Below are 115,343 nucleotides of genomic sequence, written 5' to 3' on the forward strand. Positions count from 1 at the left end.
TTTACCCTCTATCCATCGCAAAACATTTTTATTGGTAGTTATTCTAGTTTGGTAGTGCAAAAAACCGGTTTTGAATGCATCCTTATATGCTTGTTCTCTTATTGCACGATCACCCGGATGCAAATGATTTGTTAATTGTTCATGCGTTAATTCTTTATATTCGTCATATCCTAGAATATTCAAATATTTTTGTGAATATTTAGGAACCTTTGTAACCCAATCCAGTTCCCAGGTTCCCAAGCCACCGGCGTCAATTATTATATTGAGTTTTTCATCCTCTTCCTTTAATTTGGTTTCATAAATTTTGCGATCGTTAATGTCGACACAAGCACCAATATAACCCTCAAATATTCCTTCCATCGAATATCTTGGCGTGCCTTTATATGATATCCATCGGTACTCTCCGTCATAACGTTTTAACCGATATTCCATGTAAAATTCTTTTCTATTTTCAAAAGCATAATTATAGGTATCCAGGCAAAATTTTTGGTCGTCGATATGTACTCCATTTATCCATCCATCACCAATTTCATCCTCCAAAGTTTTTCCGGTGAATTGTAACCAAGCCGAATTAAAGAAGTTGCATTTTTTATCGCTTCCTGCCATCCAAATAAATACAGGTGCTTCGTTGGCAATTTTTCGGAATCTTTTTTCACTCTCGTCAATTTTATTATAGGCATTAATCAGAAATTCTTCTGCTTTTTTTTGATCCTGCACATCGGTAAATGACCCGATCCATTTTATTATATTTCCATCTTCATCTTTAATCGGTTCGCCCTTTCCTTGAAACCAATGGTATTGTCCGGATTTATTTTTTAAGCGCAGTTCAATGAAATATTTTTTTCCACTTTTTAAACAATTGGTCCATTCTTCAATTACCCTTGGCAGGTCATCGGGATGTGTGATCTTTTCAAATGTTTCGGCTCCGTAAGGATCCAAACCTGTAAACTCTGACCATCGTTCGGATGCGAATGTCTGTTTTCCTTCGCTATCGGTTGCCCAAACCAATTCCTGCAGTGAGTTTGATAATTGGCGGAATTGTTTTTCACTTTCCTCTATTTCCTTTCTCATTTTAACGTGATAAGTTACATCCAATGCTATTGCGTTTATACCTTTTATTGTACCATCAGGTTCACGCAAGGGAACCAATACTACGCTGATGTATATGGTTTGCATTTTACCCTTACGCATTATATTAACGCTTAATTCCTCCGCTTTAAATTTTTGACCAGTATTATAAACGTTATCCATTATGGATTCAAATCCCTGTTGTGCCAGTTCGGGGATAGCTTCAAAAATATTTTTATTTAATAATTGTTCTGAAGTTCTTGAAAGTAGATTCAACATCAGCTCGTTTATTATCGTAACAACATGATTTTTACCGATAAAAATACATTTTGCAACCGGCGATTGAAGTATGCTGTTTAAATATTGTTCGTTACTTAGTTCTAATAATTTAATTGTTTTAACCTTTTCAGTAGTTTCAACACAAGTTACCAGCACTCCGTTTATCATATGAAACTCGTCAAACACGGGACTGTAACTGAAGGTCCAATGAACATCTTCAATTTTTCCGTTTCTAAAAATTGGTAACAGCTGATCTTCACTCCAGGTTGGTTTTCCTTCATAAAAAACCTGGTGTATCAACGGTTCAATTATATCCCATATTTCTGGCCATGCTTGTTCTGCATTCATGCCTAAAATGTCAGGATGTTTTCCATTAATTCCGAGCGATGGCCTATACGCATCATTATAAAAACATGTAAATTCATTACCCCAAAAAAGAAACATAGGGAATTTAGAATGTAAAATAAGAGATAGGGTAGTTCTCAGAGTATTTGGCCAATTTTCATAGGGTCCCAGAGGTGTTTCAGACCAATCCTTATTTAAAATAAGTTCACCCATTTCACCTGTAGAATGAAATATTTTTTCCAACGCTGATGATTTATGCGTGTCGATTTTTTGCATTAATGATTTTATAGGTATAAGTTTTATAAATTTATAATAAAAAATGCAAGCGTTGTACCGGCAATTCCTTGCCGCTGTTATCAATGCAATCCTTAAATCGTTAAATTTTGTTGAAAGGGTAAAATTATTTTTTCAAAAAATATACCAGAATCTCTACAATATCATAATCTCAGGGGAAAAGAGTGTAATAAATTCCACAATATAATATTTTAAAATTAAAGTGGAAAAAATTCCACATATTTTGGAATAAAATACACATGTTTCACACGTTGATCTGGATTAGATTCCCCAATTTGAGTGATTTTAATCAGGCATTTGATTTGAATCCAGCAACATTCCTGTCGAATATGGAAAAACTGGAGACTATTGATCTACCTGACCACAAACTTGCGGTAATTAATACCGACTTGATCAAAAATGCAAGATCAGTTGACCTGATTTATGTAAGTGATTCGCAGGAGGGCATTTTGCGCAAGCGAAGGGGCGCAGGATTTTATTATGTTTTTAGGGACAAAACACTTAAAGATAAATTGGTTTTGGAGCGAATAAAATCTTTGGTGATTCCACCGGCATGGGAAAAAGTTTGGATATGTTCAAAGGAGAATGGACATCTTCAGGTTACGGGTTTAGACAATAAAAAAAGAAAACAATATAAATATCATCCATTATGGAATTCTGTCCGCAACCAAACTAAATTCTACCGTTTAAAGGAGTTTGGAAAAGTTCTGCCGATAATTCGTTTACAGTTGGAAAAAGATCTCTCTTTACCGGGTATGCCGGTTGAAAAAGTTTTGGCAACCATAGTTAGTTTAATGGAAAGAACGCATATCAGAATAGGAAATAATATGTATGAAAAATTGTATGGTTCCTTCGGACTTACCACATTAAAAGATAATCATGTTAAAATATCAGGTCAGGAATTGCGTTTTATTTTTAAAGGGAAAAAGGGAGTGGAGCATGATATTCATATAAAAAATAAAAAGTTATCGCGCATTGTTCAAAAATGTAAGGATATTCCGGGGAAAGAACTTTTTCAATATGTTGATGAATCCGGCACCAGAAAAACTGTTGACTCAGGAATGGTAAATCATTATATTAAAACAATTTGCGGACAGGATTTTACTGCTAAAGATTTTAGAACCTGGGCCGGAACTTTGGAAGCATTACTTGCGTTTAAAGAAATTGGATTTTTTAATACAGTTACCGAATCAAAAAAGAATATTACGCAGGCTTTGGAAATGGTTTCCAAACAGTTGGGAAATACTAAAAATGTATGCAAAACTTATTATGTGCATCCGGTTGTATTGACGTTGTATGAGAATGGAACATTGAAGAAGTATATTAAAGAACTGGATGCTATTGAGGTGGATGATGATAAAGCTGGGTTGACAAGTGCGGAGCTGGTGTTGATGAAGATATTAACTGGTGGGAAGCGGACGCTTCGATGAATGTTGCACAAGCCTAAGGCTTGCGCTATTTTTGTTGAGCTGCACGCCGAAGGCGTGCAGCTATAGGCGTAAGGATTACATTTTTGCGTAATAATTAAAAAAAAAGTAGTGCCTGCCCATTAATTTTACTTTCCTTTAATTAACAATTAAAAATTAACATGTTTTATTAAAGACACTCACCATTTTTTATTTTTTCTTTAAAATAATTGTATACATTTTTTTAACCGCTTAATAATTTAATTCTCGCTTCATATTTAATTTGAGGAGAAAAAATGGAACATTTTTTCTCCGTTCAAATTAAATAGCGCAAGCCTTAGGCTTGTGCAAAATTCAGTAAAGCATCCGCTTTTAATATTTTAATATTTCTTTTTATTTTTGAATTGTTTAATCCTTAATTATGAGCAATAAATATAAATTTCGTAGTTACGAAGATCTTTATTTTACTACACAAACTGTTGTTAATTGGGCAGATGTTTTTACAAGAAATTTGTATAAAAATATTGTCATCGACAGCTTGAAATTTTGTCAGGAAAAAAAGGGATTGGAAATTTATGCATGGGTGATGATGACAAATCATCTTCATTTTATTTTGGGCACACATCAAAACCCTTTGAATGAAATTTTACGCGATTTTAAAAGTTATACTTCAAGAAGAATTAAAGATGCGCTTTATAATAATAATTATGAAAGCAGAAGATATTGGTTAACACATATGTTTGAATATGAAGGGCATAAAAACAGTAATAATGAAGAATGGCAATTTTGGCAACAGGATAATCATCCAATTCGTTTATTTAATGCAGATATAACGAGACAAAAATTAAATTATATTCATAATAATCCGGTGAAGGCCGGGTTTGTGGAGGAACCGGCGCATTGGGTTTATAGTAGTGCAGGGGATTATTTGGCGGATAGGAAGGGGTTGCTCGACATTTTATTATTAGAAGGTTTATATTATGTTTGAGGGAAGCGGACGCTTCAAAGAACGTTGCACAAGCCTAAGGCTTGCGCTATTTTTATTAGATGCTAGCCTGCGGCTTGCAGTGTGTTGTGGGTGTAAGTCCATTGGATGAACTTTTGGGTGTGGGAGTGGTTTCGAATAGCCGGGTATAGCAGCCGAAAGCCGCTTTCTAGCCCCGATTGTAGCGGAAACCCCTGCCGTGAATGAATTTTATTTTTTAGTTAATACATTTTGCATAGGTTGGATTTTTGGGTTTGAATTGATTAAAATAGGCAGGGTTGCAGCGAAAAGCGGGGGCGCGGCCCTGAAAAAACGCCGCGGATGGTGCTTTAAATGGTGTTTGTTGACAGATAGTTAATCTATTTCGCACAGATACTTGGCTATTTGAGGAAAACTACCGATATTTGCACTCTCATTTTAAGAAGCATGGCAAGAGTATGTGATTTATCAGGAAAAAGGACGGTTAGCGGGAACAATGTTTCTCACTCGAATCGTAGGACCCGCCGCAAGTTTTACCCGAATTTGCAGGATAAGAAGTTCTTCATAGCTGAGGAAAATCGTTGGGTTACCCTTAAAGTGGCTACCACCACGTTGAAAACCATCAACAAAAAAGGTATCAGCGCCTATTTGAAGGAATTGCGCGCATCAGGCAAAATAATTAAACTTTAAATCTTTTATAAGAGATGGCAAAGAAGAGTAAAGGAAACAGAGTTCAGGTAATATTAGAATGCACTGAGCAAAAAAATACCGATGTTCCCGGTATCAGTCGCTATATTACTACCAAAAGCAGACGTAATACGCCTGACAGGGTTGAGTTTAAAAAATACAATCCGTATTTGAAGAAAAAAACCGTTCACAAAGAAATTAAATAACCTAAAGGAGGTATATTATGGGAAAAATAAGTAAAAATGCCCGTGTTTCCGGCGGTGGAAAAGGAAAAATTTCCGGCGGTGGAAAAGAAATGGTAAAAGTAATTGTTACCGAAAAATCGGCGAAAACCGGTGCCTACATCTTCAAAGAACGTATTGTTCATAAAGACAAGGTTCAGGATGTATTAAAAGGTAATGCTTAATTTCACCGGCTTACAATATTTAAAGCTTCTATGAAAGTAGAGGCTTTTTTTGTACCCCTAACTTAAAATTTCATGGGTTTATTCAGCATTTTCAAAAAAGAACAAAAAGAGGATCTCAATAAAGGTTTAGAGAAAACCAAACAAAGTATTTTTTCGAGAATTACTAAGGCAATTGCCGGAAAAAATACTGTTGATGATGATTTTTTGGATGAATTGGAAAATATTCTCATTTCCAGTGATGTGGGCGTGGAAACAACTCTTAAAATTATAGACAGATTAACAAAAAGAGTTGCAGGGGAAAAATATTTTGGCAGCAACGAATTAAATGAAATATTAAAAGAGGAAGTAGTAAAATTGCTTTCTGAAAATAATACTCCTGATTTTACAACATACGAAGTTCCGGCTAATACAAAACCTTATATAGTTTTGGTAGTTGGTGTAAATGGTGTAGGCAAAACAACCACGATAGGAAAACTCGCCTATCAATTTAAACAAAGCGGAAAAAACGTTTTATTGGGTGCAGCGGATACCTTTCGCGCTGCAGCCGTTGATCAATTAACCATTTGGGCCGATAGAGTTGGGGTGCCCATTATTAAACAACAAATGGGTGCCGATCCTGCTGCGGTTGCTTTCGATACGGTTAATGCGGCAAAAACACAGAACGCTGATGTTGTATTAATAGATACCGCCGGTAGATTACACAATAAAGTAAATCTGATGAACGAATTATCGAAAATAAAAAGGGTAATTCAAAAAGTATATCCCGACGCACCTCATGATGTTTTATTGGTATTAGATGCATCAACCGGGCAAAACGCTTTTGAACAGGCAAAACAATTTACTGCGGCTACAGAAGTTACTTGTTTGGCGCTCACAAAATTGGATGGAACCGCAAAGGGCGGAGTTGTGTTAGGTATTGCAGATCAATTTAAAATTCCGGTTAAATATATTGGAGTGGGGGAGAAGATGCATCAGTTGCAGGTGTTTAATAAATCGGAATTTGTTGATTCACTGTTGGGCTGAAGCCCAAAAATGTACCAATGTACCAATTAACAGCCAAATTAATGTACCAATTAACAGCCGCATTAACGTAATAAAAATAAATTAACACTAATATCATCAATAACTTTTTAATTTAGTAAAATAATTCCACCATACCGATCACATAAGCAGCCGCAGGCAGCGGTTATATTGGGTTCATTGGTACATTGGTACATTTAATTCATTGGTACATTTGATAAATGTTCACAGCGAAGTAGAATTTAATAATAATGAAAGTACGTACACTACGTAAAGATAAAGTAAACATCATCACCTTAGGTTGCAGTAAAAATACTGTGGACAGTGAGGTGTTATTGTCGCAGTTGAATGCAAACGATATAGATGCACATCATCAAAGGGAAAAAGATGATTGTAATATTATTATAGTGAATACCTGTGGATTTATTGACAATGCAAAACAGGAATCCATAGATACCATATTAAATTATGCGGAGGCGAAAGCAAATGGTGAGATAGATAAATTGTATGTTACGGGTTGTTTGAGTCACCGATATAAAGACGAATTACAGTTGGAAATTCCGGAGGTGGATGCATGGTTTGGCACCATGGAGCTGCCACAAATGCTAAAGCGATTTAATGCGGATTATAAACATGAACTGATTGGTGAACGACGTATTTCCACGCCAAGCCATTATGCATATTTAAAAATTTCGGAAGGATGTAACAGAACTTGTTCTTTTTGCGCAATTCCTTTAATGCGAGGAAATCATGTTTCGAAAACCATTGAAGAAATAGTAAAAGAAGCAAAATATCTTGCAAGTATTGGTGTTAAAGAAATAATGTTGATCGCGCAGGAATTAACTTACTATGGATTAGATATTTATAAAAAAAGAACATTACCTGAATTATTATATGCCTTAAATGAAGTGGACGGCATTGAATGGATTCGTTTACATTATGCTTATCCATCTAAATTCCCTTTGGAAATTATTGATGCAATTAAAAATTGCGATCATGTTTGTAATTATTTGGATATGCCACTGCAACATGCAAGTAATAATATATTACGTGCAATGAACAGGCAGATATCTAAAGAAGAAACTATTGAACTTATTAATAATATCAGAACTCAGATACCGGATATTGGCTTGCGTACAACAATGCTCGTTGGATTTCCTGGGGAAACTGAAGAGGATGTAGATGAACTTGCAGAGTTTGTTGATCAGATGAAATTTGACCGATTAGGCGTATTCACCTATTCGCATGAGGAGGGCACGAGTGGATATTTATTAAAGGATGAAATTTCTGCGGAAGAAAAAAGTGAACGGGCTGCACGCATAATGGAAGTGCAACAACAAATATCTTTAGATAAGAATCAGGAAAAGGTGGGAAAAGTATTTAAGGTATTGATCGACAGAGTAGAGAGTAATAATTTTGTTGGAAGAACAGAATTTGATTCACCTGAAGTTGATAATGAGGTTTTAATTGATGCTTCGAAGTTTTATTTACGTGTTGGCGATTTCACCAATATCAAAATTATAAGAGCAGAAGAATTTGACCTTTTTGGAGAACCGTTATAAATTCTAAAACATTTAAATATTTTTATCTTGAAATTAGAAAAGATATCATATCGTGAAACGGGTCGCTTCGCAAAAATTGTAACAGATTATTTAGAAGGCTCCTCTCCATTACGACCGTTTTATAAATATGAACCGAATATCGATTCGATTCAGGAGGCGATGAATGATAAATTGAAGGAAAATATTGATGGAAATAAATTAGCAGATAATTTGTTGGAGCAATATTCTCAAATTGATATGCCTGCTAAAGTATTTTCAAATATTAATTTATTCAGAAATAAAAATACCTTTTGTGTAGTTACCGCACATCAACTCAATATTTTTACCGGGCCGCTCTATTATATATATAAAACGATATCTACTATTCAGCTATGTAATACACTTAATAATAAATATCCGGAAAATAATTTTGTTCCTGTGTTTTGGTTGGGCAGTGAGGATCATGATTTTGCAGAAATTAATCATTTTCAATTGTATGGCAAAACCTACACATGGGATGATGTTCAGGGCGGGGTTTGCGGAAAATATAATACAGACTCCCTTCAGAATATATTGCACGAATTGATCCCTGTATTAGGAGATACAGAAAATGCCCATTTTTTAATTTCATTGTTTAAAAATGCATACTCTACTTCCAAAACTCTTGCTGAGGCTACACGAACAGTTTTGTCGGGGTTGTTTGGAGAATATGGTTTGGTTGTGGTTGATGGTGACGATAGCTATTTTAAAAAATCGTGTAATTCAATAATTGAAAGTGAATTATTGAACAGAAATTCTGAAAAATTAGTCAACGAAACATTATCAAAGTTCCCTTATGAGGCACAGGCAACACCCAGGGAAATTAATTTATTTTATAAATTAAAAAATATCAGGGAAAGAATTTTATATGATAATGAAAATAATAAATTTAAGATAAATAATACCGAAATTGTTTTTACTGCGGAAGAGATGCAAAATGAGTTGAAATTATTTCCGGAACGTTTTAGTCCGAATGTAATTTTACGCCCATTATTTCAACAAAAGGTTTTACCCTCTGTGGCATTTATCGGTGGGGGTGGTGAGATAGCTTATTGGATGCAATTAAAGAAATTATTTGAATTTCATGAAATTCAATTCCCGATCTTATTGCTGCGCAATTCGTATTTACTAATAGATGCAAGTGCCGAAAAAAAGATAACAAAATTACAATTGTCTCCAACCGATCTTTTTAAAGACGAACATATACTAATTAATGATTTTGTAAATAAACATAGCTCTGATGACCTCAAATTATCTGAAGAAAGCCAACAATTAGAACAAATATTTAACGCGATACAAAAAAAAGCGCAAAAAATTGACATCACTCTCGATAAAGCGGTTTTAGGTGAAAAACATAATATGTTAACTGTTATTCAAAAACTGGAAGGGAAATTGTTGAAGGCTGAAAAAATAAAAATGGATGCTGAATTGGGGCAAATCAGATCGATTTTGACCAAATTATTTCCAAATAATTCGCTGCAGGAAAGAGAAGAGAACTTTATTTCTTATTTTCTAAAATATGGAAAAAACTTTTTTGAAATGCTTTTGGAGCAATCGGAACAGCCAAGCAGAGAATTTAAGATATTGTATCCTGACAATATTTGATGTCACAAAACTATTAAAATTTAATAGGGAATTGGGGATTTGTTAAGCATATTTGAATTGTTAATGGCTGATCATTTGAATACCCGCAAGATTCCTGTAAAGTATCAGGCTCTGGAATATCTCCAAATGCCCGTAGCATTAACCGACAAGGCCTTTAACCTGCTGCATTTCAACGCTGCGTTTGCTACGCTAATTCAAACAAAAACTTCTGTTTTTCCATCGCGTGATCTGTTCGAAATTTTCTCCGGACTCGATATCAGAACAAATACACAACAGCTTCTTGAAAACAACAACATTTCCTTCATAATACATGGGGTGAAACACATAGAAAGTGCTGTATCATATGATTTACATTTGTCACTAATTGACCCAAAATTGGATCATTTGGAAGGTTACACAGTCACCTTTATAGTTTCACATTCTTCTGACAAAAACCAACAAAAGATCAATGAATTGGGATTGCAGCATTTGCAATTGATGGAATTTACCAATAATGGTATTCTGATACATCGAAACGGAATTATTGTTTTTGCAAACAAAAGAGCTAACACGATAGCTGCATTTCCCGATGGGGAGACCTTTGTGGGTAAAAACATATGGAATTATATTTCAGATGAATTTAAAAAATTGGTAGGTGACCGCATTCAGGAAATTATTCAAAATAAAAACGCGGTAAAACCCATAGAATTAAAAATGATAAGAGAGGATGGGGTGATACTCGATGCTGAAGTAATTTCATTTCCACTTTTGTATGAGGGTGAATTTGCAATTAAAACAATTATAACTGACATCTCTCACAGGAAGAAGGCAGAACAATTATTGGTGGATACCCGACAACAATATTTTACACTTGTTGAAAATTTATCGGATGTTGTTTTTCAGACAGATACTGACGCACAATTAATTTATCTGAATGCTTCCTGGGAAAAATTAACAGGATTTACCATTGAAGAAACTAAAGGAAGGTCATGTTTTGAATATTTACATCACCCTCAAAATACAGAGATCTTTTATTCTAAAGTGCGCAGACTTCTAATACATGGAATTAAGGATTTCCAATATGATCTTTTACTGAATACAAAAAATGGTAGTGCAAAATTTGTAGAAGTCAGTTTGCGACCGATTTATGATGAAAATAATCAGATTTCCGGAATCAATGGAATAATAAGGGATATACATTCGAAAAAAATTGCAGAAATAGAGTTAAAAAAGATCCAAAAGACCTTAAAGCTCCATCAAAGTGTTTTAGTAGGTCTCACCAAAGAAGAATCAATAATAAAAGGTGATTTAGATATTGCATTAAAGCACATTGCAAAAATTACTGCGGAAACACTAAATGTATCCAAAATTCAAATTAAAGAATTTATTAACGAACAGCAGGAGTTAAAGAGCTGTATCGATTATGAAGCCGTTTCTGGTGAATATTCGAATGGAGCAAATTTAAGTTTTAGTCAATTTCCTTCTTACTTCAATACTTTGCTAAAGGAGCATGTAATTATTTCGGATGAGGTTTTATATGATCCGAGATTAGAGGAATTAAAGGATGTTTACCTGATACCGGAAAAGGTAATCTCTAAAATGTGTATCACATTTGGAAGCAGAGAAAAGATATGGGGATTAGTTTGTGTGGAAAGCAGAAATGCATTTCACAAGTGGACTTTGGAAGATCAATCTTTTGCACGTTCAATAGCAGACTTTATAACACTTGCATTTGAAAGTAATTTGCTTAAAAAAACACAATTGGAACTTATCGAAAGTGATAATTTATATCGCAGTTTGGTTGAACAGGCAACGGATGCGATAATTATGATAGATAAAAATAACAAGTTTATTGATGTAAATTCTAAAATGTGCGAATTGACAGGTTTTACCAAAGAAGAATTATTGGAAATGACCTTTGAACAATTAATATCCGGTAAATTTTTTGATAAAAGTTTAGATTACTACTTAAAACCGGGAAGAATAAACAGATTTTTTGGTGAACGAAATTATCTTACTAAAAGTGGAGAATTACGTATTGCGGAGATCAGCGCAAATGTATTTCCCGATGGTAGAATTCACGGTATAGCACGTGATATTACGGAAAGAAAAGTTCAGGAACAGGCTTTAATTGACAGTGAAGCGAGATTGGAACTTGCATTAAAAGGAGCTGATCTTGGAACCTGGGATTTTTATATTGCAGAAAATAAAATGGTGCATAATAAGCGATGGGCAGAAATGCTTGGATATTATTTTGAAAACACTGTGGTGACGCAACAATTCTGGGAGAAATTTTTGCATCCTGATGACAGCAATAGTGCCTATGCAGCTTTTCAGGATCATCTGAACGGTAAAACACCATTTTATGAAGCAACAATTCGTATGTTGGCGAGTAATGGTGAATGGAAGTGGATCCTGGATAAGGGAAAAGTTGTAGAATGGGATAAAGAGGGGAAACCAATTCGTGCTTCCGGAATTCATCAGGATATTACTGCATTAAGGGTTTATCAGCAACAATTATTTAACCAGAAAAAGTTTTTGCAGGAAATTATAAATGCAATACCTAATTTGGTTTATGTAAAAAATAACAATGAAGAATTTGTAACAGTTAACAATGCTTTGGCCGAATTTTTAGGGACTTCACCGGAAGAACTTTTGAGTTATAAACGTAATAAGGATCAGGGATATTCGGAAGTATTGCAAAAATTATTTGAAAGGGATTTTGATGTGTTCATCACTAAAAAACAAGTTATTACGGATGAACAAAAAATTACAAATGTAGCTACAGGAAAAACATATTGGTTACAGTCAATTAAATTGCCATTGATGGATGATGATGGTAATTTTTCTGAAATATTATCCGTTTCGATGAATGTTACCGAAATTAAAAATAAGGAATTTGAACTGGGTATTTTAAATGATAAGTTGGAACAAAAAGTAATGGAACGAACCTCCATGCTTGAATCGGCAAACAAGGAACTGGAAACGTTTAATTATTCTGTTTCGCACGATTTGAGAACACCATTGCGGTCCATCGATATTTTTGCCTATTTTCTCGAAAAAAATCACAAACAAATACTGGATAGAGATGGTTTGGAAAATATTCGGCAAATACGCAGCAGCATCATTAAAATGAGTGCACTGATTGATAATTTACTCATTTTTTCAAAAATTGGTCGATGGGATAAAAAATCTGATATAATTAATACAAAAGAGTTAGTTGATGATGTATTAAAAGATATTGAAGAACGTGAAGATATCAGTGCTTATAGAATTATTGTCGGAGAGTTGCCAGAACTTTCCGGAGATTATAAAATGTTTCGCCAGGCATTTATGAATCTACTTTCCAATGCAATTAAATTCAGTAAGGTGCGTAAAAAACCACAAATAGAATTTTTCGGCTCAGAAGATGAACGATCTGTTACCATTGCAATTAAAGATAATGGTGTTGGATTTAGCATGGAATTTAAAGATAAGTTATTCAAGGCTTTAAAACGTTTGCACAGCGACGAACAATTTGAAGGAAGTGGAATAGGATTAGCAATTGTAGAACGCATTATTAAACGACATAATGGATCTATTTGGGCCGAGAGCAATGAACAAAAGGGGACGACGTTTTATTTTAGTATTCCTAAATAATAAAATCAAGTCTGGAATCAGGAGGTAATGGTCAGGAGTCATTAGTCAGGAGTCATTGGTCAATAGTCAATAGTCAATGGTCAATAGTCAGGAGTAAATGCATCCGGATAGGAGGATCAATCTCATTACTCCCGTCCGACCGGGTCGTCCGGGCGGGCATTACTCATTACTCATACATGATTCGTAATAAAAGCTCCAAACGAATCAATCTCACTACTCCCCACTCCCTATTCACTTTAATACCATCAATTTTTTTATTTTTGCATATATACCGGAATGGTGGAACTGGTAGACACGCACGTTTCAGAGGCGTGTGCCGCGAGGTATGCGGGTTCGAGTCCCGCTTCCGGTACGAAATAAATGGTCTGTCTTTTTTTGACAGACTTTTTTATTTTAAATTTTTGATTTTCTTTGAAAGGAGTCGCGTTTCCGTGAATCGTCAATCGTGAATCGTGAGTCCGGGTGATGTGGTGTTTTCGGAGGATATACTATCAACTTTATAGGATCTATCTCACCACTCAGCAATTTGTCAATAGTCATTAGTAAGGAGTAAAACTATTCGGCTGTCTGTAGGCAAACTCATTACTCCCGTCCGACCGGGTCGTCCGGGCGGGCATAACTCATTACTCATTTACGTTAATCGTCAATCGTGAGTCGTGAGTCCGATATAGGTTCCATCCAGAATTGGGATTTACATTTGAAACTAACAGCTCCATGCGGTCTGTCTCACCACCTGCCTGACGCTGACGCAGTCGGCAGGCAGGCTCCCCACTCACCACTCACCAACTAAGAAGCTCCTCCATCACCACTCCAACTTTTTCCGCACTCGGAAGCATGGCTTTTTCTAAGCCGGAGTTTAGTGGGACTGCGGGGAGATTTTTTGCTCCTAACATTTTTACTGGAGCATCGAGATATTTAAATAATTCGGAAGAAATTCTTCCCGCAATTGCCTGTGCAAAAGAATTCATGATAGGTTCTTCCGTAAGAACAAAACATTTATTGTGTCGTTTTACGGAAGTTTCAATTGCTTCCCAATCGTATGGTGATAATGTTCTAAGATCTAAAATTTCCACCTGACCAGGATATTTTTTACTCGCATTTAATGCCCAATGAACACCCATTCCATAGGTGACAACAACAATACTTTCTCCGTTATTTATTTTTTCTTCTGAGGCATGTTGAAATATGCGTGCCTTTCCTAAAGGAATAATATAATCATCGGAAGGTTGAATTGATTTTGCAGCAGCCGTTCCGGGAACCTTGCTCCAATACAAACCTTTATGTTCAAACATCACAACAGGATTCGGATCATAAAAAGCACCCTTTAATAATCCTTTCATGTCGGCGGCATTGCTGGGGTAAACAACTTTTATTCCTTTTATAGCAGTAATGGAAGATTCGATGGAACCGGAATGATAAGGTCCTCCCGATCCATATGCACCAATTGGAATGCGAATAACTGTTTGCACATTCCATTTTCCATTGGTGAGATAAAATGATTTTGATAATTCGGACACCAATTGATTTACGCCTGTCCATATATAATCGGCAAACTGAATTTCCACCACCGGTTTTGCTCCGGCGGCGCTCATACCTAATGTAGAACCCACTAAATATGCTTCCTGAATTGCAGTATTAAAAACTCTGTGATCTCCATGTTTAACAGCTAAAGTGGCAGCTTCCCTGAAAACTCCGCCCAATCTCTTTCCAACATCCTGCCCATATAACAATGCTTCCGGGTGTTTGGTCAAAATTTCATCCATGGCAAACAAGGCAGCATCCACCATTATAACTTGCTCAGCACCAACGGGTTCGCGGGTTCCTTGTTCTTCCTGGATGGTTGACTCTGCAAACTCAAAAAGCTCCACGGTGGAGGGATCGGGGTCGGGGGAGGCAACTACTGCCGCAAAGGCATCTCTGGTCATCTTGTCGACCGTGGATTCTAATTGGAGCAATTCGTTACTGCTAAAACCCGCTGCCTGGAGTAAATTTCTCAATTTTGGCAATGGATCCCGGCTTTGATGCTCGTTCAGGTCTTCTTCCGAACGATACATTTCCATCCTCACTCCACTCGTATGATGCCCGAGTAAAGGAACTTTGGCATGAATCAAAATAGGTTTTCTGTTCACCCGAACATAACCTATAGCTTCTTTTACACAGTTCCAGCATTCGGTAAAATCACTTCCATCCACCCTTACTCTTCTCAAACCTTTAAATCCGGCGGCATATTCGTAAGCATCCATGGTTCGGGCTTCTTCTTTGGATACAGAAATTCCCCAGTCATTATCCTGAACCAAATAAATAATAGGTAAACCTTTTAAAACAGCAAATTGCAATGCCTCTGCAACTTCACCTTCCGTCATGGCGCCATCGCCTATAGAGCAAACAACCAATGGATTTTCTTTGGAGGTATCCAACAAATTTTGTTGTTCAAGATATTGTATCCCTTGTGCCACGCCGGTTGTAGGAATTGCCTGCATGCCGGTTGCCGAGGAAGAATGTATCATTTGCGGATAATCTTTTCCTTTATAACTCGGATGACAATAATAATTGCGACCACCACTGAAAGGATCATCTCTCTTTGCCATTAACTGTAACAGAATTTCTTCCGGTTTCCAGCCCATACCCATTAACATGGAGTCGTCACGATAGTATAAACTCGCCCAATCGCATTTTTTTAACTGAAGTCCCATTGCGATCTGAATGGCCTCATGTCCCCTGGAATTGGCATGCACAAAGATGCAGGTTTGCCTGTTCTCATTGAATATCTCACTCATCACCTTACTCGTAAACATGATGCGGTAAGCTTCCAGGAGTATTTTTTTATCAACCAATTCGAGAGTTTCCTTTTGATTCATTGAGCGCTTTAAAATGGATCTTTAATTTTGCTGCAAAGCTATAAAGACTTTGAGTGCCCTTTTAGCGGATAATGCCCTTATTTGATATTTATTTCAAATTTTTTCTCCTTTTCGAGAAATCCCACGAGTTTATCACCTGCATTTACCTTTCCAACTCCGGCCGGTGTGCCTGTAAAAAGAAGATCACCCTGTTGAAGGGTAAAATATTTGGAAATATATGAGATCATGTTGGGGATATTGTTGATCATCTGCATTGAGGAACCGGTTTGCACAATTTCTTCATTTTTCAACATGTGAAAATTGATATCATCAGCGTGTTCCAGATTTTGGATGAGCGAAAATTCTCCAATAACAGCGGAGTTATCAAAGCCCTTGGCAATTTCCCATGGTAAACCTTTTTTCTTTTGTTCTGACTGCACATCGCGGGCGGTGAAGTCTATCCCAACAGTAACTGCATCTACATATTTTGATGCGAAATCTTCGGCAATATGTTTTCCGTTTTTACAAATGCGAAATACCAATTCACATTCATAATGTATATCATTGGAAAAATCAGGAATATAAAAATCTTTTCCTTTGAGTAATGCTGTGGGAGGTTTCATAAATACAACGGGAGCATCAGGAATTTCATTGTTTAATTCCTTTGCGTGTTCGGAATAATTACGGCCTATGCAGAATATTTTCATAACAGGTGGCAAAGTTACGAAACGGGATATAGATTCATCTGTAACAGGAATGATTGATTTTTTAATTTCCCGTATCTTTGAACCGGGATAATCTTATTGGTATGAAGAAAATATTTGGTTTATGTGTTTTGAGTTTCCTGATCATTGGAAATTGTTTTGCGCAACGTCAGGTTTCAGCGGGTAAAAATCTTGGCAATAATAAAGTGGGTGCATTTGAACATGTGGAAGGTGCATTTATTGCTGTTAACGGAATAAATATGTATTACGAAGAATATGGTGAAGGTCCTGCATTATTAATGTTGCATGACAACGGAGGTTCAGTGGAATCGTTTAATAGTCAGATCAATTATTTTTCGAAAAAACACCGCGTAATCGTAGCTGATGGGAGAGGGCAGGGGAAAACAAATAATACTGCTGATAGCCTTACCTACGAATTACTTTTAGAGGATTATAATGCACTGCTCGAAAAATTGGAAGTAGACAGCGCTTACGTAATTGGTTTTGATGATGGGGCAATTGTTGGATTAATGCTTGCAATGCACTTTCCTGAAAAAGTTAAAATGCTTGCAATTTATGGGGCGCGATTAAATGCAGAACCTAACACTATAGTTGATGCCTCTACTGACCTTGAAAAGGTATATAAACAAATGTATAGCGATTCGGTAAAGGCTGGTAAAAAGGAATACAAAGACGAATTACAATTAACAAATTTAGTATTACATCATCCTGAGATTGATGCGGATCTTTTAATAAATATTACAGCACCTGTTTTAGTAATGGGTGGCGACAGAGATATAATTCAATTGGAACACACCGTGTTTTTATATAAACAATTGCCACATGCGCAATTATCGATATTTCCGGGTGCAACACATTATTTTATGAGTGAAACACCAATGTTATTTAATAATGCGGTATCGAAGTTTTTTTCAAAACCTTTTAATGATGTTGAGGTGGAGGATACCATTAAATTTAAGTAGATTGGATATTAAGTGAGTCAAATTTATATTTTTGGAGTAACATATAATTCCAAAATAAATTTTATTCATTTTCATCTTTAAAATAAAAATTCGGCTCCGATTGATTTAACCCGATCCAAGCTCCATTAACCATTATGGAGGAAAATAAAACTTTGACCTGTAGTTGAAATAAATTAATTCGGATTAAATTAACAGATTTATTTGGAAAGTGAATAATAGTGTTTAAAAATATTTAAATAAACCAAATAATTAAAATCAAGTCAATTAATTGTTAGGGTTTTTCAGTTGAATTTATTCATTGCCCTGTCCACACCTTCCATAACTATGGATAAAACTGCTTCGGCACATTTTTTTGTAGTTTCTGATACTAATTGTTTTTCTTCAGCACTCCATTTTCCTAAAACAAAATCCACTTGTTTGCCTTTTCCGAAATCATTCCCCACGCCAAAACGCAAACGCGTATATTGATTTGTTTGCAATAATTCGTTGATATTTTTTAATCCGTTATGTCCACCATCGTTACCATTTTTACGAATGCGTAATTTGCCAAGTGGAAGATTAATATCATCTGTAACAATGAGCAGATTTTCGAGTGGGATATTTTCTTTTTCCATCCAGTATTTTACAGCCTTGCCACTTAAATTCATATAGGTGGTGGGTTTTATAAGGAGGAAGGTTTTTCCTTTAAATTTAAATTCTGCAGCGTCAGCATATCTTTTAGAAGTGAATACAACTTTTTTTTCTTCTGCGAGATATTCCAATACATCAAAACCAATGTTATGTCTTGTATTTTGATAATCAATACCGAAATTGCCTAAACCTGCAATTAAATATTTCATCTCAAGTGCTTGTTGCTCTTTATTTGTTGATTTTCGTGGAAATAAAAAACGAAGCAATTTCATATCTTTTAAAATTAGAAATTGCTTCGTTAAAAAAGTGATCAAATTAATCTTTCTTCTCTTCTTTTGCAGCCTCAGGTGCAGCAGCAACGGCAGCAACAGGTGCAGCAGTTTTAGCGGCAGCATCAGCAGCAGCTGCAGCATCTGCAATTGCTTTAAGTGCGCGAGGAGAGATCACAGTTACAATCGGAATGCTTTTTGCACCGAGTACCTCAATATTTTTTATTTTGATATCGCCCATTCTGATGGTATTACTAACATCAAGATCGGTAACATCAATAGATACACTGTCAACAAGATCTTTAGGAAAACCTTTGATGGTAACTTTTCTAATTCGTTGAATAAGTTTACCACCACTTTTTACACCTACCGACTGACCTGATAATTTAACAGGTACAACAGATGTGATCTTTTTCTTTGCATTTAATTTCAAAAAATCGATATGGAGAATTTCATCCGTCACTTTGTGAAATTGAATTTCACGCATTAAAGTTTCGTACGTTGTTCCATCGATGTTAAGAATCACTTTATAAACATTTGGAGTATATACCAAAGTTTTAAGTGCTGTTTTGGCTACTTCGAAATTTATATTTTCGCCATCACCATAGAGAATACATGGAACCATTTCGCCCGTGCGTGCATCTTTTGATGCTCTGCGGCCTACGTGATCTCTCAGTTTCCCTTTTAATTCAAATGTTTGCATTTTAATTGAATTTAATTTTAATTGTTTACTGAATTTATGAAATTAAAAAATCTTAATTTAATTATTGATAAATAATGAACTGATACTTCTGTGTTCATGTGTGTTTCTGATTGCTCTTGCAAATAATTTTGCAGAGGAAACAACACGTATTTTTTCACTTTCGCGTTTCAATGGAATAGTATCTGTAACTACAATTTCTTCTAAGGATGAATTTTCAATTGTTTCATATGCTTTTCCGCTTAAAACAGGATGTGTGCAAAAAGCTCTAACTGTTTTAGCGCCTTTTTGTTTCATCAGATTTGCGGCATTTGCCAAAGTATTTCCGGTATCCACAATATCATCGATCATGATCACATCTTTTCCTTCCACATCTCCTATCACGGTCATTTCTGCTATTTCGTTCGCTTTTTTTCGGTATTTATCACAGATCACAAGTTCTGTATTAAAATGAACAGCATAACGGCGATTTCTTTTTGTGCTTCCAACATCCGGTGAAGCAAAAATCACATTACTTGTATCCAAATTTTCTTCAATATATGGAACATAAATAGCTGTTGAACTTAAGTGATCAACCGGAATGTCAAAAAATCCCTGGATCTGATCAGCGTGAAGGTCCATAGTAACTATTCGGTTTGCACCTGCAGCCGATAATAATTCCGCAACCAATTTTGCTCCGATGGAAACCCTCGGTTTATCTTTTCTGTCCTGACGTGCAAGTCCAAAATATGGTATAACCGCTGTGATATAAGATGCGGAGGCCCTTTTAGCGGCATCTATCATCAACAAAAGCTCCATAAGGTTATCAGAAGGGAAAAAGGTGCTTTGAATAAAGAACACATAACTTCCTCTCACACTTTCAAGAATATTTGGCTGAAACTCGCCGTCGCTAAAGCGGTCGATGGCAATTTTACCTAATGGTTGCCCATAATAATCTGCAACTTTTTCAGCCAGATAGCGGCTGGTAGTTCCTGAAAATAATTTTACATCATTGGTAACCATTGTGATTCAAAGATTTGAGGCGGCAAAGATAGCAAAACAGACCCTACTTTGGAAGTATTATCTCAAATCTGTGGAGAAATCAATGTCTGGAGGGTTTTAAAGTATTGAAATGCTTGCTGCATACGACTTCCATACCAACTGAACATTTCCCCATCCACGCAGTAAACCCTCGTTTTTGTTAATATCTTTTGAAACTCCTGCTCATGATTTTCGTTAAAGGGATAAGGTTCTGAGGATAAAAACAGGAAATCGGGCGATTTTGCCAAAATTTGATCAAAATCGGTTTCAGGGTAACGTAAATCGGAGGAATAACAATTTTCGAATCCGGCTTCCTTTAACATGGCATTGATAAAAGTATCTCCTCCAATGGTTAAATACGGATCTTTCCAGATCAGATAAATGCAGGAACGAAGGGGAGTGAAAGACAATTCTGCTCGGCTTGAATTAATGGTATGGATCAAATTTTCCGCCTTATTACTTGTGTCAGTCATCAAACCAATTAGTCGTATCATTTCGAACGCAGAATCCAATGTATTTACATCACTCACAAAAACCGGAAATTCTTTTTTTAATTCTTCTATCTGGGCAAATTCGTTTTCTTCTTTATTAGCGATGATGAGATCTGGTTTTAATTGTTTTATCTTTTCCAGATTAAGATTTTTTGTTCCGCCAATAATTTGTTTTGTTTTTTTGAGATGTTTGGGATGTATACAAAATTTGGTAATTCCGATTATATTATTTTCAAGTCCCAGATCATATAATAATTCCGTTTGTGATGGGACCAAAGAAATTATTTTTTTTGGGGGAAATGGAATTTCGATAGAATTTAAAATTTGATCAGAGAATTGCATGGTATTATTTTGATTTGTTTTTTCTCCCTGAATTCACTTTGAAACCAATTAGTTCTCGTTTTACCGGTTTGGGTTGTAATAAGTTCTTTAAAGTATTAAAAATCAATATCACATCCTCGCTATTTGCAGTAACTTGTTTTTCCATCTGCTCAAGTTTTAGCATAATATCCTTATGCGTAAGCAGCAGTTTTCTCATCCTTGTAAAAACTCGTATTATTTGAATATTTACATTAACTGCTGTATCACTATTTAAAATACCGGAAAGCATGGCAATTCCATGTTCGGTGAAAACCAATGGCATTGTCCTTCTTCCGCCATGTTTTTGTTTATCAGGTATTTTACTTGAGGTCACAATTTGTGACTTCAAGATTGCAAATTCGATTTCGGTTAATCGAAACATGAAATCAGACGGGAACCTGTTGAGATGTCGTTTAACAGTTTGGTTCAAAACTTTAGTTTCAACATGATATAATAAAGCAAGATCTTCATCAAGCATTATTTTTTCACCTCTGATCAAATAGATTTTTCCTTGAATAATTTCATCCGGCGGAATTAGAGCAAGATTTTTCTTTCTCATTATTTTGTTTTTAAGGATTAAAAAAATATAATTTCTAAATTCAAATTGGAGGGGATAACTCCAATTTGAAAAGTTAATTATTTCATCTCGTCAACGCGCTCATCACATCATGTTTAGTAATAATATACGTTTTATCAACCTTGAAATCACGCACCAGTAAAGCGTGTACGTCATTGTTAAGCATTTTTCCCAACGCGTCAACAGAAGTGGAAATATCGATAAAAGGAAATGCCTGTTTCATGATAGTGCCTACTTTATTATTTTTAATTTCCGGATTTTTTAATACTTCATTATATAATAATGCTTCATTAATAGAACCTACAATTCTTCCTCCATCAACAACAGGTAATTGGGAGAAATCATTTTGCATCATGATCTGAAGGGCTTGTGCAACTGTTGTATTAATTTCCACAGATTTAAGTTCGCCTTTTTGGTTCGAGGAAATAAGATCTTTCGCGGTTAATCCTGATTTATCTATATAACCCATTTTCATCATCCAATCAGGGTTAAACATTTTACCTAAATAACGTGTTCCGTGATCAACAAAAACCACCACAACCACATCATCCTTTTTAAATTTATCTTTCAGTTGAATTAATCCCTGCAATGCGGAGCCGGATGAATTTCCCACCCAAATTCCTTCTTCCCTTACGATACGTGCAGTCATTATTGCGGCATCTTTATCTGTAACTTTTTCGAACATATCTATCAGATCCATGTCCACATTTTGCGGTAAAAAATCTTCTCCAATTCCCTCTGTTACATAAGGATAGATTTCATTTTTATCTAATATACCTGTCTCCTTTAATTTTTTAAATATGGATCCGTAAGTATCAATTCCATAAATTTTAATATCCGGATTTTTTTCCTTCAAATACTTACCTGTTCCACTTATTGTTCCGCCGGTACCAACACCTGCAACAAAATGTGTGATCCTGCCATCCGTTTGCTCCCAAATTTCGGGTCCGGTTGTTTCATAATGAGCTACTGAATTGCTCGGATTATCGTATTGATTCGGTTTCCAGGAATTTGGCACTTCCTTTATTAATCTCGATGAAACGGAATAATAACTTCGCGGGTCTTCCGGATCAACATCCGTAGGACAAACAATAACTTCTGCTCCAAATGCTTTTAATGCGTTCACCTTTTCGATACTTTGTTTATCGGTAGTTGTGAAAATGCATTTGTAACCTTTAATTATTGCGCCTATTGCGAGTCCCATACCTGTATTTCCGGAGGTTCCTTCAATAATAGTCCCGCCGGGCAACAATCTGCCGTCTTTTTCAGCATCTTCTATCATTTTAATTGCCATACGGTCTTTTATGGAGTTGCCGGGATTAAAAGTTTCCACCTTGGCAAGCACGGTTGCAGGTATATCTTTAACGATATTATTAAGTTTTATAAGTGGCGTATTGCCTATTGCTTCTAAAATGTTGTTTTTCCACATGGGGGCAAAGGTAAGGGGATTTTTTGAGGAGTGATTGAATGCATTTTAGGACTTGTAATGTGAGTATTGTGTTAAAAAAATAGGAACAGATTTTTGGTGTTTCAAAAAAATCAGTAACTTTTCCCTGAAAATCAATCATTCACTCAAAACCCACAAGCTTTATTCATGCGTAAATTTCTAAAATGGACAGGAATAGTTATACTATGTCTGGCTCTTATCATTGTTATTGCCTCCTTCATCATGGTTAATAAATATAAGAAAATGGCCAAAGTTGAATATGAGGCGAATCCAACCCCAATAACTGCACTTACTGATTCGGCCTCTTTGATTAGAGGAGCCTCACTTGCAGCATCCATCTGTTCAGGTTGTCATGGCGGCGATCTGGCAGGAAAGGAATTTTTTAATGTTCCGGAATTAGGAGTAGTTCCTGCCCCAAATATTACCAGAGGCGGCAGAACTAAGGATTATTCGGATGTTGATTATGTTAGGGCGATCAAATATGGTGTTAAACCTGATGGTCATGGACTTTTTATAATGCCGGTGGAAGACTTTAATTACATGAGCGATGCGGATCTTGGCGCTTTGATAGGATATTTGAAATCTGTTCCCGCGAGTGATAAAACCTGGCCGGATTCAAAATTTACTACCATGGCTCAAATAATGGCCGGTGCCGGGCTATTCGGAACTCTTTATAATGCCGAATTGGTAGATCTGAACAATAATAAATCGATAGTTGCTCCGGATCCCGGCACAGATGCCAAATATGGGGAATACACCCTTAGAATTCATGGTTGCTGGACTTGTCACGGTGAAAAACTCAATGGAAATAAGTCTCCTGATCCTGCATCTCCTCCGGGTGCAAATATTACACCGGGGGGCAATCTGGGAAAATGGAGCTTAGAACAATTTAAAGAAGTGATGCATACAGGCATGACTCCGGAAAATAAAAAGCTCGATCCGGAATATATGCCCTGGCCATCGTTAGGCTTAATGACTGATGTTGAAATGGAGGCAGTTTATAATTATTTGAAAAGTTTACCCTCCACGGAGGATGCCGAAATTTTGGCGAAGTGGAAGGAAAAAAATAAATAAAAAAGAAACGCCCGAACAGATCGGGCGTTTTTTTTTGTCTTATCTAAATTAATTATCTTGTTAAGGATTTATTTTTGCATATATAATGCCTGCAATACAGCCTTGCATTACTCCATATAATATCCAGGTTGCAACTACAGAAATAGATATTGATACACCACTGAAAGTGATCCACATTGCAGGTAAAATGGCTATCAGGCCATACACCAAACCTACCTCTATACCACGTATTACAGCATTTCCCTTGAACATATGGCGGAATCTCTGCCAGAAATATTTGAGTGCAAGTGCAACTATAAATGGATGTATAAAATATAACCAGGTTCGTTTTTCGCTTGACGAAAAAACCGGATCAAAATACTGTTCCGCAATTTTCGGGAAGAAAGAGATAGAAATATACAATGCTGCATAACTGAATGCAAGCAGAACGGCAACTGCGGTAAAGTAAGCTAATAATACTCGTTTCATATTTTTTGATTTAGTAAGATGCTTTTATATTTTTTTCTCCTGTTAAGTAAAAAAGTATTCTTATATATAAGGATACATTTTCTGATTTTTTTTTGAATACCTCTCTTGCTTTACAGAATTAATGACACAAAGTTAGGTAGTGTCCTTTTTTAAAAGGTGACTTAAATCACTTTCAGGGAGTATTAAAATCATTTATGGTCTGCGGTGATAGAAATTACTTTGCATAAGTTAAGAACAAAATTAAAAACAGTAATTATGAAAATCTTCAGGCTATTAATATTGACATCACTTTTGACCCCGGCTACCATAATGTTGGGTCAAAATCAATACACCTTGGCTAGTGACCATAAAATTACCATAGAAGGTACTTCCAATGTACATAATTGGGAGGAAGTTGCACAAACTGCCACCGGCGACGGATTAGTGCAGTGGAACCAGGATGCGACCTTTAATATTCAAAAACTCAATTTAAAAGTATCTGTAAAATCCTTAAAAAGTGATAAAGGTTCCATCATGGATAATAAAACATATGATGCATTAAAAGGGGATGCTCATCCATATATAACCTTTAAAATGAGTTCTATTAAATCCATTGTAAAATCGGGAACAGGATATACTGTAAAAGTAAACGGAGATCTTACAATTGCCGGTGTTACAAAAAATGTTGACATTAATGGTACTGTATATGTAAAAGAAAATGGAAAACTCTATGTTGAGACTTCCAAAGCAATAAAAATGACTGATTTTGGAATTGATCCTCCAACAGCAATGATGGGTGCAATGACTGTGGGAAATGACATCACTATTAAATTTAAATTGAATTACCTGATGAAATAATAATAACAATTAAAAATTATTAAATAAACCTATATTAAATCAAAACAATATGAAAAAGTCAATCAATCTAAAAACAATGATCTTGGTAGCATTCTTATGTTCAACGATCATGATGAATGCTCAAAACAATCAAAATAACAAGATCAATTACGACAGGCCTTATGATAAAGCCGGTCTAAATATGTTTGAAACCACAAAAGAGGATCTCGTTCCTTTTACAGGATTTCAGATAAAGTTAAGTGGTGGATTCACCCAGCAGTATCAGGCATTAAGCCACTCAAATACAGCTGATGTAGTGTTAAAAGATAATAATCTTACAACTACTGCAGGTGACTCAATAAATATTAACAAATTATATCCTATTACAAACGGATTTAATTTAGCAACAGCGAATTTGATCATTACTGCTCAACTAGCTGATGGTATTAGTGTTAAGTTGGAAAATTATATGTCTGCACGTCACCACAACGAATTTTGGGTAAAAGGCGGATATATCCAAGTGGACAAACTACCATTTTTTGGAAATCCTGATTGGTATGCAAAAAACTTTACCGTTAAAATTGGCCAGATGGAAAATAATTACGGTGATGCTCACTATTACAGAACCGATAATGCAAACGGTATTTACAATCCTTTTGTTGGTGAAAATATTATGGATGCATTTGCAACTGAAATTGCCGGCGAATTTTATTTCAAACCTGAAAATGGTATCATTGCCATGTTAGGATTATCATCCGGATTATTAAATTCTAATATTAAAGTATTTACCGACCCAAATGATATTACTGATACTTTAACCAGAAAACCATCTATTTATGCTAAGTTGGGATATGACAAAGAACTAAATGATGATCTTAGAGTTAGATTAACCGGTTCTCTTTATACCAATGCAGGAACTTCAAGTAACACTTTATATAGTGGTGACCGCGCAGGTTCACGTTATTACTTAGCAGGTGAACAGGAATATGTTGCATCAGGAACAGGTATTGCTGCTTCCACTGCAACTGCACAAGCATTTTCCGGAAGAATTAACCCGGGATTTTCAAGTGAAGTGATGGCAATTATGATAAATCCATTTGTTAAATTTCATGGTTTGGAAGTATTCGGAACTTATGAAATGGCAAGCGGAAACGGACGTTTAGGTTCAGCAACAAAAACTGATACAGTAGATCGCGCTTTCAATCAATTAGCGGCACAGGTTCTTTATCGTTTCTTAGCTGATGAGCAAGTTTATGTTGGATTCCGTTACAACACTGTAACAGGTCGTTTATTCGGTTATTCAGATGATGATGGTGATATCAGTGTTAATCGCATTCAAATTGCAGCAGGTTGGTTCCCTACAGAAAATCTGCTTGTTAAAATAGAATATGTGGATCAGAAATATGATAATTTCAAAACAACTGATTCCAGAAATGGACTTGAATTTAAAGGTGTGATGTTTGAAGCATCTGTTGGATTCTAAGTTTGACTTTCATAGGTTGAAAAAAACGCAACGCATTGTTTATGCGTTGCGTTTATTTTTTTATTTTAATGTTCAGTTCACAATAAATGATGCACTATACTGGATATTGTTTCCCATTATTCTTAAAAGGTACATTCCACTATTAAACTCACTTAAATTGATATTTATAGTTTCCGAATTTTCTGTAATAGTACTGTAAAGTTGTTTTCCACTTATGTCCGTTATTATACAGGTTGCACCATTAATATTTTCCGGCAATACCACATAAATTATCTCTTGTGCAGGATTAGGATAAACATATAAAGACCCGTTTATTTGCTCCGAAATTATTTCGGTAGTGCAAGGAGTTTCATATGCTGCGCCAGGCGATCCTTCGGGGCAAGCCGACATCCAGTTTAGCGGATCATTTATATTGTTGGATACATTTACAATTTGCAATGTATAACCTCCGCCGTCCGGTGCCAATGGGTAAGGAGCATCATCATCAAATCCTACACTTTGAAATAGGTTCCCTGTCGCATCGTATAATAAAATAACATCTCCGGTTCCGTTAAAACCAAAATCCACAGGTCCAACTTTATTAGTAACTGATGGAAATTGTGTTGAGAATTTAACTTCATCCGTATAAAATGCAATATAATTTTCTCCTTCTAATATTGTTCCTGCAGGAATAATAAATTCATTTTGATTTTTATCTTTTACTTTCCATCCACTCACATCAATATCCACTGCGGAATAATTATACAATTCAAACCAATCACCTGCATCTTCGGTAATTAAGGAATTATAATTGATCTCATCAACTAAAGGATTTTCGAAACATGGAGAATATGCAATTCCTGGTGAACCGCCCACACAACCTTCAAACCATGAATTTGGTAAGCCCGGATTTGCGATATCACTTGTTTTTTCCATTGTTCTTCCATAACCATCGGCGGTAAAGGGCCAGGGGCGAATATCTTTATAAGTAAACGAGCTGATAATATTATTTGTAAAATCTTTAAGCATTACGGAATCACCTTCATTTTCCAAATTAAAATGAAAATCACCAATCACATTTGTAACAAATGGATGCTGCACCATAAAAGAATCTACATCTTCAGCAATTACAAGATATCCATTTGCAGGAATTATAGTATTTACAGGGATTTTAAAATCGTTGTAAAAATATTTATTGGAAAAGGTATAATTACTGATGTGAACAGGGGTTGCTGAGGTGTTGTGAAGTTCGAGCCAGTCACCGGAGTTTATAGTGCTTTCACTGTTGTAATTTATTTCAGATATTACTATTGGATTTGCAATTTCAGCACCGGTAAAGTTTGCAGTGAAGGTTGTATTAAGGGTAATATTATTTGTAAAACTTACTTGGGAGGGATCTACGATATAAGCATTAGGGGTCCAGGAGCTAAATGTATAACCCGGATTTGGCAATGCTGTTACCTGAACCGGAACACCATTAAAATATATTCCTGTCCAGGGCAATTCTGTTGGAACGATAGTAGATATTTTTACATAACCTGCACCGGGAGGATTAACCGCCAAAGTAATATCAACCTGATCTTCCAAATCAAAATAGGTTTCTATCTGATTGCGTTGATTTGAATTTCTATTATCATAAAATTCATATAAATAGTCAATATTAGTTGACCAGGCAGCGAAGTTGCCGGTATACCATCGTGCATTCTGCGCAGGAATTTCTGTGCCCATTTCTATTTCTAACTCTGAAACAATAGCATCATTATTTACTTCTGTGAAGTAATAATTTATTAGATCTGCAAAACGATTTATGAAATAATCATGAAATATTTGGTTTTCCAATAAAGCATTGAACATATCGGCATATTTACTATTGTTAGGATTGCTCAGGCTGCCTTGCAAAGTATTTGCATTAGAGAAAAACTGACTGTTTGTACAATCCCAAAGCATATATTTCCATTTAATATCCGGTTCGTAAGATCTGAATAAACGAATATTATTTTCCAACATTTGTAACCATTCCTCATTATCGGTGAAAAAACCGGTTGAAAAATAATCCACCCAATTTTCTACATCAATTTCCTCAATAGCCAAAGCGTAATTTGCAGGAATTGACATATCGTTATTTGTAATAAAGTCAACTAATCTGTAAAAAGCAGTATCACTTCCTGCCTCAGCAATAGTTTTTTCCTCACCACCCCAACCGGTTTTTATGAGATCAACTTTTTCTGGATCAACGCCGAAATTATCGCGTAAAAAATACTCGTCCATTTCCTCTCGCGCACCGTACATTCCCCAATATTCTCCATTGATAAAAACGGCAACATTTTGATAAGCGGTAGAAATAGAAGTTGTAGAAATTCCTATCCTATTAATAGTAATATCTTTCATTCGAGTACCGGTATAATCCTGATCCATATTGCGAACTCTAAATCCATGGATAGAGGTTATTTCCGGTTTATCATGTTCGAAAATATTGTAGAGTATTTCTCCTTTACTGCCGTAGTCTTCATCAACCAAAAATCGCATGCTTTTTTGATCAAGGCTAATAGAAAAATTTCCTACACATTCCATTTTATAATTATCAGCAAATTGTTTTATTCCATCCGCATCAAAATATTCAACGGTTACCGGAACAATGGGATTATGATTAAACCATCCTTCAGCATTATCATAAGCAGCAATACAATCCGGACCTTCATCAAAAAGATCACAAGGATTTGCGCTTACACTAATAACGGGTAATAAAGTTGGTTCATCAATTAAATAACTCGCAACTGCAACATCACTTTGTAATTTACCGGCTTCGGTGCAAATTGCTTTTATTACACCTGTAGAAGAAACAGAAATTGCACCTGTATATAAAGCAGAACTTTCATCAGGAGTACTTCCATCGGTAGTATAATGAATTTCAGAACCAGTTATTACAACATTCACAGAGCCTGCATAAAAACCCGGAGCAGTTACAATTACAGGAGTGTTTGCATAACCGGTGAAACAGGTGCCTCCATTTATAGCAGCAGGCGTTGCAGTTTCTGCATAACACCAACTTCCGGCATCAGGAATTCTTGCGCGAACATGATCAACTATTATATTGGTAAGATTAACACTATCTAATAATATTCCCGAACTATTATAAAGTGAAACAGTTTCTGCATTTGTTAACTTAAAATTAGTATGTAAGTCGGGTGCAGTTCCGGGATTGCTGAACCAATCCGGATTATCACTATAAAAAATATCGGGAGTGGAAATTCCAAAATGCAGCCAGGTTCTTCCGGTTGCATCGTCGGCGCCATATTGATGAATTTCAACGGCTAAAACATTTTCACCATTTACCAAATTATCTGCGATCAAAGCCGAATCAACTTCTATTGTTTTTGGTCTTAGTCCAAGATACATCAATGCTTCGTGCCAATAATTTGCATAAGTATTATAAGTAGGTGATCCGATAATATTCATTCTTGCTAATTCAACACCATTTAAATAGATTACATATCCATCGTCATAATCCATACTAATAATAGTTTTTATTATCTTGCTCTTATCTTCAACATCAAATGTTTTTCTATAATAAAGTGATGCAGCCCATCCTACAATTAGGGTATTGTCATCACCATCACTGTTTCCAAATCCTCCGGGGCCTGTGTTCCAGGCACCGGCGAAACCGATATCATTCCAACCCGCACCGGGTGAAGAAGTTCCGTTTTTATATTGCCAGATATCATCTTCAAATATTGCAGTTTCCCAGTGGTCAACTTCAGATTCAGGACAACTCAAACAATTTCTGTTCTTGCCGGAAGCATAAACAATTAGTCGTTCTGATGCACCCAAAACAGTATCAGGAAAGATCCATTGATCCCAAGTGCCGGCATTATCTGTAAGGGAATAGCCTGCAAGATTTACGTCAGTTGCTCCAGCATTATAAAGCTCGATCCAGTCGGGAAAATCACCTTCCTCATCTTCAAAAAACTTTTGATTTGTATTCGCAACTTCATTAATAAGGACCTGAGCATTTAAATTATTGATTAGTAATATTGTCAAAAAGTATACAATTTTTTTCATTTTTTCAATTTGAAGAGTTATTTGAAAATTTAAAACGAATGACTTAAATTATTATAAATATTTTTTTTGAAAGGAAGTTTACTTATTCCTTAATAAAACTGCTTGCATCAAAATCGTTATTATTTTGAATATGTACAAAATAGATGCCGGGTGCAAAACGGTCGATATTAAATTCCATATAAGTTGTCTCATAATTCTGTTTGCTCAACAGAATTTTTCCTGTAATATCTGTAATAAACACTGTAGTTTCTTTTGGTAATGTGGTGGGAAATACAACCGTAATATAATTATCTGCCGGATTAGGATAAATTGTAAGGGCCACATTATTTATTTCCTCAATATTGGTTGCGCAAGGCATTAAATATTCAGTTCCGGGTGTTCCATCCGGACAACTTTCAATCCAATTTATTGCAGTATTGAGATTTAAAGCAGTATTTAACAATTGTAATGCAGTTCCTCCTCCATTTGGTGACAATGGATAGGGAGCAACATCATCATAACCTACACTTTGATAAACTGTATTTGTTGCATCAAATAATTGTATTACATCGCCCTCAGCACTAAATCCAAAATTAAGCGGACCAATTTTATTTGTGATCGATGGAAATTGAGCATTAAATTTTGTAGCATCCTGATAAAAAACAAGATAACCTTCTGCCGGTACAAATGTTCCTGAAGGAATTGTGAAACTATTATTATTCATATCCTGAATTTGCCAGCCACTGATATCAAAATCAATTGCCGCATAATTATAGACTTCAAACCAATCGCCGGCATCAGTACCGGGATTAGAATTGTAATTAATTTCATTTACCAGTGGATTTTCATAACATATAGCATAAGCTTCTCCCGGTGAGCCACCCATACAACCGGCAAACCATGAATCGGGAAATGCTGGATTTGCTATGTCGGCCATTAATTCCATTGTTCTTCCAAAACCATCGGCAGTTATTGGCCAGGGTTGATCGTCGTGAAATATAAATGTTTTAATTGTATTGTTTTGATGGTCTTTTATTGTAATGGAATCTCCGTCATTCTCCAGAGAAAAAATAAAATTGCCTATTACATTTGTTACGGTTGGATGCAATAAAGTAAACTCCTCTAAGTTTTCTGCAAGCACGAGATATCCGTTTCCTTCAATAATGGTGTTTGTAGGAATTTTAAAATTATCATAAAAATTATTATTGGAAAAAATATAATCGCTTATATCAATTGGAGAAGGGGAACTGTTATGAAGCTCCACCCAATCGCCACTGTTGAGAGTGGTAGCACTATTGTAATTAATTTCACTTATTACTAGAGGATTTACTATAGCACTCCCGTTAAAATTTGCAGTAAATGTTGTATTATCAGAAATATTATTGGTGAATGATAAGGCAGTTTCATCATCAATAAAAATATTATCACTCCAATTGGAAAATGTATAACCCGGATTTGCGATCGCAGAAATCGTAACCGGGCAACCATCAAAATACACACCGGTCCAGGGAAGATCCTGCGGAATAATGGTCGAAATTTTAATATAACCTGCACCGGGAGGATTCACTTCAATGGTAATATCCACCTGATCATTCATGTCGAAATAGGATTCAATTTCGTTGCGCTGATAATAATTTCTGTTATCATAAAATCCCTTCAACACATCAACACCATTGGTCCAGGTAGCCGTATTTCCGGTTCCCCATCTATCGTGTTGTGCTTCAATTTCCGACTCAATTTCAGCTGCATTTTCATCTATCATTCCTAAAATGATCTCCGGTGTATAATAATAATTCATGATATCGGCATAACGATTAATAAAATGATTTCTGAAATCGGTATTATCCATCATGTAGTCAAATAAATTTATTTCTTCACTTAAATAAGGAAAATTGAGAAGAGCCTGTAAACTATTTGCTGTTTCCCCTTCAGAACCTGCACCTGCATCCCATAAAATAAAACGCCATTTAATTTCCGGTTCATAGGATTTAAAGAAACGGATATTATACGCCATCTCATCATTATTTACATAAACCTGGGTAGCCATATAATCGATCCAGTTTTCCATATCAATTTTTTCCAAAGCCTGAGCATAAGTTGTAGGGTCGGTCATGTCGTTACTCTCCATCCAATCCACTAAATTCCAATACGAAGTATCAGAGCCGGCTTCTGCAATATCCCACACATCTTCCCCAGCGCCACTTCTTATAAGATCAACCTTATCAGGATCGCATCCAAAATTATTTCTTAAAAAATATTTATCTAATTCTTCTCTTCCTGAATAATGTCCCCAATAATCTCCATTAATAAATGCAGCTACATTTTGGTAAGCAGCAGCACCTGCATCTGTTTGTAGTGCAATTCTGTTCACTATCAGATCTTTCATTCTCGCAGCAGAACTTCCCCAGTCTAAATTGGATCGCAATCTGAATCCCTGCAATGAATCCAATCCCGGTTTATCATGCTGAAAAATATTATATTGAATTTCTCCATCAGAATTAAAATCCTCATCACAGGTAAATTGCAAACTGCGTTGTGAATAAACTGCTATGGACGAATTTCCCGCCACTTCAAATTTAATATCCTCATTTACCTGCCGTGTTTTATCTGCAGAAAAATATTCCACAGTTCCTTTTACCTGAATATTATCCGGTTCCCATCCATTTGCATTGTCGTATGCGCCGATATAACAAGGAGCTATAGCAAAAAAATCACAAGGTCTTCCTGTTAAACTTACTACAGGCAATAAAGTTTCTTCATCAATAAAATAACTTCCAGTTGCAGTGCGGCTCGGGAGTTTGCCGGCTTCTTTTTGAACTGCCTTAATTATACTCGTTGAAGTAATATGAACAGGTGCTGAATAAAGTGCATCTGCAAAATCCGGCCAATCGCCATTGGTGGTATAATAAACCTCCGATCCCGATATTTCCACATCTACAGATCCTGCATAAAATCCTGCATCTGTAGTAATTACTGGAGTTGTTGCATATCCTGTATAACAAGTTCCACTATTAGCAATATCCGCTGATCTTGTATCCGCATAACACCAAACACCACCATCAGGAATTCTCGCCATTGCATCTCCTTCCATTATGAAGGGTATCGTGATAGAATCGAGTAATACACCACTGGCATCGAATAAATAAAGTGTTTCATCGGCACTTAATTTAAAGTTGGTATGCATGTAATTAACCACACCTCCGCAACCTAAACAATCGCGATTTTTTTCGGAAGCATAAATAATTTCCCTCCCCCCGGAATTAATATCAATGGATGGAAGCAGCCATTTATTCCAGATAGAAATATTATCAGTTACGGCATATCCGGCAACATTAATAGTGGTTGCACCATTATTGTAAATCTCAAACCAGTCGGAGAATTCGTTATCTTCATCATCAAAAGGCCCAAGGTTATTTGGAGCAACTTCATTTATTACAAGTTGTGCGTTTAAAAATAAAGGGGTAATAAGAATAAAAAGGAGGAGGAGTTTTTTCATATATATAGTTTAAATACAGTGTTATTATTGTTTTATTAGTGTGGTAATCATTTTATTTTCACCTGAACTTATCTGTAATAAATACAATCCTGCAGGAATAATGGATACATCCAATTGTTGGTTTTGATATGCAGCGTTATTTACAGAGATCATCTCTTTTCCAGTAAGATCAAATAATGCGATATTAATATTTTTTGAAATGTACGCTTCCGGTAAAATAATGGTGATGGTATTACTGGCAGGATTTGGAAATACTCTTATTTGTTGCGCGATATTTTCCTCAGCAATTGTTACTGCACAAGGGCTAACAAATAAGGTTCCGGGAGTGCCTTCAGGGCAAGACTCCATCCAGTTTGTGGCATCGTTAATATTCTTTGTTATATCAACTATTTGCAATGCGTTTCCACCGCCATCAGCTGATAATGGGAAAGGGAACTGGTTGTAATAATGCACTGACTGATATAATATTCCATTTTCATCATAAATTCTTATTATATCATCCTCATTATTTAATCCAAAAAAAGTTGGGCCCGTTTTATTATTTACAGTTGGGAATTGTTCAAAAAATAATGTTTCATCCTGGTAAATTACCAAGTATCCATTTATATCAATAAATGTTTCATCAGGAATAATAAAAGTATTATCATTTTTATCTTTTATTGTCCAACCGCTCATGTCAAATTCAAATGGATGGAAATTGTGAATTTCAAACCAATCGCCTGCATTTTGAGTTTCTAAAGAATGATAATTAATTTCGGTTACCAATGGGTTTTCATTGCACGGAGTATATGCTTCACCTGCCGAACCTCCCATACATCCATCGAACCAGGAATTCGCTAAATTTGGATCATCGGCAGGCGTGGTGCGTTCCATAGTTCGCCCGAAATTATCGGCAGTTACCGGCCATGGTTTTACATCATCAAATTTGATATTAGTTATGGTAATTCCTGAATGATCTTTTAACACTATAGAATCACCACTATTCTCAAGATCAAAAATAAAATTGCCGATATAATTATCAACTCCCGGATTTTGTTCTATAAATAATTCACTGTTCTCCACTACAACCAGATATCCATGAGCAGGAATTATGGTATTATCCGGAAAACGGAATGAATTGTAAAACAGTCGAGTAGACAACACATAATCAGTTAACGTTACCGGAACATCCGAATTATTGTGTAATTCGATCCAATCGCCACTATTTGTTGTGATATCACTATTGTAATTAATTTCTGATACAATTATCGGATTTGCAATTGCAGCACCTGTAAAGTTTGCAGTGAAGGAAGTATTGTCTGTAAAATTATTTGTAAATGTTATCATTGATTCATCTGTAATAAAGATATTATCATCCCAATCCACAAAGGCAAATCCGGGATTTGCTATTGCTGTTAATGTAACCGGAACACCATCAAAATAAACACCTGTCCATGGTAATTCCTGCGGAATAAGAGTTGAAATTTTTATATAACCTGCTCCCGGAGGGTTAACATTTATGGTAACATCAATTTGATCATTTAATCCGAAATAAGTTTCAATGTGATTGCGCTGGTTAGGAATTCTATTGGCATAAAAGTTTTTAAGATTAGTAACATTAGTGTTCCATGTGGCAAGAGAACCGGTGTACCATCTTGAGTTTTGTGCAGGAATTTCTGATTCGATTTCGGCTTTATTCGCATCGATAAGTTCACTGGATATTTCGGCGGTAAAATAATAATTGATAAGATCGGCGAACCGATTTATGAAATAATTTTCAAATTCATCATTTTCTAACATTGCATTGAACATGTCGCAATAAAGGGAATTATGTGGATTTTCTAAACTGCCCTGAAGTGTATTACAGTTCGCACAGCTTTGTCCATAGGTAAGATCCCATAAAATATATTTCCACTTCATATCAGGTGCATACGATTTAAAAATGCGTATATTATTTTCCAACAGATCGAGCCATTCTCCATTTTCAATAAATATTTGAAGTGCAAAATAATCTACCCAATTGAGCATGTCTATTTTATTTAATGCAGCCTCATAATAAGTTGGATCAGTCATATCATTCAGGGTAATAAAATCAACAAGATTAAAAAAAGCAGTATCTGTTCCTGATTCCACTTCAAACCAAACATCAGCTCCATAACCTGTGCGGACAAGATCTATTTGATCGGCATCGCATCCGAAATTATCACTTATAAAATACTGATCAAGTTCCTCACGGGCACAATAGTGACCCCAATATTCTCCATTAATAAATGCAGCTACATTCTGATAACCGGCAGCAACGTTATAGGTAGGTAATCCAATTCTGTTTCCAATTACATCTTTCATTCTTGCTCCGGTGGCATCCTGATCCTGCTGGCGAATTCTAAATCCTTTTAAAGTTTCCAACACAGGTTTATCATCATAAAATAAATTGTATTCAATGTTACCTTTATTATAAAATTCCTCATCACAGGTAAATTCAATACTACGTTGTTCGTTATAATAAATGGAAGAATTTCCACATACTTCAAAGCGCACATCAGAAGTGAATTTATGTGTTTTATCTGCTTCAAAAAATTCAATGGTGACCGGCACCTGAGGATTATCCGGTTCCCAGCCGATTGCATTGTCGTATGCTGCAATACAATCTGCTCCTTCATCAAAAAGATCACAAGGATCACCACTTATGCTGATCACGGGTAAGGTTGTTGCTTCATCAATTAAAAAACTTCCGGTTACAACTGCACTAGGTAATTTCCCCGCTTCAAATCTTCTTGCCTTTATTGTGGTTGTCTGATCTACATTTATAGGTGAAATATAATTATCTGATAATTCGGTTGGTGAACTGCCATCCGTTGTGTAATAAACACCGGTTCCGGAAATTGTGACATCAACTTCATCATCATAAAATCCAACCGGTGTGATAATAATTGGATTTGTTGCATATTCTGAATAACATATTCCTGTATTTATATTTTCCGGTGTTGGTGTTTCCACTATACACCAATCACCACCATCCGAAATTCTTGCAAGGGAATGTGCAACTTGTAAATCTGGAACAGTTACACTATCAAGAAATACTCCTCCATTATCATATAATGAAATGGTTTCACCGCTGGATACTTTAAAATTTGTATGCAAATTCTCGCTTGTTCCACCCATTCCAAACCAACCGGGAGTATCATAATAAAATTCATCAATAGTGGAAATCCCAAAATGTAAAAAAGATCTCCCGGTCATATCAGAACTTCCTGTAGATTGATTATGCACTTGAATGGCTAAAACATTTTCCCCATTCATTAAAATGGTTTCAATTAATATTGGATCTAATTCAAAAGTTGTAGGATTTCCACCGACATACATTAAAGCTTCATGACTAGCAGTTGCAAAAGTGGAATAAGTTGGTATGCCTGTCATATTTTGACGGGCAATTTCCACGCCGTTCAAATATGCAACAAATCCGTCGTCAAAATCCATACTTAAAACAGTTGCAATTAATTTCGTTTTATCAATAACATTAAAGGTCTTTCTATAATACACACTTCTTGCAGATACAGGTATGGTTGTATTATCATCAAAATCACCGAAACCAAATCCTCCCGGACCAGTGGACCATACACCTGCAAAGTCCAAATTATTCCAGTTTGCAACGGGTTCGCTGGCACCAATAAAATATTCCCAGGTATCATCATCAAAAATTGCGGTCTCCCAATGATTAATTAAGGCAAGTTCACATGTATTGCAATTTCGGTTTTTTCCGGAGGCATAAATTATCAAATGTTCATTTGGTGCGAGGTCTTTGGAGCCGATCTCCCATTTATTCCAGACATCCGAATTATCTGTAATGCCATATCCACTAAGGTTAACTCCTGTGGGGCCGGCATTGTAAATTTCGATCCAGTCGGGGTATTCCAGGTCTTCATCCATTATAAGTTCCTTATTTGTTGGGGATATCTCATTGAGCACAATCTGGGCATTTAATAAACCCAAATGGCATATAAGAAAACAGAGGAGAAGTTTTTTCATGGGGCTAATTTAATAAATTTTAAAGAGATTGTAAACCCAGGGTTAATTCAGCATGGTGAACATATTGTGAAAAAAAAGTTATGTATTGCGCGATTTCAATTTTAGTTACCTAATTATTTAAGACTAACATTGCTTAAAAAAGTTATATTTGTTTAAAATCAGTAGTATGGAACCACTTCAAAAAAGAGTTCGAATTTCATTATTTTTTACAATTTTATCCACGCTTTTAATGCAGATTGGTTTTGCTCAAAATTTTGTAAGTACATATGCCGGATCGGTATCCGGTTTTGTTGATGGAGATACTTCAGTTGCGAAATTTGCAGGGCCCTTTGGTATCTGCATTGATGCATCAGATAATTTATATATTGCTGATGCAGATAATAATTGTATCAGAAAAATCACCTCTTCAGGCATCGTTAGCACTTTCGCAGGAACGGGAATTGCAGGTTATGCTGATGGGGCTGCAAATTCAGCACAATTTAGAGCTCCCTCCGATCTATGTATAGATGCTGCAGGAAATATTTATGTTTCCGATTTTGAAAATCAAAGGATAAGGAAAATAGATATTTCGGGAAATGTAAGCACCATTGCCGGAAATGGAAATATTGGATATGTGGATGGATTTTGTCAAGATGCTGAATTCGATTATCCAAGGGGAATTGTAATAGACAGTGAAGGTAATTTATTTATTAGCGACAGCTGGAATCATCGAATACGCAAAATTAATTTAACGGATAGTACTGTAAGTACTTTTGCAGGAGGCGGAACTAATATGGGTGTTTCCAGTATTGGAGATCTTATTGACGACAGCGACACCTCCGCAAGATTTTATACACCAAGCGGATTGGCAATTGATGCTGATGATAATATTTATGTGGCAGATGCATATAATCACCGAATAAGAAAGATAACTCCAGATGCAGAGGTTTCAACTATTGCAGGCAGTGGTCCAATAGGTCCGGGTGTTGGTGGATATTCCAATGGAAATGCGTTAACCTCCTTTTTAAATACACCAACAGAAATTTTTGTTGCTAATGACGGGCGTTTATTTATTGGTGATACTTATAATTACCGGGTTAGGTTATTGGAGGACGAAATTCTTTTTAATGTTGCTGGTAATGGTGAGTCTGGATATGAGGATGGGGTTGATTCACTCGCTGAGTTTAAATTCACAAGAGGCGTGGTATTAGACGCTGCCGGTGAACATTTATATGTTTGTGATTATACAAACAGAAAAATCAGGAAGATCACTTTTAATTATTTTACAGGTTTGGAAAATGTAATTTCTGATAATTATATTCAAATTTTCCCGAACCCGAATAATGGAGGTTTTCAAATTAATAATTCTGAAAAATCGCGTAATTCCATGGTTAATATTTTTGATGTGAAGGGAGAAATGATATATGAAAAAGTCTTTATCAATTCAGAGATCATTTATATTGACATTTCCGGTTCTCAACCGGGAATATATTTTGGAAAGATTTGTTATGAGGATGTTGTTCAAAGATTTAGTGTAGTAATATCAGATGATCAAAACTAATTGTTTTGTATGAAATTTTTATTTGTATACAATGCTAATTCCGATAAAATAAGTGTTGCTCTCGATTTTATGCATAAGATCATAAGTCCTTCCACCTATGAATGTGATCTTTGTGCTATAACTTATGGCAATTTTGGAATCAAAAAGGAATGGGAGGATTTTATAAAACAACTTCCCGTGAAATCTGAATTTATTCACAAGGATGAATTCCGTAAAATGTTCCCTGAAATTCGCGATGATTTGCCTGCCGTTTATAAAAGCAATAACGATGAAATGAAATTGCTAATTTCAGCTTCTGAAATGCAATCTATGGATCTCAAAGCTTTGATGAACAGGGTTTCTGCGTTTGTTGAATAGAGAAATTAAACAAAAAAAACGACAGGTTTTCCTGTCGTTTTTTTCTAATAATTAGTTGATTACTGCTTGATCATTTTTTTAACTGATCTGTGTTCAAAACTATCCGTAACTGTAATAATATAATTTCCGCTAGGCAGTGTATTTGCATTAATAAGTTGAGTTTCATTTGTCAATTCAAATGCATCAACCAATCTTCCATTCAGATCGAAAATTTCTGCATATGCCGGTAATACATCAGCATTGGAAACATGGATACTGAATTGTTCAAAAACGGGATTTGGAAAGATGGTAATTTCAAAATCAGTATTCAATAATTGTTCATTCTCCATTCTTGGGGGAGCAGTATAAATATCAACACGGTTTGTAGTAACCGGGTAAGGATATCCGTAAACAATTGTTCCTCCTGCGAAAAATCCTTTTAATCCTACTGTAGCAGCTGCTACTCCTGTTCGTGCTAAGGAAAGATATTCATTTGCCCAAGTACCACTTGCAGGATCATAAATTTGAACCAGATTTGAATAGATGGATGTACCTGGAATTGTTCCACCTGCAAAATAAATTTTATTATTGATAACACTCATAGAAAATCCTGTCAGTAATGTAGGCATACTGATTGTGCTCCAGGTGTTGGTTAATGTATTATAAATATAAACCGCATTAACTGCCCCACTTGGTCCACCTGCAAAATATGCTTTGGTTCCAACTACTGCAGAACGCATTGCAGATCTTGCAACAGGCAACATGGAAGTTTGCCAAGTGTTGGTACTTACATCATACACATCCACATTTTTCATATCGCCCATTGTACCTGTTCCCCCTGCAAAAATTATTTTATTTCCAACTGTGGCAACACCAATATTTTCACGTTTTTTTGACAGTGTTGTTTTTGTCCATATTCCGGTTGATGCATCGTAAATATCAACATTATTGGAAGGTAAAACGCTATACATCATATCCCAATACCAGCCTCCTGCAAAAACAACTTTATTTCCGCTGGAGCCAACTGCAATATTTGAACGTGCTTTGGATAGCTTTCCGTTACTTTTTGCACCTGTAACTGCGTCAAAAATGTCAACCTTGTTATACATATAAACTGGTCCTGCGATATCAACTCTTCCGGTTCCACCTGCAAATAAAATTTTACCCCCTGCAGCCCCGGCTCCACCAACTTCCCTATTGGTAGATAAATTTAATGTAGACCAGGTGTTGGTGGCATTATTATAAACGTTTACGGTCTTTGTATACTGTGGATCAGCAAATGAACCATATTTTCCTCCACCGAAATATACCTTATCACCATAACTGACCACATCTATCAGGGTTCTTGCTATGGTAAGCGTTCCAAATGTATGAGTGCCGGTAACAGCATCAAAAATATTCCATTCCGTTCCATTGGAGAATACCGCTCTGGTTGAAGTTGACGCTGCATACATATTTACTCCCGCAGTAGTTGTAGAGTCAATTGTCCATTGTGCATTTACCGTCAAGAGAGAAACAAAAACCAAACTTAAAATTAAAAGTCCCTTTTTCATAAGTATATATTTAAACTGTTCATTTAATAATTAAAATATCCCTATGTAAAGGTCTTCTGAAATGGAAGAATTTTGTGTGATATTTGTTACAGAGTAAAATGATATTGGTCAGTTTAAATCATAATCTGTCTTTAGGAAACAGATTATTTTCCGTTTCGAAGATATTGATCATCCAGAGATTCTTCTTTCTCCAATGCATTTATCAATTCAGCAGGAGGAATTAATTTAATATCCGGTATTGGTAATATCCATTGTTCGGGATAATATTTGGCAGAACTCTCGCGAATGGATCTGTAATCTATAAATTTCTGCATTGTTTCTTTAGAAACGAAGGTTGTAGGTTTCCCTCCGAACCATTCAAAATAATCGGTTATTCTGTATGCCCTTTCGTAGGATATAGAAGCAAAAAATTCGTTGGTGTAGGAATGAAATATTTGTTTGGGATAATATTTGTCGTTTGTTTGGTCAAAATTAATTAACAAATACCCATCAATAAATTCACCGGTATAATTATTATTAGGATATAAAAAATTATTATATTTTGGGTAATCATATTTTTGATTCCTCATTGCTTTTCGTTCTATACTTATAAATGCCAAAGTTTTTTTATTGATGATATAAGTTCCTGTTTCATCGGCTTCCCCATAAAAATCGTTGGGATAAAAACCGGATATTCCGTGATTCTCAGAGGAATAATTTTTAGCAATATAATAAATCACCCAGTTGGTATCATTGCTTAATGGAGAGATATAATATTTGCAATCCTCCACTTTCTCCGGGTTCAAAGAACTTGTGAAAAGATGGTAAATTGGATTTTGATACAACATGTCTTTATAATCGTCGCCATGAAATTCCTCAGGTAAAAAATAACGATCGGATCTGCGTATTGCCTGAACAGCAACTGCCTCGTCAGCAGCAAGCGCAGCCCGTTTCCGGGATATACGAAAGAGTGTTGTACTTTGAGCTTCAGTTAAATTAGCATAATTGCCATTTATGTTTTGATAATGTCTGTAAAAAGCATTGAGCGCAAATGTGGAATCCATATAATTTTGTGGAATTCTTTCAATAGCATTTAAAACGATCTGTTTAGGGTCGTTATATGTTATTACTACCTCGTCAAGTTTAAACGGCGCGCATAATATCCGAATGGTATCTGATATATTTTTGTGCGCATCTACAGTAATATTATGGCGACAGGTTAATGTGCTTATTTGCAGGTTCAGTTGTTTTGTATTTTCAGAAGTTGTAAATTGAAAAGCACCCGTGGAGTCGCTTGTGGTGAAATCAAAATTATTATCCAAAATTATAAGAGCATCTATAATTGGTTGATTTGATTCTGATTCAAGAAGAATAGCCCTATAAGCAGATTGCGTGTAGGAAGAGTTGATGTTGCATATCAACAATAATAAAACATAAATTAAACGGTAAGTAATATTTGACATCAGATTTCGGTTGGATGTGGGTACCGGAACAGCTTTAATTACAAATCTAATTCAATAATTGCAGTGCACAAAAAGGAAATTGTCATTTTTGAGCCATCAGTAGGTAGATTTTATTCTGCCGACTATCAGTACAACTCCCAGAAAAGTTAACAACAATAAAGAAATAGGCAACCATATAAGTTTGTTATCAAAAATAAAGTATGGAAATTCCGATTTTTCTTTCTTATAATACGAACCGCTCACACATTGCCACCTATGAATATCCAAATAAATTTTGTCAGGATTTTCAGGTATGTGATAAAACCAAAACATTTGATCGTAATATATATAATATCTGGCAATCTCCTGATCCATGATATTTAATATACGTACCAGCGAATTGTATTTTGCAGAATCATCAAATACTATTTTTATCCCATGAACCGAATCATTTTCTTTCAGTATCCTTCTGGTCTCCAATGCTGCAAAATCTAATTTTATTTCATCCTCCATGGTATTCCCTGTCATCCTTATTTCCAAGAAGTCAATTTTTGTTTCCAACAACGACTGATTAAAAAAAGTAAAATTAGACTGAGAAACATTATTCAAAGGCATATTTAATTGCATTACCCTTTCTACAGGTATTTCTAAATATCTTATCGCCAAAAACGAAATGAGGTAGGGAAGTATGATCAAACTGATCATTCCGGGTTGATATAGGAAATTTAGACGTGGGCTTTTCACTCTTTTAAGATGCAGCAACTATGCAAATTCAATAAATGAGCAGAATCATCATCGTCTAACGGGATCCCATGTTTCTAATTGATCATAATTCACTTCAACAATTTGCCCACTCTTTTTCAAGAATGTTAATTGTAGGTTAGTTTCTCCCAATTTATATTTTAAGGCAACGTACTTCCGGTTTTTTACTTCGTTCACCTTATATTGATTGAGCGTTTGTAAACTGTTTATCTGGTCAAAGGTAGTTGTGTCAGAAATTTGTTGGTCAATCAAATAAAATGTTCCAGAATAATAGTTATAAAATTTTCTAAATGAACCTTTATTAAAAGTAAATGATAAATTATATAATCCTTCTACTGATGAATTATATAATCCTGCTACTCTAAGGTAATTGTAATCTGAAAAATCCATGGAAATGCCTAATGAATAATATTTCATATGCCCCGACATCCAATATCCCGGAATTAATTTTCTCTTTGGTTCTATTCGTTCAGATGTATATTGGAATATAGAATCAAAATAGGTTTTATTTTTTGGTAATATTTCCGTGTAATTGCCATTTATGTATAATCTTCCGGAATCATCGATCTTAATTTCCAATTGTTGTCTCTGGCCAAAAAGAATATTGATGGTACCAATAAAAATCAACAATAAAATTGCTCTAAGGCTTAAAGAAATATTCATAAATGTTAAGTACGTGTGAAGGTGATTAACTTTTATGTTTTTCAATTCGAATTTTCACCGTCCATTCAAGTTTCGGTTTACCGAAACTTAAACTCCTTTCTCCTTTCTCCTTTCTCCTTTCTCCTTTCTCCTTTCTCCTTTCTCCTTTCTCCTTTCTCCTTTACTTATTCATTAATCAAATTCAACGCACTTCCCGCCTTAAACCATTCTATCTGTTGTGCATTATAAGTATGGAAAACACTTATAGTATCAGAGGTTCCGTCTTTGTGATTTAATCTAATATTAAGCGGAATTCCCGGAGAGAATGTAGTCAATCCTAATATATCGATCGTATCATCTTCCAGAACTTTATCATAATCATTTTTATCTGAAAAAGTTAAACCCAGCATTCCCTGTTTTTTTAAATTTGTTTCGTGAATACGTGCAAACGATTTTACAAGTATTGCTCTTACACCTAAAAATCTTGGTTCCATTGCTGCGTGTTCGCGACTTGATCCCTCACCATAATTTTCGTCACCCACAACTATACTTCCAATTCCTGCAGCTTTATAATCCCGTTGAACTTTAGGAACTGATTCATATTCACCCGTCAACTGATTTTTTACATTATCCGTTTTTTCATTAAAAAAGTTTAATGCACCAATTAACATATTATTGGAAATATTATCGAGATGTCCTCTGAATTTTAACCAAGGACCCGCCATACTAATATGATCGGTTGTACATTTTCCTTTTGCTTTTATTAATAATTTTAATCCCGTAATATCTGTTCCTTCCCATTTTTTAAATGGTTCTAATAATTGTAATCTTTTTGATTGAGGATCAACCACAACGGTTACACCCGAACCATCTGCAGCCGGCTCCTGATATCCTGCATCACCAACATCAAATCCGGTTGGAGGTAATTCAATTCCTGTTGGTTCGTCAAATTTAACGGAAACTCCATCTTCATTAATTAAAGAATCAGTTAACGGATTAAATGTTATAGAACCCGCAATTGCCATTGCTGTAACAATTTCCGGCGATGCAACAAAAGCATGTGTATTTGGATTACCATCATTTCTTTTTGCAAAATTTCTATTGAAAGAAGTAATGATAGTATTTTTTCTATTTGGATCTGTAGTATGTCGCGCCCACTGACCAATACATGGTCCGCAAGCATTTGCTAAAACCACGCCACCAATTTTTTCAAAATCATCTAATAAACCATCGCGTTCCACAGTAAAACGAACTAATTCACTTCCGGGAGTGATAGTAAATTCTGATCTAGCTTTTAATTTTTTTGCAGATGCTTGTCGCGAAATAGACGCAGCTCGTGTAAGATCTTCATAACTGGAATTTGTGCAACTTCCAATCAATCCAACTTCTAAAGTTTCAGGCCATTCGTTTGTTATTACAGCATCTTTTAATTTTGAAATTGGCCATGCAAGATCCGGAGTAAAAGGACCATTTACATGGGGTTCTAATTCACTTAAATTAATTTCAATTACCTGATCAAAATAGTCAGCTGGATTTGCATACACTTCGGCATCTCCTGTTAAATGTTCTGCAACTTTATCAGCTAATAATACCACTTCATTTCTTTCTGTTGCATTTAAATATCTGCGCATACTATCATCGTATCCAAAAAGTGAAGTGGTTGCACCAATTTCGGCACCCATATTACAAATGGTTCCTTTACCTGTACAGGAAATATTTTCCGCACCTTCTCCAAAATATTCCAATATCGCTCCCGTTCCACCTTTAACAGTTAAAATACCGGAAACTTTTAATATTACATCTTTCGCACTTGTCCAGCCGCTCATTTTTCCCGTTAATTTAACACCTATCAATTTAGGCATTTTTAATTCCCAGGGAAATCCCGCCATAACATCCACAGCATCTGCACCACCAACACCAATTGCCACCATTCCAAGTCCACCCGCATTTACGGTATGACTATCTGTTCCTATCATCATTGCACCAGGAAAGGCATAATTTTCCAATACTACCTGATGTATGATACCTGCACCCGGTTTCCAAAATCCGATTCCATATTTATTACTTACCGAAGCAAGAAAATCATAAACCTCTTTATTTGTATCCATAGCAGTGATCAAATCTGCATCGGCACCAATTTTTGCCTGGATCAAGTGATCGCAATGCACAGTGGAAGGCACGGCAACTTTCTTTTTCCCCGCACTCATGAATTGTAAAAGTGCCATTTGAGCTGTTGCATCCTGCATCGCAACACGATCAGGACCAAAGTCAACATAATCAGCTCCTCTCACATAATTTTTTGTTGCTAAACCCTCGCTCAGGTGGGTGTATAGAATTTTTTCGGTAAGGGTAAGGGGGCGATTTAATATTTTACGTGCAGCTGCAATTTTTTCAGGATAATTTGCATAAACCTGTTTGATCATTTCAATATCGAAAGCCATAATTCAATTGTATTTTATTTCTCAAAATGTGTTAAGATGTTGCGGATGCTCACCGTTATTCGTGTATTTTTGTAAAACTTCTGCAAAGGTAACACAGGAAATACAGAAGTAGTTTATTTAAACTAGTAAAAATTATAATTTAGACAAACTTAAAATAATTTGACCTTAAAAGAAAATATCAGTCTTGCCTTACGGGCCATTCAGGCAAACAGGTTGAGAAGTATTATCACGATCACGATAATTGCTATCGGTCTAACTGCCTTGATCGGAATACTCACTGCCATTGATGCATTGGAATCTTCCATTAATTCCAATTTTACCACCTTAGGTGCAAATTCCTTTTCTATCCGCAATTTCAATGAGATGTCGGATGGCGATGAAAAACCCAAACCACCCATCAGTTATAAGGAGGCTAGTAATTTCAAAGATAAATATGAATATCCTGGTTCTTATGTTTCGATTTCCAGCATATTTATTCAAGGTTCGGGAACGGTGAAACAGGCTGCTAAAAAAACGAATCCCAATGTTGATGTATATGGGGTGGATGAAAATTTTATTTCGGTTGTGGGATATAAAATTGAGCAGGGCAGGGGCTTTTCCGTGCAGGAATTAGAAAGTGCCTCCCGCGTTGTGGTTTTGGGAAGTGATGTTGCAAAAAAAGTATTTACCGAAAAGGACAATCCCATCGATAAACCCATCTCCATAAATAACCAATATTACAGGGTAATCGGAATTTTGGAACCCAAGGGGAGCAGTTTTATGCAATCGGATACCCGTGTTTTAATACCGCTAACCTCTGCGAGAAGTGTTTTTCCTAAATCCGGTGCTGATAATTATATCATTACTGTTGGAGTTAGCAATGCACAAGATATGGAACCCGCAATTGGCGATGCCACCGGTTTGCTTCGTCAGGTGCGCAAATTAAAAATAGGGGAGGAGGATGATTTTAATGTATCTAAAAGTGATTCGGTTGTAAGTGTAATGCTCGACAGTTTATCATATGTTGCCATTGGTGCCATGTTCATCGGATTTATAACATTAATTGGAGCTGCAATTGGTTTGATGAATATCATGCTCGTGCAGGTAAATGAACGCACCCGAGAAATTGGTGTCAGCATGGCCATTGGTGCAAACAGAACAACGATCCGTCGTCAATTTTTGATTGAAAGTATCGTTATCTGTATTCTTGGTGGTATTTGCGGTATTATTTTAGGAATTTTCATCGGAAATATGGTTGCCCTTGCATTAAATGCCAACTTTATACTTCCCTGGCTTTGGATTTTTATTGGACTGATAGTCTGTGTGATCACAGGTATAGCAGCAGGTTATATCCCCGCCCGCCGTGCTTCTATGATGGATCCGATTGAGGCGCTACGTTACGAGTAATTGATAATTGACAATTGATAATTGACAATGTTACTTTGCATGTTAATTCTCGTTTCACATGATGAATTTATTAAGCCATTGAAGGTTACTGTGGGCAGTTAACAGTCAACAGTGGGCAGTAGGCAGTTTGTAACATTGGAAATTGTAGCTTCGAATTATAAATGGTTACTAAATTTATTACAAGAACTATAGCTCCCCTTTGGGGCTGGGGGCCCGTGGGCAGTAGGTAACATTGGGGCCTGTGTCTTCGAATTGTTATTTCACAAAAATTATAAACTTAGTATGTTTTAATCCGTCCTCAATTCTCAATGAATTTCAATTATTTTCTCTAGCAATATTCTTTATGTAAGGTGTCAAAACTCAATTTTTTCGTTAACCCGGCTGTTTAATTCTCAACTCTCAATTCTCAACTCTCAATTAATTTGTGTATATTTGAAAATGTCTAATTCAGAAAACCGAACCGCACCGAAAAAAAGTTACTCTATTTCCAATGATCTGATGTTGAAATTTATTGATGGTTTACCATCGTTGAAGGACAATAACAAGAACACAGAATTTATTTTATCAGCCCAAACTGTGGATGATATCATTATATCAGATAAAAATAATTCCGATGCTAAATCCGCAGTTGGTACTAAAGGAACCATTAATATCAAATTCAGTTACGACTTTGTAAATGATCGTTGGTTTTTAAATGATAATAAGATCAGTGTTGTTGATAGAGAGCGGGGGTAGTAGGACCTAGGACCTATGACATATGACCTATGACATAAGACCTAGGAAAACAAACAGTGGGATAAAGTAAAATTTCGCAAGAAATTTAAACTCCTCTTTTATGACATAGGAAGTAGGAAATAAGACCTAGGAAAAACAATGGGATTTAGTAAAATTTCGCAAGAAATTTAAACTCCTTTCTCCTTTCTCCTTTCTCCTCACTCCTTTCTCCTCTCTCCTTTCTCCTCACAAATACAGCGCCCAATAAACAAACAACATCATTAATCCTCCAACAGCCATTAATGCATGTAGTAAGGCATAAACCTGTGGTCTCCGGTCTTCGGGTTTGTATTGTTTAAATGCATAGAATCCTAGAAAGCCCGCAATAATAAAAAGCCCTAAACTATATCGCAGATAATAGGATATATATTCCAGCTGAAATAAATAAATGGTGAGTACTATCAACCCTGCAAATGCAATTACAGAATGAATATTTTTTAGTGATTTTGAAATAGGCCTGCCACCTACTACTTTGGTAATTAAAATTGTTCCGAGTACACCTGCCAAACAGAACAATGCAATACTTATGTATATCATATAGGTAGTTTTCTATAATAGGGCAAATTTTATTCCATGCAAGTGATTGATTTTCATATCATTTTAACATATTTCTCCACATAAGTTCCTTTTAATCAGTTCAGGTTAAGGCTTTCATAATGATTTCGGTTCTTCGTTTAATAAATGAATAGGCCATTTCGCATTTAAAATGCATAGTTTCGTGTAATTTCTGAAACGTTTTCAATTAAAAAAGTGTAGCTTTATTTCCACAACCTGTGGTACTTTATGAAAGATTATCAAAAAAAACTCCTCAATTATTCCTCATTGGCTACTGGAATAATTACTCTTGGTCTTGGGGATGCGCAGGTAATTTATACTGACATATATCCTGATATAATGTTATTTGACGAAATGGATGAAATTGGGATGCAATACCTTGATTTTAATATAGATGGAGTTAATGATATTGGATTGAGCTTTACTACACATTATGGTTGCGGATATTGCCCTACACAGGTATTTTTTAACCTCGATTTAACAGGTTCAAATAATATTGCAGCTGATTTGGCGGGACCATGTTACCTTTCGTCTACATACACATCCAGCACGGTGTGTATTATACCTGCGCAAAATGTTGCGAAAGTTTTTGCAGAAGGTGAAATAGTTTCCGAATTTAATTCATGGGATCAGATCGATGAGATTTTTGATTCCAATAAATGTGGAATGTTTGGCGGAGGATGTATTCAAGGTGAGTTCGACTTTAATTCCCCGAAACAATTTTTAGCATTTCAAATTATTAATATCGATACAAATTATTGTTGGTTGCGATTGGCATGGGAAGGTGAATCTTTATTTATGAAAGATTTTGCCTGTTCATCTACACCCGACGATTCCATTTTTATCCAAGATAAAATAGCTGATGAGGTGCGCGATCTGGTTTTAATAAAAGATTCATGCACAGGTGGAACAGATGAATTAAAAGTGAAATTTAAACCTCCATTGGATGAGGAAACAGTAAGTGAATATCGTATTATGGTTGCTCCCAGTTATGGATTTAATCCCAACTCCGCTTTAATAGTTGCGCCTGAAAATTATGTAAGCGTTTTGCCAACAGGTAATGATATTGAAATCAGACTCCCTAAAAATTTTCCAAATTATTTGGGTGAGGAATTACCACCTTTTACGGATATCAAAATAACTGTTGTTTCAATTTCTAAATTTCCAATAACTAATGAGTGTTCCCTGGTCAGATCACTTCCTGCACAATTCGGTCTTGACAGTTATCCGGAAACGCCAGATGATTTAAGTTTGACTGCAACTACCTTGGCTTATGATCCTTCCGATCTGTTTTTGTCACATGAAGAAGTTTTTGATACTTCGCAATCCAGTGCCTTTAGAATTTTTATAGTTAATGGTGTCGAGTGGTACGATTTCTCATTAGCTGAGGCGGAAGCAATTGCTCCTGCAAATTATATTGAGATACCACCATTATTTAACTTCAATTTTCAGTTGCCTGAAAATATGAAAAGGTGGAATGGAGATGCAATGGAACCAGATACGTATTATCGGGCATTTATTCTTGTTATGTATAAGGATGGGATTAAATGTGCAAATAAATTAAGTGATGTCTCTAACTATGCTTCCTTTAAAGCAAATCCAAATTCCATTGAAAATGTATTGCAAGATTTTAATATTTTTTATAGGGAAGATTTAATAGTTATTTCTTCAGTCCGAAGCATACAAGGCACTGTATGCGTGTTTGATCTTAAAGGAGCTCTGGTTTTTGAAAATGAAATTTTTGCTAATGATATTAAAATTCCATTTGCTCAACCACCCGGTATTTATATTGTGAAACTTGAAACTGAAACCGGAATTTACCGACAAAAAATTTTCGTCCAATGAGAAATGATCGCTCTGGAAAAATGTTAAATTATTCAGCACTTGCTCTCGGATTTTTAGCTGCGAATAATTCAGAAGCACAAATTGTTTATACCGACGTAGAACCCGACATATTACTTTACAGTTTGGAAGGTGGATGGCTTGAAGACGAAGGTATGCAATATATTGATTTTAATTTTGATGGTAATATTGATATTGGATTAAGTTTTCATACAGCTTATGATTGTGGATATTGCCCAACCTGGACATTTTTTAATCTCGAATTATATGGCTCTAATAAAATCGCAGTAGAATTTGCAGAAGCATGCTATTTGTCTTCTACATTTGGGAGTGGATATTCATCAACCGAATGTATTATTCCCGGCCAAAATGTTGCAAGGGTTTTCGTTGAAGGGGATACTATTTCAGAATTTATTGATTGGGATCAAATAACTGATATTTTTGAAACGCATATTTGTGGATATTATGGTGAGGATTGCACACAAGGTGAATATGATTTTCATGCATCTAAACAATTTCTAGGATTTCAAATTATTGATACTGATACAAATTATTGTTGGTTGCGTTTAGGGTGGAATGATGATTCATTGTATATAAATGATTTCGCTTGTTCCTCTGCACCTGCAGATATTATTACGGTAAAAGATAAAATAGCAGATGCAGTGCATGATCTTGTTTTATATACTGATTCATGTACCGGGGGTACGGATGAATTGAAGGTGCAATTCAAGAAAGCATTGGATGAGGAAACAGTTAGCGAATATCGCATTATGGTTACTCCGGGATATGGATTTTCTGCAAATGAAGCATTATTAATTTCTCCCGAAAATTACCTTAGTGTTTTACCCACAGGTAATGATATAGATATTCGGCTGCCAAAAAATTTCACTAATTATATCGGTGATGAGTTACCCATATTATCGGATATCAAAATCACTGTATTTTCTATTTCTAAATTTCCTTTCAGTAATGAATGTTCCATGGTTATATCAAATCCTGCACAAATTGGAGTAAATAGCTTCCCCGAAACTCCCACTGAAGTAAATTTGATTAGCACTGAAGTTGCGTATAATTCTTCTGATATATCTGTGTCTATCGACGAATTAATTGATACAACGGTATCAAGTAAATTTCGAATAATGATGATTCTGGGGTCGGTTTGGGATGAATTTACTTTGGAAAATGCAGAATCAGCTCTTCCTGAAAATTACATTGAAATTTTGCCCACGCAGGAATTTAATATTCAATTACCGGAAAATATGAAAACCTGGAATGGAGATTTTCTGGAACCATTTATTTTTTATCGCGCTGTAATTCTTGTATTACCTAAGGATGGAATTACATGTTTAAATAAATTAAGTGATGTGTCCAACTATGCCTCCTTTAAAGCAAATCCAAATTCCATTGAAAATGTATTGCAAGATTTTAATATTTATTACAAGGAAGATATAATTTTTATTTCTTCAGGCCGAAATATACAGGGTAACTTACGCGTGTTTGATCTTAAAGGTACCGAAATTTTCGAAGATGACATTTATGGTGATGATATTAAAGTTCCATTTCATAAACTGCCGGGTATCTATATTGTGAAACTTGAAACAGAAACAGGAATCTATCCTCAAAAAATAATTGTGCAATAAATTATTTCAATTATCAAAATCATAAAAAAAACCTCAGAACTTTCGCCCTGAGGTCTATTTATATTCTCCAACCATTTTCTTTTATGATGAAGTGAAACATAATTCACATTCACCTCGGCTGTTAAATTGTCAATTGTCAATTGTCAATTTGATTTATCCTTCTACCACTTCAAAATTCACCGGAATATTATGATCCTTATCCAGTGCTATTGTTGCAGCATAAGTGCCTAAGGTTTTTACTTCTTCAGGAAGAACAATTTTCTTTCTGTCGATAACCAAACCTAATTGTTTTTTAATTCCTTCCGCAAGTTGAACGTTAGTGATAGATCCGAAGATCTTGTCATTTTGTCCCACTTTTGCTCCAACCTTAATTGTTGTTGCCTGCAATTTCGCGATCACTTCCTGAATTTTATCCAGTAATAATTTTTCGCGTTTGTCGGAAGCTTTGGTTCTTTCCGCCATTATTTTACGATTGCCCTCGTTGGCAAGTACTGCAAATCCCCTAGGGATCAGGTAATTGCGACCATAACCATCACGAACTTTTACAAGTGTATTAGAATCGCCAAGATTATCTACGTCTTTGATTAAAATTACTTCCATCGTTCGTTATTTTAAAAGGTCTGTAACATACGGCAATAACGCCAATTGACGGCTGCGTTTTACAGCCTGAGCTACTTTGCGCTGATATTTCAAACTGTTACCTGATAAACGGCGAGGTAAAAGTTTACCTTGTTCGTTCACAAATTTCAATAAGAATTCAGGGTTCTTGTAGTCGATATACTTAATTCCGCTTTTTTTGAAACGGCAGTATTTCTTGCGCATCATCCCTAATTTGGGTGCTGTGAGGTATCTGATGTTTTTTCCTGCTGCCATGATTACGCTTCTGCTTTTTCTTTTTCTTTGTTTAACTTATTAGCTGCATGTGCGCCGGTTTTAGCATTTCTGCCAATTTCACCGCGACGTTTGCGTTCGTTGTAGTCGATGGAATACTTATCGAGGCGAATAGTTGCAAAACGCAACACATTCTCATCACGGTTAAACTGGATATCCAATTTTCCGGTGATGTCACTTGGGCCTTTGTACTCAAGCACGTAATAAATTCCCGTGCTCTTTTTCTTGATGTTGTAAGCTAACTGCTTAAGGCCCCAGTGCTCTTCGGCAACTATTTCACCTCCGTTCGAACGAAGGAAATCCTTATAGGCTTCCTCGGTCCTCTTCACGTCGTCATCTGAGAGGACAGGAGTGAAAATGATGACTGTTTCGTACTGGTTCATTTTTTTTGTTTGATTTTTTATAAATGGACTGCAAAGATAGGTGTTTTGCCGCTAAAATTCCAAATATCATTTAAATGGCTTTTTAAACCCTTTTCGATTCCTGCGGTCATAACTTAAATTTGTGTTTAATATGAAACTAATCGCAGTAAAAACCACCTGCATCACAGCTTTTGCCATTGCATTGCTGTTTGGATGTAAAAAAGAAAGAGCTGACACCGACATCTATGCTTCCCTTGATAATTCTATTGCCGACGCTTCATTTAATGATCTGCAGGCCGTTGTAAACCAGCAGGCAGCAGAAAATGGTTTCGCAGGGCTTTTGACCGAAACATACGGTAAAGTGGCAGATGATTGCCCTACAACCACCTTTAGTGCCCCGCTTGGAGAATTTCCGAACACCATGACCATCGATTTTGGCGAAAGTTGTGTGAGTTACCTCGGTTTGGAGAGATCAGGTATTGTAATGGCAACTTTTAGCGGACCTTACTCCACAGCAGGAACAGTTATAACTGTTACTACAGAAAACTACTTTGTTAACGGAAATAAAGTGGAAGGAACTAAAACGGTTACAAATGATGGTTTGAATGATGATGGAAATATTATTTTTTCCGTAACCGTAGTTGATGGTCTAATAACTCTAGAAACCGGAGAAACAATTTCCTGGGACGCAACCCGCACACGTGAATGGCGGGAAGGAGAAGAAACCTTGGCTTTGGAGGATGATATTTATGCAATTTCCGATGGTATAGGTGCCGATTTTGCAGCTTCCGGTATTAACAGAAACGGAGTGGCATTCACCACACATATTGCAGAACCTCTGGTAAAAGAAATGGATTGTATCTGGATAGTAAGTGGAATTTTAGAAGTTACTCCCGAAGGCCTCACAACCCGCGAATTGGATTTCGGAGATGGTGCCTGTGATAATGATGCAACTTTAACCATTGGAGAATTTACCACGGATATTACGTTACCATATTAACCGGGTATAAAATTTACTAAAAAGCCGCAAGGAGGTTTTCTTTGCGGCTTTTTTGGTTAATAGTCATTAGTCAATAGTCATTAGTCATTAGTCATTAGCCAGGAGTAAAAGCATCCGGCTTACAAGGATCAAACTCACCACTCATCACTCACTACTCACCCCTGTGTCAATATTCATTATTCAGGAGTAAAATCATTCGGCTATCGTGGATCTACTCATTACTCCCGTCCGACCGGGTCGTCCGGGCGGGCATCACTCATTTCTCATATAATAAATATGGCTCAACTCAGAATAAACTTACCACTCACCACTCCCTAATTTCTACATTCCAATTCGAGGGTTAATATATAGGCATTAGTCGGATCTAATTCGATTACCTTATTGTAATAAATACAAGCCTCAGTTTTTTGATTAGCTACCAATGCATAATATGTACAGCAATAGGAATATGCTTCAATCAAGGTCTTTCTGTTTCTCTCGATATCTTTTTCTGCCAACTCAATAAATTTGAGATAATAGGGAAGTGCTTCTCCAGTTACTTCTTCTTCTATTTTCAACTTCGTTTTTGCACGCTGTAAATAACCATCCGGTGAATTCGGCTGCATAATTATAAACTGCGCAAAGGTGGTATCAGCATTCACATAATCATTGATTAAGAAATATGCGCGACCAAGGAAATAGAAATCCAAAGGTCCACCACCAAATTTTGTGATTGCATTATTGTAGGCAACAATTGCTTCCGGATATTTTTTTGTGGAATATAAATATTTAGCATATTCTGTAAATACTTCCACAGTGGTGTTTGTATCGTTTTCTATTGCCATGGTGTAATAAAAAACTGCTTTTGTAGTGTCTTTCATTTCCACTGCTAATTTTGCGGAATATTGATAATCTAAAGGTTGTACTTTCTTTTCAGCAATATTCCAAAAAGTTTGTGATGCCTCATATCCTTCAGTAAATTTTAACAATGCAGCTTCAGCATCAGTTTTTCTCAATGTATCACCCAATTCATAATTTGCGTAATAAATAATTCTCCATGCAATGAAATTGGATGGATCATCAGCAATGATCTTTCTAGCCTCTTCAATAGCACAGATATAATCACCAATCTGGTAACAGGTTACTGCAGGAACAATACGAGCTTCCTTATCTTCTGCATTTAATTCCACATATTTATTAAAACAAGCTCTTACCTTGTCAAACTGGCCATCCAGATAATATTCTTCACCCAATTCTTTCCATACCACTGCAATATTCGGATCGTGTTGTATTGTTTTTAAAAATTCTTCAATTGCTTCTTTATGTTTACCGGTTTTTGCATGAACACGGCCAATACGTAAATGTGTAACAGCGATATTCGGATTTGCAGCCTCAGCCTGTTCGTATTTCGTCATTGCTTTTCCGGGGTCATCCATATCTAAATATGCATCACCATAGGCCAATAAATTAATTATCAAAGTTGGATCAGTGGAATACGCGATCTCATAATTTTTGATCGCTTCCGCATTATTTATTTTATAATATGCATCGCCGATCTGATAAAAGATCTCTGCATTTTTTGATTTGCTCACTTTAATGGCGTCATCAAAATTTAACTTTGCTTCGGCAGGTTTGTTGTTTAATAAATTAACCTTTCCTTTTGCAACAAAAATTAATGCATTTTTATTTTCTACAAAATCGCCGGCTTTTGAAAAGTAATACTTTGCAGAATCCACTTTATTCGTCAATAAATAAACATTACCTAAATAATAATTTGACTCTACAGTAGGTGTAGTACTATTTAGAGATAATAATATTTTTTTCGCTTTGAAATAATATTCAGATTCAATCGCTTTTTTTGCTTCAGGTAAGGTTTGAGCCTGAACAACGGTCTGAATTAATAATACTGCAATTAATGTTCTAATGATCTTCATTTTCAGTTTTGGTTTTTTATTCTACTACTTTTATTTCCCGTTCAGGCATCTTTGCCGGAATGAGTCCTGCTTTTAAAATTATTCTTGAAGCCTTGCTTCTGTAAACAAAGTTGACAAAACCCGTGCCTAACAGCTGAGATATGTTCCCTTTTACTACTGTAACGCTCCTTTGAAGCGGATAACTATTGGTTGCAATGGTGGATTGCGACAATTCGTAAACTTGTTTGATACCCTCTGCATTTGTTTTTGAAACAGATAATACTTTAACACCTTCCAGTATTGCCTGTGCTGTTGGGTCATCCATATCACTTATTTCGGCGAATGATATAAAGCCGATTGTGTTCAGGTTGGCGGCAATGTAAGAGGCCAAAGTATCTTTATCATCAAGGGAGAACATATTAAGTAAAGAAGCACCTTCATTTTCGATCAATTGATTGATCATACTACCGTTTGCCTTATTAAAAACAAAATTTGTGTTTTGATATTTACCGGTATAACCGGGTTTTCTGCTTTTGATAAATTCGTTCATATCGAAAACAGAATCTGGATTATTTTGAGATGTGATAACTGCAATGGCTTCCGTAGCTATTTTAAATTGTTCGGGTTCGAATTTATGGGTTTTTTCAAGGGCAGCTAATTCTGTTGCATTTAGTTCTCTTCCTGTAATGATCATTTGCGTTTTGTTTTGCAAAAAGGCATCCAGTATTTCGCGGTCGCTGGCATAAGTAGCCTTTATTTTTGCTTCCGGATAAACGTTTTCATAAGATTTTATCAATTCTCCAACCAGCGAAGTATAACTTGCATCTGCATAAATAACGATCTCTCCTTTATTCATATTCTCCACATCCTTATCAAATGAATTGGAACTGCATCGCCAAAAGCAAATACCTATTACTAAAAGAAAAAATATTTTATATATGTTTTTAATATTCATTATTCGTTTTCACGCATTATCTCTTTAGCTTCTGAAACTATACGGATCATTCTGAAAATTCCGTAAACTAATAAAACAATACCTAGTGCATAACTATAATTTTTTCCAAGTGCAATTATAAGGTCCGGTATCAATATAAGTATAAACCCAATGGTAATATACATTACTGATGCAAAGGACTTTAACAAAAGGACGGGATGTTTTAAAATATTAAATCGCATAGCTATATAAAAATAAAACCATCTTAGGATTTCGCCTCAGATGGTTTTAAATATTGATTGAATCATTATTAATCGGAAAGGTCGAATTTAACAGGTAGTGTAAAATAAACATTTACAGCTGCTCCGTTTTGTCTTCCCGGTGTCCAGTTCGGCATTGTGCTAACTACTCTCACGGCTTCTTCATCACAACCTGCACCAATTCCTCTTTGAACTTTCACATCTGAAACCTTACCGTTTTTGTCAACAACAAATTTAAGGTAAACAGTTCCTTCAATACCATTATCTCTTGCCATACGAGGGTATTCAATATGACTTGCGAGATATTCGTATAATTTTTTAACACCACCCGGATATTCCGGATTTTGTTCAACAAAACTATAAATGGTTTTATCCTCTACAACTTCTTTTTCTGTTACAACTGTTTCGATGATGATCTCTGCATCTTCATCACCTTCCTGAGTTTCAGTGGAGATGTCTGCTTTAATTTCATCTACACGAACTACTTCTTCCTCTTCAGCAACTTCCTCATCTTTTTTAACTACCATTTCCACAAACTTAACGGTAGGTCTTACCGGTGGAGGTGGCGGGGGAGGTGGAGGTGGGGGTGGTGCAGCTTCATCCAATGGTGGTGGTGCTGTTAAAGTTACAATACGGTTAATGGATTCATCTTCCTTACTTTTCTTTAAAAAACCAAAATCGATATAACTTGCACTGGTTAGTACTATAGTTGCACCAAAAATGATAGCAGATGCAATTAATGTGTTTTTTACCGATAATTGGCGCAGAAAAAATGCACCATAGGCTTTATTTCGATTGTCGAACACAATTTCGTCCATCGATTGCCTTAAATATTTTTTGTTATCTTCCATCATAACGATTCGTTTGTTTGTCTGATGCTTATAGAATTAAATTTCCATAAATTATTCACTCAATTATTATTCCGGAACAACATCTAATCTACCGCCATTGGCAATTGCTTCTTTTTCAAGTTCAGCAATATCCTGAATAGCATAAATTTTTGTACTGGTAATATCCATCTCGTCCAGAATATCCACCATGTTCTTATAAGTGGCGCCATCTGTCATTTTTATGATCACGATCATTTTTTCGGGATCACCGTGTTCTTTACCTACAGATTTTTGTTTTTTATAAATAATATCGCGAACTCCTTCTGCTGAATAATTGGTGGTTTTCATATCAAAAACCACTTGTCCTTCGTAATACCAGATCTTATCATCCTTATCCAATATTACATTTAAAACCATAGATTCCTTAACGTCTGTTTTTACCTGATCATCTTTCTTTGGCATGTTTAACTCCATTGCCACCGGTTTATTTAGGGTAGTGGTTAACATGAAGAAAGATATAAGGAGGAAGGCAAGATCCACCATTGGGGTAAAATCCACACGGGTCGACATTTTCTTCGACCTGACCTTACCCTTACCGTGTTTACTATGACTCCCTTTCTCCGGGGTTTGAATATCTGACATAACCTTTTAGTTTTTATTTGGTTACCGGAGCAACAGTTGCACCTGTTACCGGTCCTTCCAAAGTGGTTATTAAATTAAATGTATGAATGTTCACAGGCTCATTGGTCAATGTTTTAATGATCTCCTGAATTGCCTGAATATTGGCATCCTTATCACCTTTTATTGCAATACGCACTTCCGGTCGGTCGGCACCTGATTCTTCACGATCCAGTCTGTCGGCCCATCGTCCGGATTGAATCCAGTCGCGGAGTTCATTGTTCGCAGAATCGATAGGTACGCCGGGATAATCGCGCAATGCAGCCAATTGATCCGGAGGCATGCTCAATACCTGAGGTAATTGTGCTATCTCGTAACCCATCATTTCCACATTGGCAAAATTTGCAATTTGTTGATCAGTAAGGTCATTAAGAGCAGGATATGTTGCCCCATAACGCTCAATAAGGTTTTGAAGTGTTACGATCTTAACCTTTGGATTGTCCATGGAATAATAAACCTTTCCTTCCTTATCAACTGATATAACCATAAGGTTATCCGGAACCACGGTTTCCGATTCAGAACTCGGCATGTCAATAACAACCGGTTGTGAAGGACGGAATTTAGCCGTTAATATGAAGAAAGTCAACAGAAGGAACGACACGTCAGTCATGGCGGTCATATCCACTATCGTACTACTTCTTTTTACTTTAATTTTTGGCATCGTTACGTTTTTTTAAACGTGCACTTAATAGGATTATTTTTCTGAAGCAGCAAATGTTTGAGTGATCGTAAATCCGATCTCATCAATACCGTAAGTCAGTTTGTCGATCATTCCTGTAAAAATGTTATAGAAAATGATGGCAAAAGCGGAAGTTCCGATACCGATTGCTGTATTTACAAGGGCTTCAGAGATACCGGCTGACAAAGCGGATGGATCGGGAGTTCCTTCTGCCGCAAGTGCTGCGAAGGCTCTGATCATACCTAATACTGTTCCCAATAAGGCAATTAACGTTCCTATTGATGCAATAGTTGCAAGAATTGGAAGGTGTTTTTCTAAAGCAGGCATTTCTAATGCGGTTGCTTCTTCAATTTCCTTACTGATGTTCAATACTTTTTGCTCAGTGGTAGCTTCTTTATCTGCTTTCATTTCAGCATATTTATGTAAACCTGCGTTCACAACATTTGCTACAGAACCTTTTTGACGATCACATTCTTTTAATGCTGCTGTCATATCCTGATTGCTTAAATGAAATTTGATCTTTTGTAAAAATGATTCAATTGATCCATTGCCTTTTGCTTTGGAGATGGTCATTAATCTTTCGAAAAAGAATACCATTACTGTTAAAAATAAAGCCAATAAAATAGGTACGATAAATCCGCCCTCATGAACTAGGGCTAAATAATTACCCGGAATTGGTTTACCATCTGCAGTGAAGTTGGAATCACTTCCGGCTACAAAAATGTAGAATAATATCCCGATAACGAGATTCACACCCATAACGATGATTCCAAGACCCGTGATCGTGGTCTTCTTAGTTGGTTTTGCTGCTGTTTGAGCCATAAGGTTTAATTTAATTTCCTTTTTAAATGTTTAGAGTTGGCAAATATAGATTAATTTTTAAAAAAGTGTTTTTTTAATTAAGAAATCCACAATTTGCTGTTGTTATTTTTATGTTAACCGTATTCAAATATAATTGTTTATAACGGTTGTGCGATGTTAAACCGAAATGTTGAATATATTGGTATAAGGGTAGGGTGGTTTTACACAAAAGTGACATAAAACAAGATTCGAAGGGAGAAGATTCGAAGGGAGAAGGGGAAGGCTCTAAGGAAGAAAAAAGGAAGGAAGGGGTGGGTAAAGGGTAAAAAAGGGCTTTTTGCCTAGGAGTGAGGCTCTCGCTCCCAGCGAGGGTCTCACTAGCGGTAATAATCCCAAATTGAAGATTCGAAAGGTGATGAAGTGAAGATTCGAAGGGAGAAGATTCGAAGGTAGAAGGGGAAGGTTCTAAGGAGGGAAAAAGGAAGGAAGAGTGGGGAAAGGGTGAAAAAGGGCTTCTCGGGTGGCAGTGAGGCTCTCGCTTCCGGCGAGGGGCTCACTAATGGTAAAGTTCCCTCCAGTGGGACTTTCGTTCATAGGAGGATCTAACTAGCGGAATTAAATGAAATAATCAATGAAATATCATTAAGGTAAGATTTAGATGAATGAAATAATCAATGAAATATCATTAAGGTAAGATTTAGATGATTTATTTCTTTGAAAAGTGGGTTTGGAAGGGCAAAATTTGATTATTAATCCAAATTTCCGTCTATTTGTGTAAAATCACACATATGAAAAAATTACTACTCATTTTATTTGCAATCGGCAGTTTCTCAGTGGCTTCGGCACAAATTTATGGTAATGCATTGGGCGTAAGGTTTGGTTATGGGGGAGGAATTTCCTACCAGCATCAATTGAATAAAACCAATCGCGTGGAGGCCGACCTCGGCATGGGGTTAGGTAATTCGTATTCCTATTTCAGATTAACAGCGGCCTATCACTGGGTTTTTGATATTGGGACAGGATGGAACTTTTATGTGGGTCCTGCTATAACGGTAGGAAGTCAATTTTTAAAGAACGATTATTTAGGCAATGGAAAGGAGGGATTGTTTATTATGGGTGGGGGACAATTAGGTGTTGAATATAATTGGCAAAGTTTACCTTTTCAGATCTCACTTGATGTATTACCCCAATTTGCAATCGTAAATGGATTTGATGACGTAGCCTTTGATCCGGCACTTGGGTTTAGGTGGATTTTTTAGAAATTGACAATTGATAATTGATAATTGACAATTGGAACAGCCACAAAAAATTGATAATTGACAATTGATAATTGACAATTGGAACAGCCGGGTAAACTAAGCAATTCGGCTTACGACCGTTTTATTGTCAACCTATTTCAGGACAAGACATTGTTGTCCTAGGTCCTATTTCCTAGGTCTTATGTCATATTTCTAAGTTCAATTAATTTTAGTTTTGTCTTCGAATTTTATAGATCTTGATCGCTATGAATAGAACGATCATTAAAACAATTATCCCGCAAAGTGCCCAAACCATATCCAACAGGTTTTTTAATTCTACGAGAAAAACTATAGCAACTAAAAATATTGTTGCGAGCTCATTTATCATCCGAAGTTTTTGGGAAGATGGGGTAGATGATGTTGTTTTTAATTTGTGTAACATTTTCAAACAATAGGTATGATAAAATATTAAACACACAACAAAAAATAATTTGAATTGCATCCAGCCTTGCGCTAAAAATTGATTGTTTATACTTAGTAAAATACTTCCTGTAATTAAAACAAGTATCATAGATGGAGTGCCAATGATGTTCATCAGACGCCTTTCCATAATGCTGAATTGATTGGTTAAAATACTTTTTTCAGGTTCTGGTTTTTGTGTGGCTTCCACATGATAGATAAATAATCTGACTATATAAAACAACGCGGCAAACCATGTTACAATAAATATAATATGTGTGGCGAGAATATAGGGATAAGCAGATACTGCGTCAATTAAAATCATTTTACCAAGGTGAAATTACCGGTGAGATCAACTTTTTTATTATTTAGTCTAGCGTTTAATACATAAGTATAGGTGCCTAATGGTTGAATTTCCCCTTCAAAAGTGCCATCCCATGATTTATCAATTTTATGGCTATCAAAAATTAATTGTCCCCACCGATTAAATATCTGTAATTGATATTCATTTATTTCGCCCGAATAATTCGGGCCGAAAATATCATTCACTCCATCTGCATTTGGAGAGAAAGCATTGGGCATGGAAATATGATCCTCACATCCATTAATTAATTCTATTTCATCACTTGCAGTGCATCCATTTTCATCGGTAACCGTTAGTGTATAAATTCCGGGAATACTTGTTGTAAAGTCCTCGGTATTTGCACCATTACTCCACGAATAAATATCAAAACCGGAAACGCCATTCACATTTGTAATTCCGCAAATGGTAATATCATTTCCAAGATCAATTATTGGATTTTCATATTCGGTAATGGTTATGGTGTCAGAAAAGGAACATCCCCCCGATAATATTTCCACCGAATAGATTCCGGGTTCATCAAAAGTATAAGTACTGTTAGTTGAACCATCGAACCACAAATAAGTTGCATCAACAGTGGATACATCAACGGTAACACTTTCACCGGTGCAAAATCCCGTTTCAATATATTCGGTTGATCCCGGTTCAACCACATTAACAGTAAATGTTGCGGTATCGAAATAACAATTATATGAAATGTAACCGGTTAATTCGTAGGTTCCCGGTCCGGGCCAATCAGTTACCGTAATGGTTTCTGTTTCATCGCCAGTATAAGTAACTCCTGTAGGGATATCCCATTCAATATTTGCACTTGGCAATGTTATTAAAGTGTATTCACTTACACTACCTAAACAAACAGTTGTTGGGCCTTCAATATCTATTGCAACAACATCCACATTGCGAATACAAATATTATCAATACTTGCGGTAAGTTTTCGCTGATAGGATCCTCCGGGGAAATTTCCATGTTGAAGAGTATTAAGACCGGTAATAGTTATAGGAACATCAAAACAAGAAATATTTCCAACTAATTCGGTAAATGCAGGATCACTAAAAACATCCAATTTTGTGAATTCTGTAGCAATTCGTGAAAACTGCAGGTAATAGGTTTCTCCATAGGGTACTTCAAACCTCGGTGATTGGGTAACAACCCCATTGTCGTTGAGCCATATCTCAAATCCAACACTGTCGGGGTCAACATCAAAATCAGACATCCACATCACCATCATTGCATCAGTATTTTGAAACTCACAGATGGAATAGGTGTCAGAAATTGGATTATCATCGCCTTCGCTCAAGGCAAAAATAACGGTGCCTGTTCTTCCCATTGCACCACCCTGAGTTGGAGTAAAATCGAATGAAGTGGTCCAAAAATCATCATACATGTCAAATCCCAGGTCGTGAAAATATCGGGTATCGTTTGCGTCGTTGGTGGCATTAAAATTTAATTTACCGGCAGATATCGTTAATGAACCACTTTGTTCATCGGAAAGGCAGGCTCCTGTTACGGGGTAGTAGTAATAAAAATATTCGTAGGCAGCATCGTCCGAAAAATCCTCTACAAACAAACAGGGTTGTGCAACTAAAGTGGTTACCGCTTGCATACAAAGTGTGGTGATCAGGGTAAGTGCGGGCAGTAGTTTCATGCCTGTAAAATTATAGATTTTAATTAAAAGAGATATTGTGTTTAGTTTTGTAGTATGAATGCTATTTCTTCGGGAGAATTAGAGTTGGGGATATTGGGGGGTGGACAATTAGGGAAAATGCTTATTGAGGCTGCAAGCGACTGGAACATACAGTGTCACGTATTGGATCCCGATCCGAAATGCCCTTGTGCATTACTCGCCCCTAATTTTGTTTGCGGAAGTTTTAAAGATTATGAAACGGTTTATCAGTTTGGGAAGAATCTTCAAAAAATCACCATTGAAATTGAACATGTAAATGTTGAGGCTTTGTTTCAGCTGGAAAAAGAAGGCAAAGAAATATTTCCCAAACCAGAGGTGTTGAAATTAATTCAGGACAAGGGTAAACAAAAAATGTTTTATGAGGATAATGTTTTGCCGACTGCAAATTTTCAGATCATAGAAAATAAAACCGAACTCATAAATTTAATTCGCGAGGAGAAGATCATTTTCCCATTTGTTCAAAAATCTTGTACTGCCGGATATGATGGAAAAGGTGTAATAGTAATTAAAGGACAAAGTGATATTGATGATCTTTTGGAAGGAGAATGTGTAATTGAAGATGTAATTGATTTTGAAAAGGAACTTGCCGTTATTGTTGCAAGAAATACCAACGGTGAAACAAAATGTTTTCCGGTTGTTGAAATGGAATTTCACAAGGAGGCAAATCTTGTAGAATTTTTGTTTGCACCGGCTCATATTGATAATACTACTGCTGAAAAAGCCTATAAAATTGCGATCGATTGTATTGAAGCATTTAATATGTATGGAATTCTTGCGGTGGAAATGTTTCTGACTAAAGAAGGGGAGATATTAATTAATGAGGTGGCGCCACGTGCGCATAACAGCGGACATCACACTATTGAAGCAAATTACACATCGCAATATGAACAATTATTGCGATGCATTTTTAATATTCCACTTGGTAGTACAGGAACCCGAAGCAGCTCTGTGATGATAAATATTTTGGGGGATGAAAATTTTAGTGGCGAGGCCAAATATTTGGGTTTAAAAAATTGTTTGGAAATGGAAGGTGTTTATGTTCATCTTTATGGAAAAAAAATTACTAAACCATTCAGAAAAATGGGACATGTAACAATTATTGGAAGCGATGAAAAAGTGTTGCGTGAAAAAGCGAATTTTGTAAAAGAAACATTGAAAGTGCAAAGTTGAATTAATAATTTCTAGGCTTAATAATTATATTATGAAAAAATCAAAATCAGCAGTTCCCGTATTAAAAAAACAGCCATTGGTTAGTGTAATTATGGGAAGTGATTCTGATCTGCATATTATGCAGGACGCTGTTGATATTCTGAAAGAATTTGGTATCCCGGTGGAAGTTACCATTGTAAGTGCACATAGAACTCCAAAACGAATGGTAGATTTTGCTTCCAAAGCGCATGGTCGTGGTATATTAGTTATTATTGCAGGAGCCGGCGGCGCTGCGCATTTACCGGGTATGGTTGCTTCTATTTCTCCCTTACCAGTTATAGGGGTTCCGATAAAATCGAGTAATTCTATTGATGGATGGGATTCCATATTATCCATTCTTCAAATGCCCAATGGAGTTCCTGTTGCAACTGTAGCTTTAAATGCAGCAAAAAATGCAGGAATACTTGCTGCAGAAATATTAGGTTGCAGCGACCTTGACATCCGTAATAAAATATTGGATTATAAAAAGAAATTGCAATTAACTGTAGAAGCGAAAGCTAAAAAAATGGAGAGATCGAATTAATATAGTTTGCTTCATTCCTTCATTCTTTCATTCTTTCATTCTTTCATTCTTTCATTCCTTTCCTCCTTCCCTCAGACCTGCACAGGTCTCCGAGACCTGTGAGGTCGTCGGACTTAATTCCTTCATTCTTTCATTCTTTCATTTCTTCACTCCTTTCCTTATCAATAGAAGCATTCAATTTTTTCTCATCAAAAAAGGCAAATATCATTGCAGCAATAAAACATAAAATAAAACCGAATACTCCTGATAATCTGATCCCTAATTCCTCAAAAGGTATTTTTTCAAAAACACCTGCTAAATATTTACCCAAACCTTTTGATTGATCCATACCGATTAAAATGGTGAAAATTACTATTCCCAATGTTTGGCCTAATTGTATAAATAAACTTCTGATTGCAAAAAAAGTGGCTTCGCGATTTTCTTTTGTTTCCCGTGCATCTGCATGGGTAAGTTCTGCCAATATCACCGGCGGTAAAATACCCAAAACTGAAAAAGGAACAGAGAGAATTGCAGCGAATAAATATGCTTCTGTTATATTATCCATTCCAAAATGTCCGAGATATCTCACTGTTGAAAAAACCGCCGACAACATAATAAGTGAAACGAGGATCATCATTTTTTTAGAATATCGTTTCGCAAGGTAATAAACCAGTGGCGACCACAGCATGGCAAGCCCCACGGCTGTTGCAACCATACCTGTGCCATGTTTTTCCTCCAGATGTAAAAGCGCTTTTATATAATATAAGGCACCTGTTCCAATAATTGTTAAGGAAATGAAATAGGTAAAATCTGCAATAAGGTATAACAATACATTTTTATTGCGCAATACAGTTTTGAAATTATCTTTTATTGATTGTGTTACACGATTGGGAATAATATATTTTTTTTCATTGATAAAAACCGGAAGTAAAAGAAATAACCATCCAATTAAAAAAATGGTCCAAATAGCTAATTGAAATGCGCGAAATTTATCCTCAATATGAAAAGCATCCTGATAAAAATTAAGCAAGGCATTGGAAGCACTGGCAACCACAAGTCCAAGTGTATATGCAATTGATTGAAAGGTGGATATACGTAATTTTATTTCGCTGTTATACCCCAACTCAGGTAACAATGCATTATACGGTATCACATAAAAGGAGATAGCAATATTAAATGCGATCTGGATACCGGCAAGCCACCATATATTATTAAAACTTTCTGTTCTGTTTAACGGCATATATAATAATATACCTGTTATAAGAATTGGTAAAAGTGCAAATGCCATAAATGGAATTCTTCTCCCTTTTTTATGTTCACTTTTATCGCTTTGATGAGCAATAAATGGATCGATCACAGCATCTATCAAACGTGCACTTAAAACCACCAGGGTGAGAGCATTAATAAAACCAAGAATGGTGATCTTGGGAATGAGATTATTGAGCTCGGCATCTCCAACCGGTTGATAAAAATAGATAATGATGCCTGCAAGCAAATTCACTACTATGCTCCATCCCATGGTTCCGGCCGCGTATAACAACTGTCCCCTTAATGGGATCTTTTCTACCTGCATTTTACTATTCTGAAAATTCGAGTGCAAAAATAGGGTAAACAAAGCTTACCACTTTTTATTTTTTTGGGAATGGGAGCAAACCCAAGTTAGTTTGATGTAAAATGTGCTTTAGAACCATATTAAGCTGCGAATTTCCCAAAAAATGCTTTTGAATTTGTAAAATGTTCGTTAATCCCATGTCTCCGCGGTTTTAAACCTTTAAAATTGCCTAAATCGGTTAATTTTGTGCCACGAAAATTAATAAAATGAAAAAAGTTACCCTGTGTTTATTAGCCTTTGCTCTCCTGTTAGGCGCTTGCAAATCGAAATTGGAAAAAAAAGATCAAAGTCTTGACGAAATGCAAGAGGAAGAACCAGGAAATTATGATCCTGTTTTATCCTCCGCATCGGCCACTCCTGTATATAAAAAGATTGGAGATTCCGTGGAGATGCATTTAAATATATATTATCCGGAAAATCACCTTACAAATCTTCCTTCACCGGTAATTATTTATTTTTTTGGCGGCGCATTTATTCATGGAAGCCCAATACAGTTTGAAGAACACTGTAAATATTTTGCAGGTAGAGGAATTGTTGCCATTGCAGCAGATTATCGGGTTATTTCTAGAAATAAAGGAAATGCATTGAATTGTATCTATGATGCAAAAAGTGCAATTCGTTACTTGCGTGAACATGCCCGGGAACTAAACATTGATCCTGATAAGATCGTGATGGCCGGTGGTTCAGCAGGTGCTTTTTTGGCAATAGAATGTGCTATCAATGATACCAAGTGGCAGGATGCAAGCGATAATGCTGCTGTTTCGCCGGTTCCCAACGCGTTAGTTTTGTTAAATCCTGTAGTTAATGCCATGGAACATAAATTCCGTATTGCAAAATTTCTGGATGATGAAAAGGCTCCTGAAAGTGAATCACACGCAAGTGAGATAGATCCTATGACCCACATCAAACCTGGAATGCCTACTGCTATTGCATTTCATGGCACAGCGGATAAAATTTCAGCCTATAAATTTGTTAAACAATTTAGTGATGATTATATCGCCGCCGGTAATAAAATGGATCTGCATACTTATGAAGGTGAAAAACATGGTTTTACATCCATGCAGAACAAAGGCGGTAAATATTTTCTGGAATCGCTAAAATTAACCGATGAATTTATGATCAGCCTTGGATATCTTTCAGGCAGTCCTTCTGTGGAAACTATTAAAATTCCGGAGATGAAACCGCAAACAAATAAAAAGACCCCGAATCTTAAAAATAAGAAAATTAAAAAAGCAGAGGAAGCAGCGCCGAAACCTCAATAAATAGCATGAATAATACTTTAAGTGTGTTAACATCAATTAACACCTTAAACAATGATTTTTATTAAAAAAAGAAATACTATTGCAATTAATAGTATTTTTTTTATGCGCAGAATTTTTACAATTATCCTATCCATTTTTTCCTTAGTTGAATTGGATGCTCAGTCGGCTGAAAAAAGAGAATTGTTAGCCAAAAGAATATCCGGAGATATTCAGATAGACGGAATTCTAAATGATACACAGTGGGAGGATGTTCAGGCTGCTGATAATTTTACGCAATTTCAATTTAACTGGAGTATTCCTTCCGCATTTCGAACGGAAATGAAGGTGGTTTATGATAATACTGCCATTTATGTAGGGGCAATTATGTACGACGCCGCACCTGATAGTATAGAAAAATCTCTTACTGCAAGAGATGAATTTGGCATAGCCGATTTTATAGGAATTATAATTGATCCTTACCAGGAAGGATTAAATGGATTGGAATTTTTTGTAACGGCAAGTGGTGTGCAGGGAGAGGCAAAAAGTTATCCGCAGGGTGGTGGATCAAGTGAAGATTTTGCATGGGACGCAGTTTGGGTGAGTGAGGTTACTATTACTGAAAATGGTTGGGTAGCGGAATTAAAAATTCCTTATTCTGCAATTCGTTTTCCAAATGAAAAAGAACAAACATGGGGAATTAATTTTGTACGCGAGGTAAAAAGAAATCGCGACAAAAGTGCATGGAACCCAATTGATCCGGAAATTCAGGGATTTATTAATCAAAGTGGAATTTTAAAAGGAATAAATGATATTGAAGCTCCATTAAGATTGTCGGTTTCTCCATACGTATCGGCTTATTATGATGTTTATTCAGATTTTGAAAATGACATCACCTCGCATTCTACAAGTTTTAATGGAGGCGCGGATCTCAAGGTTGGATTAAATGATGCATTTACTTTAGACATGACTTTGATACCTGATTTTGGGCAAGTGCAAAGTGATAATCAGATTTTAAATCTTACTCCCTTTGAAACATATTTTGTTGAACAACGTCAGTTTTTTACAGAGGGTACAGAATTATTTAATAAAGGAGATCTGTTTTATTCCCGAAGGGTGGGAAGTACACCTTATAATTATTATGGTGTTGAATCTATGATAGATACTGCCAGTGAAATAATAAGTAATCCTTCTCAGTCGCATTTACTTAATGCAATTAAGGTAACAGGCAGAACTGCAAAGGGTTTGGGCATAGGAATCTTTAATGCAATTGAGGGAGAAACTTATGCCATTGTACGGGATTCTGCAGATCATGAATTCTCCCTTTTAACAGGACCGAGAACGAATTATAATGTTATGGCATTTGATCAAAGTTTAAAAAATAATTCTTTTATAAGTTTTGTAAATACAAATGTTTTAAGGGATGATGAATATTATGATGCTAATGTTTCTGGTTTATCGTTTCAATTCAATGATGAGAAAAATATCTGGGGAATTAAAGGAGGAGGAGCGGCAAGTCAGAAATTTTTTCCGGAGGCAGAAAGTTCTGAACTAGGATTTAAACATTATTTATTCGCAGGAAAAATGGGTGGGAAAAAACAATTTCAAGCCGGGTATGAATATACCGATGGCACCTACGATCCTAACGATCTGGGCTTTCTTCAAATAAATAATCTGGTGAATTTCAATCTCAACACCAGTTACCATGAATACGAACCCTTTTGGCATTTTAATGAATATAATTTTTATCTGGAAACTAATTATACCCGACTTGTAGATCCTAGTGTATTTCACAATTACAACATTTATGGAGAAACATATGCTGGATTTAAAAATTATTTATTTGCCGGATTATGGTTTGATATGGAACCTATCACCACCTACGATTATTTTGAACCACGTGTATTTGGAAGGTTCTACACCTATCCTGTTAATTATAATTTTGGAGGATGGCTTTCCACTAATTACAGCAAAAAATTCGCCATTGATGTGAACAGTAATTTCAGAATATTTGATGAAGAAGGCAGATACCGATTAAATATAGATTTATCACCAAGATACAGGGTTAACGACAAAATATTGATCATAGCCAGTGCCGGAAGATTTTTTTGGCCTAATGATATAGGTTGGGTTAATTTCAGCGCAGACTCCATCATTTTTGGCAGAAGAGATAACTTAACCATGGAAACATTTTTACAGGTAAATTATACACCTAATGTAAAGATGAGTTTCTCCTTGAGAGGCCGCCATTATTGGAGTTATGCCGAATATAAAGAATTCTACAATTTGGGTGATGACGGATATCTTGAGCCAACAAGTTATAATACTTTTAATGCAAAAGGAAATTCAACGGATGATGTTAATTTTAATGCATTTAATGTTGACTTGGTTTACACCTGGTTTTTCGCTCCGGGAAGTGAATTGAACATTGTCTGGAAAAATTCTATCTATCAATATGGATCGTTGTTGCCGGAGAATTATTTTAGTGATCTTGGAACCGTTTTTGATTCACCGCAATCCAATAATTTTTCCATAAAGGTGTTGTATTATCTCGACTATCTGTATCTCAAGAAAAAGGGATAGAATACTTTTGTATTTTTGATTCAGGGAAATCAAGAATGCGTTTTTATTTTATAATATTATTGCTGACCTCTTTTTCTGCTTCTTTAAAAGCGCAGATTACTTATTCCACACTGAATTTTGGGGATACTACATCTAATAATCGTGGTTCTGCTTCACTCGTAGATGCCGATCTAAATGTTTATTTTGCAGGAACCATTTCTAATGGATTAATGGAAAGTGACGATGTTGCTCTATATAAGTTCGGAATGGATGGAAACATTATTTGGAATTACAATTATGGAAATGAGGAAAGTGAGTTTGTAAATAATATGGTGTTTACGATCGATAGTTTTTTAATCATTTGTGGAGATGTTCGTGATGTGGAAACAAGTGATCTCGATGGATTTATTATGAAATTTGACAGATCAGGAACTTTGATCTTTTATCAAACTTATGGTTCTGATTCTACCATTGAGGATTTTTATGGTATAACAATTCTTCAAGATGGGAATATTGCGATAACCGGATTTATTACCTCAACAGTAGGAACCGGAAACGATGTCTTGTTTGTTGAATATTCTACAGATGGTAATGTATTAAATGAGTTTGTTTTTGGTTCAAACATGAATGATGTTGGAATGGGAATTGCTGAAACGGAAGAGGGTGACATTATAATCAGCGGCGACCGTGCAACTACTGGATTATATTATAATGCATTTATTGCAAAAATTAATAACTCCAATGAAATCGTGTGGGATCACTTTGTAAGTTTGCCGGTAAACAGCGGATGTAAAACATTACAAAAAACATTAGCGGGAGATTTTATTTTATGTGGAGAAACAGCATCAGAGATCTCGCCATTGTTTGATATTTTGCTCGTTACTTTTGATAGTGATGGAACTATTATCCTCCTCAATACCATTCCCGGAATAGGGGTGGAGGCTGCATACGATATTACTGAGGCTCAATCCGGAGAATATTTCCTTACAGGCTTTGGATATAATCCGTCAACGGAGAACAATGATATTATTGTGGTTTATGTAGATAATACTTTAACCGAAATTGAACGAAAATATTTTGGCGGAACAGGTGCTGACCTCGGTTATGATATTAAAACGGATGGTTTTGGTAATTTCTGGGTGAGTGGATTTACTGCAGTTGGTGATAATGTAATGTTTACACTTATTTATGATGGATTTGATTTAATAACGGAAATAAAAACGGATGAATTCCTCAAAATGAATATTGATGTCTACCCAAATCCGGCACAAGGTTATATTATTATCCAATCAAAAGTAATTCTGGATAAATTTGAAATAGTTGATATATATGGAAGGATCTTATATGCGGAAACGTATCCGCAATTGAAAAACAAAATAGCGTTATCCCCAAATTTTAAAAATGGATTGCTATTAATAAAAATGTATCAAGGGAATGAGGTCTATACTAAAAAAATAATAGCCGGATAATTATACATTACCCGGCTACAAATCTGGTCTTAATTAATTTATTGAATATTAAGTTTTTTCTTCACCAAAGGTAAAATATCATCACCATCCGGAGCCATTATTAAAATAGAAAGTGAATTATCAATTACATAGGTATATCCGTTTTCTTTTGCAACTGTTTTAATGATCTCTGTTGTACTTGTGATCAAAGGTTGAAATAATTCCGCTTTTTTAGCATCCAATTTTTGTTGGGAAGTTTGTTCGTATTGTTGAATGCGTTGTTCCAATAACATTGCATCCTGAATTTTTGCTTCTCTTGCAACTTCACTTAAAGCGGCATTACCTTGAATTTCATTCACTAAACGCTGATATTCGGTTGCATAAGATTGATATAGAGAGTCGAATTCATTTGCGTAAGCTATTAATTTGGCATTTGCTTCCTTTGCTTCAGGCATTGCTTCCAATAATGCCTGTGAATTAATATAGGCTATTTTGGCTTGCTGAGCTTGAGCTAAAGTTGCGGCTGTAACAATAATTAATACTAAAATAATTTTGATCTGCTTCATATTTTATTTTTAAAATGAAGGGCAAAGATAGTCAAATGGCGCATATCCTCAAATTAGCGGTCAGCCTTGCCCAGAATAATAAGTGTGATTATAGCGAGTGGTACATCACCTTCCACCTGCCATTGTAATTCCTGATCAAACTTCCACATAGGCCTTACAATGTCCCCTTCAATGGTCCACATCAGGTCGGGATTGGAGTCCCAGAAGGGTTTTAGCACATTGTCGGTCCAACTCCATTGGTTTTGAACTCCACTATCCCAAAATGGTTTTAACATATTTCCATCCCAGATCCATTCCGATTGAGGATCGGTACTCCAAACCGGTTTTAAATATTTACCATCAAATGACCATTCATCTTCAGATCGGTAGCCCCAGGCTGGTTTTAATATCTTCCCATCCCAAACCCATTCGTAATATGGTCCATGATCAAGATATGGACGAATATAACTTTGTACAGGCATTCCAACCTCTGGTTCTAAACTTTGCATCTTTGCGCGTACTTTTTCATCCAGTGAAAAGTGTTTTATATATAAATGTGCAGCCATCACCAATTGCACCTGCGATGTGAATTTACCTTGAGCTACTCCTATGTAGGTATTTGTTATTCCTTCATACACATTAAGCACTGAGTCGTTTATTTTTTCGAAGGTACAGAGTTTTTCATTCTCTTTATCTATTGGATGATCACCTAAAAAAAACTCTGAATTTTGAGTGATGTATTGAATTGTTTTTGCATCGTTCTGGTAGATCAGTCCCACTTTTTTGCTGAGGATGTCCTTTGCATTCACCGTAAATAACATATTCTGCCTTGAATTGGTATCACGCGCATAAATGATGTTTCCCTGTATGGTATAAGCAATTTCCGTTTCAGAAACATAAACCTTATTGTCAGAAATATTCCCGATTATTGTGGTGGAGTCGATGAACAAATAAATATTGCCATTTTGAGCATTCGTCAAATTGGTTAATAGCAGACTTGCCACAAAAAACAACAATTGATATCTAACAATTTTATTCATCTATGAAAATTAAAGGTAAACATTACAAAACTATCTGGCTGCATCCGGAAAACGAAAATATAGTGCAAATTATTGACCAAAGATGGTTGCCTCATAAATTTGTTGTTGCTGATATCAGATCTGTAGATGAAATGTGTATTGCAATCAAGGATATGTGGGTTCGTGGTGCACCACTGATCGGGGCTGCAGCAGCATGGGGAATGTATTTATCGGCTGTGGAAGTGCCTGCGAGTTGTGCACGCGATTTTTTTTTCGAGGAAAGTTATGGCAAATTACTAAAAACCCGTCCAACAGCAATTAATTTGAAATGGGCTTTGGATGAAATGTTGAAATCAATTACCGGAAACGATTCTATTATTGAATCCAAATGGTATGCAAAAAAAAGAGCGGAATGGATTTGCGACGATGATGTGAAATTCAATACCCTTATCGGCGAGCATGGATTAAAAATTATAGAGGAGATAGCAGCAAAAAAAAATAATGCAAGGGTAAATATTTTAACTCATTGTAATGCTGGATGGTTGGCAACTGTTGACAGAGGAACTGCTACTGCTCCAATTTATCTGGCAAAGGAAAAAGGAATTGATATTCATGTGTATGTTAGCGAAACAAGACCCAGAAATCAAGGTGCACAATTAACAGCCTGGGAATTATTAGAAAATGATATTCCACATACCTTAATTGCAGATAACGCTGCCGGACACCTTATGCAAAATAAAATGGTTGATCTGGTTTTGGTAGGTACCGACAGAACCTCGGCAACATGTGATGTTGTAAATAAAATAGGAACCTATTTAAAAGCGTTGGCTGCATTTGACAATAATATTCCATTTTACGTTGCAGCGCCATCTTCGAGTATTGATTTTAATATTAAAGATGCATTTAAAGAAATTCCTATTGAAGAAAGAAATGGAGATGAGGTGAAATATGTTCAGGGATTATTGGATAATAAAATTCAATCTGTATTAATTTCTCCAAAGGAAACGCCTGCAAGTAATTATGCATTTGATATTACTCCGGCGAAATATGTTACTGGGTTGATTACGGAAAGAGGAGTTTGCAAAGCTGAGGAAACAGAAATAATGAAATTGTTTCCTGAAAAATTCTCAAATACAAAAATTAATATAGCTTAAAGAAAAGGATGATTTTTGATGAAGGTTATATTAAATATGTAATTAATTGGGAAAATTCTCCCGAAATAAAAGACTGCGATTTTGCAAAATTGATAATTTGCAGAAACAACCTCAAATCGTTGAATCTCATTGGAGTGTACCCAAATGGAATCGGTTTTGGGAATGTGAGTTGTAGAGTAGGTATATCTAATGAATTTATCATTTCAGGAACCCAAACTGCAGATGTCAATATTGCTGATGCAGGTCAATTTAGTTTAGTATATAGTGTTGATATAGATCAGAATAAGCTTTATTGTAAAGGTCCTGTTAAAGCATCTTCCGAAGCCCTTACACATGCTGCTATCTATTTGGCGGATCCAAAAATTAATTGTGTTATTCATGTTCATCATCCAGAAAAATGGGAATCATTATTAAATAAAGTAACTACAATTGATAAAAATATCGCCTATGGTACTCCACAATTGGCAAAAAATATCGATGAATTATTAAAAAATGACCAGACCCTAAAACGCGAAAAGATATTTGTAACTGCCGGTCATGAAGATGGAATTTTTGTTTTTGGGGAGACGGTAGAAGAGGCGTTCGGGGTTTTGAATTTGCATTTGAATTTGTAGAGTCACAAAATTTTGTGACTCTACAAATTCAAATGCAAATTCAACCAATACGTTCTGGTCTACTCTAAACAAACAACGGATAAACCATCCCGCCAATTATCCTCTTTTCCATAGCAACCTCATATAATTTCTCTACGGCATTTTTTCCTTCTGCGCCGAGATCTACGGTGAAATCATTTACATATAGTTGTATATGTTTTTTCATCACCTCTTCTTCCATTTCCTGCGAATGTTGTCGAACGAAGTCCATAGTTTGATCTGGGTTTTTCATTGCAAATTCCACACTGCGTTTTAATACACGGTTGATCTTTTGTTTGAGATCGGTATCGAAATTTCTTCTGACACAAATTCCTCCGAGTGGAATAGGTAATTGATATTTTTTTTCCCACCATTCTCCCAGGTCAATAATTTTTTTTAATCCCTTTGCCTGATACGTAAAACGATTTTCGTGAATTATAACGCCTATATCTATTGCTTCGCTTAACAAAGCATTTTCGATCTCCGAAAAAACATATTCTTTTTTGGTTGCAGCTTCCGGAAAGGCCATGGATAATAAAAAATTTGCTGTTGTTAATTTTCCGGGAATTCCAACTAAACAGAATTCAATTTTTGACCTTGGAATTTCACCTTTAGAAATGAGTAGTGGTCCGCAACCCCTGCCCAATGCCGATCCTGAAGTAAGTAGCTGATAATTTCTACTCATGTATGCATAAGCATGATAACTCAATTTTGTGATATCCAGGTCTTCGTGATGTGCATTATTATTAAGTGTTTCCACATCTGCAAAAACGATATCAAATTCCAACCCCTCGGTATCAATTTTTTGATGAGCTAGTGCATCAAATATATAGGTATCATTCGGGCAAGGAGAAAATCCTAAACTTAATTTCATGTAGTTATTTCATTAATTAATTGTACTAAAATGGTGTTGAGATTTTGAACAGCCAAAGGAATATTCCAGTTCGTTTTATTTCTTTTTTCTACATAATTGGAAACCGCACGTATCTGAATAAATGGAATTTTTTTCATGGAACAACAGTAAAAAAACGGGGATCCTTCCATGCTTTCAACATCAGGATGGTATTTGTTTTCCGTCCGAATAATACTTTCCTCATTTCCATGAACCGTTTCTACAGTGATCGCTCTTACTTTTTTTATTTTTTGCAGACTATTTAAAGGTTTTGGATCATTTTCTATCCATCCATTTGTATAAGGAAATTCATTTTTGTTTTGCAGTCCAAGTTCGAATACATCAATAAATATTTCACCATCTTCTGCACCACTTTGTGCATTTTTTTCTGCAGTTATTTCTACAACTTCTCCAATCAATAAATTGCGATCAAATGCACCACAAATTCCCGCCTGAAGACATAGGTCAAATTGGTTTTTATTCAGAGCATCAGTTATTTGATAGGTTGCATGTGTTATTCCAACACCTGTGATGAGAATGGAAATATTAATTCCTTTCTTATAATTAAAATTATAGATGCCGGGATTTAATTGTGACTGAGTATCAGTTATTTGCGCAACAAAATGCGGGATTTCCGACGGGGTGGCTACAACTAAACAGATATTCATACTGCGAAGGTAACATCAAAAAAGTAAAACAAAATTGTTATAATTGAAGGAAATTGCTCGAAAAATAGTTGCAATTTTGCACAAAAATCAACATACACTGATGAAATTGTTTTTAAATATTCTGTTTTTATTCATGGGGATTACGGTTTTGCAAGCCCAGCAAAATTATAATGAAATTACCGCAGATAGTGCATTTACTTTCAAGGATAGCCGTGATGGAAAGGAATATGAAGCGTTAAGTTATGCCGGTATGATATGGATGGGCGAGAATTTGCGATATAATACTAAACACAGTTGGTGTTATGAGGACAAGGCTGGTAACTGCAAAGAATTCGGTCGACTGTATACCTGGGAGGAAGCAAAAAGTGCTTGTCCTAAAGGATGGCACCTTCCATCTAAACATGAATGGGATACTCTGATCACCGCTTTGGGTGGATATGAAACTGCAGGGCATGCGCTTGCTTTTGGGGCAAACCTCCAATTCAATATTGTATTTGGATATCCACCAAATGTGAGCGGACGATACAGCAGCGATGATCTGCAGGCGAGTTTCTGGAGTGCGGATGAAAATAATGCAAGCACTGCATGGGTATATTATTTTATCAGAGATAAATTGCCTTTGGTATATGCGAATTATTTTTCTAAAAATTATGGCATGATGTGCAGGTGCGTGATGGATGAGGGAACAAAATGATATTCTTATTACGGATCATTTAATAAATTAATATTTCCATATATTAATTTATTATATTAAAATATTAATTCTCCATGACAGAAGATATTTTAGATGTTGAAGAAAAAGTAGACGTCAAAAAAGAAAGATTAAAATTACTTCCCAAGTGGATCAAATTTTTTAGTTGGATCTTTTTGGTGTTAGGAGCAACCACACCTATAATATTATTTCTTCCTTTAGTTTATAATGGACCACTTGAATTATCTGTTTTGGGATTTTCCGCCGATAATCCCTATCATCCACAGGGAATAGCTGTTGTATTATTTTTTCTTTTAAGTGGCATAACTGCATTTGGTTTATTGTGGGCAAAAAAATGGGCTCCTTTATTAGGGTTTTTAATAAGTATTATTGGTTTGATTTGTGTTATCATAAATGCAATTTATAGTCAGGATAATAATTTGCCGTTAGAACCTTTGTTGCAAATTCCTTTTATGATCAAAATGATTTCTATTAAGGGGAGTTGGGAATGGTTGGGGGAGGAGTGAGGAATATTTCAAAGTTATATATAATAAGTTACCTTACCTGAAGATCATATTAGAAATGAGTTAACTCAACCCTTTTCATCTTTCGTATCTGGTGTCAGAGCTATATTTATTATGAATTTTTGTGGATTATGAAACATCATCTGCTGGTGGGGGAGCCATTACATCCTTTTATCCCCTCTTCGACATCGCTCAGCGTCCATTTTTAAAACCAAAAATCCAAACTTGAATGAGGCATTCAGTTTTTGCGGGTTATGAAACATGATCCGGTGGTGGGGGAGCTGCTCAATCCATAATCCCCCTCTTCGCTATCGCTCAGCGTCCAAATTTCAAGCAAAAAATCCAAACTCGAATGAGACATTCGGTTGGCGGGTTATGAGACATGATCCGGTGGTGGGGGAGCTGCTCAATCCATAATCCCCCTCTTCGCTATCGCTCAACGTCCAAATTTCAAACAAAAAATCCAAACTCGAATGAGACATTCGGTTAGCGGGTTATGAGACATGATCCGGAGGTGGGGGAGCTGCTCAATCCATAATCCCCCTCTTCGCTATCGCTCAGCGTCCAAATTTCAAACAAAAAATCCAAACTCGAATGAGACATTCGGTGTTAGCGGGTTATGAGACATGATCCGGTGGTGGGGGAGCAGCTCAATCCATAATCCCCCTCTTCGCTATCGCTCAGCGTCCAAATTTCAAACAAAAAATCCAAACTCGAATGAGACATTCGGTTTGGATTTTTTGTTTGAAATTTGTCCTAATCGGGGGGATTATGGATTGAGGTCGGAAGCGGATTCGAACCGCTGTACGAGCTTTTGCAGAGCTCTGCCTAGCCACTCGGCCATCCGACCATTAATTGAGCGCAAAAATATAAACTTCTGGCACAACCTTATAAATTATTTTTTAGTTCAACCTTCCATTTCAATCCAAACCTTGCGCACCTCACCTCCCAGTGGAGGATGAATCTTTGCGATACGCACCTGAATACGGGTTGCAGGAATATTGAATTTTCGGATGGTTTCAATAATTTGTTTACAGGCACTTTCTATTAGTTTGTACCTTCCCTGCATCACCTGCTGCACAATTTTATACAAATGATCATAGTCTACAGTATTGGATAATTCATCCGTTTCACTGCTTATCTCACTGCTTTCCAGTATAAGATCCACTTCAAAATTATTTCCATACATCTGCTCATAATCATAAACACCAATATGACTCTTGAACAACATTCCCTCTAATATTATACGCGCCATGATAACACAAAGATAGGGGGAATTGAGAATTGAGAGTTGAGAATGGAGAATTTGAGCAGCCGGGCAACGAATATCTTAAGTTTTGCATCGGAAAACTGCCACTGCCAACTGTTTACCTTACTCAATAGAATTGATATTCAAACCGAATGATGCTTTGGTTTAATTTTCTATTTTCCCGAATCAATCCGTTCGGATAGTAGGTTTTAATCTCAACAAGATCGGAGCTTATGTTAACAGGAACATTGGGAGCTTCATAGATATAGAGCATTTTGGAGCCATCATCTAAGAGGTATTCTATAGTGTCGGATTTTACCAGTGAATTATAGTCAGAAATTGTGTTATTAAAAGGTAATCCATAATCTTCCTCCTTGTAAATAATAATAGAATCCTTATCATTATTTGTAAAATTTATTGTTGCTGATCTTATTCCTACGGCATCTAAAAGATATTTTTCATGTCTGATCATCGTTCCGTTCTGATCATAATTTTTATAATCCAGCAAATGTCCCTTTTCATTATACAAAGAAATATGTCTGGAGAAATTGTTTAAAATGCCTTCTGTATATTGATATCCAACTATTTCCATCTTTAACGGCATGGTATCATCATTAAAAATGTAAATATTTTTTGAAATAGGAGTAGCAGGATAATAATATCTGCTGTCCTCTGTCATTCTATTCTTTTTATCGAAGGTTCTTATTTGAATCGTGCTTCTGCAAGGGAGTTCACAAATGGTTTTCTGATTAATTAAATTGCCTGCAGTATCATAAATATTGTTGATCTTTTCATTTTCTAAAATTGTATCTGTCCAGAAAAATATCGAAACAGTTTCTGAACTGATATGCATTTTAACAATGCTGTCGGATGCAATATATCCTCTGTTGAAGGGGACAAATTCCTGTGCTTGTAAAACCTGACAACTTAATAAAAATAAAACAAGATAAAATTTCATGTCAGGTTAATTAATATTTATTGGTAATTACATAAAATATTATTTTACGGGTGCATATTCTTTATTAACAGCACTTATATTATAATAGGTATTCGTAAATGATTTACCACTATCCGTTTTAAAATTGGCAACTATTTTATTTGCCGATGGAAACGAATTATTTGATTGTTGTAAGATATAAGTTTCATATCCGGTCTCTCTTCCATCGAATATACCTTGTGTACCGCCATAGTAAGTATCTATCAATTTATTATTAGCATCATAAACCAAATATTCTATTTGGCTAAACCTTGGCATTTGCGAATTGCCGTGATATACTACACTTAATGAAATAGATTTTGTATGCATATTAAGTGATTCCGAATCATATTGGTGGGGCAGACTTTTAAGCCAAAACTGATCACTTGTCCAACCACCAAGATCATTAACAGATGGGTCAACATAAACCTTTCCTAATATAGGAATCATTAATTCATGGGCATATAATTTGTGGTAATTAAAACTAATCCAGAAATATCCATCATCTCCCCAATCATCGTCCCACGAATTTTTTACTAAAAAACCATCGGCATCATATCCAACAATACTCACAGCATGTCCTCCATCAATTCTGTAAATAGTATCCGTGTAATATATTTCTGAATTTGGTTCAAATACCTTATCTCCAAATATGGAAACTGCGGCATTAAAACTATATTCCTCGTCTTCATCATAATAGACTAAAAAATCGTTCGGATCTATTTTTTCTGATTCTTCACCCGAATTAGAACTCCAATAATGTCCATTTAAAGAATAAGAAATTACGATCGCTTTTTTTCCATCGTCCAACATTTTTTTAATATAATTTATATCCCTTGCACCATCACCTTCTTTATAAATGTACATTTCAGGTTGAAGTTTATAACTAAAATCCTGAAACGATAATAATTTAAGTAAACTGGTTCCCGCAATATCACTTTTCATATTTTCGAAATTGGATAAGCTCGTATCTATTTTCACCTTATCAGGATTATAAGGTTCCTGATCTTCACGTAAGGTTCCTTGATATTGCATCAGGTCGATATAATTTTTGAGAAAAGTTCCTTCATCATAATCCGTTTCATCACTATAACTATACGACTTTGCCATTGCATATAAATATTGTTCACTTAGGTCGGAAGGAAATCCCGGAAAAGTTTCCATCGCAGCGCACAAACCAAAAGCCGTGCATGTTCCACGATTCGCCTGGCTTTTTACAGCCGACTGATAAATGCGATGATCAACTATGGGTTGGGCTTTGCAGAAGTTAATAATTACGGCAAAACAAATCAGCAAGAGTGTGGGTTTCATTTTTTTTTATTGCGAAAATAGGGAAAAATGGTGAGTGGCGAATAGTGAGTGGTGAGCATGCTCCACACTACCCTAAAGTTAGTAGCCCAAATAAATGTTCCAACGTTTTGCAGGAACGGACTCACGATTCACGAAATGAGAAATGAGTAATGCCCGCCCGGACGACCCGGTCGGACGGGAGTAATGAGTTGGATTCTCGTGAGCCGAATGGTTTCAGTCCGGATGTTGAAATTTTTTTTAATTATAGAGCCGCAATGCATTGCGGCTCTACAATTAAAAAAAATTTCAACTCAGAACTCAGAACTCAGAACCCAGAACCCAGAACTCAGAACCCAGAACCCAGAACTCAGAACCCAGAACCCAGAACTCAGAACCCAGAACTCAGAACCCAGAACCCAGAACTCAGAACCCAGAACTCAGAACCCAGAACTCAGAACCCAGAACTCAGAACTCAGAACAACATGTCAAAACATTTTTCTAAATTAAATCCAAACACATAACATTAAGCGTATATGCTGCAAAACAAATTTTTCTAACCTTTAAATGTTTAGCATGAAACAATTTTTAACCCAGCCTAAAAAGCTGATGAAAAATGCAGCACTATCCTGCTTATTCATGGCGTCAGGGTTGATGGCGACACAGGCATTAGCATCGAGTCACAGAGAGGCTCCGCTTATCGCTAATGATCCGCTTGCCGACAACACTGATCTCTATGTATTCCGGAGCCCGGATGATCCGAACACTGTAACAATTATTGCCAACTTTATTCCTGCCGAGATCCCTTTTGGCGGGCCTAATTACAATCACTTCGGCGAAAACATCCGTTATGAGATACACATTGATAATGATATCGCTACTCCCGGTGACGATATTATTTATCGCGCAACCTTTACGCGCACTAATGAAGATCCAACAACTTTCTTTAGTGTGAGACTTGGTGCAGAAAATCTGAAAACCACCTATACTTTAGAAAAAAGTACTGATGGTGGTGTAACATTTATGACAATTGTTACTGATGGTGTGGTTCCTGCTATCAACATTGGCGCACGCTCTATTGAAGATGCTGTTGTAGGATTAGGTGCAGCTTCTTATGAAGATCTGATGACTGCAGCTATTACAACTGCTGTTACAGGCGAAAGAGTATTTTGCGGACCGGTTGACGATCCGTTTTTTGTTGACCTTGGTGGTATTTTCGATTTAGGAAATTCACCTCGTGCAGGCGAAAATCCAAAAGATGGTTTGGGTCATTTTAATACCCATACTATTGCCATTCAAGTTCCAATCAGCATGTTGCAAAAAGATGGTTTGAGCCCGGATATGGCTGAAAACATCTTAGATGGCAATTTTGTTATCGGAGTTTGGGCAAGTGCAAGTCGCAGAGCAATTCGCACCCTGAATGGTGACGGAACTGAATCTGCAAGCGGCGATTGGATCCAGGTTTCCCGATTAGGAATGCCTTTATCAAACGAAGCTGTAATACCACTGGGAGAAAAAGATTATTGGAATTCATTATCTCCTTACGCTGAAGATGCAGCTCATTTTGAATATTTCTACAATCCTGAATTGGGTTTGTATATGGATGATGCATTATTCGGAACTGCTGTTCCCGGTTTCCAAAAATTACGTATCCAAAAAGCTTCTTTAGGTGCTTATAACTTTAGCAATGGTGCTGATGGTTTATATCCTCTAAAAGGAACTGCAGCTGTTGCAGGAACTGCTTTAGATGATGCTATTTATGGAACATTATTATTACCGGCTGCCGGCAAACCGCGTTCAGTGGATCTTTGGCCATTATTTTTTACAGGAGCACCTAATTTTCCGCCATATCAATTGGCAACAGGAAAAGCAGGCAACCCTTTAGCTGTAGGAAAACCTTTCATCAACAACTTTTTACCAAACGGTGGTGATATGTTGCGTTTGAATATGGCAACTCCGGTTACTGACCGCACAAGTCCATTCTTCAGCACTGAAGGTTTATTAGCCGCTGCTGTAATAGGTTTAACGGTTGCACCTTTTAATACTACGGCTGATTTAGAAGCTATTCCTAATATGGATGGTTTCCCTAATGGTCGTCGTTTGGAAGATGATGTTACACGTATCGAATTGCAAGCTGTGAGCGGAATCGTTTTAGCTGCTATCGGTTTGTGGTATGATGATTATGATCCATTGGTTGATGCATCTCCTTTAACAAGAGATATGCGCGATGTGATCAATTATACAACACGTGTTGAACATAATGATGCACCATTTCAAACTAGTTTCCCATACCTGGCAGCGCCTTGGAGAGGAACTTCAGTAGATTTCGAATATTAATTCCAAACTTCAGCAAAAATCTAAAAAATGAAAAAGATATTTATAAATAATACGGGAAAGTTAAGCGCAATACTCATCGCACTGATGATGTTCGCAGGTTCTTTCCGCGCCTCGGCTTCTAGCCACAGAGAGGCTCCGCTTATTGCCGACGATCCCTTGGCAGATAATACGGATCTATACGCTTTCCGCAGCCCTGATAATCCGGATATGATCACAATTATTGCAAATTATATCCCATTGCAACTGCCACAAGGTGGACCAAATTACTCCACATTCGGAGAGAATATTCGTTATGAAATTCACATCGATAATAATATTGCAACCTTAGGTGATGATATTATATTTCGATTCACCTTCACCAGAACAGATGAAGATCCGACCACTTTCTTCAATATCCGTTTAGGTGCAGAAAATATCAAAATGACCTATTTAATGGAAAGAAGTACTGATGGTGGAGTAACATTCACAACATTAGTTACAGATGGAATGGTGCCTCCACCGAATATCGGAGCACGTTCTATCAACGATCCGGTTGTTGGTCTCGGAACATCTTACTATAGCCTTGTGGCTGATGCAGTTACTGCATTACCTGGTGGTGGAAAAGTATATGCCGGTCCTGCTGATGATCCATTTTTTGTTGACTTAGGTGGTATTTTCGATCTTGGAGATGCTCCAAGAGCAGGTGGAACACCTCACGATGGTGTTGCTTGTATGAACGTGCATGTAATTGCAATTCAGATCCCTATTTCTTCTTTGCAAAAAGATGGTTTAACAGCTGCTATGGCAGATGATATTCTTGACAGCGATTTCGTTATCGGTGTTTGGGCAAGTGCAAGTCGCCAAACAATGAGAACTTTAAATGGTGACGGAACTGAAACAACTTCAGGTGACTGGATCCAGGTTTCTCGTTTAGGTATGCCTTTAACCAATGAGGCAGTTATTCCAATCGGACAAAAAGATTATTGGAATTCTTTATCTCCTTACGGTGAAGATCCAGCTCACTTTGAATATTTCTTCAATCCTGAATTAGGTTTATATATGGATGATGATCTATTTGGTGGTGCAGTGCCGGCTTTTTCTGCATTGAGAATTCAAAAAGCATCTTTAGGTGCATATGACTTTACAAACGGTGCCGATGGTTTATGGCCATTAAAAGGAACTGCAGCTGTTGCAGGAACTGCTTTGGATGATGCTATTTACGGTACTTTATTATTACCTGCAGCAGGTAAACCGCGTTCGGTTGACCTTTGGCCAATATTTTTTACAGGTGCACCTAATTTTCCGCCTTATCAATTGGCAACAGGAAAAGCCGGTAACCCATTGGCAGTTGGTAAACCTTTCATCAACAATTTTTTACCGAATGGTGGTGACATGCTACGTTTAAACATGGCAGTTCCTCCAACTCCAAGAACAGATCCTGCTTTCAGCTCTTTAGGTCTTGTTCAGGCTGCGGTATTAGGTTTAACTGATCCTACTTATACAGCAACTGCATCTTTAGAATTCATTCCTAACATGGATGGTTTCCCTAACGGTCGCCGTTTGGAAGATGATGTTACTCGTATCGAATTACAAGCTGTAAGCGGTATCGTTTTAGCAGCTATCGGATTATGGTATGATGATTATGATCCTTTAGTAGATCCTTCACCTGTTACCACTGATCTATTGGATGTATATTTATATACAACCGGTGTAGAAGCAAATGATGCTCCATTAAGAACTAAATTCCCATATGTTCAAAACCCTTGGGCTGGCGACGGTAAATGCGGTGGTTTACCTGTGGATTATATTGGTGAAACTGAATGTGATGCAGCAACTTCATTAACTGCTACTACTGTAGATCCTTCAACAGTATTCCTTAGCTGGAGTGCAGAAGATGGAACATCTTATCGTATTGATTATAGATTAGCAGGTGGTGGTGAAATTACAAAAGTGCCTGTTGTTGCTAATTTTCATACTTTAGGTGGATTAACTCCATGCACAGCATATGAATACCGTATTTTGGTTCATTGCCCTGTTGACGGAAAATTATTTTCAGCGTGGTTCCCATTCTCTACTCCTTGTAAAGAAGGTGAAATGATGGAAAACATGATGGAAATTTTCCCTAATCCTGCAACCGAATCTATAACTGTTGGATATCTTACAGATGATGCAGGTTCAGTTACGATCAGTGTATTAGATATTACAGGAAAAAAATATATCAGCGAAGTAAAAGAAGCAGTTTCAGGAATAAATTCTTATTCATTGAATTTAGGAAATCTTGAAAGCGGAGTTTATTTTGTTCAAATTAAAAATGGTGAAAACCAGGTTATCGATAAAGTTATCGTTAACAAATAAAAGTAGCTTGTGTGTTCTAAAAGGAGGGGCCTTGTGTCCCTCTTTTTTTTTGATTATACCGGAACCTTATCCTGATTTATATTTGTTTTGGAAAATTTGTCTTGTACTTATTGGAAATGTAGCCGCATAATCTTTCCCGGTTAAAAGCAGATTTAATTTTTAGTTAACAATCATATTTATGCAAAGGTTTATTCATGGGGCACTCAGGTTATTTAGATTATATCTAATTTAATTAAATATGTATATACCGATAAAATTCACTGTTCTAAAAAATCGGAAAAAGGTAATATTTGTCATCTTTTTCCGCAATGGATGATTTTACCTTTGTAGAAATTAAGAAGGATGTTTTTCAACCCAAACAAAACTATCCTCTGTTACACACAAAAATTTATTAGTTTAATTTTAATTCTCCAATGTTCCATTTTCTCTGTATCCGGGCAAAATAATGCTGTATACAATACCGAAAATACGAATTTGAGTATACCTGTGCTTTTTGTTGAAAATGTTGGTCAATTGGAGGATATGAATGGTCAACCGGTTCCAAATGTTCTTTTCACTGCGCAGTTACCTGATCTGCAGGTTTTTATTACAACGAGTGGTATCACCTTTCTCACACTTGAAAAAAAATCACCAATAGAACATTATTTGATTGATCGAAAGGTGCAATGGGAGCGTATAGAAATGCTGTTGGATGGTGCACATATCAAGGCTGAAAATATTGTTAAAACTGTTTCAGGTATTACCCAATACCACATTTACAATTCGCAAAAACCGGATGGTGTGCATTCATCACCAATTACCAAAATATTAATTAAGGAAATTTACCCGGGTATCGATTGGGAAATATATAATTCTGATGAAAAGGGTTTTAAATATAATTTTATTGTTCATCCATTTGCCGACCCTGATATTATTAAAATAAAATATAACTCCGGAGATAAAATAGTTTTAAACCAAAGTGGCCAGATCGAATTATTTTCAAAACATGGTAATTTATCTGAAAACAAACCAATAAGTTTCACACAAACCGGCGATGTGATTGAAACATCTTTTTTAAGAATTAATGCTGGAAATAATTTTAACGAACTTAAAGTAAAATTTTTGATCGGTGATTATGATAAAAGGAAACAATTAATTATTGATCCTGAATTACATTGGTGCACTTATTATGGAGGTGCGATGGAGGAATGTTTTAACAGTGTAACTACAGATTTAGATGGTAATTTATTTCTTACCGGATGGACCGATTCTCCGAATTTTCCTGTTTCGGATGCAGGAACATTTTATCAGGGTGTAAAATCCGCCGATGAAGAAGCGGTAATTTTAAAATTTTCACCTGCGCATGTTTTAATTTGGGCAACATTTTATGGTGGGAATCATGAGGATTGGGGCCATTCCATTACAACAGATAATGCAGGAAATGTTTTTGTGGCAGGAGAAACGGTTTCCAATACATTTCCTACCTACAATGCCGGAACATATTATGATGGAACACTCGGAAGTGATGAAGATGTATTTATTTTAAAATTTGATAATGACGGAAACAGATTGTGGGCAACATTTTACGGCGGCTCCAAAAAGGAAGGAGGTTATTCTATTTGTACCGATCCATCCGGAAATATTTTTGTTACGGGATATACCGATTCGAACGATTTTCCTAAATTAAATGCAGGCACTTATTATCAAGCTGCTATGGCGGGAATTGAAGATCTGTTTATTCTAAAATTTGATAATGCAGGAAACAGATTATGGGCAACGTATTGCGGAGGAAGTTTATTCGATAACGGATATGCAATAACCTCCGATATTATTGGAAATATATTTATAACCGGAATTACCAGATCAATTAATTTTCCAACGTATGATGCAGGAACTTACTACCAACCTGCTATGGCCGGAGATACAGATATTGTTATCTTAAAATTTGCGAATAATGGCACCAGATTATGGTCCACTTATTATGGTGGCACCTTAGCCGATTATGGCAATAGTATTATTACCGACATTTTTGATAATATTTTTATTTCGGGATACACAGAATCAACAAATTTTCCGGTGCAGGATAATGGCACTTTTTTTCAGTCGGTAAACGGAGGTCAAACAGACGCATGCCTTTTAAAATTTGACAACAGTGGAAATAGAATTTGGTCAACTTATATAGGTGGTACCGGAAAAGAAAATATGTTTAAATGGGATGGATTGGCAATGGATATTTGTAACAATATATATACAACATTCACAACTTTTTCATCTGCTATGCCATTATTAGATGCAGGATGCAGCAGTTATTACGATGGAACTTATGCGGGTTTTGGTGACCTGTTTATTTCACGGTTTACCAATGATGGAATTCAAACCTGGGCTACCTATTTTGGTTTTGAAGATGAAGACCTTAATAGTTGCATAGGAATTGATAATCTTGACGGAAAATCATTATATATGACCGGACAATACAATGAATACGACCCGGGTGAAGCTGTACCTTTGGTAAATCCCGGTGGTGGTGCCTATTATGATGGTTCGCATAATGGGGATGATGAAGCATTTATTGCGCAATTTATTCCGGTGCCATTAGATATTACTACAAATAATTCAAATATTTGCGCTTGTTTGGATACTGCAATTGCACTACCTGATTGTGGAATAGCTCCCTATACTTTTTTGTGGAGCGATGGACAAACCACCCAAACGGCAATTAATTTATGCGCCGGAATTTATACGGTAACGGTAACGGATGCCGATTGCAGTGTTGATAGTGCTACTATTGAAATAATATGTTTACTACCTGTTACACTCGAAACATTTTATGGTGAAAATAGGGACTTAACTAATACTTTGTTTTGGACCACCGCAAGTGAAAATAATTCTGCCCTTTTTATTGTGGAGAAAATGGGGGAGGAGGGTAAATTCGTCCCAATTGGTGAAATTACAGCAGCAGGAAATTCAACGGAATTAAAGCAATACACTTTTGTTGATGATATGCCTTATTCGGGCAATAATTATTATCGCCTAAATCAAATGGATCTAAATGGGAATACTAAATACAGTGATATTATAAATGTTACAGTTGAAACACCTGATCAGGTTGTGATATACCCGAATCCTTTTCAGGAAAACATTAATATTGATATAATTAACAGTAATTTATCAAATTTATATTCTGTCCAAATTTTTGATCTCTCCGCAAATTTATTGGTTAATGCAGAGTTATCTTCCACCAACACAAACAAACTCAACTTAAGTAACTTGAATTCAGGAACATACTTAATGCGTGTTTTTTCGGATAAAAATTTAATTTATTCTTCCGTAATAATCAAGGATCTGTAATGGTTTTTTCAGAAGAAAAAAAAGAGGGAACTAAAAGCTCCCTCCTTCGGTGATCTGTAAAAATGAAAATTTTAATGTGCCACAATAAATTTAGCATTCGTTTTAAATATTCCGCCAACATCGGAACAATTGATAAAATATATCCCATTCGGAAAATTCGCTGAATTAATTTGTATCATTTGTTGGCCGGCATCCAGAACTTCATCTAAAATAACTTCGCCGTTAATATTATATATTTTGATATTATAACCTGAGGTATTTTCTTCCTCTAATTGCATAATAATATGGTCTCCGGCAGGATTTGGATATACATTTAAATACTTATTAAATTCCTGAATGGAATTTGGAAGTTCCAGAGTTGTTTTGGTTGTATTTGTAATAACTGCATCATTGTAATCAAAATAAATAAATGCAGTGTTTGTAATTACAGTGCCAACGGTTGCCTCATCGTTTATTTTAATTTTATAGGTGATAAATCCACAACTACCAAGCGGATCACTTGCACTATCAGGTAAATTAATATTTTCAAAATGCCAGATAATATTGCTGGTGCCGGTTATTTCCATCCAGTAATTGTGTTTAGCACCTAATATTTGAATACTTGTAAGGTCAAGATCGTTATCAATAACGTCAACTATATTTACAAAATTTGCCGGTGCATTTCCGATATTTTGGAATTCAATAGTGTATTCGAGCCATTCGGTGGTAGGGTCGATATACCCTTCTTCACTAAAGCCTGCAGGATCAACCGTTTTGTGATTGGGATCATATGGGCCGGTTATAACTTCCACCACACTATCAATATTATTTTCAGCTGCGAAGTCCCCAATTACAGGTTCTATTGAGCCAACTATCAATTTGTGATCACCAAATATTAAATCAGGACTGGCATTGTATTCAACAGATAGGGCAATAGGTTCATTAGGTACAAGCTCTGGAATTGACCAGGTGATGGTAGTATCAGTATAATCAGTATAAGGTGTACCACCTGTATAATTTAAACCTGATGGGTGATTTAAATATGCTGTTGCGTCTTCAACAATTTGATTGCCGATACTTTCTACAGTCAATGTAGTTGAAGTCGGAAAGCCTGGTCTTATATTTTGTTGATTTACAGTAATTCTAAGATCCGTTATTGGAATTGTATAATCCAGACGAAAATCTGTATTAAAAAGAGTATCTCCACCCATTATTTCTTCAAAATTTATTGTGTATACTGCAGGGTCAATTATATCCCAATATTCAGGGTTATCAGTAGTGATGGTATAACTCCCTTCTTCATAAAAATGCAAATAATATTCCCCCTCAGAATTTGTAGCACTTAAAAAAACCGGTGGATCTGTGTAAATAATGCGATCGTGAAAACGATATTCAAAATCATCAACAACTCCATTTGTATTTTCATCGTAATAAACATGACCATTAATTACCAATTGAAAGAAATTCCCCAAAGTATCAGTAATTAGGACAAACCCCCAGTTAACATCATCTAATCCATTAAATTGCCCTGAGAAAATAAGATTTTCACCTGATAACTGCATGTCCTTAATTTTAAAAGGCTCATGTTCTAAAAAATTGTTTACTCTGAATAATGAATCTCCTTCACTATTATAATAACTAATAATATATTCTTCTTCGCCATCTGGATTTAAAACACTACCATATTGAATGATATTTCCACTCTCTAATAAAACGGGATCTCGATAATCTCCAATACCCATTCCAGTATATTCGTATTTTTTGATCCATGAGGTATCGCCTTCATAATCATATTTGATAAATAGATCATTGATATTTAAAGAATCTTGAAAGGTTGCAAATTCAAGAATTCCGGTTCCGGTATTCAATAGACTACAGTAGTAAATTGTACCTTCAATTTCCGTTTCAGAAACAATTGATCCTGTTAATGTATCAATCTTGTAAAGATAATTCGTGTTTTCAATGTATGATGATTCTAACCTTAAATATAAATATCCATCATGTAAGGTTGCACTTTGGCAAAAGGCAATATCCAAAATATAAGCATATGACCAAATAGAGTTTCCATTTTCATCTAATTTAGTTACAGCAATTATTCTTTCAAAACCAGTAGATCCCTGTGAAATATAAATAAATCCATCTTCAATTTGAAGGACATCTCCATAATCGATTGTTCCTATATCTTCTGGAATTGGGTCATAACCAAGTTCATCCGGCGTAAGGACTTTGAAGCTGGTTAGTTCACCGACTGAATTAAATTTGAGAAAATGATTCCCATTAAATACGACAAAACTGCCATCCTCTAAGCTAAAAATGTCGTTATAGTTACCATAATCAGGAAAAACAGTGTCATTTGACCAAATTACATCTCCATCCAAATCAAGTTTGGTCAGTTTATATTGATTAATTCCGTCATCGAAAGATCCGCTTAAAGCAATTAAGTTCCCATCTGTTGTGGGCTTTGTTTCTGCAGTCCATGTCCATTCAGACCCGGTTATAAATGTTACTCCGCCGGCTTGAGTAAAAACAGTTTTATGCATTACCAGCAAAAGGAGGAGTGTAAAAATTCTAATTATAGTTTTCATAGAATTAAATTTTACATTTTTAATCAGGATTTAAAGGGAGATGGGGGCTCCCACTAAATTACCTGATCTGAAAAAAAGAAATATTTTAATGTGCCACAATAAATTTAGCATTCGTTTTAAATATTCCGTCAACATCGGAACAATTAATAAAATATATCCCATTCGGATAATTTGACGAATTAATTTGTATCATTTGATTTCCAGCCTCAAGAACTCCATTTAAAACAACTTCGCCGTTAATATTATAAATTTTAATATTACAACTGGAAGTATTTTCTTCTTCTAATTGCAAAATAATATGATCTCCGGCAGGATTGGGATATACATTTAAATACTTATTAAATTCCTGAATGGAATTTGGTAGTTCAAGAGTTGTTTTGGTTGTGTTTGTAATAACAGCATCATTATAATCAAAATAAATAAATGCAGTGTTTGTAATTACAGTGCCAACGGTTGCCTCTTCATTTATTTTAATTTTATAAGTAATAAATCCACAACTACCAAGCGGATCACTTGCACTATCAGGTAAATTGATATTTTCAAAATGCCAAATAATATTATTAGTTCCTGTAATTTCCATCCAGTAATTGTGTTTAGCACCTAATATTTGAATACTTGTAAGGTCAAGATCACTGTCGATTACATCCATAATATTTACAAAAATTGCTGGTGCATTTCCGAGGTTTTGGAATTCAATGGTATATTCAAGCCATTCGGTATTGGGGTCGATATATCCTTCTTCACTAAAACCTGCAGGGAACACTGTTTTATGATTTGGATCCCAGGAATTAATTACAGGATAAATTACTGTGTCAATATTATTCGTTGGATTAATATCTTCTAAAATAGGGTCTGTTTTACCGATGAATATTTTTTCATCTCCTAATTCCAGATCAATACTTCCAATATATTCAGCAATAAATGAGACAGGTGCATAAGGTTCAAGTATAGGCATTGATAAAGTGAATATCGTGTCAGTATAATCAGTATAAGGAGTCCCGCCGGTGTATGTTAATCCGGAGGGATGTTGTAAATATGCCGTCACGTCAGTAACAATTTGATTCCCAATATTTTCTATTGTTAATTCACTATAAGTTTCAGATCCGGGTCTGATTTTTGCCTGATATAAGGTAGTGCGAATATCTTTAACAGGTGTTGAATAATCCAACAGAAAATCCTGATTAAATATGGTATCTCCATCTAATAATGGATCAAAATTTATTAAATGTGAACTAGGGGAGATTATATCCCAATATTCAGGATTCTCCGTAGATAAATTATAGATTCCGTAGGCATATAATTTTAAAATATATTCACCCTCCGAGTTTGTAACACCGTAATATTCGCCAACATCAGAAGTTATAATTCTATCATGAAAACTAAATTCTTCAGGATCAAGTGAGCCATTTCCATTTAAATCTTGGAATACAGTTCCATTTATTGTTAATTGAAGAAAATCACCCAAGGTATCTGTCACCAAAACAAACCCGCTGTTTTCGCCTAATAAATCATAGTATACACCCGTGAAAATTAATTTGTCACCCCAGCTTTCAAAATTTACGATTTCGAAAGAAGGAGTCGAAAGAAAGTTATTTATTTGTAGAGTTGTATCACCATTTTCATCATAATATTGCAATACATATTCATTTTCTCCAAGTGCTGTATTATATCTCAGATTACAACTAAGTAATCCACCGCTGCCTAATTGAAGTAATTTGAGCATAGCATTTGAGCTATCTTCAATAGGATATTCATATTCTTTAGACCATAATGTATCACAATCATAGTTATACTTTATTAAAATATCGGAAACGGTATCAAGTGAATAATTCATGCGCGTTTCTAGAAAACCGGTACTGATATCTATCCTATCTTTTATGGAAGAATTAATAGTAAACTCATTTTCTGCAACAATCAACCCAGTAACTGTATTTATTTTTGAGATTCTGGTGTTAAAATATGATTCACGAGTAGTTACATAAATAAACTCACCTTCAGCAGTAAGGTTTACTGGATAAAAATATGGATCCAATAAAAATGCATACGACCAAATTGAATTACCTGTCTGGTCTATTCTTGTAACGGCATAGAAAACTGAACTTGTAGGGAAAGCTGAGTGACCTCGTGTTAAAAAAATAAATTCATCACCAATTTGTTGTATATCTACATATGAATTGTTGTTCATATCATCAGGAATTGGAGAAAATCCCAGATTTTCACTGTTAAATTCTTTATAGTAAATTAACTCTCCAATTGGATTAAATTGCAATAGTGTAACCCCCATAATTACAACTATGTTACCATCAGAAATATTGAAAACATTATAGAGACTTTCATAAAGCGGTGTGGTATCTATTGAATATGACCAAATAATGTTTCCAATCGGATCCATTTTAGTAAGGGTCATATCCAGGTCGCAGCAACCTTGTGGATTGCTTAAGGCAATAATGTTACCATCTACTGCTGGTTTTGCCTCTAATGTATAATCTGTTTCAGGTATAATAACCAGATTTGAAAGTTGTCCGTTTACATTTAAATAAGACAAAAGGCTGAATAATAATAATGTAATTATTAGGTTACTATTTTTCATAGGATTATTATTTTATCATGAGTAATCAGTTGTAAGTGGGAGATGGGGGCTCCCACATATTTACCTGTTCTGAAAAAAAGAAAACATTTAATGTGCCACAATAAATTTAGCATTCGTTTTTATTATTCCCTCAACATCCGAACAATTAATAAAATATATCCCATTCGGATAATTTGATGAATTAATTTGTATCATATGTTGGCCGGCATCCAGAACTTCCTCTAAAATAACTTCGCCGTTACAATTAAAAATTTTGATATTGTAACCTGAAGTATTTTCTTCCTCTAATTGCAAAATAATATAGTTTCCTGCAGGATTTGGATATACATTTAAATACTTATTAAAATCCTGAATGGAATTCGGAAGTTCAAGAGTTGTTTTGGTAGTGTTGGTAATAACAGCATCATTGTAATCAAAATAAATAAATGCAGTGTTCGTAATCAAGGTACCAACTGTTGCCTCTTCATTTATTTTAATTTTATAAGTAATAAATCCACAACTACCAAGCGGATCACTTGCACTATCGGGTAAATTAATATTTTCAAAATGCCAGATAATATTATTAGTTCCTGTAATTTCCATCCAGTAATTGTGTTTAGCACCTAATATTTGAATACTTGAAAGGTCAAGATCACTGTCGATTACATCCATAATATTTACAAAAGTTGCCGGTGCATTTCCGATATTTTGGAATTCAATAGTGTATTCGAGCCATTCGGTGGTAGGGTCGATATATCCTTCTTCACTAAAGCCTGCAGGATCAACCGTTTTGTGATTAGGATCATATGGGCCGGTTATAACTTCCACCACACTATCAATATTATTTTCAGCTGCATAGTCCCCAATTACAGGTTCTATAGAGCCAACTATCAATTTGTGATCACCAAATATTAAATCAGGACTGGCATTGTATTCAACAGATAGGGCAATAGGTTCATTAGGTACAAGCTCTGGAATTGACCAGGTGATGGTTGTATCAGTATAATCAGTATAAGGTGTACCACCTGTATAATTTAAACCTGATGGGTGATTTAAATATGCTGTTGCGTCTTCAACAATTTGATTGCCGATATTTTCTACAGTCAATGTAGTTGAAGTCGGAAAACCTGGTCTTATATTTTGTTGATTTACAGTAACACTAAGATCCGTTATTGGAATTGTATAATCCAGACGAAAATCTTTATTAAAAAGAGTATCTCCACCCATTATTGCTTCAAAATTTATTGTATATGCTGCTGGGTCAATTATATCCCAATATTCAGGATTATCAGTAGAGATGGTATAACTTCCTTCTTCATAAAAATGCAAATAATATTCCCCTTCAGAATTTGTAGCGCTTATAAAAACCGGCGGATCTGTTGTAATAATGCGATCATGAAAACGATATTCCATTTCATCTACAACTCCATTTGTATTTTCATCGTAATATACATGCCCATTAATTACTAATTGAAAGAATTTACCTAAAGTATCTGTAATTAACACAAAGCCCCAGTTAACATCATCTAGTCCATTAAATTCACCCGAAAAAATGAGATTATCACCAGATAACTGCATATCTAAAATTCTAAATGGCTCATGTTCTAAAAAATTACTTATTCTGAATAATGAATCTCCTTCACTATTGTAATAACTAATTATATATTCTTCTTCACCATCTGGATTTAAAACACTACCATATTGAATGATATTTCCACTCTCTAATAAAACTGGGTCTCGATAGATTCCGATACCTATTCCTGTATTTTCATATTTTTTGGTCCACAAGGTATCGCCTTCATAATTATATTTAATAAATTGATCTTTGATATTTAAAGAATCCATATATGTTGCAAATTCAAGAATACCTGTGCCTGTATTCACCAAACTGCAGTAGATCAAATTAGCTTCAATTTCTGTGTCAGAAACTATTAAGCCTGTAAATGTGTCGATAATTAATAAATAGTTAATATCAATACCAAATAATTTTTCAAAGTTTATATATACTAAACCATCTTGTATCGCAGCTCCTTGGCAAAAACTGTTATTTACTATATATGCATATGACCAAATGGAATTGCAATTTTCATCTAATTTAGTCACCGATGTAAATTCTTCTAAGTCTGTGTGCCCTTGCGAAATATAAATAAACCCATCTTCAATTTGCAGTACATCACCATAATCAACTTCACCCATATCACCTGGTATTGGATCATATCCAAGATCCTCCGTAGTAATGACCTTGAAGTTGGTAAGTTCACCAACTGAATTAAATTTGAGAAAATGATTCCAATTAAATACGACAAAACTGCCATCCTCTAAGCTAAAAATGTCGTTATAGTTAACAGCATCAGGAATAACAGTGTCATTTGACCAAATAATATCTCCATCCAAATCAAGTTTGGTCAGTTTATATTGATTAATTCCGTCAACGGCTGATCTGCTTAAAGCAATTAAATTCCCATCTGCAGTGGGCTTTGTTTCTGCAGTCCATGTCCATTCATATCCGGGTATAAATGTTACTCCGCCGGCTTGAGTAAAAACAGTTTTATGCATTACCAGCAAAAGGAGGAGTGTAAAAATTCTAATTATAGTTTTCATAAAATTAAATTTTACATTTTTAATCAGGATTTAAAGGGAGATGGGGGCTCCCACTAAATTACCTGATCTGAAAAAAAGAAATATTTTAATGTGCCACAATAAATTTAGCATTCGTTTTTAATATTCCATCAACATCCGAACAATTAATAAAATATATCCCATTTGGAAAATTCGCTGAATTAATTTGTATCATCTGCTTACTGGCATCAAGAATTTCATTTAAAACAACTTCACCGTTAATATTATAAATTTTAATATTGTAACCTGAAGTATTTTCTTCCTCTAACTGCAAAATAATATGGTCTCCTGCAGGATTAGGATATACGTTTAAATACTTATTAAATTCCTGAATGGAATTCGGTAGTTCAAGAGTTGTTTTGGTTGTATTTGTAATAACTGCATCATTGTAATCAAAATAAATAAATGCAGTGTTTGTAATTACAGTGCCAACGGTTGCTTCTTCGTTTATTTTAATTTTATAGATAATAAATCCACAACTGCCCAGAGGATCACTTGCACTATCCGGTAAATTAATATTTTCAAAATGCCAGATAATATTATTAGCGCCGGTAATTTCCATCCAGTAATTATGTTTAGCACCCAAAATTTGAATACTGCTGATATCAAGATCGCTGTCGATTATATCAACAATATTTACAAAGGTGGCCGGTGCATTTCCGATATTTTGGAATTCAATAGTGTATTCAAGCCATTGGGTATTCGGGTCGATATACCCTTCTTCACTAAAACCTGATGGTGTTACGGTTTTATGATTTGGATCCCAGGCGTTAATTACTGTTTCTATAACAGTGTCAATATTATTCGTTGGATCAATGTCTTCCAAAATTGGTTCAGTTTTACCAATGAATACTTTTTGATCTCCGATTTCAAGATCAATGCTCCCGGTATATTCAGCTATAAATGAGACAGGTGCAAGAGGTTCAAGTATAGGTATTGATAAAGTGAATATAGTGTCAGTATAATCAGTATAAGGGGTACCACCAATATAAATTAACCCGGAGGGATGCTGTAAATATGCCGTTGCATCATAAATAATTTGGTTCCCTATATTTTCTATTGTTAATTCACTATATGTTTCAAATCCGGGTCTAATATTTGCCTGATATAAAGTAGTTCGGATATCTTTAACAGGTGTCGAATAATCCAACAGAAAATCTTTATTAAAAATGGTATCTCCATCTAATAAGGGATCAAAATTAATTGAATGTGAGCTGGGGGAAATTATATCCCAATTTTCAGGATTCTCAGTAGATAAATTGTTGATTCCTGTTGTATATAAATTTAAGAAATATTCACCTTCCGAGTTTGTAACACCGTAATATTCACCAACGTCAGATGTGATAATTCTATCATGAAAACTAAATTCTTCCGGATCAAGTGATCCATTTCCATTTATATCCTGGAATACAGTCCCATTTATGGTTAATTGAAGAAAATCGCCTAAAGTATCAGTAAGTAGAACAAACCCGCTGCTTTCGCCAAATAAATCATAGTGGACTCCTGTGAAAATTAATTTTTCATCCCATCTATCAAAATTTACAATTGCAAAGGCAGAAGTTGAAAGAAAGTTAGTTATTTGAAGAGTTGTATCACCATCTTCATCATAATATTGCAACACATATTCAGTTTCTCCAAGTGCCATATTGTACTTCAAATTACAACTTAGCAAAGCGCCGCTACCCAATTGCAGTAATTTGATCATCCCACCTGAGCTATCTGGAGCTAGATATTCGTATTCTTTAGACCATATTGTATCGCAATCATAGTTATATTTTATTAAAATATCAGAAACGGTATCAAGCGAATAATATATGCGTGTTTCTAGTAAACCGGTGCCAATATCTATTTTATCCTTTATGTTAGAATTAAGATTAAACTCATTTTCTTCAACAATCAACCCTGTAACTGTATTTATTTTTGCGATTCTGGAAATTTCTGATTTTCTAGTACTTACAAAGATGAAATCGCCACTAACGGTAAGATCCACCGGATAAAAAAATGGATCCAATAAAAATGCATACGACCAAATTGTATTACCAGCCTGATCTATTCTTGTAACAGCATAAAAAGCGGAGCTTGTGGGGGAAGATGTATATCCTCTTGTTAATAAAATAAATTCATCACCAATTTGCGTTATATCTACATAGCCATTGTTGTTCAGATCACCCGGAATTGGAGAAAATCCCAGATTTTCACTGTCAAATTCTTTGTAATATATTAGTTCACCAATTGGATTAAATTGCAAAAGCGTAACATACTTAATAACAACTATGTTGCCATCAGAAATATTGAAAACGTGATCGAGATTGTCATAGTATGGTGGTGCATCAATTGAAGATGACCAAATAATGTTTCCAATCGCATCCATTTTAGTAAGGTTCATATTGAGGCCCCAACCTATTGGTCTACTTAAAGCGATTATGTTGCCGTCTATAGCTGGTTTAGCCTCTAATGTATAATCTGTTTCAGGTATAATAACCAGATTTGAAAGTTGTCCGTTTACCTTAAAATTAGAAAAAAGGGTAAATAATAATATAGTAATTAGTAGATTAGTATTTTTCATAATATTTTTACTTTTTATTTAGTAATCAGGATTTAGAAGGAGATGGGGGCTCCCACTAAATTACCTGATCTGAAAAAAAGAAATATTTTAATGTGCCACAATAAATTTAGCATTCGTTTTTAATATTCCCTCAACATCCGAACAATTAATAAAATATATCCCATTCGGATAATTTGACGAATTAATTTGTATCATTTGATTTCCAGCTTCAAGAACTCCATTTAAAACAACTTCGCCGTTAATATTATAAATTTTAATATTACAACCGGAAGTATTTTCTTCCTCTAATTGCAAAATAATATGGTCTCCCGCAGGATTAGGGTAAACATTTAAATACTTATTAAATTCCTGAATGGAATTTGGAAGTTCGAGTGTTGTTTTAGTTGTATTGGTAATGACTGCCGGGTTGTAATCAAAATAAATGTATGCAGTGTTTGTAATTACAGTGCCAACAACCGCATCTTCCTTCACCCTTATTTTATAAGTTACAAAACCACTGCTTCCTGCAGGGTCGCTTGCGCTATCCGGTAAATTGATATTGTCAAAATGCCAGGTAATTCTATTTTCATCTGATACTTCCATCCAATAAGCATGATCAGCGCCCAATATTTCTATACTGCTCAAATCTAGATGAGAATCAATCGCATCATCAATATATACAAATGTTGCAGGGGCTGTACCCACATTTTGAAATTCAACAGTGTATTCCAGCCATTCCGTATTCGGATCAATATAACCTTCGTCACCTATACCTGCAGGATTTACTGTTTTATGATTAGGATCCCATGCTGCTACAACTGTGGTGAATATACTATCAACATTATTCTCGATTATATAGTCACCGATAACCGGTTCGATGGAGCCAACGGTAAGTTTGATATCATCAATTAAAAAATCGGCGCTAGCTGTAAAATACGAGTGAAATGTGATCGGCTTGTAAGGATTAAAATCAGGTAATTCCCACGTAATTGTAGTATCTGTATAATCTGAATAAAGAGTTCCTGAATTATAAGTTAATCCTGATGGATGATGTAAGTATGCTGTTGCATCCACTGCAACCTGATTACCTACATTTTCTACCGTTATACAACTATTTGTTGAAAATCCGGGTGCGATAATTGACTGGTATAAATTAACACGAAGATCAAGTACGGGAGTAGTATAATCCAAACGGAAATCCTTATTAAATAAAGTGTCTTCCAATCCTAAAATATCATATTCAACGGAATATTCTGACGGATCTATAATATCCCAATATTCAGGGTTTTCTGTACTTATGGAATAAATTCCGGGTTCATAAATATGCATGGTATAATCACCTTCAGCATTTGAGAAGGCAAAATTTCCCGGTGGATCAGTGGTAATTAATCTGTCATGAAAAGTAAATTCCTCGGGATCAACAAGTCCGTTATCGTTTGCATCATAATAAACAGTCCCTTGAATCACCAATTGATTAAATTGACCCAAGGTATCTGTAATTAAAACAAAACCCACACCATCTACCAAACCGTAATATTTACCTGAAAAAATAAGTTCGTCGCCATTCCTTTCCATATCATTTATGTCAAAATATTCTTTATCCAGAAAATTGTGAACATTTAAAATCGTATCACCAAACTCGTCATAATACCTCAATAGATATTCATACTCTGCAACTCCTGAAGCGACATTGAGACTTATCAAATTACCACTCTCCAATGTTATTATTTCTATCACATAACCGCTATCGAAACCAGTATAAGTGAAGAAATTTGTCCAGAGTTCTTCGCCATCAAAATTATACTTGGTTAGCACATCCGTAATGTCACCTAGGTAATCACCTCTTCCGCTTTCGATTATGCCATCTTCAACCTTAATAAGATCAATATTATATAAATATTCATCAGGGGTTGTCTCTGAAACTATTGAACCATCAAGTGAATTTATTATTGTTAAAGGATGTGTATAATCAGGATACCCATGCGAATTTGAAAAGTACACATATTCATCCTTTACAACAACGGCGTAATTGTTGAAATTGTCATAACTATAGGCGTAGGACCATATGGAATTTCCGTCTTCATCCAATTTTGTGATTGCAACAAAATCCTCTCCTGCTGCAGTGCCCCTGGAATAAAAAATAAACCCACCATCCACTTGGGCAACATCAACATAATCAGCGAAACCTGCATCCCCTGGAATATCATCATAACCCAATATTTCTGAGGTAAAGAAAATATCAGAAATAACAGCTCCTTCGGAATTAAATTTTACAAAATAATTGTCACTAAACATTACATAATTTCCATCTGATAAACTAAAAATATCTTGTAAACTTGGATAACCAACTGGGCCATCAATTCCAATTGACCAAATGATGTCGCCGTCTGTGGAAAGTTTTGTTAAATAATAATCATACAGACCTCCGGTACCACGACTTATAGAAATAATGTTGCCATCTGTGGTTGGTTTTGATTCTGCAGTCCAGTCTGTTTCGCTAATAAAGGTAACACCTGCTGCCTGTCCGTAACTTTTCCCGGCCATTAGTGTTACACATGCGATTAAAAATGTTGTAAGGAGATTTTTCATAATTTAAGTTTTAATGGTGAATTATTTTATGTATATCAGATGAAAAAGCCGATTATATTCCTTACCTGTAAGTTCGAGAATATAACTGCCCTGTTCCTGTAATTTATTTTTTTGGATTGGAATTGTATTTGAATTGATGTTTCCTTTTAAAATCATCCTTCCTGTGATGTCCCGTATTGTATATGTCTCAAAATTTTGCAGAATATAATTTTCCGGAAATACTTTCAACTCCTCACCATGCCATGGATTAGGATATAAAATAATATCCTCTTTCTGATCTATATCATGTATTCCTGTTACCGCCCAAACTTCATAGGCCGAACCATCCAACATTACCGGAGTAAGATCATTTAATACTCCTGTGGCACCGGTAATATTAAATATGATGGAACTATCACCACTTTCTATCATGATGCCAGCAATATTATCCTCTACAATAAATCCTAATTTTCCAATTTGGCCATATCCACCCTTATTAATATAATTTGTATTAACAGCACCAGCGTCAACTCTCGGTTCAATTGGTTTGTAATTTAATGTGATCAGCTCATCCTCTACAATTCCAAACCAGGAATCAATAAAATACACAGATAAACCAAGAGAATCAACTATAAATGGAGCTCCTTCATAACTGATCGTAAATTCCACTCCATAAATTTCATCAATAGGAATTGCTTCCGTTCCCAACATGATAGGTATTTCATTATATCCGGAATGTAAAATAATTCCTGCTGTATTTAACCAGATAGGAAAATCACCACCATCTGATAATCGTAGATCAAATACAGCATGACCTGATCCGTAATTCGAAATTATAGCAGTTGTATCATCTTCATTAATTTCACCATCACCCAAACAATCGGCGTATTTTGCATTTAAAAATAATCCTGTAGAATCTGGCCAAAGATCTGCATTGTATCCCATCCAATCATCGGTAATGATGTCGCGCGGCGGACCTGTAAATAAATATCCGGTTCCTAACGGGAAAAGATCGCTCATATCCACCAACCCCGAATTATCAGCATCTCCTGGCCATACACAATTAAAAACACATTCGGGGAAATTGCCTAATTCATCAGACCCTACAATTAAATATTCTTTTTCCCTTTCCGGCGTTTCGGTATCTATAAATCCGGATAAAACAAATGGATAATCGGAGTCGTAAAAATTGTTTGTTATAATATTGGTAAGTTCAACGTCACCCGCATCCTCCAGAATTATTTGTTCCGAAATATAATTTCCGTCCTCATCTAATTTAATTAATACAGTTTTTGTTCCGGATACCAAATACTGAACAGTTAAAATATAATACGAACCATCAATATGTTGCACTACATCATGTGCCACAATTTTATAACCGGGATCTGGAAAGAGTATATCTATTAATATTGGAAATCCGTCAATGGTATCAAAAACTGCAAAATAGATTTGCGAGGAATCCAAATTATTCCCTACCACTGCAGTTCTAAGTGCCTTTACCTTTTTTACTCCATTTATTAATATACTGTCTCGGCCCCATTCATGAAATTCAATAGAATCCAGTTCATATACCAACCAAACATATGGTATGTAAGTTGGGCCATATGATCCTGTCAGTATATTGCCATAACCAGTTAGTTCTGCATCATTAATAATTAATTTCTCGTCAGATATTGTAACCGGATAATAATAAGACACCGAGTCCAATAAGATTTCTGTATCCAAAGTATTGTATACATGTAATTTTCCGTTTGCATAACCATACAACGTGTAATTGTCAAAACCATTTTTAAATCCTCTTACGCTAACTCCACTGCCTAAACCACTGTCGTCCGACCAGTCTTCGGTTGTTGCAATTAGATCTCCGGTATTGTAATCCAACTCTATTCCCCAAATGGAGGTATCCGCATTGGCAAATCCAGTTATGTAGATCAATGCAGAATCCTCAGAAAAATCCAGGTTATTAGGATATTCAACATAATCATTCTTCCCAAATTGTCTGAACCAGATCAAATTTCCCTCATGATCTAACCTGATCACGGAAAAGGTAATTGTATCCGACTCGCCTCCATTGATAATGGAAATATATTCTCCGGAGGGGCCGTTCAATATTTGAGAGGCTTCATCCTGCATACCTGAGCCGCCAACATATACCCAAGGTGCAAGCTGAGCCTTCATTTGCTGGGAATAGCAGAGCAGAATAAAAAATATAAAAAGGACTTTTTGGCGATAGATCTTATTCATTATTTAACTATTGATACCAAAGATGATGGGATTTAAAATAGCAACCAAGAATTTATTTGCGTATTTTTAACCATTAAAATCGACATAAAAATTTATAATTGATTGATAATCAATAATATATATTAACTTATGGTTGAAAATAATAATTTAATATTGGATTCGTCCTTTTGGAATATATATGAAAAACTGACTCAAGAGGAGGCCGAAGAATTTTGTGCCTTTACAAAGTCGGAATTAATTGACCAAACCCGGCATTTGGGAAAATTTGCGGAAGGCATTTTGCATTTTAGAAACAATATAGATGAAAATGCAGCAGAGAGATTATATAACAGTGTATTCGAAAAAAAAGGATTCAATGTTCAGGTGATAAGTAATTATCTGTCAGATCTGAAAAAAGTGCTCCTGCAATTTCTTCAGATAAGTTGGATCATGGAAAACGAAAATATTAAAAGCTGGGCATTATCAGAAATGTTTCTCAAAAAAGGTTTACTCCGGCAATTTGAAAAATTAAATGATGATGATTTAAATGATGAACAATATCAATCGCCTGAAAATTCGTTTTTTACATTTAAAAAAAGACTTCTCAAAGATGAATACGCAGCAGCCCTTGCAAAAAAAAGAGAATACGGATTATTAGAACCTGTGATTCATGATTTCCAACAATATTATTTGTTGGAAACAATGCGTATGTATTGCGAATTAGTGAACAGAAAAAATTTGCGTTCTCAGGATTTTGACGAATTACAATTGCAAACTTTTATACAATACTTCAAAAATGTTCAACTGGTTCAGGATATAGATCCTTTGATAGAATTGTATTACCAGGTATTTAATTTTTTGCGCGATTTAAATGATGAAGAGGCATTCAAAAAATACAAATTATTATTGGCCCGTTTAATTAAATCCATGCATCCTAAAACTGCCCGTGAGATCTGTTTATACGGGCAAAATCAGTGCGTAAATCACATCAATCTGAATCACACTAACTGGCTTGCCGAACTCTTTGATCTTTATAATTTAATGCTCATGGAAAATATCATGTACGAAGGCCCCTATATGACGCAATATACCTTTAAAAATTATGTAACGGTGGCATTGCGATTAAAAGAATTTGAACGGGCTAAAGATTTTGTGGAAGTATATCAGGGCAGGTTGCATCACGATTTTAAATTTAATGCCTATCACTATAATCTCGCCGCAATTTATTTTGAAAAAAACGAATTTTCTGAGGCAATGGATGAATTAAATAAAATACAATTCACCGACCCGGTTTATTATCTCGACTCCAGAAGTATGTTGCTGAAAATTTATTATGCCGATAAAGATCATGATGCAATTTCTTCCTTATACAATTCAGTGCGCGTTTATTTATTAAGAGGGAAACAACTTTCCAAAAAACAAGCAGATCTCTACCGCAATTTATTTTTATATACCTACAAATTATCCATGCTCAATATCAATAAAAAGGTTTTAGGAAATGCCCTATACAACGAAAGAAAACAAAGTCTTAAAACCAAGGTAATAAATGCTTCGGTGGCGAATAAGAATTGGTTGTTGGAGAAGATAAATGAAACAATGAAGGAATGAAGGGATGAAGGAATGAAGTCAACAGTGGGCAGTGGCACTGGGCAGTTTGAAGCATTGGATGATTTTCGTCTGAACTGGCAACACAGTGAACAGTCGCAGTCGCAGTCGCAGTTTGAAGCATTGGAAGATTTTCCTCCGAACCCAACCCCTTCAACTCCTTCAACCCCTTCAACTCTACTAAGGAAATATAATATTAAATAAAGAACAAGGAATAAAGAACCCGTCGATGGACGGACAGGCAACAACAATCCTCCCCCGGATGATTTTCCTCCGTTTTGAACTCAGAACCCCGAACTCAGAACCCCGAACTCAGAACTCAGAACCCAGAACTGAAACATGTAGTGATCGACGCAGGAGATCTACTACATGTCAGAACCCAGAACCCCGAACCCAGAACCCAGTACTCAGAACCCAGTACTCAGAACCCAGAACCCAGAACCCCGAACTCAGAACCCCGAACTCAGAACCCCGAACTCAGAACCCCGAACCCAGAACCCCGAACCCAGAACCCAGAACCCCGAACCCAGAACCCAGAACCCAGAACCCCGAACCCAGAACCCAGAACCCAGAACTCAGAACAAAAAATCTGTCACGTTGTCATAAATTTACCAATGGTATAATCATTGACTTGGCAACCGTGCATTAAAAGCGTAAATAAAAAAAAGCAAGATATGGGAAAGATCATTGGTATTGACTTAGGAACTACAAACAGTTGTGTATCCGTAATGGAAGGAAATGAACCGGTTGTTATTCCGAACGATGAAGGTCGCAGAACTACGCCTTCCATCGTGGCATTTTTGGAAAATGGTGAACGCAAAGTGGGTGATTCCGCAAAACGTCAGGCCATTACAAACCCAAGAAAAACAATTTCAAGTATCAAACGATTCATGGGTCATCGCTATAGCGAAGTTGCAAATGAGATCGGTATGATGAGTTATGAAGTGGTGCGTGGCGATAATGATACTGCGAGAGTTAAAATTGGTGACAGAATGTATACACCACAGGAAATTTCTGCCATGGTGTTACAAAAAATGAAAAAAACGGCAGAAGATTATCTTGGAACGGAAGTTACCGAAGCAGTTATTACTGTTCCGGCATACTTTAACGATTCTCAGCGTCAGGCAACAAAAGAAGCCGGCGAAATTGCAGGACTTACAGTAAAACGTATCATAAATGAACCAACAGCAGCAGCTTTGGCATATGGTATGGATAAGCGTCATAAAGACATGAAAATTGCAGTGTTTGACCTTGGTGGTGGAACATTCGATATTTCTATTTTGGAATTAGGTGATGGTGTGTTTGAAGTGAAATCAACAAACGGTGATACACATTTGGGTGGTGACGATTTTGATAAAAAGATCATCGACTGGTTGGCAGATGAATTTAAAAAAGAAGAACCAAATATCGATCTTAGAAAAGATCCAATGGCCTTACAGCGCTTAAAAGAAGCTGCTGAAAAAGCTAAGGTGGAATTATCTTCCTCTATGGAGACGGAAATTAATCTACCTTATATAACTGCCATCGACGGAGTTCCAAAACACCTTGTTAAAAAATTATCCCGTTCAAAATTTGAGCAATTAAGCGATGATCTTATTCAACGCACATTGCGCCCTTGTGAAGCTGCATTTAAAGATGCAGGTTATGCAAAAACTGATATTGATGAAGTGATCCTGGTTGGTGGTTCTACCCGTATTCCTAAAATTCAGGAAGTAGTGGAACAATTCTTCGGAAGAAAACCAAATCGCAGCGTAAATCCGGATGAAGTAGTTGCCGTTGGTGCAGCAATTCAGGGTGGAGTTTTAACAGGGGAAGTAAAAGATGTATTGTTGTTGGATGTAACTCCGCTCTCTTTAGGTATTGAAACTTTAGGTTCAGTATTTACCAAATTGATAGAATCAAATACTACGATCCCATCTAAAAAAAGTGAGGTATTTTCAACCGCAGCTGATAATCAGAACCAAGTGGAAATTCACATTTTACAAGGTGAACGTTCCATGGCAAAAGATAACAGAACCATCGGTCGATTTATATTAGATGGTATTCCGCCATCACGCAGAGGTGTTCCGCAAATTGAAGTAATATTTGATATTGATGCCAATGGTATCCTGCATGTTACAGCAAAGGATAAAGGAACCGGTCGCGAACAAAGTATCCGTATTGAAGCCTCCACAGGTTTAAGTGATGATGAGATCAAACGCATGCGTGATGAAGCGAAAGCAAACGAGGAAACTGACAAACAGGCACGTGAAAAAGTGGAGAAATTAAATAAGGCCGATGGAATGATATTCGAAACCGATAAACAATTAACGGAATTCGGTGCGAAGTTGAGTGATGGTGCTAAAAAACCAATTGAAGATGCCTTGGCCGAATTACGCGAAGCGCATAAATTACAGGATGTTGCCGCTTGCGATGCAGCCATGGAGAAATTAAATACTGCATGGAATAACGCAAGTCAGGAAATGTACGCCGCTCAACAAGGTGCACAAACAGAAAATCCAACTTCAGATCAAACACAAACTAATGAGTCGGCAGATAATAATAATGCAAAGACAGATGATGTTGAGTTTGAGGAAGTGAAGTGATGAAGTGAGTAATGAGTAATGAGTGATGAGTTTGCCTAGACCGCAAGTGAGAGTCTCGCTAATGTAAAACGCAAGTGAGGCTCTCACTTTTTTAGTGAGGGTCTCACTGGGATGGGGAAATGAGTGATGAGTTATGAGTAATGAGATTGCTCCTCGTGAGCCGGAGCTTTTACTCTTGACTATTGACTATTGACGATTAGGTGAGTAGTGAATAGTGAGTACTGAGATTGCTCCTCGTGAGCCGGATGGTTTCACTCCTGACTAATTTCGAGAGTCGTGAACCGTGAATACGACTCAGGTAACATTGGAGCTTTGATTTTGGGATTAAACTTTTTTCTTAATTGGGTCATTCTCATTACTCATAACTCATTACTCATTTTCGTGAATCGTCAATCGGAGCATATTCACCACTCACCATTCACCACCCGACTGTCAAATTTATTTCTGAATTTTGCACATACATTATGAAACAAATTAGCATCTCTGCAACTGAAAGGATTAGTCTGGTAAATTTCGGCTCCACCGAATACGATGAAATTGTGGCGCTGCGCTATGAAATATTGCGCAAACCATTAAATCTGCACTTCACATCAGAGCAACTCGCTGCCGAATCGGATTATTTCCATCTGGCATATTATCAGAATGAGAAATTAATCGCTTCACTTATTCTGGTTCCCGAAGGAAATGGTAAAATGAAAATGAAACAAGTTGTAGTTGCAACCGGACATCAAGGAAAGGGAATAGGAGCTAAGTTGATCTTTGCAGCGGAACAATTGGCTGTGGAGAAGGGATATAATTTCATTTATTGCCACGCTCGCGACACGGCAGTTCCTTTTTATTTAAAACTCAACTACAAACAGGTAGGAGAAATGTTTGAGGAAGTTACCATACCACATTGGGAAATGGAAAAGGACCTGTATTAGGCCCTTTTTCTATAGGTTAAATCTAAGCGTTTATTTTCTTTTTTTCTGATCCTTATTCGCATAAAAAACTTCCCAATCAATAAGATCACGGATTGGAGATATACCCACAACTCTGGTATTATCATATTCTATTGCTCTTACCTTGATCATTTCAACAGGTTCCAAAGGAAGATCTGCAGGTCTGATAAAAGTGATCATATTTTTGGTTGGATCCGGGATGATCTCGATCAAAACTTTCGTTAAACCGCTGGCGATAAAGTTCAGTTTTGAGGCTCCGGTTTCAGTCAGGTCAATGGATCGTTTGCTATTATAAGGCATTCTGTCATTGATACGAACAATAATTGTGGAATCGTTTCGGAGATTGGTCACTTTTACCCAGGTTCCCAAGGGCAGCGATTTATGGGCTGCAGTCATTTTATCCTGTGTAAAAATTTCTCCGTTTGCGGTTTTTCTCCCCACAAACTTATCGTGGTAAAAACTCGCTGTCCCCGTTTCAGTCTTGGCGTGTTGTGCATAACCCACCGCTATAACCGAGGTTAACAGCAATGTGAACAGCATTCGCATAAACATAATAGGCTTCATTTATTGATGTAAGTTAGTTAATACAGGGTGTATTGCCAAATTTTAGGCCACTCTGTTATCCACATAGATAGGATGGAGCCGTTTCTGAAAGGTCAGATAACCATAAACTTCCTGGTTATATAACCAGCGTTGGTGTCGAAACGTATGATATAAGTGCCACAATTAACAGCACCTGTAAGATTGATAATGCTACCATCCGGCTTCCCGCTCAGGTTTTCAAGTTCTACTATCTGACCTGTGCCATTTACAATGATATAACCATAAACCTCAATGTTTACAGCAGATATCGTGAGAATCGGATTTAATCTTTGTAGTGGATTTGGTGAAACGGATATCGTTTGATCAAATGCTAATTTTAACTCAGGAGCCTCATTTCCTGTGTTTATAGCGCCACAAATTCCGCTTTTAGATGCTTTTGCAATTTGACCACTCACTGAAAAGGTCAGTAAAATGGAAAATATCATGAGTAAGCTGCGTAGTTTCATATCAGGTCAAATTTAAACTGGTTGCACAATGACTATGACAAAAGTAATCAAAAATTTAAATTTTCAAAATATTGTTCAAACATTGTTTGGTATCAGAACAACTTCAATACCCCTAAGCCAAATTGAGCTTCGTGTTCGAGTAACCATTGCTTTCGCCAGAGTCCTCCTGCATAACCCACCAACGAATTATTTGAACCAACTATTCGATGGCAGGGTATTATGATAGCGATAGGATTTTTACCATTTGCCGCACCAACTGCCCGAACGCTTTTTTCGTCGCCAACCTTTTTTGCTAGATCGAGATAACTCGCAGTGTTTGCATAAGGCACTTCTAAAAGTTGATTCCAAACAGAGGATTGAAAAAATGTGCCCACAGGATTTAATTTCAGATCAAACTTCTTTCTGGTTCCTGCAAAATATTCTTCCAGTTGTTTTCTGCATTCGGCAATAATTCCGTTGCTAATATACTCCTTGCCATTTGGTAACATATCAAAACTAACGGAATGAATTGCATTTTCATCTCCTTTAATTTCAAGAAGTCCGAGTGGCGATTCAAAATAATGTGCATTGAGATGAGCCATTAAACAAATTTAACCATTCTTTAATTTTATTTACTTTTCGTGTAATTAAATTCTATCACTTTATTTTCTCCCTGCACCATACCTTCGATCTTCGCATGTAATGTTTTTTTATTTACAGGTTTGTAGGAAATTATTTGAGGGTAGTCATGTTTCGGATTTACAAAAATATACCATTCATCAACTATGCCCGAATAAATGAATTTAACCGGAAGATCATCATTCTGATCTTTTACTTCTGAAATAAAATAAATGGTATCGTTCTCTTGTTTCAGGGTAATAATTTCCAGGGGATCTTTATTGATGCTATCGGTAGGGTTTTGCAAAAAATTCACAACTGCTTTATAAGTTTGGTCGTCTACCTTCGTCCACTGCTCCACCATATTACCTCCATCCGTTTTTATTTGCCAGGTTCCCACCAGCCATTTAAACTGATTAGTAAAATCGGAAGTTTTCTGTGCATGCAGCGAATTGCTGAACAATTTGCAGAAAATTAAGGTCAATATAAATATTTTCTTCATATGATATCGGCTGCTAAAATAGAAAAAGTATGCTGAAGGTTTGTTAAATTCAAAAAATCAATGGTTTTGGAAGTAGGAAATAGGAAATAGGAAGTAGGAAGTAGGACATAGGACTGACAAAGGACAATGGAAACTGACATAGGATTGATTTGTATTAGCCTTTTATTTTAAATACTAATTAATGTGTTAAAGTCATTTGGAAAATATTCTACTTTTATATTTCATAAACCTCTTCGTGAAAACTTTGTGTCCTTTATGCCTTCGTGGCAAAAAAAATATTCGTAGGAAATTAATCTTTCATTCCAAATAAAATTCCTTCCCGTTTCCTTCCCGTTCTTACCGCCTTCCCGGCAAAAAAAACACCCGGGAAACAGGATCCTTCTATTTCTGAAATGGAAGTTTAAATCCCTTTTTTTGTTTAACCAATACATATCTAAACGAAAAACCAATACCTAAATGAAACCAATCATCCTCTTGTAATTTAAATGCCGGTTTTAGATCTGCGGAAATTACGAGTGGGAGTAATAATACTTTATACTCCACACCAAAAACAAGATTGCAACCAACATAAGAAGAATCTGATAATAAATACTTTCCAACGGATGGGCCTATTCCTCCATACATATTTAAACTTTTTGTAAATAATAAATTATTATGATGTTCGATCATTGCGGTGGCAGAAACTTCCTTGAAATTAATTTGTCCGATCGCCTCTATGGTGGTATGTTCAAAAATGCGTTGTTGTAAACTCAATCCAAAACCTTCATTCGAAAATCGAACGCCTGCAGCGGTGATGTATTTTTGGGCCGGAAGTTGATTAGTTATGATGATAATTATACCGATCAGAAAAGTTCTTTTCATAATGTCAATAGTCAGGAGTCAAGAGTCAATGGTCAGTATGGAGACTGATTGAAAATTAGCGTACTCGTTATTATTTATCGGGTAAATGAGTAATGAGTTATGCCCGCCCGGATGACCCGGTCGGACGGGAGTAATGAATTTACCCTATCGCGGCGTTTGCCTCCAATTAATACGTTCTTCTTCATATTACTTAAAACGTAAGTGACTTCGATTGTAGTATAATTTCAGAAGTCAGAGCCGTAAATTGACACGCGAATCGGGACGCGGGAATCGGGATTAGATTGATTTTGAGTGTAAA

Annotated in this window: 86 protein-coding genes and 2 tRNA genes (1 of these 88 only partly in view); 37 read left to right on the forward strand and 51 right to left on the reverse strand. The window is 35.8% G+C overall.

What is annotated here, in order from left to right:
- A protein-coding gene (locus IPI31_09900) for a PAS domain S-box protein (GenBank protein ID MBK7568121.1) crosses the window boundary here: on the reverse strand, nt 1-1,968 show its 5' portion. The gene continues 1,146 nt to the left of window position 1, outside the view; the window shows 1,968 of its 3,114 coding nt (coding positions 1-1,968); the start codon lies at nt 1,966-1,968; the stop codon falls past the left edge of the window.
- Nucleotides 1,969-2,315: 347 nt separating this feature from the next.
- Here IPI31_09900 and IPI31_09905 point away from each other — a divergent pair, with 347 nt between their 5' ends.
- From IPI31_09905 to IPI31_09950, 10 genes are all read left to right on the forward strand, one after another.
- Nucleotides 2,316-3,416: a DNA topoisomerase IB gene (locus tag IPI31_09905; GenBank protein ID MBK7568122.1), complete on the forward strand. Its 1,101-nt coding sequence runs from the start codon at nt 2,316-2,318 to the stop codon at nt 3,414-3,416.
- Nucleotides 3,417-3,813: 397 nt separating this feature from the next.
- A complete protein-coding gene (locus IPI31_09910) occupies nt 3,814-4,380 on the forward strand; it encodes a transposase (protein ID MBK7568123.1) in 567 nt (188 codons plus the stop codon).
- A gap of 423 nt (nt 4,381-4,803) precedes the next feature.
- Nucleotides 4,804-5,046 carry a 50S ribosomal protein L28 gene (gene rpmB, locus IPI31_09915; GenBank protein MBK7568124.1) on the forward strand — a complete coding sequence of 81 codons (243 nt, stop codon included), beginning with the start codon at nt 4,804-4,806 and terminating at the stop codon, nt 5,044-5,046.
- Nucleotides 5,047-5,060: 14 nt separating this feature from the next.
- Nucleotides 5,061-5,249 carry a 50S ribosomal protein L33 gene (rpmG, locus tag IPI31_09920; GenBank protein MBK7568125.1) on the forward strand — a complete coding sequence of 63 codons (189 nt, stop codon included), beginning with the start codon at nt 5,061-5,063 and terminating at the stop codon, nt 5,247-5,249.
- A 17-nt stretch (nt 5,250-5,266) separates the two neighbouring features.
- Nucleotides 5,267-5,449 carry a DUF4295 family protein gene (locus IPI31_09925; protein MBK7568126.1) on the forward strand — a complete coding sequence of 61 codons (183 nt, stop codon included), beginning with the start codon at nt 5,267-5,269 and terminating at the stop codon, nt 5,447-5,449.
- 72 nt (nt 5,450-5,521) lie between these two features.
- Nucleotides 5,522-6,472: a signal recognition particle-docking protein FtsY gene (ftsY, locus tag IPI31_09930; protein ID MBK7568127.1), complete on the forward strand. Its 951-nt coding sequence runs from the start codon at nt 5,522-5,524 to the stop codon at nt 6,470-6,472.
- A gap of 248 nt (nt 6,473-6,720) precedes the next feature.
- Nucleotides 6,721-8,031 (forward strand): 30S ribosomal protein S12 methylthiotransferase RimO, encoded by a 1,311-nt coding sequence (gene rimO / locus IPI31_09935; protein ID MBK7568128.1) that lies wholly within the window; start codon nt 6,721-6,723, stop codon nt 8,029-8,031.
- Between the two features lie 27 nt (nt 8,032-8,058).
- Complete coding sequence (bshC, locus tag IPI31_09940; GenBank protein ID MBK7568129.1) at nt 8,059-9,654, forward strand: bacillithiol biosynthesis cysteine-adding enzyme BshC; 1,596 nt, start codon at nt 8,059-8,061, stop codon at nt 9,652-9,654.
- A gap of 39 nt (nt 9,655-9,693) precedes the next feature.
- Nucleotides 9,694-13,272, forward strand: a complete 3,579-nt coding sequence (locus IPI31_09945) for a PAS domain S-box protein (GenBank protein MBK7568130.1) — start codon at nt 9,694-9,696, stop codon at nt 13,270-13,272.
- 270 nt (nt 13,273-13,542) lie between these two features.
- A tRNA-Leu gene (locus tag IPI31_09950) sits at nt 13,543-13,624 on the forward strand.
- A 427-nt stretch (nt 13,625-14,051) separates the two neighbouring features.
- Here the strand turns inward: IPI31_09950 and IPI31_09955 are convergent.
- Together IPI31_09955 and IPI31_09960 are read right to left on the reverse strand one after the other, a co-directional pair.
- On the reverse strand, nt 14,052-16,130 hold the full coding sequence (locus IPI31_09955) for a tungsten formylmethanofuran dehydrogenase (protein MBK7568131.1): 2,079 nt from the start codon (nt 16,128-16,130) through the stop codon (nt 14,052-14,054).
- A gap of 77 nt (nt 16,131-16,207) precedes the next feature.
- Nucleotides 16,208-16,816, reverse strand: a complete 609-nt coding sequence (locus IPI31_09960) for a fumarylacetoacetate hydrolase family protein (GenBank protein ID MBK7568132.1) — start codon at nt 16,814-16,816, stop codon at nt 16,208-16,210.
- A gap of 101 nt (nt 16,817-16,917) precedes the next feature.
- Here IPI31_09960 and IPI31_09965 point away from each other — a divergent pair, with 101 nt between their 5' ends.
- The gene (locus tag IPI31_09965) at nt 16,918-17,796 is read left to right on the forward strand and encodes an alpha/beta hydrolase (protein MBK7568133.1); all 879 of its coding nucleotides are present in this window, start codon (nt 16,918-16,920) and stop codon (nt 17,794-17,796) included.
- 281 nt (nt 17,797-18,077) lie between these two features.
- Here the strand turns inward: IPI31_09965 and IPI31_09970 are convergent, their stop codons facing one another.
- From IPI31_09970 to IPI31_09995, 6 genes are all read right to left on the reverse strand, one after another.
- Entirely contained in the window at nt 18,078-18,635 is a 558-nt protein-coding gene (locus IPI31_09970; GenBank protein MBK7568134.1) for an aminoacyl-tRNA hydrolase, read from the reverse strand.
- 106 nt (nt 18,636-18,741) lie between these two features.
- Nucleotides 18,742-19,398 (reverse strand): 50S ribosomal protein L25, encoded by a 657-nt coding sequence (locus IPI31_09975; protein ID MBK7568135.1) that lies wholly within the window; start codon nt 19,396-19,398, stop codon nt 18,742-18,744.
- Nucleotides 19,399-19,455: 57 nt separating this feature from the next.
- Nucleotides 19,456-20,397: a ribose-phosphate pyrophosphokinase gene (locus IPI31_09980; protein MBK7568136.1), complete on the reverse strand. Its 942-nt coding sequence runs from the start codon at nt 20,395-20,397 to the stop codon at nt 19,456-19,458.
- A 62-nt stretch (nt 20,398-20,459) separates the two neighbouring features.
- Nucleotides 20,460-21,248, reverse strand: a complete 789-nt coding sequence (locus IPI31_09985; protein ID MBK7568137.1) for an ABC transporter substrate-binding protein — start codon at nt 21,246-21,248, stop codon at nt 20,460-20,462.
- A gap of 4 nt (nt 21,249-21,252) precedes the next feature.
- Entirely contained in the window at nt 21,253-21,825 is a 573-nt protein-coding gene (locus IPI31_09990; protein MBK7568138.1) for an ORF6N domain-containing protein, read from the reverse strand.
- A gap of 82 nt (nt 21,826-21,907) precedes the next feature.
- Nucleotides 21,908-23,272 carry a pyridoxal-phosphate dependent enzyme gene (locus IPI31_09995; protein MBK7568139.1) on the reverse strand — a complete coding sequence of 455 codons (1,365 nt, stop codon included), beginning with the start codon at nt 23,270-23,272 and terminating at the stop codon, nt 21,908-21,910.
- 165 nt (nt 23,273-23,437) lie between these two features.
- Here IPI31_09995 and IPI31_10000 point away from each other — a divergent pair, with 165 nt between their 5' ends.
- Nucleotides 23,438-24,364, forward strand: coding sequence for a c-type cytochrome (locus IPI31_10000; protein ID MBK7568140.1), 927 nt, complete (start codon nt 23,438-23,440; stop codon nt 24,362-24,364).
- 60 nt (nt 24,365-24,424) lie between these two features.
- Here IPI31_10000 and IPI31_10005 read toward each other — a convergent pair whose 3' ends face one another.
- Complete coding sequence (locus tag IPI31_10005) at nt 24,425-24,832, reverse strand: hypothetical protein (GenBank protein ID MBK7568141.1); 408 nt, start codon at nt 24,830-24,832, stop codon at nt 24,425-24,427.
- 255 nt (nt 24,833-25,087) lie between these two features.
- On the opposite strand from IPI31_10005, the gene IPI31_10010 reads away from it, so the two are divergent.
- Together IPI31_10010 and IPI31_10015 are read left to right on the forward strand one after the other, a co-directional pair.
- Entirely contained in the window at nt 25,088-25,669 is a 582-nt protein-coding gene (locus tag IPI31_10010; protein ID MBK7568142.1) for a YceI family protein, read from the forward strand.
- A 112-nt stretch (nt 25,670-25,781) separates the two neighbouring features.
- Entirely contained in the window at nt 25,782-27,131 is a 1,350-nt protein-coding gene (locus IPI31_10015; protein ID MBK7568143.1) for a hypothetical protein, read from the forward strand.
- A gap of 72 nt (nt 27,132-27,203) precedes the next feature.
- On the opposite strand, the gene IPI31_10020 is transcribed toward IPI31_10015, so the two are convergent.
- The 3 genes from IPI31_10020 to IPI31_10030 all read right to left on the reverse strand — a co-directional run bounded on the left by IPI31_10020 (nt 27,204) and on the right by IPI31_10030 (nt 38,649).
- On the reverse strand, nt 27,204-31,169 hold the full coding sequence (locus tag IPI31_10020; GenBank protein MBK7568144.1) for a lamin tail domain-containing protein: 3,966 nt from the start codon (nt 31,167-31,169) through the stop codon (nt 27,204-27,206).
- 82 nt (nt 31,170-31,251) lie between these two features.
- Nucleotides 31,252-34,644, reverse strand: a complete 3,393-nt coding sequence (locus tag IPI31_10025; protein ID MBK7568145.1) for a lamin tail domain-containing protein — start codon at nt 34,642-34,644, stop codon at nt 31,252-31,254.
- A 24-nt stretch (nt 34,645-34,668) separates the two neighbouring features.
- Complete coding sequence (locus tag IPI31_10030) at nt 34,669-38,649, reverse strand: lamin tail domain-containing protein (GenBank protein ID MBK7568146.1); 3,981 nt, start codon at nt 38,647-38,649, stop codon at nt 34,669-34,671.
- A 166-nt stretch (nt 38,650-38,815) separates the two neighbouring features.
- On the opposite strand from IPI31_10030, the gene IPI31_10035 reads away from it, so the two are divergent.
- The gene (locus IPI31_10035; GenBank protein MBK7568147.1) at nt 38,816-40,189 is read left to right on the forward strand and encodes an SMP-30/gluconolactonase/LRE family protein; all 1,374 of its coding nucleotides are present in this window, start codon (nt 38,816-38,818) and stop codon (nt 40,187-40,189) included.
- 9 nt (nt 40,190-40,198) lie between these two features.
- Nucleotides 40,199-40,546 carry a hypothetical protein gene (locus IPI31_10040; GenBank protein ID MBK7568148.1) on the forward strand — a complete coding sequence of 116 codons (348 nt, stop codon included), beginning with the start codon at nt 40,199-40,201 and terminating at the stop codon, nt 40,544-40,546.
- A 59-nt stretch (nt 40,547-40,605) separates the two neighbouring features.
- On the opposite strand, the gene IPI31_10045 is transcribed toward IPI31_10040, so the two are convergent.
- The 5 genes from IPI31_10045 to IPI31_10065 all read right to left on the reverse strand — a co-directional run bounded on the left by IPI31_10045 (nt 40,606) and on the right by IPI31_10065 (nt 47,344).
- Complete coding sequence (locus IPI31_10045; protein ID MBK7568149.1) at nt 40,606-42,078, reverse strand: T9SS type A sorting domain-containing protein; 1,473 nt, start codon at nt 42,076-42,078, stop codon at nt 40,606-40,608.
- Between the two features lie 143 nt (nt 42,079-42,221).
- Complete coding sequence (locus tag IPI31_10050) at nt 42,222-43,520, reverse strand: hypothetical protein (protein ID MBK7568150.1); 1,299 nt, start codon at nt 43,518-43,520, stop codon at nt 42,222-42,224.
- A 96-nt stretch (nt 43,521-43,616) separates the two neighbouring features.
- On the reverse strand, nt 43,617-44,204 hold the full coding sequence (locus tag IPI31_10055; GenBank protein ID MBK7568151.1) for a hypothetical protein: 588 nt from the start codon (nt 44,202-44,204) through the stop codon (nt 43,617-43,619).
- An 87-nt stretch (nt 44,205-44,291) separates the two neighbouring features.
- Nucleotides 44,292-44,924 carry a hypothetical protein gene (locus tag IPI31_10060; GenBank protein ID MBK7568152.1) on the reverse strand — a complete coding sequence of 211 codons (633 nt, stop codon included), beginning with the start codon at nt 44,922-44,924 and terminating at the stop codon, nt 44,292-44,294.
- Nucleotides 44,925-45,088: 164 nt separating this feature from the next.
- Entirely contained in the window at nt 45,089-47,344 is a 2,256-nt protein-coding gene (locus IPI31_10065) for an aconitate hydratase (GenBank protein MBK7568153.1), read from the reverse strand.
- Between the two features lie 159 nt (nt 47,345-47,503).
- Here IPI31_10065 and IPI31_10070 point away from each other — a divergent pair, with 159 nt between their 5' ends.
- Entirely contained in the window at nt 47,504-48,730 is a 1,227-nt protein-coding gene (locus tag IPI31_10070; GenBank protein MBK7568154.1) for an ABC transporter permease, read from the forward strand.
- 438 nt (nt 48,731-49,168) lie between these two features.
- A complete protein-coding gene (locus IPI31_10075; protein MBK7568155.1) occupies nt 49,169-49,465 on the forward strand; it encodes a hypothetical protein in 297 nt (98 codons plus the stop codon).
- Between the two features lie 225 nt (nt 49,466-49,690).
- Here the strand turns inward: IPI31_10075 and IPI31_10080 are convergent, their stop codons facing one another.
- Nucleotides 49,691-50,041, reverse strand: a complete 351-nt coding sequence (locus tag IPI31_10080) for a hypothetical protein (protein ID MBK7568156.1) — start codon at nt 50,039-50,041, stop codon at nt 49,691-49,693.
- Nucleotides 50,042-50,287: 246 nt separating this feature from the next.
- Between IPI31_10080 and IPI31_10085 the strand changes: the two genes are divergently transcribed.
- Together IPI31_10085 and IPI31_10090 are read left to right on the forward strand one after the other, a co-directional pair.
- Nucleotides 50,288-51,904, forward strand: a complete 1,617-nt coding sequence (locus IPI31_10085) for a T9SS type A sorting domain-containing protein (GenBank protein ID MBK7568157.1) — start codon at nt 50,288-50,290, stop codon at nt 51,902-51,904.
- Complete coding sequence (locus IPI31_10090) at nt 51,901-53,541, forward strand: T9SS type A sorting domain-containing protein (GenBank protein MBK7568158.1); 1,641 nt, start codon at nt 51,901-51,903, stop codon at nt 53,539-53,541. The genes IPI31_10085 and IPI31_10090 overlap by 4 nt, the downstream gene beginning before the upstream one ends.
- Nucleotides 53,542-53,694: 153 nt before the next feature.
- Here the strand turns inward: IPI31_10090 and rplI are convergent, their stop codons facing one another.
- The 3 genes from rplI to rpsF are packed head-to-tail and all read right to left on the reverse strand — an operon-like array spanning nt 53,695 to nt 54,815.
- Entirely contained in the window at nt 53,695-54,141 is a 447-nt protein-coding gene (gene rplI / locus IPI31_10095; protein ID MBK7568159.1) for a 50S ribosomal protein L9, read from the reverse strand.
- A gap of 6 nt (nt 54,142-54,147) precedes the next feature.
- Complete coding sequence (locus tag IPI31_10100) at nt 54,148-54,414, reverse strand: 30S ribosomal protein S18 (GenBank protein ID MBK7568160.1); 267 nt, start codon at nt 54,412-54,414, stop codon at nt 54,148-54,150.
- Nucleotides 54,415-54,416: 2 nt separating this feature from the next.
- Nucleotides 54,417-54,815: a 30S ribosomal protein S6 gene (gene rpsF, locus IPI31_10105; protein ID MBK7568161.1), complete on the reverse strand. Its 399-nt coding sequence runs from the start codon at nt 54,813-54,815 to the stop codon at nt 54,417-54,419.
- Nucleotides 54,816-54,945: 130 nt separating this feature from the next.
- Between rpsF and IPI31_10110 the strand changes: the two genes are divergently transcribed.
- Entirely contained in the window at nt 54,946-55,794 is an 849-nt protein-coding gene (locus IPI31_10110) for a hypothetical protein (GenBank protein MBK7568162.1), read from the forward strand.
- 314 nt (nt 55,795-56,108) lie between these two features.
- Here the strand turns inward: IPI31_10110 and IPI31_10115 are convergent, their stop codons facing one another.
- From IPI31_10115 to IPI31_10145, 7 genes are all read right to left on the reverse strand, one after another.
- On the reverse strand, nt 56,109-57,707 hold the full coding sequence (locus tag IPI31_10115; protein ID MBK7568163.1) for a tetratricopeptide repeat protein: 1,599 nt from the start codon (nt 57,705-57,707) through the stop codon (nt 56,109-56,111).
- 16 nt (nt 57,708-57,723) lie between these two features.
- Complete coding sequence (locus IPI31_10120; GenBank protein MBK7568164.1) at nt 57,724-58,641, reverse strand: substrate-binding domain-containing protein; 918 nt, start codon at nt 58,639-58,641, stop codon at nt 57,724-57,726.
- The gene (locus IPI31_10125; GenBank protein ID MBK7568165.1) at nt 58,641-58,829 is read right to left on the reverse strand and encodes a hypothetical protein; all 189 of its coding nucleotides are present in this window, start codon (nt 58,827-58,829) and stop codon (nt 58,641-58,643) included. The genes IPI31_10120 and IPI31_10125 overlap by 1 nt, the downstream gene beginning before the upstream one ends.
- 101 nt (nt 58,830-58,930) lie before the next feature.
- Complete coding sequence (locus IPI31_10130; protein ID MBK7568166.1) at nt 58,931-59,734, reverse strand: TonB family protein; 804 nt, start codon at nt 59,732-59,734, stop codon at nt 58,931-58,933.
- 63 nt (nt 59,735-59,797) lie between these two features.
- Nucleotides 59,798-60,352 (reverse strand): biopolymer transporter ExbD, encoded by a 555-nt coding sequence (locus tag IPI31_10135; protein MBK7568167.1) that lies wholly within the window; start codon nt 60,350-60,352, stop codon nt 59,798-59,800.
- Nucleotides 60,353-60,365: 13 nt separating this feature from the next.
- A complete protein-coding gene (locus IPI31_10140; protein MBK7568168.1) occupies nt 60,366-61,049 on the reverse strand; it encodes a biopolymer transporter ExbD in 684 nt (227 codons plus the stop codon).
- A gap of 33 nt (nt 61,050-61,082) precedes the next feature.
- On the reverse strand, nt 61,083-61,889 hold the full coding sequence (locus IPI31_10145) for a MotA/TolQ/ExbB proton channel family protein (protein ID MBK7568169.1): 807 nt from the start codon (nt 61,887-61,889) through the stop codon (nt 61,083-61,085).
- A 767-nt stretch (nt 61,890-62,656) separates the two neighbouring features.
- On the opposite strand from IPI31_10145, the gene IPI31_10150 reads away from it, so the two are divergent.
- A complete protein-coding gene (locus IPI31_10150; GenBank protein ID MBK7568170.1) occupies nt 62,657-63,127 on the forward strand; it encodes a hypothetical protein in 471 nt (156 codons plus the stop codon).
- A gap of 208 nt (nt 63,128-63,335) precedes the next feature.
- On the opposite strand, the gene IPI31_10155 is transcribed toward IPI31_10150, so the two are convergent.
- Together IPI31_10155 and IPI31_10160 are read right to left on the reverse strand one after the other, a co-directional pair.
- The gene (locus IPI31_10155) at nt 63,336-63,890 is read right to left on the reverse strand and encodes a CopD family protein (GenBank protein MBK7568171.1); all 555 of its coding nucleotides are present in this window, start codon (nt 63,888-63,890) and stop codon (nt 63,336-63,338) included.
- Complete coding sequence (locus IPI31_10160; GenBank protein MBK7568172.1) at nt 63,887-65,572, reverse strand: gliding motility-associated C-terminal domain-containing protein; 1,686 nt, start codon at nt 65,570-65,572, stop codon at nt 63,887-63,889. Before IPI31_10160 ends, IPI31_10155 begins: the two co-directional genes overlap by 4 nt.
- Before the next feature lie 54 nt (nt 65,573-65,626).
- Between IPI31_10160 and IPI31_10165 the strand changes: the two genes are divergently transcribed.
- Together IPI31_10165 and purE are read left to right on the forward strand one after the other, a co-directional pair.
- Complete coding sequence (locus IPI31_10165) at nt 65,627-66,781, forward strand: 5-(carboxyamino)imidazole ribonucleotide synthase (GenBank protein ID MBK7568173.1); 1,155 nt, start codon at nt 65,627-65,629, stop codon at nt 66,779-66,781.
- Nucleotides 66,782-66,812: 31 nt separating this feature from the next.
- Nucleotides 66,813-67,343, forward strand: coding sequence for a 5-(carboxyamino)imidazole ribonucleotide mutase (purE, locus tag IPI31_10170; GenBank protein MBK7568174.1), 531 nt, complete (start codon nt 66,813-66,815; stop codon nt 67,341-67,343).
- A gap of 130 nt (nt 67,344-67,473) precedes the next feature.
- On the opposite strand, the gene IPI31_10175 is transcribed toward purE, so the two are convergent.
- Nucleotides 67,474-68,895: an MFS transporter gene (locus tag IPI31_10175; protein ID MBK7568175.1), complete on the reverse strand. Its 1,422-nt coding sequence runs from the start codon at nt 68,893-68,895 to the stop codon at nt 67,474-67,476.
- Nucleotides 68,896-69,140: 245 nt separating this feature from the next.
- Here IPI31_10175 and IPI31_10180 point away from each other — a divergent pair, with 245 nt between their 5' ends.
- Genes IPI31_10180 through IPI31_10190 form a run of 3 tightly spaced genes read left to right on the forward strand, consistent with a single transcriptional unit; the run spans nt 69,141 to nt 74,203 of the window.
- Complete coding sequence (locus IPI31_10180; protein MBK7568176.1) at nt 69,141-70,196, forward strand: alpha/beta hydrolase; 1,056 nt, start codon at nt 69,141-69,143, stop codon at nt 70,194-70,196.
- Between the two features lie 51 nt (nt 70,197-70,247).
- Nucleotides 70,248-72,755, forward strand: coding sequence for a carbohydrate binding family 9 domain-containing protein (locus tag IPI31_10185; protein ID MBK7568177.1), 2,508 nt, complete (start codon nt 70,248-70,250; stop codon nt 72,753-72,755).
- A 35-nt stretch (nt 72,756-72,790) separates the two neighbouring features.
- The gene (locus tag IPI31_10190) at nt 72,791-74,203 is read left to right on the forward strand and encodes a T9SS type A sorting domain-containing protein (protein ID MBK7568178.1); all 1,413 of its coding nucleotides are present in this window, start codon (nt 72,791-72,793) and stop codon (nt 74,201-74,203) included.
- Nucleotides 74,204-74,241: 38 nt separating this feature from the next.
- Here the strand turns inward: IPI31_10190 and IPI31_10195 are convergent, their stop codons facing one another.
- Together IPI31_10195 and IPI31_10200 are read right to left on the reverse strand one after the other, a co-directional pair.
- Nucleotides 74,242-74,748, reverse strand: a complete 507-nt coding sequence (locus tag IPI31_10195) for an OmpH family outer membrane protein (GenBank protein MBK7568179.1) — start codon at nt 74,746-74,748, stop codon at nt 74,242-74,244.
- Between the two features lie 53 nt (nt 74,749-74,801).
- On the reverse strand, nt 74,802-75,767 hold the full coding sequence (locus IPI31_10200) for a hypothetical protein (GenBank protein ID MBK7568180.1): 966 nt from the start codon (nt 75,765-75,767) through the stop codon (nt 74,802-74,804).
- 2 nt (nt 75,768-75,769) lie between these two features.
- Between IPI31_10200 and mtnA the strand changes: the two genes are divergently transcribed.
- Nucleotides 75,770-76,900, forward strand: a complete 1,131-nt coding sequence (gene mtnA, locus IPI31_10205; protein ID MBK7568181.1) for an S-methyl-5-thioribose-1-phosphate isomerase — start codon at nt 75,770-75,772, stop codon at nt 76,898-76,900.
- Nucleotides 76,901-76,908: 8 nt separating this feature from the next.
- A complete protein-coding gene (locus IPI31_10210) occupies nt 76,909-77,514 on the forward strand; it encodes a class II aldolase/adducin family protein (protein ID MBK7568182.1) in 606 nt (201 codons plus the stop codon).
- Between the two features lie 64 nt (nt 77,515-77,578).
- Here IPI31_10210 and IPI31_10215 read toward each other — a convergent pair whose 3' ends face one another.
- Complete coding sequence (locus tag IPI31_10215; protein ID MBK7568183.1) at nt 77,579-78,406, reverse strand: 1,4-dihydroxy-6-naphthoate synthase; 828 nt, start codon at nt 78,404-78,406, stop codon at nt 77,579-77,581.
- Complete coding sequence (gene mqnB / locus IPI31_10220) at nt 78,403-79,092, reverse strand: futalosine hydrolase (protein ID MBK7568184.1); 690 nt, start codon at nt 79,090-79,092, stop codon at nt 78,403-78,405. Before mqnB ends, IPI31_10215 begins: the two co-directional genes overlap by 4 nt.
- A gap of 100 nt (nt 79,093-79,192) precedes the next feature.
- On the opposite strand from mqnB, the gene IPI31_10225 reads away from it, so the two are divergent.
- Nucleotides 79,193-79,786 (forward strand): hypothetical protein, encoded by a 594-nt coding sequence (locus tag IPI31_10225; GenBank protein MBK7568185.1) that lies wholly within the window; start codon nt 79,193-79,195, stop codon nt 79,784-79,786.
- Between the two features lie 74 nt (nt 79,787-79,860).
- A complete protein-coding gene (locus IPI31_10230; protein MBK7568186.1) occupies nt 79,861-80,310 on the forward strand; it encodes a hypothetical protein in 450 nt (149 codons plus the stop codon).
- A gap of 776 nt (nt 80,311-81,086) precedes the next feature.
- Here the strand turns inward: IPI31_10230 and IPI31_10235 are convergent.
- The 4 genes from IPI31_10235 to IPI31_10250 all read right to left on the reverse strand — a co-directional run bounded on the left by IPI31_10235 (nt 81,087) and on the right by IPI31_10250 (nt 83,843).
- Nucleotides 81,087-81,157 (reverse strand) — tRNA-Cys (locus IPI31_10235).
- Nucleotides 81,158-81,214: 57 nt separating this feature from the next.
- On the reverse strand, nt 81,215-81,562 hold the full coding sequence (folB, locus tag IPI31_10240) for a dihydroneopterin aldolase (GenBank protein MBK7568187.1): 348 nt from the start codon (nt 81,560-81,562) through the stop codon (nt 81,215-81,217).
- Nucleotides 81,563-81,683: 121 nt separating this feature from the next.
- A complete protein-coding gene (locus tag IPI31_10245; protein ID MBK7568188.1) occupies nt 81,684-82,514 on the reverse strand; it encodes a hypothetical protein in 831 nt (276 codons plus the stop codon).
- Between the two features lie 39 nt (nt 82,515-82,553).
- Nucleotides 82,554-83,843, reverse strand: coding sequence for a hypothetical protein (locus IPI31_10250; protein MBK7568189.1), 1,290 nt, complete (start codon nt 83,841-83,843; stop codon nt 82,554-82,556).
- A 585-nt stretch (nt 83,844-84,428) separates the two neighbouring features.
- On the opposite strand from IPI31_10250, the gene IPI31_10255 reads away from it, so the two are divergent.
- The 3 genes from IPI31_10255 (at nt 84,429) to IPI31_10265 (ending at nt 91,817) form a co-directional block, all read left to right on the forward strand.
- On the forward strand, nt 84,429-86,156 hold the full coding sequence (locus IPI31_10255; protein MBK7568190.1) for a DUF4331 domain-containing protein: 1,728 nt from the start codon (nt 84,429-84,431) through the stop codon (nt 86,154-86,156).
- A gap of 27 nt (nt 86,157-86,183) precedes the next feature.
- A complete protein-coding gene (locus IPI31_10260) occupies nt 86,184-88,490 on the forward strand; it encodes a DUF4331 family protein (GenBank protein ID MBK7568191.1) in 2,307 nt (768 codons plus the stop codon).
- Between the two features lie 342 nt (nt 88,491-88,832).
- Entirely contained in the window at nt 88,833-91,817 is a 2,985-nt protein-coding gene (locus IPI31_10265) for an SBBP repeat-containing protein (protein ID MBK7568192.1), read from the forward strand.
- 71 nt (nt 91,818-91,888) lie between these two features.
- On the opposite strand, the gene IPI31_10270 is transcribed toward IPI31_10265, so the two are convergent.
- From IPI31_10270 to IPI31_10295, 6 genes are all read right to left on the reverse strand, one after another.
- A complete protein-coding gene (locus tag IPI31_10270) occupies nt 91,889-94,381 on the reverse strand; it encodes a T9SS type A sorting domain-containing protein (GenBank protein ID MBK7568193.1) in 2,493 nt (830 codons plus the stop codon).
- Between the two features lie 85 nt (nt 94,382-94,466).
- Entirely contained in the window at nt 94,467-96,971 is a 2,505-nt protein-coding gene (locus IPI31_10275) for a T9SS type A sorting domain-containing protein (protein MBK7568194.1), read from the reverse strand.
- Nucleotides 96,972-97,058: 87 nt separating this feature from the next.
- Nucleotides 97,059-99,551 (reverse strand): T9SS type A sorting domain-containing protein, encoded by a 2,493-nt coding sequence (locus tag IPI31_10280; GenBank protein ID MBK7568195.1) that lies wholly within the window; start codon nt 99,549-99,551, stop codon nt 97,059-97,061.
- An 85-nt stretch (nt 99,552-99,636) separates the two neighbouring features.
- The gene (locus IPI31_10285; GenBank protein ID MBK7568196.1) at nt 99,637-102,135 is read right to left on the reverse strand and encodes a T9SS type A sorting domain-containing protein; all 2,499 of its coding nucleotides are present in this window, start codon (nt 102,133-102,135) and stop codon (nt 99,637-99,639) included.
- Between the two features lie 87 nt (nt 102,136-102,222).
- Nucleotides 102,223-104,703, reverse strand: a complete 2,481-nt coding sequence (locus IPI31_10290; protein ID MBK7568197.1) for a T9SS type A sorting domain-containing protein — start codon at nt 104,701-104,703, stop codon at nt 102,223-102,225.
- A gap of 21 nt (nt 104,704-104,724) precedes the next feature.
- A complete protein-coding gene (locus IPI31_10295) occupies nt 104,725-106,926 on the reverse strand; it encodes a T9SS type A sorting domain-containing protein (protein MBK7568198.1) in 2,202 nt (733 codons plus the stop codon).
- 129 nt (nt 106,927-107,055) lie between these two features.
- Between IPI31_10295 and IPI31_10300 the strand changes: the two genes are divergently transcribed.
- From IPI31_10300 to IPI31_10310, 3 genes are all read left to right on the forward strand, one after another.
- A complete protein-coding gene (locus IPI31_10300; GenBank protein ID MBK7568199.1) occupies nt 107,056-108,513 on the forward strand; it encodes a hypothetical protein in 1,458 nt (485 codons plus the stop codon).
- Between the two features lie 671 nt (nt 108,514-109,184).
- Complete coding sequence (dnaK, locus tag IPI31_10305; protein MBK7568200.1) at nt 109,185-111,095, forward strand: molecular chaperone DnaK; 1,911 nt, start codon at nt 109,185-109,187, stop codon at nt 111,093-111,095.
- Nucleotides 111,096-111,559: 464 nt separating this feature from the next.
- Nucleotides 111,560-112,018 carry a GNAT family N-acetyltransferase gene (locus tag IPI31_10310; protein MBK7568201.1) on the forward strand — a complete coding sequence of 153 codons (459 nt, stop codon included), beginning with the start codon at nt 111,560-111,562 and terminating at the stop codon, nt 112,016-112,018.
- Nucleotides 112,019-112,048: 30 nt separating this feature from the next.
- Here IPI31_10310 and IPI31_10315 read toward each other — a convergent pair whose 3' ends face one another.
- From IPI31_10315 to IPI31_10335, 5 genes are all read right to left on the reverse strand, one after another.
- Nucleotides 112,049-112,600: a septal ring lytic transglycosylase RlpA family protein gene (locus tag IPI31_10315; protein MBK7568202.1), complete on the reverse strand. Its 552-nt coding sequence runs from the start codon at nt 112,598-112,600 to the stop codon at nt 112,049-112,051.
- 92 nt (nt 112,601-112,692) lie between these two features.
- Nucleotides 112,693-113,085 carry a T9SS type A sorting domain-containing protein gene (locus IPI31_10320; protein ID MBK7568203.1) on the reverse strand — a complete coding sequence of 131 codons (393 nt, stop codon included), beginning with the start codon at nt 113,083-113,085 and terminating at the stop codon, nt 112,693-112,695.
- 92 nt (nt 113,086-113,177) lie between these two features.
- Nucleotides 113,178-113,666 (reverse strand): methylated-DNA--[protein]-cysteine S-methyltransferase, encoded by a 489-nt coding sequence (locus IPI31_10325; protein ID MBK7568204.1) that lies wholly within the window; start codon nt 113,664-113,666, stop codon nt 113,178-113,180.
- 26 nt (nt 113,667-113,692) lie between these two features.
- Nucleotides 113,693-114,184, reverse strand: coding sequence for a hypothetical protein (locus tag IPI31_10330; protein MBK7568205.1), 492 nt, complete (start codon nt 114,182-114,184; stop codon nt 113,693-113,695).
- Between the two features lie 381 nt (nt 114,185-114,565).
- Nucleotides 114,566-115,045 (reverse strand): hypothetical protein, encoded by a 480-nt coding sequence (locus IPI31_10335; GenBank protein ID MBK7568206.1) that lies wholly within the window; start codon nt 115,043-115,045, stop codon nt 114,566-114,568.
- Between the last annotated feature and the right edge of the window lie 298 nt (nt 115,046-115,343).

Source organism: Bacteroidota bacterium, from assembly GCA_016706865.1.
Classification (GTDB): domain Bacteria; phylum Bacteroidota; class Bacteroidia; order Chitinophagales; family BACL12; genus UBA7236.

Bases quoted from the DNA above. Each gene is read 5' to 3' on its own strand.
- IPI31_10245 (MBK7568188.1), bottom strand. From the start codon at position 82,514: ATGAAATTTTATCTTGTTTTATTTTTATTAAGTTGTCAGGTTTTACAA.
- dnaK (MBK7568200.1), top strand. From the start codon at position 109,185: ATGGGAAAGATCATTGGTATTGACTTAGGAACTACAAACAGTTGTGTA.
- IPI31_10000 (MBK7568140.1), top strand. From the start codon at position 23,438: ATGCGTAAATTTCTAAAATGGACAGGAATAGTTATACTATGTCTGGCT.
- IPI31_10005 (MBK7568141.1), bottom strand. From the start codon at position 24,832: ATGAAACGAGTATTATTAGCTTACTTTACCGCAGTTGCCGTTCTGCTT.
- IPI31_10325 (MBK7568204.1), bottom strand. From the start codon at position 113,666: ATGGCTCATCTCAATGCACATTATTTTGAATCGCCACTCGGACTTCTT.
- IPI31_10225 (MBK7568185.1), top strand. From the start codon at position 79,193: ATGAAATTGTTTTTAAATATTCTGTTTTTATTCATGGGGATTACGGTT.
- IPI31_09980 (MBK7568136.1), bottom strand. From the start codon at position 20,397: ATGGTTACCAATGATGTAAAATTATTTTCAGGAACTACCAGCCGCTAT.
- IPI31_10045 (MBK7568149.1), bottom strand. From the start codon at position 42,078: ATGAAAAAGGGACTTTTAATTTTAAGTTTGGTTTTTGTTTCTCTCTTG.
- IPI31_10320 (MBK7568203.1), bottom strand. From the start codon at position 113,085: ATGAAACTACGCAGCTTACTCATGATATTTTCCATTTTACTGACCTTT.
- IPI31_10195 (MBK7568179.1), bottom strand. From the start codon at position 74,748: ATGAAGCAGATCAAAATTATTTTAGTATTAATTATTGTTACAGCCGCA.
- rpmB (MBK7568124.1), top strand. From the start codon at position 4,804: ATGGCAAGAGTATGTGATTTATCAGGAAAAAGGACGGTTAGCGGGAAC.
- IPI31_10285 (MBK7568196.1), bottom strand. From the start codon at position 102,135: ATGAAAAATACTAATCTACTAATTACTATATTATTATTTACCCTTTTT.
- IPI31_10130 (MBK7568166.1), bottom strand. From the start codon at position 59,734: ATGATGGAAGATAACAAAAAATATTTAAGGCAATCGATGGACGAAATT.
- IPI31_10275 (MBK7568194.1), bottom strand. From the start codon at position 96,971: ATGAAAAATAGTAACCTAATAATTACATTATTATTATTCAGCCTTTTG.
- mtnA (MBK7568181.1), top strand. From the start codon at position 75,770: ATGAAAATTAAAGGTAAACATTACAAAACTATCTGGCTGCATCCGGAA.
- IPI31_10150 (MBK7568170.1), top strand. From the start codon at position 62,657: ATGAAAAAATTACTACTCATTTTATTTGCAATCGGCAGTTTCTCAGTG.
- ftsY (MBK7568127.1), top strand. From the start codon at position 5,522: ATGGGTTTATTCAGCATTTTCAAAAAAGAACAAAAAGAGGATCTCAAT.
- IPI31_10165 (MBK7568173.1), top strand. From the start codon at position 65,627: ATGAATGCTATTTCTTCGGGAGAATTAGAGTTGGGGATATTGGGGGGT.
- IPI31_10120 (MBK7568164.1), bottom strand. From the start codon at position 58,641: ATGAATATTAAAAACATATATAAAATATTTTTTCTTTTAGTAATAGGT.
- IPI31_10185 (MBK7568177.1), top strand. From the start codon at position 70,248: ATGATTTTTATTAAAAAAAGAAATACTATTGCAATTAATAGTATTTTT.
- IPI31_09960 (MBK7568132.1), bottom strand. From the start codon at position 16,816: ATGAAAATATTCTGCATAGGCCGTAATTATTCCGAACACGCAAAGGAA.
- IPI31_10025 (MBK7568145.1), bottom strand. From the start codon at position 34,644: ATGAAAAAACTCCTCCTCCTTTTTATTCTTATTACCCCTTTATTTTTA.
- mqnB (MBK7568184.1), bottom strand. From the start codon at position 79,092: ATGAATATCTGTTTAGTTGTAGCCACCCCGTCGGAAATCCCGCATTTT.
- IPI31_10295 (MBK7568198.1), bottom strand. From the start codon at position 106,926: ATGAATAAGATCTATCGCCAAAAAGTCCTTTTTATATTTTTTATTCTG.
- IPI31_09975 (MBK7568135.1), bottom strand. From the start codon at position 19,398: ATGCAAACATTTGAATTAAAAGGGAAACTGAGAGATCACGTAGGCCGC.
- IPI31_09995 (MBK7568139.1), bottom strand. From the start codon at position 23,272: ATGTGGAAAAACAACATTTTAGAAGCAATAGGCAATACGCCACTTATA.
- IPI31_09925 (MBK7568126.1), top strand. From the start codon at position 5,267: ATGGGAAAAATAAGTAAAAATGCCCGTGTTTCCGGCGGTGGAAAAGGA.
- IPI31_10315 (MBK7568202.1), bottom strand. From the start codon at position 112,600: ATGAAGCCTATTATGTTTATGCGAATGCTGTTCACATTGCTGTTAACC.
- IPI31_10280 (MBK7568195.1), bottom strand. From the start codon at position 99,551: ATGAAAACTATAATTAGAATTTTTACACTCCTCCTTTTGCTGGTAATG.
- IPI31_09970 (MBK7568134.1), bottom strand. From the start codon at position 18,635: ATGAAATATTTAATTGCAGGTTTAGGCAATTTCGGTATTGATTATCAA.
- IPI31_10300 (MBK7568199.1), top strand. From the start codon at position 107,056: ATGGTTGAAAATAATAATTTAATATTGGATTCGTCCTTTTGGAATATA.
- rpsF (MBK7568161.1), bottom strand. From the start codon at position 54,815: ATGAACCAGTACGAAACAGTCATCATTTTCACTCCTGTCCTCTCAGAT.
- rimO (MBK7568128.1), top strand. From the start codon at position 6,721: ATGAAAGTACGTACACTACGTAAAGATAAAGTAAACATCATCACCTTA.
- IPI31_10030 (MBK7568146.1), bottom strand. From the start codon at position 38,649: ATGAAAAAACTTCTCCTCTGTTTTCTTATATGCCATTTGGGTTTATTA.
- IPI31_10330 (MBK7568205.1), bottom strand. From the start codon at position 114,184: ATGAAGAAAATATTTATATTGACCTTAATTTTCTGCAAATTGTTCAGC.
- IPI31_10180 (MBK7568176.1), top strand. From the start codon at position 69,141: ATGAAAAAAGTTACCCTGTGTTTATTAGCCTTTGCTCTCCTGTTAGGC.
- IPI31_10115 (MBK7568163.1), bottom strand. From the start codon at position 57,707: ATGAAGATCATTAGAACATTAATTGCAGTATTATTAATTCAGACCGTT.
- IPI31_10085 (MBK7568157.1), top strand. From the start codon at position 50,288: ATGAAAGATTATCAAAAAAAACTCCTCAATTATTCCTCATTGGCTACT.
- IPI31_10020 (MBK7568144.1), bottom strand. From the start codon at position 31,169: ATGAAAAAAATTGTATACTTTTTGACAATATTACTAATCAATAATTTA.
- IPI31_10310 (MBK7568201.1), top strand. From the start codon at position 111,560: ATGAAACAAATTAGCATCTCTGCAACTGAAAGGATTAGTCTGGTAAAT.
- rplI (MBK7568159.1), bottom strand. From the start codon at position 54,141: ATGGAAGTAATTTTAATCAAAGACGTAGATAATCTTGGCGATTCTAAT.
- IPI31_10230 (MBK7568186.1), top strand. From the start codon at position 79,861: ATGACAGAAGATATTTTAGATGTTGAAGAAAAAGTAGACGTCAAAAAA.
- IPI31_10260 (MBK7568191.1), top strand. From the start codon at position 86,184: ATGAAAAAGATATTTATAAATAATACGGGAAAGTTAAGCGCAATACTC.
- IPI31_10210 (MBK7568182.1), top strand. From the start codon at position 76,909: ATGATTTTTGATGAAGGTTATATTAAATATGTAATTAATTGGGAAAAT.
- IPI31_10065 (MBK7568153.1), bottom strand. From the start codon at position 47,344: ATGGCTTTCGATATTGAAATGATCAAACAGGTTTATGCAAATTATCCT.
- IPI31_10035 (MBK7568147.1), top strand. From the start codon at position 38,816: ATGGAACCACTTCAAAAAAGAGTTCGAATTTCATTATTTTTTACAATT.
- IPI31_10145 (MBK7568169.1), bottom strand. From the start codon at position 61,889: ATGGCTCAAACAGCAGCAAAACCAACTAAGAAGACCACGATCACGGGT.
- IPI31_10290 (MBK7568197.1), bottom strand. From the start codon at position 104,703: ATGAAAAATCTCCTTACAACATTTTTAATCGCATGTGTAACACTAATG.
- IPI31_10160 (MBK7568172.1), bottom strand. From the start codon at position 65,572: ATGAAACTACTGCCCGCACTTACCCTGATCACCACACTTTGTATGCAA.
- IPI31_10190 (MBK7568178.1), top strand. From the start codon at position 72,791: ATGCGTTTTTATTTTATAATATTATTGCTGACCTCTTTTTCTGCTTCT.
- IPI31_10335 (MBK7568206.1), bottom strand. From the start codon at position 115,045: ATGAAAAGAACTTTTCTGATCGGTATAATTATCATCATAACTAATCAA.
- IPI31_10050 (MBK7568150.1), bottom strand. From the start codon at position 43,520: ATGTCAAATATTACTTACCGTTTAATTTATGTTTTATTATTGTTGATA.
- IPI31_10015 (MBK7568143.1), top strand. From the start codon at position 25,782: ATGAATGCTCAAAACAATCAAAATAACAAGATCAATTACGACAGGCCT.
- IPI31_10155 (MBK7568171.1), bottom strand. From the start codon at position 63,890: ATGATTTTAATTGACGCAGTATCTGCTTATCCCTATATTCTCGCCACA.
- IPI31_10040 (MBK7568148.1), top strand. From the start codon at position 40,199: ATGAAATTTTTATTTGTATACAATGCTAATTCCGATAAAATAAGTGTT.
- IPI31_09955 (MBK7568131.1), bottom strand. From the start codon at position 16,130: ATGAATCAAAAGGAAACTCTCGAATTGGTTGATAAAAAAATACTCCTG.
- IPI31_10075 (MBK7568155.1), top strand. From the start codon at position 49,169: ATGTCTAATTCAGAAAACCGAACCGCACCGAAAAAAAGTTACTCTATT.
- IPI31_10010 (MBK7568142.1), top strand. From the start codon at position 25,088: ATGAAAATCTTCAGGCTATTAATATTGACATCACTTTTGACCCCGGCT.
- IPI31_10090 (MBK7568158.1), top strand. From the start codon at position 51,901: ATGAGAAATGATCGCTCTGGAAAAATGTTAAATTATTCAGCACTTGCT.
- IPI31_09905 (MBK7568122.1), top strand. From the start codon at position 2,316: ATGGAAAAACTGGAGACTATTGATCTACCTGACCACAAACTTGCGGTA.
- IPI31_10250 (MBK7568189.1), bottom strand. From the start codon at position 83,843: ATGAAACCCACACTCTTGCTGATTTGTTTTGCCGTAATTATTAACTTC.
- IPI31_10110 (MBK7568162.1), top strand. From the start codon at position 54,946: ATGAAACTAATCGCAGTAAAAACCACCTGCATCACAGCTTTTGCCATT.
- IPI31_10140 (MBK7568168.1), bottom strand. From the start codon at position 61,049: ATGCCAAAAATTAAAGTAAAAAGAAGTAGTACGATAGTGGATATGACC.
- IPI31_09965 (MBK7568133.1), top strand. From the start codon at position 16,918: ATGAAGAAAATATTTGGTTTATGTGTTTTGAGTTTCCTGATCATTGGA.
- purE (MBK7568174.1), top strand. From the start codon at position 66,813: ATGAAAAAATCAAAATCAGCAGTTCCCGTATTAAAAAAACAGCCATTG.
- IPI31_09985 (MBK7568137.1), bottom strand. From the start codon at position 21,248: ATGCAATTCTCTGATCAAATTTTAAATTCTATCGAAATTCCATTTCCC.
- IPI31_09910 (MBK7568123.1), top strand. From the start codon at position 3,814: ATGAGCAATAAATATAAATTTCGTAGTTACGAAGATCTTTATTTTACT.
- IPI31_10265 (MBK7568192.1), top strand. From the start codon at position 88,833: ATGTTTTTCAACCCAAACAAAACTATCCTCTGTTACACACAAAAATTT.
- IPI31_10060 (MBK7568152.1), bottom strand. From the start codon at position 44,924: ATGAATATTTCTTTAAGCCTTAGAGCAATTTTATTGTTGATTTTTATT.
- IPI31_10270 (MBK7568193.1), bottom strand. From the start codon at position 94,381: ATGAAAACTATAATTAGAATTTTTACACTCCTCCTTTTGCTGGTAATG.
- IPI31_10080 (MBK7568156.1), bottom strand. From the start codon at position 50,041: ATGATATACATAAGTATTGCATTGTTCTGTTTGGCAGGTGTACTCGGA.
- IPI31_10215 (MBK7568183.1), bottom strand. From the start codon at position 78,406: ATGAAATTAAGTTTAGGATTTTCTCCTTGCCCGAATGATACCTATATA.
- folB (MBK7568187.1), bottom strand. From the start codon at position 81,562: ATGGCGCGTATAATATTAGAGGGAATGTTGTTCAAGAGTCATATTGGT.
- IPI31_09990 (MBK7568138.1), bottom strand. From the start codon at position 21,825: ATGAGAAAGAAAAATCTTGCTCTAATTCCGCCGGATGAAATTATTCAA.
- IPI31_10175 (MBK7568175.1), bottom strand. From the start codon at position 68,895: ATGCAGGTAGAAAAGATCCCATTAAGGGGACAGTTGTTATACGCGGCC.
- IPI31_10255 (MBK7568190.1), top strand. From the start codon at position 84,429: ATGAAAAATGCAGCACTATCCTGCTTATTCATGGCGTCAGGGTTGATG.
- IPI31_10100 (MBK7568160.1), bottom strand. From the start codon at position 54,414: ATGGCAGCAGGAAAAAACATCAGATACCTCACAGCACCCAAATTAGGG.
- rpmG (MBK7568125.1), top strand. From the start codon at position 5,061: ATGGCAAAGAAGAGTAAAGGAAACAGAGTTCAGGTAATATTAGAATGC.
- IPI31_10135 (MBK7568167.1), bottom strand. From the start codon at position 60,352: ATGTCAGATATTCAAACCCCGGAGAAAGGGAGTCATAGTAAACACGGT.
- IPI31_10055 (MBK7568151.1), bottom strand. From the start codon at position 44,204: ATGATCAGTTTGATCATACTTCCCTACCTCATTTCGTTTTTGGCGATA.
- IPI31_10200 (MBK7568180.1), bottom strand. From the start codon at position 75,767: ATGAATAAAATTGTTAGATATCAATTGTTGTTTTTTGTGGCAAGTCTG.